At 67.8% G+C, this 109,553-nt stretch carries 114 protein-coding genes and 1 pseudogene (1 of these 115 cut by a window edge); 54 read left to right on the top strand and 61 right to left on the bottom strand.

Annotation, left to right across the window (positions count from 1 at the left end):
• Positions 1-428: 428 nt before the first annotated feature.
• Entirely contained in the window at positions 429-575 is a 147-nt protein-coding gene (locus ACNS84_RS07450; protein ID WP_435074212.1) for a DUF8555 family protein, read from the bottom strand.
• A 136-nt stretch (positions 576-711) separates the two neighbouring features.
• On the opposite strand from ACNS84_RS07450, the gene priS reads away from it, so the two are divergent.
• The 3 genes from priS to ACNS84_RS07435 all read left to right on the top strand — a co-directional run bounded on the left by priS (position 712) and on the right by ACNS84_RS07435 (position 4,266).
• On the top strand, positions 712-1,875 hold the full coding sequence (priS, locus tag ACNS84_RS07445) for a DNA primase small subunit PriS (protein ID WP_435074211.1): 1,164 nt from the start codon (positions 712-714) through the stop codon (positions 1,873-1,875).
• Positions 1,872-2,897 carry a DNA replication complex subunit Gins51 gene (locus tag ACNS84_RS07440; protein ID WP_435074210.1) on the top strand — a complete coding sequence of 342 codons (1,026 nt, stop codon included), beginning with the start codon at positions 1,872-1,874 and terminating at the stop codon, positions 2,895-2,897. Before priS ends, ACNS84_RS07440 begins: the two co-directional genes overlap by 4 nt.
• 124 nt (positions 2,898-3,021) lie before the next feature.
• Positions 3,022-4,266 (top strand): MBL fold metallo-hydrolase, encoded by a 1,245-nt coding sequence (locus ACNS84_RS07435; protein ID WP_435074209.1) that lies wholly within the window; start codon positions 3,022-3,024, stop codon positions 4,264-4,266.
• 114 nt (positions 4,267-4,380) lie between these two features.
• On the opposite strand, the gene ACNS84_RS07430 is transcribed toward ACNS84_RS07435, so the two are convergent.
• Positions 4,381-4,638, bottom strand: a complete 258-nt coding sequence (locus ACNS84_RS07430; protein ID WP_435074208.1) for a hypothetical protein — start codon at positions 4,636-4,638, stop codon at positions 4,381-4,383.
• Positions 4,639-4,759: 121 nt separating this feature from the next.
• Here ACNS84_RS07430 and ACNS84_RS07425 point away from each other — a divergent pair, with 121 nt between their 5' ends.
• The 4 genes from ACNS84_RS07425 to ACNS84_RS07410 all read left to right on the top strand — a co-directional run bounded on the left by ACNS84_RS07425 (position 4,760) and on the right by ACNS84_RS07410 (position 7,825).
• On the top strand, positions 4,760-5,557 hold the full coding sequence (locus tag ACNS84_RS07425) for an inositol monophosphatase family protein (RefSeq protein WP_435074207.1): 798 nt from the start codon (positions 4,760-4,762) through the stop codon (positions 5,555-5,557).
• Positions 5,558-5,785: 228 nt separating this feature from the next.
• Positions 5,786-6,316: a DUF5817 domain-containing protein gene (locus ACNS84_RS07420; protein WP_435074206.1), complete on the top strand. Its 531-nt coding sequence runs from the start codon at positions 5,786-5,788 to the stop codon at positions 6,314-6,316.
• Positions 6,317-6,401: 85 nt separating this feature from the next.
• The gene (locus ACNS84_RS07415) at positions 6,402-7,421 is read left to right on the top strand and encodes a DUF7490 domain-containing protein (protein WP_435074205.1); all 1,020 of its coding nucleotides are present in this window, start codon (positions 6,402-6,404) and stop codon (positions 7,419-7,421) included.
• On the top strand, positions 7,418-7,825 hold the full coding sequence (locus ACNS84_RS07410; RefSeq protein ID WP_435074204.1) for a DUF8060 family membrane protein: 408 nt from the start codon (positions 7,418-7,420) through the stop codon (positions 7,823-7,825). Before ACNS84_RS07415 ends, ACNS84_RS07410 begins: the two co-directional genes overlap by 4 nt.
• A 31-nt stretch (positions 7,826-7,856) precedes the next feature.
• Here ACNS84_RS07410 and ACNS84_RS07405 read toward each other — a convergent pair whose 3' ends face one another.
• Both ACNS84_RS07405 and ACNS84_RS07400 read right to left on the bottom strand, forming a co-directional pair.
• Positions 7,857-8,192 carry a DUF8113 family protein gene (locus ACNS84_RS07405; protein WP_435074203.1) on the bottom strand — a complete coding sequence of 112 codons (336 nt, stop codon included), beginning with the start codon at positions 8,190-8,192 and terminating at the stop codon, positions 7,857-7,859.
• A gap of 118 nt (positions 8,193-8,310) precedes the next feature.
• Positions 8,311-9,153 carry a ubiquinol-cytochrome c reductase iron-sulfur subunit gene (locus tag ACNS84_RS07400; protein WP_435074202.1) on the bottom strand — a complete coding sequence of 281 codons (843 nt, stop codon included), beginning with the start codon at positions 9,151-9,153 and terminating at the stop codon, positions 8,311-8,313.
• A 287-nt stretch (positions 9,154-9,440) separates the two neighbouring features.
• On the opposite strand from ACNS84_RS07400, the gene ppc reads away from it, so the two are divergent.
• Positions 9,441-12,143: a phosphoenolpyruvate carboxylase gene (gene ppc, locus ACNS84_RS07395; protein ID WP_435074201.1), complete on the top strand. Its 2,703-nt coding sequence runs from the start codon at positions 9,441-9,443 to the stop codon at positions 12,141-12,143.
• A gap of 276 nt (positions 12,144-12,419) precedes the next feature.
• On the opposite strand, the gene ACNS84_RS07390 is transcribed toward ppc, so the two are convergent.
• Both ACNS84_RS07390 and hmgB read right to left on the bottom strand, forming a co-directional pair.
• Positions 12,420-12,875 (bottom strand): 30S ribosomal protein S19e, encoded by a 456-nt coding sequence (locus ACNS84_RS07390; protein WP_435074200.1) that lies wholly within the window; start codon positions 12,873-12,875, stop codon positions 12,420-12,422.
• 115 nt (positions 12,876-12,990) lie between these two features.
• Positions 12,991-14,334 carry a hydroxymethylglutaryl-CoA synthase gene (gene hmgB / locus ACNS84_RS07385; RefSeq protein WP_435074199.1) on the bottom strand — a complete coding sequence of 448 codons (1,344 nt, stop codon included), beginning with the start codon at positions 14,332-14,334 and terminating at the stop codon, positions 12,991-12,993.
• Positions 14,335-14,608: 274 nt separating this feature from the next.
• Between hmgB and ACNS84_RS07380 the strand changes: the two genes are divergently transcribed.
• Complete coding sequence (locus ACNS84_RS07380) at positions 14,609-16,165, top strand: hypothetical protein (RefSeq protein ID WP_435074198.1); 1,557 nt, start codon at positions 14,609-14,611, stop codon at positions 16,163-16,165.
• Positions 16,166-16,619: 454 nt separating this feature from the next.
• Positions 16,620-17,345, top strand: coding sequence for a guanosine phosphorylase (locus tag ACNS84_RS07375; RefSeq protein WP_435074197.1), 726 nt, complete (start codon positions 16,620-16,622; stop codon positions 17,343-17,345).
• Between the two features lie 18 nt (positions 17,346-17,363).
• On the opposite strand, the gene ACNS84_RS07370 is transcribed toward ACNS84_RS07375, so the two are convergent.
• Positions 17,364-17,813 (bottom strand): UPF0179 family protein, encoded by a 450-nt coding sequence (locus ACNS84_RS07370; protein ID WP_435074196.1) that lies wholly within the window; start codon positions 17,811-17,813, stop codon positions 17,364-17,366.
• A 128-nt stretch (positions 17,814-17,941) separates the two neighbouring features.
• Here ACNS84_RS07370 and tmcA point away from each other — a divergent pair, with 128 nt between their 5' ends.
• A complete protein-coding gene (gene tmcA, locus ACNS84_RS07365) occupies positions 17,942-20,233 on the top strand; it encodes a tRNA(Met) cytidine acetyltransferase TmcA (protein WP_435074195.1) in 2,292 nt (763 codons plus the stop codon).
• Positions 20,234-20,293: 60 nt separating this feature from the next.
• Positions 20,294-20,482 carry a DUF8014 family protein gene (locus ACNS84_RS07360; protein ID WP_435074194.1) on the top strand — a complete coding sequence of 63 codons (189 nt, stop codon included), beginning with the start codon at positions 20,294-20,296 and terminating at the stop codon, positions 20,480-20,482.
• Between the two features lie 16 nt (positions 20,483-20,498).
• On the opposite strand, the gene ACNS84_RS07355 is transcribed toward ACNS84_RS07360, so the two are convergent.
• The 7 genes from ACNS84_RS07355 to ACNS84_RS07325 all read right to left on the bottom strand — a co-directional run bounded on the left by ACNS84_RS07355 (position 20,499) and on the right by ACNS84_RS07325 (position 28,534).
• Positions 20,499-21,230 carry a GNAT family N-acetyltransferase gene (locus tag ACNS84_RS07355; protein ID WP_435074193.1) on the bottom strand — a complete coding sequence of 244 codons (732 nt, stop codon included), beginning with the start codon at positions 21,228-21,230 and terminating at the stop codon, positions 20,499-20,501.
• 102 nt (positions 21,231-21,332) lie between these two features.
• Entirely contained in the window at positions 21,333-21,809 is a 477-nt protein-coding gene (locus tag ACNS84_RS07350; protein ID WP_435074192.1) for a DUF8055 family protein, read from the bottom strand.
• 1 nt (position 21,810) lies between these two features.
• Positions 21,811-23,541, bottom strand: coding sequence for an FAD-dependent monooxygenase (locus tag ACNS84_RS07345; RefSeq protein ID WP_435074191.1), 1,731 nt, complete (start codon positions 23,539-23,541; stop codon positions 21,811-21,813).
• Positions 23,534-25,177: an electron transfer flavoprotein subunit alpha/FixB family protein gene (locus tag ACNS84_RS07340; RefSeq protein ID WP_435074190.1), complete on the bottom strand. Its 1,644-nt coding sequence runs from the start codon at positions 25,175-25,177 to the stop codon at positions 23,534-23,536. The genes ACNS84_RS07345 and ACNS84_RS07340 overlap by 8 nt, the downstream gene beginning before the upstream one ends.
• Positions 25,178-25,179: 2 nt before the next feature.
• The gene (locus tag ACNS84_RS07335) at positions 25,180-26,055 is read right to left on the bottom strand and encodes an electron transfer flavoprotein subunit beta/FixA family protein (protein ID WP_435074189.1); all 876 of its coding nucleotides are present in this window, start codon (positions 26,053-26,055) and stop codon (positions 25,180-25,182) included.
• A gap of 236 nt (positions 26,056-26,291) precedes the next feature.
• Positions 26,292-26,621 carry a 4Fe-4S dicluster domain-containing protein gene (locus tag ACNS84_RS07330; protein ID WP_435074188.1) on the bottom strand — a complete coding sequence of 110 codons (330 nt, stop codon included), beginning with the start codon at positions 26,619-26,621 and terminating at the stop codon, positions 26,292-26,294.
• Positions 26,622-26,773: 152 nt separating this feature from the next.
• Positions 26,774-28,534 carry a glutamate--tRNA ligase gene (locus tag ACNS84_RS07325; protein WP_435074187.1) on the bottom strand — a complete coding sequence of 587 codons (1,761 nt, stop codon included), beginning with the start codon at positions 28,532-28,534 and terminating at the stop codon, positions 26,774-26,776.
• A gap of 356 nt (positions 28,535-28,890) precedes the next feature.
• On the opposite strand from ACNS84_RS07325, the gene ACNS84_RS07320 reads away from it, so the two are divergent.
• Positions 28,891-29,130, top strand: coding sequence for a DUF8527 family protein (locus tag ACNS84_RS07320; protein ID WP_496923250.1), 240 nt, complete (start codon positions 28,891-28,893; stop codon positions 29,128-29,130).
• 38 nt (positions 29,131-29,168) lie between these two features.
• Here ACNS84_RS07320 and surE read toward each other — a convergent pair whose 3' ends face one another.
• Positions 29,169-30,044, bottom strand: a complete 876-nt coding sequence (gene surE / locus ACNS84_RS07315; RefSeq protein ID WP_435074186.1) for a 5'/3'-nucleotidase SurE — start codon at positions 30,042-30,044, stop codon at positions 29,169-29,171.
• A 202-nt stretch (positions 30,045-30,246) separates the two neighbouring features.
• Complete coding sequence (carA, locus tag ACNS84_RS07310; RefSeq protein WP_435074185.1) at positions 30,247-31,308, bottom strand: glutamine-hydrolyzing carbamoyl-phosphate synthase small subunit; 1,062 nt, start codon at positions 31,306-31,308, stop codon at positions 30,247-30,249.
• A gap of 96 nt (positions 31,309-31,404) precedes the next feature.
• Here carA and ACNS84_RS07305 point away from each other — a divergent pair, with 96 nt between their 5' ends.
• Entirely contained in the window at positions 31,405-31,818 is a 414-nt protein-coding gene (locus ACNS84_RS07305; RefSeq protein ID WP_435074184.1) for an Lrp/AsnC family transcriptional regulator, read from the top strand.
• Between the two features lie 141 nt (positions 31,819-31,959).
• Here the strand turns inward: ACNS84_RS07305 and dpsA are convergent, their stop codons facing one another.
• A complete protein-coding gene (dpsA, locus tag ACNS84_RS07300; RefSeq protein ID WP_435074183.1) occupies positions 31,960-32,508 on the bottom strand; it encodes a DNA starvation/stationary phase protection protein DpsA in 549 nt (182 codons plus the stop codon).
• A gap of 265 nt (positions 32,509-32,773) precedes the next feature.
• Here dpsA and ACNS84_RS07295 point away from each other — a divergent pair, with 265 nt between their 5' ends.
• Both ACNS84_RS07295 and ACNS84_RS07290 read left to right on the top strand, forming a co-directional pair.
• Entirely contained in the window at positions 32,774-34,228 is a 1,455-nt protein-coding gene (locus ACNS84_RS07295; RefSeq protein ID WP_435074182.1) for a HEAT repeat domain-containing protein, read from the top strand.
• Between the two features lie 52 nt (positions 34,229-34,280).
• Positions 34,281-36,026 carry a phospholipase D-like domain-containing protein gene (locus tag ACNS84_RS07290; protein WP_435074181.1) on the top strand — a complete coding sequence of 582 codons (1,746 nt, stop codon included), beginning with the start codon at positions 34,281-34,283 and terminating at the stop codon, positions 36,024-36,026.
• 63 nt (positions 36,027-36,089) lie between these two features.
• Here the strand turns inward: ACNS84_RS07290 and han are convergent, their stop codons facing one another.
• Positions 36,090-38,036, bottom strand: coding sequence for a Hef-associated nuclease (gene han / locus ACNS84_RS07285; RefSeq protein ID WP_435074180.1), 1,947 nt, complete (start codon positions 38,034-38,036; stop codon positions 36,090-36,092).
• 129 nt (positions 38,037-38,165) lie between these two features.
• On the opposite strand from han, the gene ACNS84_RS07280 reads away from it, so the two are divergent.
• From ACNS84_RS07280 to ACNS84_RS07265, 4 genes are all read left to right on the top strand, one after another.
• On the top strand, positions 38,166-38,687 hold the full coding sequence (locus ACNS84_RS07280) for a Mov34/MPN/PAD-1 family protein (protein WP_435074179.1): 522 nt from the start codon (positions 38,166-38,168) through the stop codon (positions 38,685-38,687).
• The gene (locus ACNS84_RS07275; protein ID WP_435074178.1) at positions 38,684-39,166 is read left to right on the top strand and encodes an FAD synthase family protein; all 483 of its coding nucleotides are present in this window, start codon (positions 38,684-38,686) and stop codon (positions 39,164-39,166) included. Before ACNS84_RS07280 ends, ACNS84_RS07275 begins: the two co-directional genes overlap by 4 nt.
• Positions 39,167-39,245: 79 nt before the next feature.
• Positions 39,246-40,649, top strand: a complete 1,404-nt coding sequence (locus tag ACNS84_RS07270) for a heme o synthase (protein WP_435074177.1) — start codon at positions 39,246-39,248, stop codon at positions 40,647-40,649.
• A 62-nt stretch (positions 40,650-40,711) separates the two neighbouring features.
• Positions 40,712-40,954, top strand: a complete 243-nt coding sequence (locus ACNS84_RS07265; RefSeq protein WP_435074176.1) for an Rdx family protein — start codon at positions 40,712-40,714, stop codon at positions 40,952-40,954.
• Positions 40,955-40,960: 6 nt separating this feature from the next.
• Here ACNS84_RS07265 and ACNS84_RS07260 read toward each other — a convergent pair whose 3' ends face one another.
• Positions 40,961-43,426 carry a heavy metal translocating P-type ATPase gene (locus ACNS84_RS07260; RefSeq protein ID WP_435074175.1) on the bottom strand — a complete coding sequence of 822 codons (2,466 nt, stop codon included), beginning with the start codon at positions 43,424-43,426 and terminating at the stop codon, positions 40,961-40,963.
• 30 nt (positions 43,427-43,456) lie between these two features.
• A complete protein-coding gene (locus ACNS84_RS07255) occupies positions 43,457-43,663 on the bottom strand; it encodes a DUF8131 family protein (protein WP_435074174.1) in 207 nt (68 codons plus the stop codon).
• 98 nt (positions 43,664-43,761) lie between these two features.
• On the opposite strand from ACNS84_RS07255, the gene ACNS84_RS07250 reads away from it, so the two are divergent.
• The 7 genes from ACNS84_RS07250 (at position 43,762) to ACNS84_RS07220 (ending at position 48,340) form a co-directional block, all read left to right on the top strand.
• Positions 43,762-43,935 (top strand): hypothetical protein, encoded by a 174-nt coding sequence (locus ACNS84_RS07250; protein ID WP_410286731.1) that lies wholly within the window; start codon positions 43,762-43,764, stop codon positions 43,933-43,935.
• 6 nt (positions 43,936-43,941) lie between these two features.
• On the top strand, positions 43,942-44,457 hold the full coding sequence (locus ACNS84_RS07245; protein WP_435074173.1) for a cytochrome c oxidase subunit II: 516 nt from the start codon (positions 43,942-43,944) through the stop codon (positions 44,455-44,457).
• On the top strand, positions 44,454-46,244 hold the full coding sequence (locus ACNS84_RS07240; protein ID WP_435074172.1) for a b(o/a)3-type cytochrome-c oxidase subunit 1: 1,791 nt from the start codon (positions 44,454-44,456) through the stop codon (positions 46,242-46,244). The genes ACNS84_RS07245 and ACNS84_RS07240 overlap by 4 nt, the downstream gene beginning before the upstream one ends.
• Positions 46,241-46,456 carry a CbaC protein gene (locus ACNS84_RS07235; protein WP_435074171.1) on the top strand — a complete coding sequence of 72 codons (216 nt, stop codon included), beginning with the start codon at positions 46,241-46,243 and terminating at the stop codon, positions 46,454-46,456. Before ACNS84_RS07240 ends, ACNS84_RS07235 begins: the two co-directional genes overlap by 4 nt.
• 81 nt (positions 46,457-46,537) lie before the next feature.
• Positions 46,538-46,783, top strand: a complete 246-nt coding sequence (locus ACNS84_RS07230) for a DUF7542 family protein (protein ID WP_435074170.1) — start codon at positions 46,538-46,540, stop codon at positions 46,781-46,783.
• Positions 46,784-46,862: 79 nt separating this feature from the next.
• The gene (locus ACNS84_RS07225; protein ID WP_435074169.1) at positions 46,863-47,861 is read left to right on the top strand and encodes a Gfo/Idh/MocA family protein; all 999 of its coding nucleotides are present in this window, start codon (positions 46,863-46,865) and stop codon (positions 47,859-47,861) included.
• Positions 47,862-47,977: 116 nt separating this feature from the next.
• Positions 47,978-48,340, top strand: coding sequence for a thioredoxin family protein (locus ACNS84_RS07220; protein ID WP_435074168.1), 363 nt, complete (start codon positions 47,978-47,980; stop codon positions 48,338-48,340).
• Positions 48,341-48,421: 81 nt separating this feature from the next.
• Here the strand turns inward: ACNS84_RS07220 and ACNS84_RS07215 are convergent, their stop codons facing one another.
• The 8 genes from ACNS84_RS07215 to cofD all read right to left on the bottom strand — a co-directional run bounded on the left by ACNS84_RS07215 (position 48,422) and on the right by cofD (position 54,065).
• The gene (locus ACNS84_RS07215) at positions 48,422-48,688 is read right to left on the bottom strand and encodes an elongation factor 1-beta (protein WP_435074167.1); all 267 of its coding nucleotides are present in this window, start codon (positions 48,686-48,688) and stop codon (positions 48,422-48,424) included.
• 1 nt (position 48,689) lies between these two features.
• Entirely contained in the window at positions 48,690-48,869 is a 180-nt protein-coding gene (locus ACNS84_RS07210; RefSeq protein ID WP_435074166.1) for an HVO_2753 family zinc finger protein, read from the bottom strand.
• Positions 48,870-49,002: 133 nt separating this feature from the next.
• Positions 49,003-50,238 carry a tripartite tricarboxylate transporter permease gene (locus tag ACNS84_RS07205; RefSeq protein ID WP_435074165.1) on the bottom strand — a complete coding sequence of 412 codons (1,236 nt, stop codon included), beginning with the start codon at positions 50,236-50,238 and terminating at the stop codon, positions 49,003-49,005.
• Between the two features lie 97 nt (positions 50,239-50,335).
• The gene (locus ACNS84_RS07200; protein WP_435074164.1) at positions 50,336-50,530 is read right to left on the bottom strand and encodes a 30S ribosomal protein S17e; all 195 of its coding nucleotides are present in this window, start codon (positions 50,528-50,530) and stop codon (positions 50,336-50,338) included.
• A 94-nt stretch (positions 50,531-50,624) separates the two neighbouring features.
• Positions 50,625-51,293, bottom strand: coding sequence for a DUF447 domain-containing protein (locus ACNS84_RS07195; protein WP_435074163.1), 669 nt, complete (start codon positions 51,291-51,293; stop codon positions 50,625-50,627).
• Positions 51,290-52,240 carry a triphosphoribosyl-dephospho-CoA synthase gene (locus ACNS84_RS07190; protein ID WP_435074162.1) on the bottom strand — a complete coding sequence of 317 codons (951 nt, stop codon included), beginning with the start codon at positions 52,238-52,240 and terminating at the stop codon, positions 51,290-51,292. The genes ACNS84_RS07195 and ACNS84_RS07190 overlap by 4 nt, the downstream gene beginning before the upstream one ends.
• On the bottom strand, positions 52,237-53,052 hold the full coding sequence (locus ACNS84_RS07185) for a beta/alpha barrel domain-containing protein (RefSeq protein WP_435074161.1): 816 nt from the start codon (positions 53,050-53,052) through the stop codon (positions 52,237-52,239). The genes ACNS84_RS07190 and ACNS84_RS07185 overlap by 4 nt, the downstream gene beginning before the upstream one ends.
• Positions 53,049-54,065 carry a 2-phospho-L-lactate transferase gene (gene cofD, locus ACNS84_RS07180; RefSeq protein ID WP_435074160.1) on the bottom strand — a complete coding sequence of 339 codons (1,017 nt, stop codon included), beginning with the start codon at positions 54,063-54,065 and terminating at the stop codon, positions 53,049-53,051. Before cofD ends, ACNS84_RS07185 begins: the two co-directional genes overlap by 4 nt.
• Before the next feature lie 382 nt (positions 54,066-54,447).
• Between cofD and ACNS84_RS07175 the strand changes: the two genes are divergently transcribed.
• Positions 54,448-55,149 carry a DUF2270 domain-containing protein gene (locus ACNS84_RS07175; RefSeq protein ID WP_435074159.1) on the top strand — a complete coding sequence of 234 codons (702 nt, stop codon included), beginning with the start codon at positions 54,448-54,450 and terminating at the stop codon, positions 55,147-55,149.
• 32 nt (positions 55,150-55,181) lie between these two features.
• Here ACNS84_RS07175 and ACNS84_RS07170 read toward each other — a convergent pair whose 3' ends face one another.
• Positions 55,182-56,102 carry an isoaspartyl peptidase/L-asparaginase gene (locus ACNS84_RS07170; RefSeq protein ID WP_435074713.1) on the bottom strand — a complete coding sequence of 307 codons (921 nt, stop codon included), beginning with the start codon at positions 56,100-56,102 and terminating at the stop codon, positions 55,182-55,184.
• 211 nt (positions 56,103-56,313) lie between these two features.
• Between ACNS84_RS07170 and ACNS84_RS07165 the strand changes: the two genes are divergently transcribed.
• Positions 56,314-57,807 carry an HTTM domain-containing protein gene (locus ACNS84_RS07165; RefSeq protein ID WP_435074712.1) on the top strand — a complete coding sequence of 498 codons (1,494 nt, stop codon included), beginning with the start codon at positions 56,314-56,316 and terminating at the stop codon, positions 57,805-57,807.
• Positions 57,808-58,100: 293 nt separating this feature from the next.
• Entirely contained in the window at positions 58,101-59,363 is a 1,263-nt protein-coding gene (gene icd, locus ACNS84_RS07160; protein ID WP_435074158.1) for an isocitrate dehydrogenase (NADP(+)), read from the top strand.
• Between the two features lie 130 nt (positions 59,364-59,493).
• Here the strand turns inward: icd and ACNS84_RS07155 are convergent, their stop codons facing one another.
• Positions 59,494-59,931: a DUF5809 family protein gene (locus ACNS84_RS07155; RefSeq protein WP_435074157.1), complete on the bottom strand. Its 438-nt coding sequence runs from the start codon at positions 59,929-59,931 to the stop codon at positions 59,494-59,496.
• A 36-nt stretch (positions 59,932-59,967) separates the two neighbouring features.
• A complete protein-coding gene (locus ACNS84_RS07150; protein WP_435074156.1) occupies positions 59,968-60,474 on the bottom strand; it encodes a DUF5810 domain-containing protein in 507 nt (168 codons plus the stop codon).
• A gap of 323 nt (positions 60,475-60,797) precedes the next feature.
• Here ACNS84_RS07150 and ACNS84_RS07145 point away from each other — a divergent pair, with 323 nt between their 5' ends.
• From ACNS84_RS07145 to ACNS84_RS07105, 9 genes are all read left to right on the top strand, one after another.
• The gene (locus ACNS84_RS07145) at positions 60,798-62,042 is read left to right on the top strand and encodes a translation initiation factor IF-2 subunit gamma (protein ID WP_435074155.1); all 1,245 of its coding nucleotides are present in this window, start codon (positions 60,798-60,800) and stop codon (positions 62,040-62,042) included.
• A gap of 1 nt (position 62,043) precedes the next feature.
• Positions 62,044-62,505 carry a type II toxin-antitoxin system VapC family toxin gene (locus ACNS84_RS07140; protein ID WP_435074154.1) on the top strand — a complete coding sequence of 154 codons (462 nt, stop codon included), beginning with the start codon at positions 62,044-62,046 and terminating at the stop codon, positions 62,503-62,505.
• Positions 62,506-62,526: 21 nt separating this feature from the next.
• Positions 62,527-63,102 carry a DNA-directed RNA polymerase gene (locus tag ACNS84_RS07135; protein WP_144798118.1) on the top strand — a complete coding sequence of 192 codons (576 nt, stop codon included), beginning with the start codon at positions 62,527-62,529 and terminating at the stop codon, positions 63,100-63,102.
• Complete coding sequence (spt4, locus tag ACNS84_RS07130; protein ID WP_008001262.1) at positions 63,102-63,299, top strand: transcription elongation factor subunit Spt4; 198 nt, start codon at positions 63,102-63,104, stop codon at positions 63,297-63,299. Before ACNS84_RS07135 ends, spt4 begins: the two co-directional genes overlap by 1 nt.
• A gap of 37 nt (positions 63,300-63,336) precedes the next feature.
• On the top strand, positions 63,337-63,915 hold the full coding sequence (locus ACNS84_RS07125) for a GTP-dependent dephospho-CoA kinase family protein (RefSeq protein ID WP_435074153.1): 579 nt from the start codon (positions 63,337-63,339) through the stop codon (positions 63,913-63,915).
• A 95-nt stretch (positions 63,916-64,010) separates the two neighbouring features.
• Positions 64,011-64,319: a 30S ribosomal protein S24e gene (locus ACNS84_RS07120; RefSeq protein ID WP_435074152.1), complete on the top strand. Its 309-nt coding sequence runs from the start codon at positions 64,011-64,013 to the stop codon at positions 64,317-64,319.
• Between the two features lie 11 nt (positions 64,320-64,330).
• Positions 64,331-66,043 (top strand): bifunctional N(6)-L-threonylcarbamoyladenine synthase/serine/threonine protein kinase, encoded by a 1,713-nt coding sequence (locus ACNS84_RS07115; protein ID WP_435074151.1) that lies wholly within the window; start codon positions 64,331-64,333, stop codon positions 66,041-66,043.
• Between the two features lie 78 nt (positions 66,044-66,121).
• Entirely contained in the window at positions 66,122-66,412 is a 291-nt protein-coding gene (locus tag ACNS84_RS07110; RefSeq protein WP_435074149.1) for a DUF5808 domain-containing protein, read from the top strand.
• Positions 66,413-66,488: 76 nt separating this feature from the next.
• On the top strand, positions 66,489-66,623 hold the full coding sequence (locus tag ACNS84_RS07105) for a hypothetical protein (protein ID WP_006114415.1): 135 nt from the start codon (positions 66,489-66,491) through the stop codon (positions 66,621-66,623).
• Here ACNS84_RS07105 and ACNS84_RS07100 read toward each other — a convergent pair.
• The 4 genes from ACNS84_RS07100 to pyrH all read right to left on the bottom strand — a co-directional run bounded on the left by ACNS84_RS07100 (position 66,607) and on the right by pyrH (position 70,464).
• Positions 66,607-67,656, bottom strand: coding sequence for a sensor histidine kinase (locus ACNS84_RS07100; protein WP_435074148.1), 1,050 nt, complete (start codon positions 67,654-67,656; stop codon positions 66,607-66,609). The two genes, ACNS84_RS07105 and ACNS84_RS07100, sit on opposite strands and share 17 nt — an antisense overlap.
• Positions 67,657-67,729: 73 nt before the next feature.
• The gene (locus ACNS84_RS07095) at positions 67,730-68,035 is read right to left on the bottom strand and encodes a DUF7573 domain-containing protein (RefSeq protein WP_435074147.1); all 306 of its coding nucleotides are present in this window, start codon (positions 68,033-68,035) and stop codon (positions 67,730-67,732) included.
• A complete protein-coding gene (gene lysS / locus ACNS84_RS07090; protein ID WP_435074146.1) occupies positions 68,036-69,742 on the bottom strand; it encodes a lysine--tRNA ligase in 1,707 nt (568 codons plus the stop codon).
• Positions 69,739-70,464, bottom strand: a complete 726-nt coding sequence (gene pyrH / locus ACNS84_RS07085; RefSeq protein ID WP_435074145.1) for a UMP kinase — start codon at positions 70,462-70,464, stop codon at positions 69,739-69,741. The genes lysS and pyrH overlap by 4 nt, the downstream gene beginning before the upstream one ends.
• A gap of 142 nt (positions 70,465-70,606) precedes the next feature.
• Between pyrH and ACNS84_RS07080 the strand changes: the two genes are divergently transcribed.
• The 3 genes from ACNS84_RS07080 (at position 70,607) to ACNS84_RS07070 (ending at position 73,429) form a co-directional block, all read left to right on the top strand.
• On the top strand, positions 70,607-71,461 hold the full coding sequence (locus tag ACNS84_RS07080; RefSeq protein WP_435074144.1) for a molybdopterin synthase: 855 nt from the start codon (positions 70,607-70,609) through the stop codon (positions 71,459-71,461).
• 348 nt (positions 71,462-71,809) lie between these two features.
• The gene (locus tag ACNS84_RS07075) at positions 71,810-72,070 is read left to right on the top strand and encodes a DUF7123 family protein (RefSeq protein WP_435074143.1); all 261 of its coding nucleotides are present in this window, start codon (positions 71,810-71,812) and stop codon (positions 72,068-72,070) included.
• Positions 72,071-72,277: 207 nt separating this feature from the next.
• Entirely contained in the window at positions 72,278-73,429 is a 1,152-nt protein-coding gene (locus ACNS84_RS07070; RefSeq protein ID WP_435074142.1) for a site-2 protease family protein, read from the top strand.
• 71 nt (positions 73,430-73,500) lie between these two features.
• Here ACNS84_RS07070 and ACNS84_RS07065 read toward each other — a convergent pair whose 3' ends face one another.
• From ACNS84_RS07065 to ACNS84_RS07050, 4 genes are all read right to left on the bottom strand, one after another.
• Positions 73,501-75,174 carry an ABC1 kinase family protein gene (locus tag ACNS84_RS07065; RefSeq protein ID WP_435074141.1) on the bottom strand — a complete coding sequence of 558 codons (1,674 nt, stop codon included), beginning with the start codon at positions 75,172-75,174 and terminating at the stop codon, positions 73,501-73,503.
• Positions 75,175-75,177: 3 nt separating this feature from the next.
• A complete protein-coding gene (locus ACNS84_RS07060; RefSeq protein WP_435074140.1) occupies positions 75,178-75,564 on the bottom strand; it encodes an Hsp20/alpha crystallin family protein in 387 nt (128 codons plus the stop codon).
• A gap of 67 nt (positions 75,565-75,631) precedes the next feature.
• Positions 75,632-76,375 (bottom strand): DUF2391 family protein, encoded by a 744-nt coding sequence (locus ACNS84_RS07055; RefSeq protein WP_435074139.1) that lies wholly within the window; start codon positions 76,373-76,375, stop codon positions 75,632-75,634.
• Between the two features lie 206 nt (positions 76,376-76,581).
• On the bottom strand, positions 76,582-77,370 hold the full coding sequence (locus ACNS84_RS07050; protein ID WP_435074138.1) for an alpha/beta fold hydrolase: 789 nt from the start codon (positions 77,368-77,370) through the stop codon (positions 76,582-76,584).
• A 183-nt stretch (positions 77,371-77,553) separates the two neighbouring features.
• On the opposite strand from ACNS84_RS07050, the gene ACNS84_RS07045 reads away from it, so the two are divergent.
• Together ACNS84_RS07045 and ACNS84_RS07040 are read left to right on the top strand one after the other, a co-directional pair.
• Positions 77,554-77,805: a DUF7127 family protein gene (locus ACNS84_RS07045; protein WP_435074137.1), complete on the top strand. Its 252-nt coding sequence runs from the start codon at positions 77,554-77,556 to the stop codon at positions 77,803-77,805.
• Positions 77,802-80,069 carry a CDC48 family AAA ATPase gene (locus ACNS84_RS07040; protein WP_435074136.1) on the top strand — a complete coding sequence of 756 codons (2,268 nt, stop codon included), beginning with the start codon at positions 77,802-77,804 and terminating at the stop codon, positions 80,067-80,069. Before ACNS84_RS07045 ends, ACNS84_RS07040 begins: the two co-directional genes overlap by 4 nt.
• 23 nt (positions 80,070-80,092) lie before the next feature.
• Here the strand turns inward: ACNS84_RS07040 and ACNS84_RS07035 are convergent, their stop codons facing one another.
• Positions 80,093-80,305: a DUF8029 family protein gene (locus ACNS84_RS07035; RefSeq protein WP_435074135.1), complete on the bottom strand. Its 213-nt coding sequence runs from the start codon at positions 80,303-80,305 to the stop codon at positions 80,093-80,095.
• A 452-nt stretch (positions 80,306-80,757) separates the two neighbouring features.
• Here ACNS84_RS07035 and ACNS84_RS07030 point away from each other — a divergent pair, with 452 nt between their 5' ends.
• Entirely contained in the window at positions 80,758-83,913 is a 3,156-nt protein-coding gene (locus tag ACNS84_RS07030; protein WP_435074134.1) for an adenosylcobalamin-dependent ribonucleoside-diphosphate reductase, read from the top strand.
• Positions 83,914-84,088: 175 nt separating this feature from the next.
• On the opposite strand, the gene ACNS84_RS07025 is transcribed toward ACNS84_RS07030, so the two are convergent.
• Positions 84,089-84,547, bottom strand: coding sequence for a hypothetical protein (locus tag ACNS84_RS07025; protein ID WP_435074133.1), 459 nt, complete (start codon positions 84,545-84,547; stop codon positions 84,089-84,091).
• Positions 84,548-84,928: 381 nt separating this feature from the next.
• Positions 84,929-85,903, bottom strand: a complete 975-nt coding sequence (locus ACNS84_RS07020; protein WP_435074132.1) for an aldo/keto reductase — start codon at positions 85,901-85,903, stop codon at positions 84,929-84,931.
• Between the two features lie 121 nt (positions 85,904-86,024).
• Between ACNS84_RS07020 and ACNS84_RS07015 the strand changes: the two genes are divergently transcribed.
• Positions 86,025-87,725, top strand: a complete 1,701-nt coding sequence (locus tag ACNS84_RS07015) for a cryptochrome/photolyase family protein (protein ID WP_435074131.1) — start codon at positions 86,025-86,027, stop codon at positions 87,723-87,725.
• 29 nt (positions 87,726-87,754) lie between these two features.
• Here ACNS84_RS07015 and ACNS84_RS07010 read toward each other — a convergent pair whose 3' ends face one another.
• Entirely contained in the window at positions 87,755-88,000 is a 246-nt protein-coding gene (locus ACNS84_RS07010) for a DUF8151 family protein (RefSeq protein WP_435074130.1), read from the bottom strand.
• A gap of 92 nt (positions 88,001-88,092) precedes the next feature.
• A complete protein-coding gene (locus ACNS84_RS07005) occupies positions 88,093-88,272 on the bottom strand; it encodes a DUF7470 family protein (RefSeq protein ID WP_435074129.1) in 180 nt (59 codons plus the stop codon).
• A gap of 92 nt (positions 88,273-88,364) precedes the next feature.
• Here ACNS84_RS07005 and eif1A point away from each other — a divergent pair, with 92 nt between their 5' ends.
• On the top strand, positions 88,365-88,655 hold the full coding sequence (eif1A, locus tag ACNS84_RS07000; protein ID WP_004047131.1) for a translation initiation factor eIF-1A: 291 nt from the start codon (positions 88,365-88,367) through the stop codon (positions 88,653-88,655).
• 86 nt (positions 88,656-88,741) lie between these two features.
• The gene (locus ACNS84_RS06995) at positions 88,742-89,626 is read left to right on the top strand and encodes an ATP-grasp domain-containing protein (protein ID WP_435074128.1); all 885 of its coding nucleotides are present in this window, start codon (positions 88,742-88,744) and stop codon (positions 89,624-89,626) included.
• A gap of 15 nt (positions 89,627-89,641) precedes the next feature.
• Here the strand turns inward: ACNS84_RS06995 and ACNS84_RS06990 are convergent, their stop codons facing one another.
• Positions 89,642-90,019 (bottom strand): Hsp20/alpha crystallin family protein, encoded by a 378-nt coding sequence (locus ACNS84_RS06990; RefSeq protein WP_435074127.1) that lies wholly within the window; start codon positions 90,017-90,019, stop codon positions 89,642-89,644.
• 217 nt (positions 90,020-90,236) lie between these two features.
• On the opposite strand from ACNS84_RS06990, the gene gap reads away from it, so the two are divergent.
• Positions 90,237-91,289, top strand: a complete 1,053-nt coding sequence (gene gap, locus ACNS84_RS06985) for a type I glyceraldehyde-3-phosphate dehydrogenase (RefSeq protein WP_435074126.1) — start codon at positions 90,237-90,239, stop codon at positions 91,287-91,289.
• A 117-nt stretch (positions 91,290-91,406) separates the two neighbouring features.
• Positions 91,407-92,630 carry a phosphoglycerate kinase gene (locus tag ACNS84_RS06980; RefSeq protein ID WP_435074125.1) on the top strand — a complete coding sequence of 408 codons (1,224 nt, stop codon included), beginning with the start codon at positions 91,407-91,409 and terminating at the stop codon, positions 92,628-92,630.
• Between the two features lie 78 nt (positions 92,631-92,708).
• Here ACNS84_RS06980 and lrp read toward each other — a convergent pair whose 3' ends face one another.
• Positions 92,709-93,170 (bottom strand): HTH-type transcriptional regulator Lrp, encoded by a 462-nt coding sequence (lrp, locus tag ACNS84_RS06975; protein WP_410284479.1) that lies wholly within the window; start codon positions 93,168-93,170, stop codon positions 92,709-92,711.
• A 126-nt stretch (positions 93,171-93,296) separates the two neighbouring features.
• Here lrp and glnA point away from each other — a divergent pair, with 126 nt between their 5' ends.
• The gene (glnA, locus tag ACNS84_RS06970; RefSeq protein ID WP_435074124.1) at positions 93,297-94,664 is read left to right on the top strand and encodes a type I glutamate--ammonia ligase; all 1,368 of its coding nucleotides are present in this window, start codon (positions 93,297-93,299) and stop codon (positions 94,662-94,664) included.
• Positions 94,665-94,743: 79 nt separating this feature from the next.
• Here glnA and ACNS84_RS06965 read toward each other — a convergent pair whose 3' ends face one another.
• The 3 genes and pseudogenes from ACNS84_RS06965 to ACNS84_RS06955 all read right to left on the bottom strand — a co-directional run.
• Positions 94,744-95,730 carry a phosphatase PAP2 family protein gene (locus tag ACNS84_RS06965; protein WP_435074123.1) on the bottom strand — a complete coding sequence of 329 codons (987 nt, stop codon included), beginning with the start codon at positions 95,728-95,730 and terminating at the stop codon, positions 94,744-94,746.
• A 3-nt stretch (positions 95,731-95,733) separates the two neighbouring features.
• The gene (locus tag ACNS84_RS06960) at positions 95,734-97,062 is read right to left on the bottom strand and encodes a YihY/virulence factor BrkB family protein (RefSeq protein WP_435074122.1); all 1,329 of its coding nucleotides are present in this window, start codon (positions 97,060-97,062) and stop codon (positions 95,734-95,736) included.
• Between the two features lie 163 nt (positions 97,063-97,225).
• Positions 97,226-98,350, bottom strand: a pseudogene (locus ACNS84_RS06955) (tRNA (guanine(26)-N(2))-dimethyltransferase); the annotation flags it as partial.
• A gap of 228 nt (positions 98,351-98,578) precedes the next feature.
• Between ACNS84_RS06955 and ACNS84_RS06950 the strand changes: the two are divergent.
• Positions 98,579-99,523, top strand: coding sequence for a hypothetical protein (locus ACNS84_RS06950; RefSeq protein WP_435074121.1), 945 nt, complete (start codon positions 98,579-98,581; stop codon positions 99,521-99,523).
• A gap of 139 nt (positions 99,524-99,662) precedes the next feature.
• Complete coding sequence (locus ACNS84_RS06945) at positions 99,663-101,045, top strand: APC family permease (protein WP_435074120.1); 1,383 nt, start codon at positions 99,663-99,665, stop codon at positions 101,043-101,045.
• Between the two features lie 91 nt (positions 101,046-101,136).
• On the opposite strand, the gene ACNS84_RS06940 is transcribed toward ACNS84_RS06945, so the two are convergent.
• Both ACNS84_RS06940 and ACNS84_RS06935 read right to left on the bottom strand, forming a co-directional pair.
• Complete coding sequence (locus ACNS84_RS06940) at positions 101,137-101,844, bottom strand: universal stress protein (RefSeq protein WP_435074119.1); 708 nt, start codon at positions 101,842-101,844, stop codon at positions 101,137-101,139.
• 90 nt (positions 101,845-101,934) lie between these two features.
• Positions 101,935-102,624 carry an Lrp/AsnC family transcriptional regulator gene (locus tag ACNS84_RS06935; RefSeq protein WP_435074118.1) on the bottom strand — a complete coding sequence of 230 codons (690 nt, stop codon included), beginning with the start codon at positions 102,622-102,624 and terminating at the stop codon, positions 101,935-101,937.
• A 390-nt stretch (positions 102,625-103,014) separates the two neighbouring features.
• Between ACNS84_RS06935 and ACNS84_RS06930 the strand changes: the two genes are divergently transcribed.
• The gene (locus ACNS84_RS06930) at positions 103,015-103,371 is read left to right on the top strand and encodes an SHOCT domain-containing protein (RefSeq protein ID WP_435074117.1); all 357 of its coding nucleotides are present in this window, start codon (positions 103,015-103,017) and stop codon (positions 103,369-103,371) included.
• Between the two features lie 300 nt (positions 103,372-103,671).
• On the opposite strand, the gene secY is transcribed toward ACNS84_RS06930, so the two are convergent.
• The 10 genes in view from secY to ACNS84_RS06880 are tightly spaced (at most 3 nt apart) and all read right to left on the bottom strand, a layout consistent with a single transcriptional unit that may run on beyond the window.
• Positions 103,672-105,144 (bottom strand): preprotein translocase subunit SecY, encoded by a 1,473-nt coding sequence (secY, locus tag ACNS84_RS06925; RefSeq protein WP_435074116.1) that lies wholly within the window; start codon positions 105,142-105,144, stop codon positions 103,672-103,674.
• Between the two features lie 2 nt (positions 105,145-105,146).
• Positions 105,147-105,644, bottom strand: a complete 498-nt coding sequence (locus ACNS84_RS06920) for an uL15m family ribosomal protein (protein WP_435074115.1) — start codon at positions 105,642-105,644, stop codon at positions 105,147-105,149.
• A complete protein-coding gene (locus ACNS84_RS06915; RefSeq protein ID WP_435074114.1) occupies positions 105,641-106,105 on the bottom strand; it encodes a 50S ribosomal protein L30 in 465 nt (154 codons plus the stop codon). Before ACNS84_RS06915 ends, ACNS84_RS06920 begins: the two co-directional genes overlap by 4 nt.
• Entirely contained in the window at positions 106,105-106,752 is a 648-nt protein-coding gene (locus tag ACNS84_RS06910) for a 30S ribosomal protein S5 (protein WP_435074113.1), read from the bottom strand. The genes ACNS84_RS06915 and ACNS84_RS06910 overlap by 1 nt, the downstream gene beginning before the upstream one ends.
• Positions 106,745-107,302, bottom strand: coding sequence for a 50S ribosomal protein L18 (locus tag ACNS84_RS06905; RefSeq protein ID WP_435074112.1), 558 nt, complete (start codon positions 107,300-107,302; stop codon positions 106,745-106,747). The genes ACNS84_RS06910 and ACNS84_RS06905 overlap by 8 nt, the downstream gene beginning before the upstream one ends.
• Positions 107,302-107,763 carry a 50S ribosomal protein L19e gene (locus tag ACNS84_RS06900; protein ID WP_435074111.1) on the bottom strand — a complete coding sequence of 154 codons (462 nt, stop codon included), beginning with the start codon at positions 107,761-107,763 and terminating at the stop codon, positions 107,302-107,304. Before ACNS84_RS06900 ends, ACNS84_RS06905 begins: the two co-directional genes overlap by 1 nt.
• Complete coding sequence (locus ACNS84_RS06895; RefSeq protein WP_435074110.1) at positions 107,756-108,469, bottom strand: 50S ribosomal protein L32e; 714 nt, start codon at positions 108,467-108,469, stop codon at positions 107,756-107,758. The genes ACNS84_RS06900 and ACNS84_RS06895 overlap by 8 nt, the downstream gene beginning before the upstream one ends.
• Before the next feature lie 3 nt (positions 108,470-108,472).
• Entirely contained in the window at positions 108,473-109,006 is a 534-nt protein-coding gene (locus ACNS84_RS06890; protein ID WP_095636852.1) for a 50S ribosomal protein L6, read from the bottom strand.
• 2 nt (positions 109,007-109,008) lie between these two features.
• Positions 109,009-109,401: a 30S ribosomal protein S8 gene (locus ACNS84_RS06885; protein WP_435074109.1), complete on the bottom strand. Its 393-nt coding sequence runs from the start codon at positions 109,399-109,401 to the stop codon at positions 109,009-109,011.
• 2 nt (positions 109,402-109,403) lie between these two features.
• Positions 109,404-109,553, bottom strand: partial view of a 30S ribosomal protein S14 gene (locus tag ACNS84_RS06880; RefSeq protein ID WP_435074108.1) — the 3' portion only. 24 nt of this gene lie beyond the right edge of the window; only the last 150 of its 174 coding nucleotides appear in the window; its start codon lies beyond the right edge, outside the window; the stop codon is at positions 109,404-109,406.

The raw sequence follows: 109,553 nt of genomic DNA, 5'->3' as shown, positions 1-109,553 counted from the left end.
CCGATCCATGCTCCGAGAGGCGTATTCAGCCGTTCCGCGCGGTTCAGTTATGTCACCCAAACAACGATGGCCGCACCAACGGGGTCGAATCGCGCCCGCAGAGAGTGTCCCGAGAGGTGATACGTCGGCGCGATCGGGCGGTCGATGCGGTCGCTCTGGGATACACGCTCATCGCCGGTGATAGTCGGTCGCGTCGCTCGTCAGACGTACACGTTTACGCGCGCAGAAAGTCGGCACGCCCGACGCGGAAAAAAGCCGCGTCGGGCGGCCGATTGGTCCCCGCTGACGCTTCGGCCCTCCAGACGAAGCGTCGAATGGTGATACACGGTTCGAATTGATAAAGGTAACGAGGGCCGGCCACAGGTGTTCACACCGTAACACGTTACAGGGGTTGATACGAGAGACGGCGTCTGTCACACCGACTTGGTTCACATGTGCTCTTCTTCCAGCACCCACCCGAGCGCGCGCTTGTAGTGGGTGAACAGTTGCTCGACGCCGCGGTGAGACATCTCCTCGTCGTCGAGCTGCTCGCAGAGGAACTCGTACTGCTCGCGAATCTCGTCTTCGGAGCGCATGGACGCGGCTACGGCGCGGGCCGGCATAGTGTTGTGGCCGCCGGTCGTGACCGCCGGGACGTTCGTCGTCGGCAGGGGGTCACGATTGCCCGCGAACGATACGTTGATACGTCGACCGCGGGTAACAAAGTGAACGATGGACGACCGGACGCGCGAGTACTTGAAGGGGCGCTTCGGCGACTACTACCGCCGCGCGTCCCCGGTGCTCCCCCCGGACGCGAACCTCCGCGAGTGGGGGCACATCCCCTGGACGCCCGGCTCCGGGACGACGATGGTCCGCCACCAGTCGCTGTACGACCTGGGCGACGTCGACACGTTCTTCGCGGACAACGCGCCCCGTCACGCGTACTTCTCCGCCGCGCGGTACGGCGATCCGAGCGCCTCGACGATGTCGAAGAAGGGCTGGCGCTCCGCCGACCTGATCTTCGACCTCGACGCCGACCATCTCCCCAGCGTAGACCCGGAGACGACCTCCTACCCGGAGATGCTCGACGCGTGTAAGGACGCGCTGTTGCGGCTCTTGGACTTCCTCGACGACGACTTCGCCTTCGACGACCTCACCGTCGTCTTCTCGGGCGGCCGCGGCTACCACGTCCACGTCCGCGACGAGAGCGTGCGCGAACTGGACAGCGAGGCTCGCCGCGAGGTCGTCGACTACGTGCGCGCAATCGACCTCGATACCGACGGCCTGATCCGCACCGTCTCCGACCGCGGCACGACGAAGCGCGTGCTCCGCACCGAGGGAGGGTGGGGGGCGCGCGTCCACGAGGCGCTCGTCGAGTACGCGGACGACCTCCGCGACATGGACGAGGACGCGGCCCGCGAGCGGCTGATGGAACTCGACGGGATCGGCGAGGGGCGCGCGGAGACGATCCTCGGCGCGTTCGACCGGAACCCGACCGCGGTTCGCGAGGGCAACGTCGAGGCCGGCGGCCCCGGCGTGCGTCGGCTGGTCTCCGCGATCGCTGCGCGCGTGGCCGCGACCGACACGGCACCGATCGACGAGCCGGTTACCACCGACACGCGCCGCCTGATCCGGCTGCCGGGGACGCTCCACGGCGGCTCCGGACTCGTCGTCACGCCGCTCGATCGCGACGAGCTCGACGAGTTCGACCCCCTGCGAGACGCCGTGCCGGAGCGGTTCGTCGGCCGCGAGATCCGGATCGAGAGCGATGCCGATCGGACGGTAGAACTAAACGGTGAGAGAGTGTTAGTCGAATCCGGTAGAAACACCGTGCCCGAGTTCGTCGGGGTCTTCCTCATGGCCCGCGGCGAGGCGCGGAAAGCACCCGAACAATGAACCTCGACGAGCTCAGATCGGCCCAAGCGAAGGAACGCCGCAAGGACAGCCTCCAGCACCTGCGGGACGCCTTCTACGACGACGTGGCCACCTACGTGGCCGACCTGCGCGCGGCCCGCGACCGACGCGCCGAGCAGGTCGCGAAGCCGTTCTCCGACGACGACGTCCGCCGCCTCTCCGACGAGGTCGAGACGGCCGAGGAGGTCGCCGAGGCGCTGTACGAGCGCCGCGTCGGCAAAGTCGTCAAGCTCGCCTCGTTCGCCGCGGCCGAGATGTCGGTCGACTCCGACGGCATGACGACCGAGGAGCGTCAGCTGTTCGACGACCTCGTCGACCGCATCAAGCAGAACAAGTCGAGCGTGCTCGACGTGCTCTCCGGCGAGGTTCCGGTCGGCGGGGCGGACGCGTCGGCGCCCGTCGCCGCCGATCCGGACGAGAGCCCGGCCCCGCCCGCGCCGGACCCCGATCCCGCAGATCAGTCCGCTTCCGGCGGGAGCGGCGGCGACGAGGTTACCGACGCGCTCGCGGGCGCCATGGGCGGGGCGGACGACGAGATTGCCGACGCGATCGACGCGTCGGCGGACGGGGCCGCAAGCCAGTCCGACGCCTCCCCACCGACCGACGAGGCGGGCGCCGAGGCTGGCGACGGCGCCACAACCGACGGCGGGCCGACCGCGATCCCGCCGGAACCCGCCCCGCCCGGCGCACCGGGCGTCGACGACGCCGATGCCCCGGCCGAATCGGAGGCCCCGTCAGACCCGGACGAAAGCGCGACCTCGACGGTCGCCGACGGCCCGGACGGCGCTGACTCGATCGACTCCGGACCGACCGACGCCGCGGACGGGACCGAGACGGACTCCGAAATCGGCGACCGCGCCACCGTCCGAATCACGCGCGACGTCGGCGCCATTTTCGGCGTCGACGAGCGGGAGTACGACCTCGCGAGCGAGGACGTCGTGACCCTCCCCGTCGAGAACGCGACGCCGCTCGTCGAGCGGAACGCCGCGGAGCGGCTCGACTGACCCAGTCGATGGCCGCCGGCGCCGCGGCGATCCGCCTCTATCCGACGTTTTCGTGGACGAGCGGCGCGGCTCGACAGCGCCGAGACCGACGAGCACTAACGCCGCGGGCGGCTACGGTCCGGCAATGGAGGTCGAGTTCCTCGGCGGCGCCCGCGAGGTCGGTCGGAGCGCGCTCCTCGTCGACGACGCGCTGCTTCTGGACTACGGCCTGTTGACCGCTGACCCGCCGCAGTACCCGGTCCGGGACCCCGAACCCGACGCGGTGGTCGTCTCGCACGGCCACCTCGACCACGCCGGCGCGGTGCCGGCGCTGCTGAAGGGCGACCGGCGACCCGCGATCCACTGGACGCCGCCGACCGCAGATCTGACGCGGACGCTGGCGCGCGACACGCTCAAGCTCCACGGCAACAGCCCGCTCTGTCCCTTCTCCGAGGAGCACGTCGCGCGGCTCGGAGAGGTCGAGGAGCGGCACGGCTACGGGGAACCGTTCGTCGTTACGGCCGGCGGGACCGCCTACGAGGTGACGTTTTACAACGCGGGCCACATTCCGGGATCCGCGCACGTCCTCATCGATAACGGAGAGACCCGCCTGCTGTACACCGGCGACTTCCACACCGACGACCAGCGGCTCGTGTCGGGGACGACGGCGCGGCCCGACGCCGACGCGGTGATCTGCGAGTCGACGTACGCGGACGTGAGCCACGAGGACCGCCGCGCAGTGGAGGATCGCTGGGCCGAGAGCGTGAAGACGACGATATGGGAGGGCGGGACCGTCGTCGCGCCCGCGTTCGCGATCGGACGGACCCAAGAGCTCATGCTCGTCGCCGAGGCAAACGACCTCACCCCCTACGTCGACGGAATGGGCGTCGAGGTGACGCGGCTGGTTCGGCAGTATCCCGAGTTCCTCCGCGACGCCGAGGCGCTCCGTCGAGCGAAGGGTGCTGCGCGCTTCGTCACCGGCCGCGACGGCCAGCGCGAGCGGATCGCCGCCGACAACGAACTGATCATCACCACCTCGGGGATGCTCGCGGGCGGTCCGGTCCACTCGTATCTCCCGAAGATACGAGGCAGCCCGGCGAACCTCGTGACGCTGACGGGGTATCAGGTTGAGGGGACGCCGGGCAGAGAACTACAGGACCACGGTCGGCTGGCGATAAACGGGCAGGTGCGACCCGTCAGCGCCCGCGTGGAGTCGTACGACTTCTCCGCACACGCCGACCGCGAGGGGTTGGAGTCGTTCCTGGAGTCGTACCGCGACGCTCAGGTGGTAGTGAACCACGGAGACCGCTGCGAGGCGTTCGCCGCGGACCTCCGGGCGGACGGAATCGAAGCGAGCGCGCCCGGCATCGGGGAGCGGATCGAACTGTGAGCGGACCTGGGAGCGCTCTGCGCGTTCGTCGATAGCGAGAAGCAGACGCGGGGCTCGCGGAGTGGCCGGAGAGAACAGAAGTACGGCAGGAAAGCGGCCCGAAGCGGCGAGTCGTTACGCGCCGCCGTCGGTGTACGCCCAGTCGTCGAGCACGCGGTCGGCGGTTGCGTTCGCCTCGGACGGGTTGGGTCGGTCGCCGGCGACAACCTCGTCGGCGAGTTTGCTCGCGAGCGTGTATACGGCCGAGCCGTCGGCGCGATCGGCGACGCGCTCGAACGTCGGACGGTAGCCCGCGGCCGCCCGCTGTCCGGTCTCGTCGAGCGAGGCATCGATGGCGTACTCAAGTTGACGAACCGCTTCCTCGGGTTCCATACACGTATGATATCGTCTGATCCACTTAAAGCTACTCGGATTCGGAACTGAGTTAATAATCGCGTGGCAGAGGGCGAGCCCCGATCGACGTTTATAGGCGCGGGGGCGCCGCAGAACGCCCATGACCGACGCAGACGAGCGCGCGGCCGTCGCCGAGCGCGCGGCACGCGCAGGAGGGCGCGTGGCGCACGAGCAGTTCCGGGACGGTATCACCGTCGAGAGCAAAGGCGAGGACGACGTGGTGACCGAGGCCGATCGGGCCGCCCAGCGAACCGTGATCGAGTCGATCCGCGAGTCGTTCCCGAACGACGCAATCGTCGGCGAGGAGGAGGACGAGCGCAAGACGGTCCCCGACGAGGGCGCGTCGTGGGTTATCGACCCCATCGACGGGACGCACAACTACGTCCGCGACATCAGAGTGTGGGCCACCGCGGTCGCGGCGGTTGTCGACGGGGAACCGGTCGCGGCCGCCACCGTCTGCCCCGCGCTCGGCGATGTGTACACCGCCGACAGCGACGGCGCCTACCGCAACGAGGAGCCGATCACCGTCAACGACGTCGACAACCCGCGACGGGCCGCCGTCGACCCGACGCTGTGGTGGGAGTTCGACGCGCGCGACGAGTACGCCAACGCCTGCGAGGCGATCGTAACGCGGTTCGGTGACATGCGCCGGTTCGGCGCCGCGCAGGTCGTCCTGCCGACCGTGGCTGCGGGCGGATTGGAGGGAACCATCTCGAACCTGCGGGCGAACCCGTGGGACTCGGTCGGCGGCGTCTTCATGATCCGACAAGCCGGCGGGCGCGTCACCGACCTCGAGGGGAACCGCTGGCGGCACGACTCAATCGGACTCGTCGCCTCGAACGGCACGCTCCACGAGGAGGTGCTCGCCGCCGCGCGCGAGATAGAGGATCTGGACTGAGCGCGACAGGGACCCGCGAGTCGTGACAGGGAAACGTGAGTCTGCGGCAGCGCACGCCTGCGAGGCCGCCTCGCGACTGGGAGAATGGCGGTCATCATCGACGAGACGAGGGTTTCGGACGCCAATTATCCCTGAACGGGCGACGCACGCGTTCGTCTCGCTCCCCGACCGACGGCGAGACACGAGCGTAGCCGAGGGTTCAAATCCGACCCCGCCGAACCGCGCGATATGTACGCGGTCGTCGGCTGCAATCAGTGCGCGGCCATGTGGCTCCTCTCCGACCCCCAAACCAGCGACAGCGCGACCTGCCCGCGCTGCGGGAAGACGCACCGAACGGCGAAGCTCAAGCGGTTCTTCGAGTCGGAGGACCGCGCGGCGGCCCGCGAGGCCCGCGCCGCACTCCTCGCGAAGAAACAGGATCAGAGCGCGGCGTTCGCCGAGGTCGACCACGTTTCCGAGCTCGAACGCGCCGTCGACGAGGCCGGCGTGGACGACCGGGAGTACCTCGAAGCGAGCGGGATCGACGCCGACGCCGTCGACGAGGCCGGCGCCCGCGCGGAAGGGGGTGGATCGGCCTCACGGACGCGGACCGAGATCGTCCGGGGCGCGGTCGAGGCGGCCGAGGAGCCGACCGAGGAGAACGTCGTCACGCGGGCGAGCGAGCACGGGGTTCCCACGGAGGCGGCCCGCGAGATCCTCACGAAGCTGACGCGGCGGGGCGAACTCTCGGAGTCGCAGGGACGGTATCGGGTTCTCTGAGTCGGCTCGCAAGAGGCTCCGAGCGATCCCTGAGTCGGCCTCGACCCCGACAAAGCACTTATGTTGAGCGGTTGACGCACGACGCATGGACACCCGAACTGCCCTCCTGGCGGCCGCGGCCGCCGTGCTCGTCGCGAGCGCGGTCGGGGTCGTCGCCGTGCCGGACGCGCTCGACGACCCGCGCGAGCGGATCGAGCGCCCCGGCGACGTGCGTATCGCCGGTATCGTCGTGTCGCCGGGCGAGGTGCGCGGCGAGACCGCGGAACTTCGGCTCGGCGTCGACCTCCGACACCGTGGTTCGACCGTCGAGAACGTCACCGTTCGCCACCGCGCCATCGGCGCCGACTCGGGGCTGCTCGTCGACGAGACGACGGTCGACGTCGGCGACGTCGACGGCGGCGGCGAGCGGACGATCAACGGCTCCGTCGACGTCGAGCGCGCGGGTGGCTATCGGATCGAGACCGCCGTCTTCGTCGACGGCGAGCGCGTCGAGACGCAGCGGACCCGCGTCGACGGCGTGGCCGCGCTCACGCCCGCGTACGCCGACTCGCACGTCGGCTTCACCGAGGGGGCCGTCTGGCCGACCGTCGCCGTCAGCGTCCGCGAGGCGGACAACGCCAGCGCGACGCTGACGGTCTCGCTCTCCGTGACCAACGGCGGCGACGCGGCGTCGGACCCCGTCGACCTCCGCCTGTTGATGCGACAGGCCGAGTCCAACGTGATCGCCGACGAGGCGAGCGAGACCGTCGAGTCGGTCCGTCCCGGCCGGACGAAGACCGTGACGGCCACCGTCGAGGTGCCCGCGAACTACAACTACTACGTCGACGCGTCGCTGTGGAGCGACGACGTGCTCATCGACGAGACGCAGGGCGTCGCCAACCTGAACCCGCGGGAGCGGATCGCCGCCAACGAGACCGTCCAAGAGGTGGAGTTCTCCGTCGAGGACTTCGAGGGCGGTGGGGCGGGCGACGACGCCGGGGACGCCGGTGACGACGGCGCCCCCCGCGGCGACGGCTCCACCGACGGCTCGACGCCCGGGTTCGGACCGGTTGCCGCGCTCGCCGCGCTCCTCGCGGCGGCGCTGTACGCGCGGGGGCGGCGATGACCGACGACGAGCGGCGGGCAGCGACGACCGACGACGAGCGACTCACCACGGATTCCATGACTGACACCGATGCCGACGCGACCGAGACGGGCGAATCGACTGCGGCAACCGAGCCGACCACCGAACCGATCGAAAGCGACCAGAGCGAGTCGGCCGGTGATGGGATCGGCCGGCTCCCGACCGATCGGCTACGGGGAATCCTCGACCGCGTCGGGCTCGCAGCGCTGGTCCTCCTGGCGCTGGTCGCCGGGTGGGGGTTCTACAGGCAGACCGGCGCCGCGATCCGGACGTGGATCGACCCGGCCTACCAGCCGATCGCGCTGGCGGCGTTCAACCTCGCGATCCTGTTCGTCGCGCTCGCGGGCGTGGCGCACCAGCTCTCGCGCATGCGATCGAGCGAGTAGTCGGAGCGACGGCCGGCGCGGGGGCGGCGCCCTACTCGTCGGGCAGGTCGTCCGTGTCGGCCGGAATTCGCTCGACTCGACCGGCGAGCGTCGCCGCGTCGCCGGCGACCGTGGAGGGTTCGACGCCGGCCTCGTTCGCGATCAGTCGCACGTGCGCCGCGAGCAACGCGAGCGCGCGGAGCCCCTCGCCCTCGGGACCGTCGTCGCCCCGCTGGGCGAACGTCGTGTCGACCTCGCCGTCGCGGACGACGCCGACGTGGATCGCCTCGACCTCGTCGCCGTCGAGGAGCGCGCGAGCGCGGTCGAGTTCGGCGGCAAACGCGTCGTCGTCGCTCCCGGCGGCGGCCGTCTCGTCGTCGTCGCTCATGGCCGGACATACGCGAACGCGACCCAAAAGCACGGCGCTCGCTCGGGGGTGACTGCGGGCGGAAGAACGAGTCGAAACGCAGGATATAGCGGGGACACGGAGCCCCGAGGCGACCGGCTTACTCGCTCGGCCGTGGGCGGGCGATGAACAGGGCCTCTTCGAGCGTGAACGGGTCGTACGTCGACTGGTGGCAGACGCAGTAGGTCCCGTTCTCGGCGTCGTACCGCGCGGACTCCTCGAGCACCTTGTAGTCCGGGATACAGCAGAAGTGCGTGCAGACGTTGAGGTACGCGACGAACCCCTGATCGGTGGACGCTTCGAGCCACTCGCTGTCCGAGTTCGCGACGGCCTCCTCGATCCGCGGCGAGCGGATGACGATCGCGTTCAGGCTGGTTTCGGCGTCCTCGGACCGCCACGTGACGGACGCCGGCTTCCCGACGCCGTCGTCGCCGATCCCGTTGCCCCACGTGTCGTAGTTGTCGAAGTCGTCGACGTGGATCCGCTCGCCCGCGTCGTACGTCTCGTCCTGCCAGTCGTACTTCCCGGGGGAGGCGCGGAACAGGTTGTCCGATTCGAACGTCGGGGAGATGTTCTCCTGCGACTCGACGCCGCAGTACTGGAACCACTCGCCGGAGTAGGTTTTCCCACCGAGGTCCTGTTGGGCGACCTGAATCTCTTGGCCCTCCTGAGTGATCGTTGTCGTCTCGGGCCAGATCCCCTCGATGAATCCGTCGTCGGTCACGCGGATCGGGATTTGTGGGAGGCCACGCGGCGCCGGACCGCCCGTCTTCGCGATCGTCGTCGCGACCGTCGCGCCACCGCCGACCCCGCCGGAGGTCGTCAGCGTGTTCACGGTCGCCGACCCCATCGCCCCGACGCCCGCGAGGGCCGCGCCGCCAACGACGCCCTTGACGAAGCGCCGCCGGCCGGACTCGGCCGGATACTTGTCGGACTTGCTCATACACGCGGTTCGGGATGGATCGGTAAAAAGGGTGACGAAGCGGCACCCGGGCGGCAGACCGGCACCCCGAGCCGAGAGATCGGGTGCAGGCGAACGGACAGCAAACGGATACGGACGCCGCCGGCCGACGGTTAACTGATCGCTCGCGATCGACGTCGGCGCGCCAGCGCGTCGGCGGGACGAACGGCGCGGGTTCCGACACGCTCGTTTGAGAAGTTTACTCGGAATCGAGGCAAACATTCCATCAGACATCGCCTTTAACCCGCCACACCGGGTGTATGTGTGGTATGAAGTTGCACAATCGAGACGTGCGAACAGACGTCAGGGAGCTCGGCGCGCTGGTGGGTGACGTCCTTTCCGCACAGGCCTCCACAGAGGCATACGACACGGTGGAAACCCTGCGGAACGCGGCGATTCGATACCGGCGCGGCGACGCCGAGAGCCGCGACCAGCTTCACGGCGCCGTGAGCGACCTTTCGTCGAACCGCGAGGAGATAGTCGCCCGCGCGTTCACGACGTACTTCGAACTGATCAACCTCGCCGAGGAGCGCGAGCGGGTCCGCGCGATCCGGAACGCCGACGACGAGGGCGCCCTCCACGACTCGTTCGAGGCGACGATCGCGGAGTTCGCCGAGCAGGGAGTCGGACCGGAGGAGCTGCGCGAGCTGCTGGAGGACGTGCTCATCGAGCCGACGTTTACCGCCCACCCGACCGAGGCCCGTCGGGCGACGGTGAAGGCGAAACTCCGGTCGATCGCCAATCACCTAGAGGACCTCGACGAGCGCAACCTCACCGAGCGCGAGCGCAACGCGATCTGGCGCGACGTCACCGCCGAGGTGACGAGTCTCTGGGGCACCCGACAGGTTCGACAGCGCCGCCCGGAGCCGGAGGACGAGGCGCGCAACGTCGGCTGGTACTTAGAGAACACCCTCTTCGACGTCGTCGGCGACGCCTACGAGGAGTTCGAGGAGACGATTTCGAACGAGTACGACGACGTCGACTGCCCGAAGCTGTTCGAGTTCCGGTCGTGGGCGGGCTCGGACCGGGACGGCAACCCCTTCGTCACGCCCGAGGTCACGGACGAGACGCTCGAACGCCAGCGGGCGGTCGCCGTCGAGAAGTACCGCGACCAGTGTAAGCGCCTCTCGGCCGTGCTGAGCCAGGACGGGGAGCGCTACGCGATAGACGACCGGCTCGCGGAGTCGCTCGCCGCCGACGCCGAGCGATTCCCGACTGTCGTCGAAGAGGCCCGAGAGCGCTACCCCGACGAGCCGTACCGCCAGAAGCTCCGCCTGATGCGCGAGCGACTCGACCGCGTCGACGACGTTCGTCCCGGCGAGTACCCCGACGGCGGCGCGTTCCTCGCCGACCTCGACGCCATCGCCGAGTCGCTTCGGGCCGACGGGCAGGACGCGGTGCGCGAGTCGTTCGTCGAGCCGCTCCGTCGACAGGTGGACACGTTCGGGCTCACGCTCGCCGCGCTGGACCTCCGCGACCACCGGGAGAACCACACCGAGGCCGTCGCCGAGGCCGTCGCAAGCGAAGGCGTCGACTACCGCGACATGGAGGAGACGGCCCGCGAGGAGTTCCTCACCGAGGCCATCCTCCAAGACGACCCCGTCATCGACGCCGACGAACCCGGCGACGTCTCCGAGACGACCGAGCGCGTGCTGGAGCGGTTCAGCGAGCTCGCCGAGTGGCAGGAGGAGTACGGCCAGCAGGCGATCGATACCTACTGCATCTCGATGACCGAGGAGCCCAGCCACGTGCTCGAAGTGCTCTTCTTGGCCGACCAGGTCGGCGCCGTCTCGCTGCCGGATCACTGTGGGCTCGACGTCGTCCCCCTGCTGGAGACCGAGTCCGCCCTCAACGGCGCCGAACGAATCCTCGGAACGCTGTTCGACAACGAGGCGTACGCGACCGCGCTGGAGGTCCGGGGCGACGTCCAGGAGGTGATGCTCGGCTACTCCGACTCCAACAAGGAGAACGGCTTCCTCGCCGCGAACTGGGACCTCTACGAGAACCAGCGCCGGATCGCGCGGTTCTGCCGCGAGGAGGACGTCACCCTCCGACTGTTCCACGGCCGCGGCGGCTCCATCTCGCGCGGCGGTGGCCCGATGAACGAGGCGCTCCTCGCGCTGCCGAACGAGACCGTCACCGGGCAGGTGAAGTTCACCGAGCAGGGCGAGGCCATCGCCGAGAAGTACGCCAACCCCCGGATCGCCGAGCGCGAGCTCGAACAGATGCTCGACGCGCAGATCCGCGCCCGCCATGAGGCCAACGAGGAGCCCACCGAGGCCGTCCCCGAAGCGTGGGTCGACGCGATGGAGACGATGGCGCCCGCCGCCCGAGAGACGTACCGCGACCTGTTGAACACCGACGGGTTCGTCTCTTACTTCGGGCAGGCGACGCCCATCTCAGTCGTCGAGGACCTCAATCTCGGCTCGCGGCCCGCCTCCCGTTCCGGCGAGCGCACCGTCGAGGACCTGCGCGCGATCCCGTGGGTGTTCTCGTGGACGCAGACACGGCTGATCCTGCCCGGCTGGTACTCGCTCGCCTCCGGTATCCACGCGTACCTCGACGAGGTCGGCGAAGAAGAGGGGCTTGGCACCCTCCGCGAGATGTACGAAGAATGGCCGTTCTTCCGCACCACCCTCGACAACGCCGGCCTCGCGCTCGCCCGGACAGAGCCGGAGATTGCGGCCGAGTACGCCGACCTCGCCGACGACGAACTTCGCGAGCGCTTCTTCCCCGAACTGATCGGGGAGTACGAGCGCGGGCGCGAATTGGTCTTGGCGATCAGCGGACGCGACCAACTCCTCCGCCGGGAGTGGCTCGAAGAGAGTCTCGACCGACGGAACCCGTACGTCGACCCCCTCAATCTGCTGCAGGCGAACCTTCTCGGGCGCACTCACCGCACCGACGAGGAGGAGCGCACCCTGCGGCTGACCGTCAACGGCATCGCCGCCGGGATGAAAAACACCGGATAGCGCGGCACACGGCGGCTCCGCCACGCTCGGTTTCGAGCGACCCTTCTTCGGTACGGACTAAGCGCGACGAGTCTGTCACCAGCGTGGATGCTGCCGCCCGTAGATTCTGTATAGCGATATATAATATATGGCCGTAGAAACAGCCGATACGTCGCTCGGAGCCGTCTGGCAGAAGAACGCCGGAAGAGGGTCTAATTCGGCCGAAATCGGCAGAATATCAGCGAACCAGAGCTGTGGCTCGCCGAAGCGGACAGAACGGAAAAGCGAATCAGCGATCTACGCGTAGCGTTCGAGTTCCGGACGGTCGAGGTCTTCGAAGACGTCGGTGGCGACCTCCGAGAGGAACGCCTCGCCCTCGTCGGAGACGCGGCGACCCTCGCCGGCGGCGGTCGTGACGAGTCCGTCCTCTTCGAGCGCCTGCAGCGACGCGCGGATGATCTTGCGCGAACCGGCGGAGTGGCGGCCGGGGCGGACGATGTAGCGGTTCGAACCGCGCTTCTTCGAGCCGTACTCGGTGGCGAGCCGCTCGATGCCGATGGGCTCGTTCTGAGCGACTTTGCGGAGGAGGCTCGCAGAGCGCACGTACCAGAAGTCTTCCTGTTCCGGCGGGAGTTCCTTGCCGGAGCCGCTCTTGGCGAACTCAACCCACTCGGGCTCGTCGATACGGTCTTCGAGTCGTGCGGCGACCTCCTCGATGAGGGCGTCAGCCGGCACGTCGTAGATGGTTACCATTGAGTACCGGTTCACCCTAGCGTCGTTTAAAACCATCGTATCGGGAGAGCCCCGTGTTAGCCGTTTTCACGGGGTTGCGGCCTTCTACCGGGGCCTCGCGTAGCGGGCGAGAGCGCTACTCGACGTACTCGTACTTCCGCTCGTTCATCCGACCCCAGCCGGTGAAGACGAACTCCCCGTCGGGCTGGGTGAACTCCTCAATCTCGCGCTCCACGTCCATGTCGTACTCGTGGACGTCGTGGACGTCCTCGTACTCCTCCCACGTGAGGTCGTAGCGGGCCGCGAGCTGGTCGTCAATGTCGATCCCCTCGATCTCCCCGCGCCACCCTTCGCGGATCGTCTCGGAGTGGATCTCGGCCTGCGCGCCGGAGCCGTACGAGGCCACGAGCAGCGTCTCGCCTACGAACGAGCGGTCGCGAGTCAAGGCGTCACGCAGCGCGCTGACGCGGGCAATGTGGACGGAGCTCGTGTACCAGTTCCCAACCTCCCGGGAGAGCCCCAGCGTCGGCTCAACGGCGGCATCGTACCACGTCTGGTACTGTTCGGTGGTTTTCAGCTTGTCCATGTAGTCGCGGATGGCCGCCTCGTACGCCTCGCGGTCCGCGAAGTCGTCCTCGCGGGGCTGCCGACCGATCTCCTCGGCGAGTTCGTCCTCGTACTCCGTATCGCGGATGACGTGGCGGTACGCCAAGAGGGCGGCCTTCCGGACCATCCCCGGGAACGGGGTGTGGAATGGAGCGTACGCGAAGTCGTCGAGTTCGATGGCGTCCGTGACGGACTCGTAGTCCTCCAGGGCCTCCCGCATCCGGGCGAGGTACACCTGTACGGAGCGTTTCCCGTCGACGCTCGGGAACTGCTGATTCGGCTTGAGGAAGTCCGTCTCGTCCTTCGAGCCGTACCCCTGATCGGTCGAGAGCGCGACGATGGAGGGGTCCTCGTCTATCAGCATCGCGACGGCGCCCGCGCCCTGCGTCGCCTCTCCGGGGTCGCCGCGGGCATAGAGGGCGGTGTCGGTCGTGATGACGAGCGCGGGTCGCCCGCGGTTCCGCCCGGCGCGGATCCAGTTGTAGGCGTCGTCTATCGCCTGCGTGCCGGCGAGACAGGCGAACTTGCGCTCGCCCTTGTTCGCGTGGGTGAAGTCGCCGTCGTACACCTGTTCGAGACAGCCGGCGATGTACGTCGACACCGGCTTCGAGTGGTCGAACGCGGACTCGGTGGCGACGTCGATCCGGCCGATATCCTCGGGGACGAGCCCCTTGCGGTCCATCAGGCCCTTCGCGGCGTTCGCGCCCATCGTCACGATATCCTCGTACACGTCCGGGAACGAGGAGTTGTTGAGTCCGAGCCCCTTCGTGTACTTCTCCGGGTCGTCCCCTTTCTCCGGCGCGAACGTGCCCGGCAGGTCGAGTTTGAGCTTTCCGCTCCAGATTTCGACGGCGTCGATGCCGACTTCGGTCATACACGGTCGTTCATACGGGCGGCATATGGCTTTGTCGATGGTCGTTTACGTCGATTGTGGAACTTGTCGCCGTCCGGCTCGATCGTTGGGTCCGAGTCGAACGCGGTGTGAGTCGCGGTGATCGTGTCGTCGGACCGTATAGCGGGCGAGAAAAGTGAGACAGAGGGCCGATCCAGAGGTGGAGTAGTTGACCTCTCCTGCCAGCGGCGAACAGCGGCTGAGAGGGTGTGGTATCGTCACAATCGTTTTATAAAACGGTCGCAAAGCCAACCTAGTGATCTTCCAGAACGACGATCGCGGCGTCAGCGAGGTCGTCGGAGTGGTCGTGTTATTCGGATTTCTCATCATCGCTCTCTCGACGTTCCAGACGGTCGTCGTTCCACAGGAGAACGCGGAGGCGGAGTTCAACTCCTATCAAGCCGCACAAGGGGACATGATCGATCTCCGCAACGACCTGATAGCCTCCGGTACTCGCGGGATCAACACCGGAAGCTCCGTGCAGACAGGGGTGACGTACCCAGAGCGGATCTTCACGCTCAACCCACCGACGGCCAGAGGAGGTCTCTCCACCGGCCCCACCGGGACGGTGACGGTGGAAAACGCCAGTGCACTGTCGACCGAAGCGACGAACACACGGGCGTTCTGGGACGGTACCGCTCGCTCGTACAACACGACCGGGATAACCTTTAGACCGCAGTACAACGAGTTCCAGGGGCAGCAGATCGTCACAACGGGCGAAACGGTGTACGCGGTCGGCGACGGACAGATCGCGCCGCTCACGGGACAGTCGTTGATCTCCGGGGATCAGATCCGTCTCGTCACCGTCGACGGCGACCTCGACCAGAGTGGCGTCCGGTCGTCGCTGACCACCGTGCCGCGAAGCGTCTCCACCCGTACAGTGGTTGTAACGGGAGCAGGCGAAAACCCGGTCACGCTTCGTCTCGATCCGCCTCCGCAGACGACCGCAACCGAGTGGATCTCGGCCTATAGTGAGCGAATTCTCTCGTCGAATCAGGCTGTCGAAAACGTCACAGAGCGGTCCGGACAGGTCGTGATCGAGTTGAACGGCAGTCGGACCTACCAGCTGAAACTGGCCCGTGTGACCGTCGGCGATGGCGGCTCTGATGAGGGAACCAGCGATCCGGCATATCTCATCACACAACAAGGGGAGGCGTCGACAGTCGCGAGCGGGAAACGGACGATCATCGCCGCCGAGGCCCGTGATGCGTTCAATAATCCCGTCGAAGGGGTCAACGTAACCTACTCAATCACGAGCGGATCCGCAACCTTCCTCGATGAGAACGGCAACGCAATACAAGGAACAGTCACCCGACCGACGAACGACCAAGGACGTGCGCCACAGTCGATTCAAGTCACCGAAATCGGGGCTGATGTGATCGTGAACGCTACTATCGAGGGGACCGCTGGCTCGCTGACGACGACCACATTCACGATTCAGACCCCCAACGAAAACAACCCGGTCGAACTCGCTGGCGTGACGTTCGAAGGGGGAACCGTCCCTGACGGCGGAGGGCAGCCGAAGGATGTCACGATAACGTTCAAAAACCAGAATCTGGATACCGACCGAACGATCGACCGTTTCCGAATGGACTTCTATCAAGGAGCAAATCCACCAACGGGCGGCGTCATCAGTGGCACATCCTTCTCTGTGGGCGGAAGCGCGGTGAGTACGAGCATTAGTTTACCCGCCAATCAGACAACTTCACGGGTAATCGACTTCAATAATGGACAGGTGAACGGGGGAGAATGGTTCATCATTACTGTTCAGTACGATACCGGTGATACTGCGCAGTACTTCGTCTCAGTCTAGTGAGAACCGTCTCAATCATCATGTCCGTCCGGTGAGTGGTACTCACGGTCGTGATCGCGTTCCTCAGTCGGCATCTGAGGCGCTCTATCGACGGTAGTTCTCTGCCCGCCGCGCCGTCAGCCACCTGACGCGGCGGTCGCGACGCTCGCGACTCCGCCGACCAGCACGCTCTGAGACCAGTCGACGCCAAACAGGACCAGTACCACGTGGCGAGGGAGGCGATTGCGGCGGCGAGGTCGTCGATGGAGCGTCGTCCGGGTCGTACAGACCCAAATCGGCCGCATTCGGGCAATTAACTGGCCGATCCGTCGAGGAGATCGCACCAGTCATCGAAGGAGGAACCAATCCACGGAACCGGTGATAAATCATATGTCGCGATACTAAATCCGATTCACGACGCCCATCCCGCCTCCCGACCGGTCCGTTTTTGCGCGCGGCGGCTGTCCCCGCGCACATGGCGAAACAGCCGCACCTGCTGGTCGAGGAGGGCGATGTCCACGAGATCGCGATCATCCCGGGCGACCCCGGCCGCGTCGACCGAATCGCCGATCTGTGTGACGAGAGCGAACTCGTCGCGCAGAATCGCGAGTACAAGATCGTCAACGCGAGCTACGAGGGGACCGACCTCACGATCTGCTCGACCGGGATCGGCTGCCCGTCGGCCGCCATCGCGGTAGAGGAGCTCTCGCGGGTCGGCGTCGAAACGTTCCTCCGGTGCGGCACCTGCGGCGCGCTGCAAGCCGACATGGAGGTCGGCGACATGGTGGTCGCGACTGGCGCCGCCAAAGAGGAGGGGACGAGCAAGCGCTACGAGTCCGCGAACTACCCGGCGGTCCCCGACTACGACGCGCTCACCGAACTGGTCGGCGCGGCCGAGGACAACGACGAGGAGATCCACGTCGGCCCGATCGTCTCGGACGACGCGTTCTACAACGAGAGCGACGCGTACGTCGAGGACTGGAACGACGCGAACCTCCTCGCGATCGAGATGGAGGCCGCGACCGTCTTCGCGCTGGCGCGCCGCAAGGGGCTGCGTGCCGGTGCGATCTGCACCGTCGACGGCAACCTCGTCGCCGGGAGTCAGAAAGGCGCGGACTCGGACGACGAACTGCCGGAAAAGGCCAAAGACAACGTCGAGCGCGCAATTTTGATCACGCTGAACGCGGTCACAGCGCTGTAAGGAGTCTCGCCGCGTCCGTTACTCGTCCGCCGCCCGGAACTCCACCAGCGTCAGGTCCCGGTCGAGCGCGCAGGTGTCGTGGGGCGGCTCACCGAGGACCTGGTCGATCACGCGCTCGTCGTCGAAGTCGGCACCGTCCGGGACGCAGTACCCGTGACTCGGACACTCCGTATGCGGGCACGGGCCCGCGAGCGACACCCGGCTGCCGGCGTAGGCCTGCCTCGACGGGACGTTCGCGGGGACGGGCGCGGGCTCGACCTCGACCGCTCGAACGCCGGCGTCGTGGACGGCGCAGTCGAGCGTCTGCGCGTTCTCTCGGATTCCCGTCACCCGGTATCGGGTCCCCTCGGAGAGGTTGAGGCACTGGCTTCGGTAGGGACACCCCTCACAGTCGGGCGATTCGCCCTCATAGACGAACTCGCGCCCCGTGTCCGCGAGCCGCGTGCCGATGAGCGTGACCGTGGTCATGGCCGATACGAGGTTCCGGTAGGCCGTAAGCCTCCCGCCTCGCGAAGGGGGAGTGGTCCGGAGTCCGTCAGCCGAACGAGCCGGAGGGCAAGACACATCCCCGACCCCCGGCAACGACGACCGAACGAATGATCGCGGCGCTGGCGCGAGACGCGAAACGAGAGGCCGAGGCGACCAACGAGCGACGCGTCCTCGTGCTGGCCGGCGACCGCGACCGGGGGATCGACGCGGCGTACGACGTAGTCGAAGCGGTCGAGAAGGAGGAGGAGGGCGGCGGCGTGTCGACGTCGGTCGTTTCGACCCGCGAGGGGTTCCGGTTCGAGGAGCATCGCCCTCGGAGCGCGGACGCCCTGCTCGGTCGCACCCGCGACGTCGTCGTCCTCGACTGCCACGAGCAGTTCGACCCGAACGCGCTCGGGCGGTGTGTCGGGGCCGTCGACGGCGGTGGTCTCCTGATCCTCCTGACGCCCGCGCTCGACGACTGGCCCGATGTCCGCGACGATTTCGACGAGTCGCTGGCGGTCCCGCCGTTCTCCGTCGACGACGTCACCGGCCGATTCCGCGAGCGTCTCGTCGACACCCTTCGCACGCATCCGGGGATCGCAATCGTCTCGCTGGCTCCGGACGGGCCCGAGGGCGACGCCGTCGAACGCGACGGGTTGACGGGCGAACGAGCGAGCGAGGCCGAGTCGAGGGCCGGACCGTCCGTGCCGCCGGACGCCGCCTTTCCCACCGCGACGTACGAGGCGTGTCTCACGGCCGACCAGGTCCGAGCGGTTCGGGCGTTCGAGTCCCTCGCGACCCCCGGCAACGCGGTCGTCGTGGAGTCGGACCGCGGGCGCGGAAAGTCGAGCGCGGCGGGGCTCGCGGCGGGCGCGCTCGCGCTCGCGGGCGCCGACGTGCTCGTCACCGCGCCGGCGGCCCGCAACGCCGCGGAGGTGTTCGCGCGGGCCGAAGAGCTGATCCGGTCGGAGTCCGACGAGACCACCGCGGGGAAGGAGGGCCGCGACATCGACGCACCGGGTGGCGGCCGCGTGCGGTATCTCCCCCCGGCCGAGGCCGCGGAACTGCCGGGCGACCCGGACGTCGTCGTCGTCGACGAGGCCGCGGCGCTCCCGGTGCGGCTGCTGGAGGGGTTCCTGAACGAGCGGCTCGGGGTCGCGTTCTGCACGACGGTCCACGGCTACGAAGGAGCCGGACGCGGATTCGCGATCCGGTTCCGCGAGCGGCTGCTCGACGGACCGCTCGCGGTACGAGACGTTCGATTGGACGAGCCGATCCGGTACGCGCGGAACGACCCGGTCGAGGCGTGGGCGTCACGGGCGCTCCTGCTCGACGCGCGGCCCGCGGTCGACGAGGCGGTCGCTGGGAGCGCGGTCGAGACGGCGACGTACCGCGCGCTCCCCCCAGACGACCTGCTCGCGGACGAGGCCCTGCTCGGGGAGGCGTTCGGGCTGTTGGTCGCGGCCCACTACCGCACCGAGCCGAACGACCTCGCGCGACTGCTCGACGCGCCGAACCTGTCGGTGCGGGCGCTCGTCGCCGAGGGACGGGTCGTCGCCGTCGCGATGCTCGCGCGAGAAGGGGGGCTCGACGCCGAGACCAGGCGGAAGATGTACGAGGGCGAGCGCGTCCGCGGTAACATGGTGCCCGACGTGCTCACGAGCCAGCTTCGCGACGAGGCGGCCGCCGAGCCGAGGGGAATCCGAACGGTCCGGATCGCGACCCATCACGCTGTCAGGGACACGGGGTTCGGCTCCCGCCTGCTGGCGGAGATCCATTCCGAGTTCGGGGGCGAGGTCGACTACTTCTCGGTCGGCTACGGCGCGACCCCGAGCCTGCTCCGGTTCTGGCGGCGGGCGGGCTACCGAACCGTCCACCTCTCGACGTCGCGCAACGACGCCTCCGGCGAACACTCGGCGATCATGCTGCGGCCGGCGACCGAACCCGGTCGCGACCTCCTCGCTCGCCACGCGGTCGCCTTCCGAGACCGCGAACGCGACGGGCTCTCCGACGCCCATCGCGACGTCGACCCAGACGTGGTCTCCGGGGCGCTCCGTGCTTGCTCGGCACCGGTTCCCGTGGACCTCACTGAGACGGAGTGGCGCTCCGTCGTCGGGGCGTCGTTCGGACCCGGAATGTACGACAGCGCGCCCGGTGCGTTCCGAGACCTCGCGATAGCGGCGCTGGTCGGGGGCCAGAGAGACAACGCTGAGGGCACCGCGCTCGACGACCGCGAGCGACGCCTCCTCGTTCGAAAGGTGTTACAGGGCCGGCCGTGGGAGTCGGTCGCCGACGAGCTCGGCTACATCTCGACGGCCGCCTGCATGCGGGCGCTCGGCGACGCGTACGAGCCCCTCGTCGACCGGTACGGCACCGGTTTCGCCCTCGAAGAGCGGAAGCGGTTCACCGGCGAGTGACCTCGCGGTCGCGGCGGTGCGGGGCCAACACGCAAGACGGTCGCGGACGGAAGAACGGGTATGACCACTGACACGGAAAAGCCCCCGTCGACCTGCGCGGAGCCGAACTGCGACCGACGGGCGGCCGTCCGCCTCCGCGTTCCGTGGGAGGACGACCGCACCGTCTGCCCGGCGTGTGCGCGGTCGCTGGTCCAGCGGGACGGCGTCGTCGCCGAACCGCTTCCCGGCCACGAGGACGCGTGGTTGTAGGTGGGCGGCGGCTCGCCTACAGCGACCGCGCCATCATCACTTCGTCGACGTACTCGCCGTCGATCCGGTAGTGGTTCTCGCGGGTCGCCTCCGTGTACCACCCGTGTGCCTCCAGGAACGACCGGGCCTCCTCGTTGGTGGCGGGGAGGCTGTTGTACAGCTTCTCGAAACCGTTCTCGCGCGCCCAGGAGGACCCCTTCTCCAGCAGCGTCGTGCCGATGCCGCGTCCGCGGTACTCGCTGAGGACACCGAGTGTGAGCTTCGCCGTGTGACGAAGCTTCTCGGTCTCCGGGAGGTCGAGATGGACCCAGCCCACCACCTGCTCTTCTACGCAGGCCACGAAGAACATCCGCGACTCGGCACTGTTGTTCCGCAACAGGATCTCCTCGTAGTCGATCAGGTCGGCGACGGTCTCCGCCTCGATGTACGACCCCTCCCTCGCGACCTGTCGGATGATGCCGACGAGCCCCGAGAGGTCCGCCTGTCGCGCGGTCCGGATCGTGAATCGGACGCCGTCGCCCTCGTGGACGGTCCCGGTGTCGGTGTCGAACGCGATCTCCAGGTCGTCGCCGTCCACCCGCACGTAGCCGTCGCGTCGCAACACGGCGAGATGGTGCCCGAACGCCTCCTCGTCGAAGCCCAGATCGCGACACGCGGCCTCCGCCGAGATCGACCCGCGACGCTCCACGTACTCGTAGATATCTTGTCGGTCACGGTTCTCGATCGAATCGCGTTGTGCGAGCTCCATGAGTAGAGGTAACACACAACAATAAATAAGCATTCCCCACGAACATTCATGACATACAGAAAGACACGACGCGCGAGACCGCGGCCCGTGTGCCGCCCCCGTTCACGGGTCGTCGCGATGCGTTCCCGTGAGCAGCGCCGCCACGTCGGTGATGTCGTGCGTGTCGATCAGCAGTTCGGCGGCCTCGCGGACGGTCACGTCCGGATCGGCGTCCACTCCTCGACACCGGGCGTACACCGCCAACCAGTCGCTCGTTGCGCCGTGAAGTCGATCGAGCTCCCGCCCGGAGAGCCAGACCGGCTCCTCGGCCGTGCGCGCCTCCACGTACGCGCCGACGACCGGGCCGAGCCCGTCCCGTGCCGCGACCAGCGCTGCCTCTTCGGGGTCCGACACCTCGCTCCCCGCGAGTTCGATCCCCGCATAGCGCGACACGTCGGGCGCGCTCTCCGGCCCGTCGGTCGCGTCCGTCGACTGGATCTCGCCGGCGTCTCGCGGGGGATCGAGTCGGTCCCGTGCGGCGCGCGCGTCCGCCGCGAGCGACTCGATCCGGTCGGCGTACCGAGAGCGCGTCTCCGCCACGTCACCCCTCCTCGAACGCGACGCCCTTGCCGCCGCTGGGGTGTTCCCACTCCGTATCGGCGACAACGGCGCAGGTGCCGCACTCGACGCACGGCTGCGTATCGAGGCTGACGACGCGCCGCTCATCGCCGTTCGTCCGGACCGTCTCGTCGCGGTAGCAGCCGCCGCCGAACCCCTCGGCGCTGACCGGACAGGCGGTCACGGCCGCCCCGCTCGCCTCGTAGCTCTCGTCGCGGAGTTTGATGTGGGGGTCGCCGACGTCGTAGGTGAGGTTTCCGATCCGGTCTGCGAGGTTCGGCGGGCGAACACCGGCCCCGTCGTCCGCGCCGTCGGCGCGAGAGTTGGCGTCCGAGCGCTCCGCTATCGGCTCGCCGAGAACCTCCGCGATCCGCGTCGGCACGGAGACGTACGAGAAGCGCGTGTCCGGCACCATCCCGAGCAGCAGCGGGGAGTTGAACGCGCGCTCTGCGAGCCCGTCGACGGCTCGCAGACCGGCCGCGCCCAGCGGCGAGTCGATCAGCGCGCTCCCGAGTCGGTTCACGACGTCGTGCTCTGAGACCGCCCGCGTCGCTTGATAGCGCCGGGGCCGGAGCTTCTCCATCACGCCCTCGTCGCGGAGCTTCCGCTCGTAGAGCTCCCCAGCCTTCGAGGCGTCCCCCCGCGTCCGGGCATCGACGAAGGCCTCGGCGGCGAGCCCGCCGGCGGTCACGGCGTGGTTCATCCCCTTGATTATCGGCCCCTGCGCCTGCATTTGGCCGGCGGCGTCGCCGACGAGCAGGAGCCGGCCGCGGTGTGGCGAGGGATGCGCGACCTTCTTGGAGTCGGGAACGAGCTTCGCCGAGTACTCGCGCTCCTCGTACTCCCCGCGGAACCAGCGGTCAAGCAGGGGGTGAGTCAGAAGACCGTCAAGCAGCTCATGCGGCTCCGCTCGGTGCGCGGTCAGCGAGTCGAGGTGGAACACCGTCCCGATCGACAGCGAGTCCTCGTTGGTGTAGAGGAATCCACCCCCGCGGACGCCGTCGAACAGGTCGCCCGAAAACAGGTGAGCGACGCCGCCGTCCGGAGCCACGTCGAACCGCTCGTCGATGACGTCCGGCTCCATGTCGACGACCGCTTTCACCCCCTGGAACCAGTCGCCGGGGTCGTCCCAGTCCATGAGCCCGGCGTCGCGAGCGAGCTCGGAGTTGACGCCGTCGGCGGCGACGATCAGGTCCGCGCGGATGGGATCGATCTCGTCACAGGTGACGCCGACTATCTCGCCGTTCTCTCGGAGCAGACCGTTGACCCGCACCTCGGTGAGCAGTCCCCCACCGGTCTCGCGGGTTAGCTCGTGGACCCGCTCCCCCAGCCAGGAGTCCATTCGGCGGCGCAGCACCGCGTCGCACCAGTCGGTGTCGTGGTGGTGGACCCGATCGAGATCGAACGTCTTCACGCGGTCGCCGGCGATGTTGTGCATGTAGTACTCGTCGACCGGACGCTCGGACGCCGCCTCGCGGAACCCGGGGAACAGCCCGTCGATGGTGTAGGGCGCGGACTCCTCGGCGTAGATCAGTCCCCCAGAGACGTTCTTCGAGCCGGGCTCGACGCCGCGCTCCAAGACGAGCGTCTCGACGCCTTGACGGGCCAGCGCCGCGGCCGCCGCCGCGCCGCCGGGGCCGGCGCCGACGACGACCGCCTCGTAGTGTTCGTGGTCGGCCGATCCGTCGGCGTCGACCGCGTCGGCGTCAGTCATCGGCCACCCCCTCCATCGCCGCGACAGAGCCATCGGCCTCGACCGCGGCCGTCAGGCGAGGCAACACCTCGAAGAGGTCTCCCTCGATGAAGTAATCGGAAAACTCGCGGATGTCCGCCTCGGGGTCTTCGTTGATCGCGATGATCGTGTCGGAGTCGTCCATGCCGACCTTGTGCTGGATCGCGCCGGAGATGCCGGCCGCGACGTACACCGCGGGCTCGACGACCTGACCGGACTCGCCGATCTGTCGCTCCTCGCTGACGTAATCCTCGACGTGGCCCGCGAACTCGTAGGAGGCGGTGATAACGCCCCGCGAGAGCCCGAGCGCGGCGTCGTCGAACGCGGCGACGAGGTCCAAACCGAGTTCGATCCCCGCGGTGGGATCGTCGCCGATCCCTCGGCCGAGCGCGACGATCACGTCGTGACCGGTGAGGTCGACGCCGGCTTCCAGCCGGTCGTGTTCCAGCACGTCGACCTGGAACCAGTCGTCCGGGAGGTCGAGGTCGTGTTCGACGAGTTCGCCCTCGCGTTCCGGGTCCGGGTCGGGGAGGTCGAAGGTCCCGGGAATGACGCTGGCGCCCTGCGGGTGGAAGTCGCGGTGTGGCTTGTCGATACAGAGGATCGTCGAGTACTCGAACCCGGAGAAGTCCGGTCGCGGCATGTGAAGCACCCGTTCGAACTCCTCGCTGTCGCCCGCCGACCCCGTCTTTGCGGGGTTGGAGATCATCGCCTCCTCGATGTACAGATCCGAGCAGTCGGAGGCGAGCCCGGAGTCGAGCTCGGCCTGGACGAGCGCGGAGAGGTCGCGACCGTTGTGCGTCGCCGGGAACACGTTGTAGCGGGGCTCGTGGTAGTCGCGCCACTCCGCCTCGAAGTCGCGACACATGTGCACGAACAGCTCCGCGTACGGCTTGTGCCGGAACCGCTCGAGCCGGTCGTCCTCGTGGTAGACCGCCCGGTCGGCGCCGTAGGTGATCGCCTCCGCGGCGAGGTCGGCGACGTCGTCTCCGATGAGGACCGCGATCACGTCCTCCGTCTCGCCGTATCGCTCGGCGTAGCCGTCCATCAGCTCGTCGGCCTTGCCGAGAATCTCCTTCGAGGCGTCGACGAGTTCGCCTCGCTGGGTCTCGCAGTACACCCACATGTCGCGGTACGTCTCGCCGGAGACGCCCTCGACGTACGTCTTGTCGGCCGTCGGATGGTCGAGGTCCGGGTGTTTCTCCTCCGGCGGGACGTACTCGGCCTCGCCGTCGTCGTCTCCCCGCTTGGTCCCCTCGATCGCTTCGATGCGGCTCTCGATCCGTGTGATTGCACCGACGCGGTCTTTGCCATCCCGTTCGCGGTCGAGCAGGTCGCGGAGGAGGTCGGGGTCGTCGACCCCGCGGACCATGTTGGCGACCTCTGCGATCGTCAGCTCCGCGGGGTCGACCGCGGCCGGATCGACCGCCTCGTCCCCGCCTCCCGTCTCGGATTCGAGTGTCTCGATCCGGCTCTCTATCAGCGTCTTCACGGGGTCGCGGTCGGGCCCTTCGCGCTCCAGCTCTAGCATCTCCTTCAGCTCGTCGAGGTCGTCGACGCCGTTCACCTTCGGGCCGAGGTCCGAAATCTCGTGGTCAGTGGGGTCGAATTCGACCACCGTCAGTCACCCCCCGCGAACGGCGCCAGTTCGTCCACGACCGCGCCCATTCCGTCTCCGTCGTCCGGGGAGACCATCGTCGCTTCGCGCTCCGACTTTCCCTTCGGTATCGGGTCCACGCCCGCGACGATCGTCGGCGACCCGTCGAGTCCGATGAAGTCCGGGTCGAGGTTGAGATCCATGTGATTCCACGTCGTGAGGACCTCCTCGTACGCCTCGGCGCGCTCGGTCGTCTCCTCGCGGAGGTCCCTGTACCGGAGCCGGTGTGCGGCCTTCCGGTAGCTCGGCTCGAACTCCGGGTCGGTGACGACCATCGCGGGGAGATCGGTCTCGACGGTCTCGATCTCCGCCACGTCGCCCTCGACCAATCGCTTCGCGCGGAGCGTCCCCGCGTCCAGGTCGACGTCGAGCGCGACCGCGTGAGTGATGAGCGACCGGTCGGGTAACTCGTCGTTCATGTGGTGACACCAGGTTGTCTGCGGCCCGGTGTGGCCCGTCTCCCCGTCGGCCGTTTTGAAGCCGGCGACGACAAGTTCCGGCTCGGGCTCTATCTTCGAGAGTCCCGTCGTGACGGTGATCGAGGTCGCCCAGGTGTCGGCCGCGGCCATCTCCCTATCGGAGAGAAGATACAGATCGTCGGCATACACCTCTCGCATACCCTCTCGGAGGACCTCCTCGTACCCCGGCGGCCCCATGCTCAACAGGGAGACGGTGCCGCCGTGACGCACCTTCTCCTGAAGCGCCGCCCGCAGAGCGACCTTGTCGTTCGGATTCATCACCGTGGGTGTTTTTCCGCGCTCCAAGTGGCCGTGTTCATCGAACGCCACCTTCCCCTCGCGGAAGTCCGGGACGCCTTTGGTCAGTACAACTGTGTGCATAGTTACCTTTCCTCGCCCTCCAGATTATCACGATTCCTAATAGTCCTTTCTCTCAAATTACACGTCCTCGCGGAGTTCGGCGCGGGCGCAGTTCAAATTCCGATCGCGTTCCGAGCGATCGCCGATCGAACGGGCAAGACGCCCCGTTCGGAAGGGGTCGAAACGGTGTCTTCGGACGGACCGTGAGGAGAAGGGCGACGGGGATCGGTCTCGGAGCGACGGTGGTGCGCTCGCGCTCAGATCCGACCCGCCCGACCGGGGTCGACGTCGATCGCGTCGACCGGACACACGTCGACACAGAGCATGCAGTCGATACACTGGTCTTCGTTGGTGGGGTTCGCCTTGATCTCACTCTCGGGGTGGCCGGGCGTGTCGACCCACTCGAACACGTCGACCGGGCAGTCCTCCAGACACGCGCCGTCGGCCAGACAGATGTCGAAGTCGACGGCGACGTGGGTGCCGCGGATCCCCTGCTTCTCGGGCGGTTCGACGGGTCCCCACACCGCCACGCCGTTCTCCTCACCGACCTGTTCGCGGTTTTCCTCGAAGTTCGGGTCGATGGCCATATGTATGTAATCTTCCCGCTCTCGGTACATAAACTCGGCGGCAGGTGGAGCGACACCGCCGAACGGGAGCCGACCGCGCGTCGAGGAAACCGGTGGAACGGCGCGACGACGCTCCGCTTACGATCCGTTCTGCGGGCGAATCGGGGGCAAATTCACGGGTGCGCGTAGTAGGTGACGAGGTCCTCCTCGCCGGTCGGGCCGTTCGCCTCGTCGGTCGGCTCGGGGTCGAAGTCGTCGATACGGGCGAAGCCGACGCGCTCGAACTGAACCAAGTCGTCGACGTCGGCGTCCGCGACCGCTGGTTCAGCGAACCCGCGCACGTCGCCGTCGACCGCGCGCAGGAGCGTCTGCAGGCTCTCGTCCGCGGGAACCCAGTGGATCACGTCGACGTCGCCGTCGCGGACGACCTCGATGTCGTCGCCGACGTACTCGAACGCGTCCCGAGTGTATCGGACGCAGCCGAACCCTTTGAGCCAGACGCGGTCGCCGCGCGCGGGAAGGTCTGACTCCTCGATCAGCACGCGCCCGGCGGGGACCGTACGGGTGCCGCGGTCCTCGTGGTCCGGGTGGAGCGGCGGGTGACCGGCGTCGGGACCGCCGGCCACGTCGAGCGTGACGGCCGGGTCGTCCTCACGGTCGCGGACCAGGAAGTACCGGTCCGCGTCGTCGTCGACCAGGTCACGGTTGTTCGCGTACACCGATGACATCGCGAGGTCGACGTCGGAGGTGGACATCCCCAGTTCAGTCATCGAATCGACGAGCGCCTGCCCGCGAATGCCGCGGCGGCGCATCGACCGGATCGTCGGCGCGCGCGGGTCGTCCCAGCCGGTCAACTCGCCGTCGGCGATCAGCTGCTTGATCGTCGACGTGGAGAGCTTCACGTCGTACTCGTCGACCTGGACGTGACCCCAGTGGAGCACCTCCGGGTACTCCCAGCCGAAGTAGTCGTAGACGAAGCGCTGGCGCTTCGCGGAGTCCTGCAGGTCGATGCCGCGGATGATGTGGGTGACGCCCGTGAGGTGGTCGTCGACGCCTGACTGGAAGTCGAGCATGGGCCAGCAGCGGTAGTCGGCGGCCACCTCGCGCGGGTGCGGTGTGTCGATCATGCGGAAGGCGACCCAGTCGCGCAGCGCGGGGTTCTTGTGCTCGATGTCGGTCCGCACGCGGAGCACCATCTCGCCGGCGCCGTACTCGCCGTCGATCATGGCATCGAACTCCTCGTGGACCGCCTCGGTGTCCTTCTCGCGGTGCGGGCACGCCTCGCCGTCGTTCTTGAGCGCGGAGAAGGTCTCTCCGGAGCACGAGCAGGTGTACGCGCCGCCGGCGTCGATCAGGTCGCGGGCGTGCTGGTAGTAGGTGTCGAGTCGGTCGGACGCCTTCAGCACGCGGTCGGCCTCGAAGCCGAGGTACGCGATATCCTCCAGGATGGCGTCGTACGCGTCGAGGTCGGGCCGTTTCGTCTCCGGGTCGGTGTCGTCGAACCGGCAGATGAACTCGCCGTCGTACCGCTCCTTGTACGTCCCGATCACCGCGGGCATCCGGGCGTGACCGATGTGCCACGGCCCGTTCGGGTTCGGCGCGGCGCGCATCACGACCTCGCCGTCCTCGGCGTTCGGGAGGTCGGGGAGGACGTGGTCGTCCGACTCGTCTTCGGCGTCCAGTTCGGCGAGCTTGTCGGGCGCGAGTTCGCCGAGCCGCTCGCGGCGCTCGGCCTCGTCCATGCCGGCGACCCGATTCACGACCGGGGCGACGACGCCGGGGATCTCGTCGCCGTGCGGTCGAAACTCGGGGTTCTCGCCCATGAGCGGGCCCATGATGGCGCCCACGTCCGGGTCGCTGTCGTGTTTGAGCGCGTTGAACAGCGCGGCGGCCTCGCCGGCCGCCTCGACGCGCTCGCGGAGTTCGTCGTCCATGCCAGTCGGTTGTCGGGGCGGCTCAAAAACGCCGCGGAACGGCGGCCTACGGGAGGAGCTGCGAGCCGGTTGCGGCGGGAACCGTGCCGGAGTCGCGCCGTGGGCCGCCGCGGGGTCCGCGGGTAGGGGTGGCCAAGTGCAGCACGTGGACTGACTTAAACGGCCGAGACCGTTCACAGCGGAAGCGAGACGAGAGCGGGCCGAACGGCCCGTAAACGGTCGAGACGCTTACAAATTCCGAACGAGTTACGTCGTCGGATCGCCGCGGTTCGTCGCCTTGATACCGCGTCGCGCCGTGAACACCGTATGAACACGGGAGCGATTCGGTGCGCCTTCCGTCCCGCGGGGGGACCGGTGTGGTAGGCCCCATGTCGGACGCGGAGCGCGACGCCGGAAACCGCAAGATCAAGGCCGGCTTCCTCTTGCTCGTCGCTGTCTCGCCGCCGCTCATCGCGTATCAGTGGGACGCGACGCCGACGGAACTGCTCGCCGCTTTTGGCGTCGGCCTCGTGCTGGGTGCGCTGCTCGTCTGGTATCTGGGACGCCTCGCCGCCGAGTTCACCGGCAGCGGACGGCGGTCGGGTCGGCGTCGGTAGGGGTCGCAAAAACGGGCCGGGGATGGTGGCGCCCGGACTCACTCGCCGTCCGGTGACGAGGGCGTCTCGGCGCCGAGGGTCACGACCTCGCCCGCGCGGTCCCCGGCGAGGGACCGGGAGGATGACAGCGGTGAGACGCTCACCTCGCCGTCAACCGCCGCGAGCCGATCCGATCCAGGATCGTCCGCGACGTCACCGCGGAGGAACTCCCGCCAGAAGCGGTCCCGGAGTTCCATCCCCATCTCACCGCGTCGCTCGCTGAATCCGCCTTCACCGGGGTGGCCCTCGCCCGGCCGGAACTCGATGACGTCGAAGCCGCGCGCGGGCTCCGTCAGCCGGTAGGTGGGGTCGGCGGCGGTCTCGTCGTCGGCCGCCGGCGCGTTGACGTTCAGCACGTCGGCGCCGAACGGGAGCCTGATCGGCTCATCGCCTTCGCCGTCCTCGGCGCGGTCGAGGAGGTTGAGCGTCGCCTCGGCGGCGAGCGCGAAGTCGCCGCGCTCGAGCGTCGGTGGGACCGGGAGATTTCCGCGGTCGTACAGCGAAACGGCGATCGCCGGCGTCCCGAGGAAGGCGGCCTCCATGGCGGCGCCGACGGTACCTGACTGCCCGAGGATGTGCGCCCCGATGTTCGGGCCGTGATTACAGCCGGAGACGACGACGTCCGGGTCGAGGTCGAGCGCCACCTCGGCGACGGCGACGCAGTCGGCGGGCGTTCCCTCGACCGCGTAGCCGGCGTCCGTCTCGCTGTACGTTACGGTGGTCTCCCACCACGAACGGGTGCCGCCGACCCCGGACTGGTTCTGCTTCGGCGCGACCACCGTGACGTCGTGATCGCGCGCGAGCGCGTCGGAGAGTGCCCGGAGCCCGACGGCGTCGATACCGTCGTCGTTGGTGAGGAGGATCTCGCGAGTCACGGACAACACTGCGGCGGGGGGCGACAAAACGTCGCCGGTAGTGGGCGGTCGTTACAATCGGAAAACGGCGGAGGACGGCGAATAGCATCGGGCGAGGAAGCCGACGCGGGAACCGGCGGGCGTCGGGCCGGGTGGTACTCAGCGGCGGTCAGCCGGGCGAGTCGGGCGTGGGATGGATGCGAAGACGGTTCGGGGACGGCGGTCAGTCCGCGGTGACGTGCGGGGTCGGCTCCGCGAGGTCGAGCACCTCGTCGAAGAAGCCGAGCGAGTCGTGCGGACCCGGGTTCGCCTCGGGGTGGTACTGGCGCGTGATGACGTCGAGTTCCTCGCTGTCGAGCCCCTCGACGGTATCGTCGTTGACGTTCACCTGCGTCACCTCCAGCGGGCCGGTGTCGTCGACCGTGTAGCCGTGGTTCTGAGTGGTCATCACGACCTTCTCGGTGCGGAGGTCCTTGACGGGCTGATTGACGCCGCGGTGACCGAACGCCATCTTCTCGGTCGAGCCGCCGAGCGCGCTCGTGATGACCTGCTGACCGAGGCAGATGCCGGCCATGGGCAGTTCGCCGGCGAAAGCGTCGACGACCGCCTGCGCGTCGACGAAGTTTTCCGGGTCGCCCGGGCCGTTCGAGACGAAGAGCACGTCGGGGTCGACGGCCGCCACGTCATCGGGGGTGGTGTCGTACGGGAGGACGTGGACGTCCGCGCCGCGCTCGGTGAGCGAGGAGATGATCGAGCCCTTGGCGCCGCAGTCGAGCATCGCGACCGTGGCGGCGCCGCCGCCCTCGTAGACGGTCGGCTCCGTCACGGACACCTGCGCGCCGATGTCGGTGTGCTCGCTCATCGGCTCGCACGCCTCCATCTCGGCGACGGCGTCTTCGGGAGTCGCGTCCGGCCCGGCGGCGATCCCGCAAGCCATCGCCCCCTCTTCGCGGACGGTCGTGACGATCTCGCGGGTGTCGACGTGGTCGACGGCGGGCACGTCCTCGTCGGCGAGCCACTCGGCGACGTCGTCGGTCAGTTCGCGGGCGATCGCTGCGCGGGGCTGGACCGATTCGGACTCGAACCGCTCGCTTCGGACGCCGTAGTTCCCGATCAGGGGGTACGAGAAGGTGAGAATCTGTTCGGCGTAGGAGGGGTCGGTGAGCGACTCCTCGTATCCGGTGTACGCGGTCGTGAACACCAGTTCGCCACGAGTGCGCCCCGGTGCACGGGCGCGCGCTTCGAGCACGCGTCCGTCAGCCAGCGCGATATAGGCGTCCGACATTACGATAAACGTACGCTCTAAGAGTATTAAATGCGTCGTTCGTAGTTACGTTACGATATTCGTAACGGGTAAGTCGACGGGGAGAGCACAACGGGTATGGACGACCTCGACCGCCGGATTCTCTCGATCCTGCGCCGGGACGCGCGAACCCCCTACACCGAGATCGCGGATCGGGTCGGTACCTCGGAGGGGACGGTTCGCAACCGCGTCGACCGCATGACCGAGGAGGGCGTCATCGAGCGGTTCACCGTGACGACTCGCACCGGCAACGTGAAGGCGATGATCGAGATTTCGGTGGAGATGAACGTCGACACCGCCGGCGTCGGCGAGCGCATGGTCGAGTGGGACGAGGTGGACTTCGTCTGGCAGGTGTCCGGCGAGGACGATATCGTTCTCGTGGTCGACGCCGTCGACACGCGCGCCGTCAACGAACTGATCTCGCAGGCCCGCGAGATGGACGAGGTGAAGTCGACGAAGACGCGGCTCATTCTGGACGAGCGGCTCGGGTGACCGGTCGGAGCGCCGAGGGGCGTTCGGTTCGGTCGCGACGGTCGGAGGCGCCGTCGCTATCTGGTCGAAATACGTGAAAACGTTCGAATCGAAGGATCGGGGTCCGCGTCCCGCCGGACGAGAGCGTCGACCGGAGCGCGTCTATTCGAGCGTGCCCTGGGTGACGAGGGTGTCGTCCTCCAGGTAGTGCTCGATGTGGTGGCCGTGCTCCTCGACGTCCATCAGGATGTCGCGGAGCTGTTCCTCGGTGTTGTAGTCGCCGAGGTTGTTGGCGAGCTGGATGTGCTCGCGGAGCATCTCGGTGATGTCGCCGAACATCTCGAGGTCGTGCTCCAGCGAGGTGCGAATGTCGTAGGCGTCGGCGTCCTCTGGACTCACCGGTGCGTGCTCTTCGTAGTTCGCGCCGCCCGACAGCGGTACGCCGCCGAGGGCCTGCGCGCGCTCGGCGATCACGTCCGCGCCCTCTTCGAGGTCGGCCGCCACCTCGCCGAGGTAGACGTGAATGTCGCGGAACTCGGCGCCCTCGACGAGCCAGTGGTGCTTTTTGACCTGGTGGTAGAGGACGTACGTCGCCGCGAGGTCGGTGTTGAGCGCGTCGACGAGCTGTTCGGCCTTCTCTTCGGGAACGCGGAGCGCTTCGCTTTCGTGAACGTCTCCGTAGCGCTGACGAGCCTCTTTTTGCGTACTCATGTCTACCGCTACATACGCGCGTTACCCATATAAATGCTCCCACTATAGCAACCAGAGTTTTAGATGTGAGAATATAATTTTGCTATTTGCGCAGGTGAACGCCGATCTGACCGGTCGATGAACGCGTGTCGGCCCGTCGTCGCGGGCGGCGTCGGCGTCGGCCGCCACGGGGCGCGGCGGTCGGCGTGGCTCCGGCGACACCGTCGACCGGCCGGCGCGCTCGAAGGGAAACGTCTTAATGGACTACGCGCGCAGTCTGTGGTGTATGAGCAACGGCGACGACGACCCGGCCGACGCCTCCGAGGAGGCCGACGCCGCGGACGACGCGGAGGAGGCGGGCGGCGCCGGCGAGTCGACGGACCCGGCCGCCGCGCCGACGCTTCCCGACGAAGCGACCGAGGAGTCACTCAACGAGTACCTCGACGAGATCGCGGCGCTCCTCGACAACGCCGAGACCGAGGCCGACCTCGACGACGTCGACGCGCTCCTCGACGACGCCGAGGCGGGGATCGAGGAGGCCGACCTCCCCGAGCCCGACGAAGACGACGAGGACGCGGACGATCCTCGTGGCGACCTCGAAGACCGGGTCGCGGAGCTTCGGGACGCCGCCGAGGAGGCGCGCGGCCCGTACGCCCAAGACGTCGTCGACGCCATCGAGAGCGCCGGAGCGACGCTCGAGGAGACCGAGTGGACCGTCGCCGGGATCGACGACGCCGCGGTGGCGGTGACGGCCTTCGTCGAGGCGGCCGCGGACGCGGTCGACGACGGGGTCGACGCGGACGCGATCGAAGCCGACCTGGAAGGCATCGAGGCGGCGGCCGACGACGTCGAGACCGACGCGGAGAGCGGAGACGACACCGCGGCCGAAGACCCGATCGCCGCTCTCGTCGCCGCCCTCGACGCCGTCGCTGCCGGCGTCACGGAGGCCGACCTCGACCCCGACGACGACGCGGAGACGATCGCGGCGCTCGTCGAGGCGACGGACGACCTCGAGGCGGGGCTCGACGACGCCGAGGAGTGGGACGACCTCGAAACCCACGAACAGCTCCGCGCACAGGGATTCTACGACGTGCTCGGCCACTACAAGGACTTCCCGGTGGAGTGGTCGGCGCTCAAAGAACACGAGTCACGCGGCAACGTGGACATGATCCTGCTCGCGCTCGACTCGCTCACCTCCGACTTCATGGAGCGCCACTGCCTGGAGGCGTTCGAACGCATGGGGAAGCGCGGGAAGACCGAGGCGTCGGTCGAGGAACTGCTCGGACGCGCCGAAAAGCGCGACCAGTTCTCGATCCGTATCCTCGGGAAGATGGCCGCGTCGGAGGCGATTGAGACCCTCGTGGAGTACGTGCCGGAGGACTCGAACCCGCAGCTCCAGAAGGCGACGTTCAAAGCCCTCGGCGAGATTGGCGCCGAAGAAGCAGTCCAGCCGCTCGCGGACGCGCTCGTCGGCGACGACACCGAAGAGCTGGTGCGCCCCCACGCGGCGCGCGCGCTCGGTCTCATCGGTGACACCCGCGCGATCAAGCCGCTCGCGGACGTCCTGGCCGATGACGACTCGGACGACGTTCGCGCCGCGGCCGGCTGGGCGCTCCGCCAGATCGGTACCCGCGACGCCCTCGAAACCGTCGCCGAGTACGCCGACGAACACTCGTTCATCGTCTCGACCGAAGGGGAGAAGGCCCAGCGGTCGCTCGACGCGGCGTCGGCCGCGGCCTGACGCGTCGCGCGCACGCCTTCACTTTTTCTGTGATACCGCGGGAACCCCCTCCGTGTCGTCCGCATCGTCCCGCACTGCGAGCGCACCGGTTCCGAGCATCGCGGCCACAAGCGTCGTCGCCGTCGCGCTCGGCGTCCTCGTCCTGACGTTCGCCGCACCGGTCGCGACCGCAAGTAGCGCCCAGAGCGGGGCCGCCGTCGTCGATGTCGACGCAGAAGGGGTTGACGGACAGACGACCGACGGCCCGGAAAATCGGACACTCGTGTCGGAGCAGCCCCGTATCGTCGAGTTGTTTCCGAACCCGACGGCGGCGGAGAATCGCGGCGAGTACCTCGTCGTCAGACTGCCCGAGCGCGGGAACTGGTCGCTCTCCGACGGCTACCACGAGGCGGCCATTCCGGCGAACGCGAGCGGCGTCGTCGCGCTCTCGATGGACCCCGCGAACACGACTGACTTACTCGACGACGAGGCGGCGGGCGCCCCCTACGGGCCGACGGACCTCCGCGCGCTCGACGACTACTTCCCCCTCTCGGCGTCCGGTGATCGGATCGCGCTCCGCCGAAACGGGACGGCGGTCGCCGTCGTCGACTACGACCGGGCGCCCGAGGGACACCGCTGGCGCGCGGAGTGGGGAGAGTGGCGACCGCGGGGCTACGAGCCGCGCTCGGCGGTCCGAACGACGAACGCGACCGTGCGACCGTTCGTCCTGCCGGACAGTCCGGGGATGCCGGTCGAGCCGCTTCGAGGCGCCGAGGACAGACTGCTCCTCGCCGGGTACACGCTGGGCTCCGAGCGCGTCGCCGACCTGCTCGTCGCCGCGGCCGACCGCGGCGTCGAAGTGCGCGTCCTCGTCGAGGGGTCGCCGGTCGGCGGGTTCTCCGCGCGGAGCGCGCGACTCCTCGATCGGATCGCCGCAGGTGGTGTCGAGGTGCGCGTTCTCGACGGCGACCCCGAACGGTTCCGCTTTCACCACGCCAAGTACGCCGTCGCCGACGACCGCGCGGTCGTGCTCACGGAAAACTGGAAACCGTCCGGCACCGGCGGCCAGACCAACCGAGGGTGGGGCGTCGTCACCGGAACGCCGCGGTCAGCGACGACCGGGCGAACGACCGCCGACGACCTCGCCGCACTGTACCGTGCGGACGCCGCGGCACCCGACGCCCGGTCGTGGGCGGCGTTCCGCGCGGACACCGAGTTCCACGACGGAGGCGCGGCGAACGGTAGCTATCCGACCCGGTTCGAGCCGCCAGCCCCGAGGGCGGCGGACGTGGAACTCCTGACGGCCCCCGGCAACGGCGCCGACCGACTAGTCGCGCGGATCGACGCCGCGGACGACCGGGTGCTGGCGCTGGTCCCGCGGACCGGCGGCCCTGATAATCGCCTCGTTCGCGCGCTGCGGCGGGCCGCCGACCGCGGCGTCGATGTCCACCTGCTGCTGTCGGACGCATGGTACGATCGGGAGGAGAACCGCGCGCTCGTCGAGGCGCTCGCGGACGAATCCGTCTCGGTGGCCGTCGCGGAGCCGCGGGGCCGATACGGAAAGGTCCACGCGAAGGGCGTCGTCGTCGACGACACGGCGATCGTCGGGAGCCTCAACTGGAACGCCGGCGCGGCGACGGAGAACCGGGAGGTGCTGCTCGCGATCGAAGACGAGGCTGTCGCGGATTTCTACGCTCGCGCGTACGCGGCCGACTGGCGCGGCGGCGGGGTCCACCTCCCGGTCGGGCTCGCGGGCGGTCTCGCGGTCACGCTCGCGGGAGCAGGCGTCGTCGCCCGGCGGGAGGTGACGTTCACGTGACGGACCGTCCGGAACGGTAGCGTTCGCGTGACGAGCCGACGGAGGGCGGCAGGAATGAGGTGCTCAGTCGTCGATCACGGCGGTCGACGAGAGCGCCTCGTCGATCTCGGCGCCAGCCATCTTCTCGATGAGGGCCTCGATGACGGCGCTCCGGCGACCCTTCACGAACTTGATGGAGCCGACGACGAGGTGACCGCCGCCGGAGACGCCAGCCTCCGGGAGCTCCTCGTTCAGTTCGGTCACCATGTTCGGGATGTCGAGGCGGACCCCGTCGGACCGGAGCACGCAGAAGTCCGGCCCGTAGCCGATCGTGATGACGGGGTCGCCAGTCTCCCGCACACGGGTGTCGTGGAGTTCGCCGGTCGTCTTCCCGGGCGCCGGGTAGGTGAACCGGTGGGCGTACTCGTCGAGGTCGATCCGGTAGAGGTGCGCGCCCGAGGCGAGCCGCTCGTGATCGACGTGGTCGTCGAGCGCGTCGAGCTGTCGTTGGACGTCTCGTTCGGCGCGTTCAGAGAGGAACTCGACCAGCTCCTCGTGGCGGGCCTCGTCCTCACAGCCGACGTTCAACGCGTCGTTGACGAGGGTCTTCCCCTCGGAGTAGCGCAACCAGTGGGCGGCGTAGTCGAGCGCCTCACCGATGTCGAGCAGGTCGGACTCGTCGTAGCCGGCCGCCTCGGCGAGCGCGACGTAATCGTCCATCGCCTCCGCCTTCGAGCGGTCGGAGAGCCCGGCGACCGCCGGGACGTGTTCGAGCTCTTCGGTGATCGACGGGTCGATCAGGCGCGCGAGTTCGACGCACATCATCCCCGTGGTGACCCGGTAGTCCTCGCCGTGGAGGTACGGGTTGACGTGAGCGTCGAGCAGCGGCTCGACCGCGTCGGGGTCGGGGTGGTGGTGGTCGACGACCGCGATGGGGATGTCGTAGTGCGCGAGGTTCTCGTAGGCGGGAACGTCTTCCTCGGTCGACCCGTTGTCGAGCATCAGCAGGAAGGGGAGCTTCTGGCCGTGGCGGGCGCGCCCCTCCAGCGCGAAGTTCAGGTCGCGAGTGACGTCCTCCATCTCGTAGTAGGGCGCCTTGCTCGGGAGGCGCTTGAACAGGTGTCGCGCCGCGTCGGCGTCCTCGTGCACGTCGCGAACGAAGTTCTCCAGGGCGAGCTGAACCGGAATCGCCGCGCACATCCCGTCGCCGTCGGCGTGGTGGCGGACGCGGATCGGACGCCCGGCGAGCACGGTACGACGGAGCAGGCGGGCCATCTCGCGGAGGTCCTCGTGGATCGGTTCGAACGCGTCCCACTCGACGAGGGGGTCGAGGTCGGCGGGCTCGGCGCGCTCATCGAGGGCGGCCTCGAACCGCTCGCGAGCCTCGGCGGCGTGCTCGTCGGGCAGCCGACGCAGCGAATCGACCTCCAGCTGGAGCGCGTTCTCGCGGGTCTCGACCGTCCCGCTGACGTGGACCATGTCGCCGACGGCGACCTCGGGGTACGCGCGGACGCCGGCCTCTTCGAAGGCCGCACAGGAGACGACGCCGGAGGCGTCGGCGACGGCGAATATCGTCGGGCCGCCGGTCTGTTTCGCCTGAACGACCTCGCCCTCGACGGTCACCTCGTCGCCCGGGGAGAGCCCGCGGACGCGCGAGACGGTGGGCTCGTGGGCGACCGTCTCGGTGCGGTAGTCGTCGACGACCTCGTCGTCGAACGCGACGTCACCGTTCTCCTTCACCTCGGTCAGGCGGACGACGAGCCGGTCGCCGACGTCGTATTCGCCGTCGAGGTTCGACTCGTGGACGAGCCCCGACAGGGCGTCGGAGACGTCGACGAAGACGCCGTAGTCGACGACGCCGTTGACCGTGGCGTGGTACAGCGCGTCGACCTCGGCGTCTTCGAGGGTGCAGTCGGGTGCCAGGTCGTAGACGGTCGGCCGGTCGTCGGCCGTCCCCTTCGCCGCAGCGGCGTCGGGTTCGGGGCTCGAATCGCCCCGCATGCCGGAATCCCCGGCAGAGTTCTCGCTCATGCAGACCCATCGGGAACGGCCGGTGTTAAGCCTGTTCTCTCGCGTCTCTGCGCGTCTCGACCCGATGGATGCGGGGCCGCCGTCCGCCGGTCCGGAACCCCTATGGGGCGACGGCGCCTTCGCTCGCGTATGCGACTGTTCCGCTCGGACGAACTCCTCGGTATCGCCCGAGAGACGATGGAGTTCGTCCTCGAGGCGAGCGAGGAGACCCATCCCAACGAGTACATGGGGTTCCTCCGGGCGGACGACGCTCGGAAGCTCGACATCGACCGGGACGGGCAGGTAATAACCGACGTGCTCGTCATCCCGGGAACGGAGTCGAGTCCGACGAGCGCGAGCGTTCGGACGCACATGAAGCCGAACGACATGCGCGCCGTGGGATCGGTCCACTCCCACCCGAACGGGGCGCTCCGGCCGAGTACGGCCGATCTCGCGACCTTCGGACAGGGAAAGGTCCACATCATCGTCGGCGCCCCGTACGGGTGGGGCAACTGGAAGGCGTTCGACAACGAGGGGAACCAAACGACCCTCGAGGTCCTCGACGTGGAGATACCCGACGAGCACTTCTTCGATTTCACCCAGGAGGATATCGACGGTGAACTCGTCGAGGAGCGCCGCGAGGACGGCGGCTTCCTCTCGTGGTTCCGATGACGCGGGTCGTCGCGCAGGGGACCTTCGACCTGCTCCACCCCGGACACGTCCACTACCTCGAGGACGCGGCGACGTTCGGCGACGAACTCCACGTCATCGTCGCCCGTCGCACCAACGTCACCCACAAGCCCGAGCCGATCCTCTGTGCCCGCCAGCGGCGGGACATGGTGGCCGCCCTCGACGCCGTCGACGGGGCGCACCTCGGCGACCCGGAGGACGTGTTCGTACCGATAGAGCGGCTCGATCCGGACGTGATCGTGTTGGGGTTCGACCAGCACCACGACGAGGCGGGAATCGCCGAGGCGCTCGCGGCGCGAGACATCGACTGCCGAGTCAAGCGGGCGTCGGGACGCGAGCCACGGTACGACGACGAACTGCTCTCCAGCGGCGACATCGTCGACCGCATCCTCCGACGGCGCAGTGCGAGCGAGGCTGGCAAGACCGCCGACGCGTCTCGTGACGGCGGCGAACGGGGATAGATTCGGAGGCGACACCCGCGTACGGACCGGATCCACTGAAGCGCGGGACATATATGGATCCGTTCCCAAACTCACGTAAGTGACGATACCCGATCGATTCCCCGCGGTCCTTTCGGCGACGGCGATAGGAGTGTACCTCCTGCTCGTCGTCGGGGCCACGACCTCGCTCACGGAGGCCGCGGCCGCCTGTTCCGGGTGGCCGCTCTGCGGCGGCGGCGCGGTGCTCCCCGCAGAGAGCGCCGGCTGGGTGGCGCTCGGCCACCGAGCGATAGCCGCCGTCGTCGGCGTCCTCGTGGCCCTGTCGGTCGCGCTCGCGTGGATCGACGGCGCGAGCCGCCGGGTCAAAGCCGCCCTCGCGGTCTCGCTCCTGCTGTTCCCGGCGCAGTCCGCCGTCGGCGCGCTTGTCGCCGTCGGCGAGCTTCCGGCCGCGCTCGGGCCGGCGCACCTCCTCCTCGGCGTGACCATCTTCGGGTCGGTGCTCGCCGCGCTCGCGTGGTGGCTCGAGGCCGAGACCGGCTCCCCGGACGACAGCGCGGTCGACTTTCAGCCGGGAACCGACGACCTTCCGCCGGTCGAGGAAGCGCCGGAACCCGATATCCCGACCGCGACGGTGCCGCGACTCCGGGCCACCGCGGCCGCCTACTTCCGACTTATGAAGCCCCGCCTGATGTGGCTGCTCTGTCTCGTCGCCGCCGCGGCGATGGCGCTCGCCGGCGGACAGGGGTTCACCCCGTACGTCGTCGGCGCGACGCTTGCCGGCGGCGCGCTCTCTATCGGGGCGTCCGGGACGTTCAACCACGTGTTCGAGCGCGACATCGACAAGCGGATGCAGCGCACCAACGACCGTCCGCTGGCGACCGACCTCGTCCCGGTGCGCAACGCGCTCGCGTTCGGACTCCTGTTGGCGGCGGTCTCCCTCGGCCTCTTCTGGACGGTGAACCCCCTGACCGCGGCGCTCGGGCTGGTCGCGATCCTGTTCTACAGCGTCGTCTACACGCTCGTTCTGAAGCCGAACACGGTGCAGAACACTGTCATCGGCGGCGCGGCGGGCGCGCTTCCGGCGCTCATCGGCTGGGCGGCGGTGACGAGCGAAGTCGGCGGGGGCGGACTGCTGCTCGCACTCGTCATCTTCCTGTGGACGCCCGCGCACTTCTACAACCTCGCGCTCGCGTACAAGGACGACTACGAGCGCGGCGGGTTCCCGATGATGCCGGTCGTCCGCGGCGAGACGGCGACGCGCCGCCACATCGTCTGGTACCTCGGTGCGACGCTCGTCGCTGCGGTCGCGCTCGCAGTAGTCGCCGAACCGCTCGGCGCGCTCTACGCCGCCGTCGGCGTCGCGGTGGGCGCGGTGTTCCTGTGGATGGTCGTCCGGCTTCACTACGAGCAGACGGAGGCGGCGGCGTTCCGCGCGTTCCACGCGTCGAACGCGTACCTCGGACTGCTCCTGTTCGCCGTCGTCTTCGACGCGCTCGTGGTCTGACGGGCATGACGCTGGCGTACGCGGCACGTTTTTAAGGTCGTTCGACCCGAAATCGGAACCGTATGACCCGAGTCGATATCGAGTACTGCGTACCGTGTGGGATGTTGAATCGCGCTCAGGACGTTTCGGAAGCGCTGTTGAAGCAGTTCGGCGAGGAGCTCGACGAGGTCGCCATCGTGACGGGCGACGACGGCGTGTTCGTCGTCCGCGCCGACGGCGAGGTCGTCTTCGACAAGACCGAGGACGCGTACGACGTCGACGCCATCGTCCGGGCCGTCAGGCCGCACGTCGGCGCCGCCGCGTAAGTAGCGTCACTCGCTTTTGTATACGGCTCGCGCGGAGTTTGTCACCACGAGGATGCTGCTCGTCGCCATCGCCAGCGCGGCGAGAAGCGGATTGAGCACGCCCGAAATCGCCATCGGAATCGCCACCGCGTTGTAGACGAACGCCCAGCCGAGGTTCTGTTTGAGGCGACGATTCGTGCCGCGCGTGACCGCGAACAGCTCCGGAATCGCGGAGAGTCGGTCCTCCAAGAGGACGGCGTCGGCGGCGTCGGCCGCCAGATCGGTCCCGCTCGCGACCGAGACGCCGAGGTCGGCTGCGGCGAGCGCCGGCGCGTCGTTGCTCCCGTCGCCGACCATGGCGACGCATTCTGTCGCCGCGAGCCGTCGCACCGTCTCGGCCTTCGCTTCCGGCGGTACCTCCGCGAACGTCTCGTCGATCGCAGGGTGCTCCTCGAACTGCCGGGCGGCGGCGGCCGAGTCGCCGGTGAGCACCACGACGCGTCGCCCGTCGGTAGCGAGGTCGGTGACGACGTCCTCCCACCCGTCGCGGACTTCGTCTCCGACGACGAGAACCCCGGTGACCGATCCCGCCCACCCGACGAACACGGGGACTCGGCCGGCCCTACGGGCCGCGTCGGCTGCCGTCTCCAACGACGAGGGGACGGTCCACGCCTCGTCCTCGAACAGCGACCGATGGCCGACGACGACCTCGTCGCCGTCGACGCGACCCGTGACGCCTCGGTCCGAGACGGTCACGTCCGTCGCCGAGCAGCCGAGTGTACCCTCCGATTCGGGTGTCCGAGGACCGTCTCGGTCGGGATCGGCCGCCACGCCGCCATCGGTCGCGGGCTTCGCGGAGTCTCCGCCATCGGTCGCGGGCCTCGCGGCGCCTCCGTCATCGCCTGTGACGCCGCCAACGATCGCCTCGGCGACCGGGTGAATCGAGGCTCGCTCGACCGCCGCCGCCAGGCGACGCACCTCCTCGGGCGAGGCGCCGTCGGTGACGGTGTCGAGCAGCCGCATCTCGCCGTCGGTGAGCGTGCCCGTCTTGTCGAGCACGACGGTGTCGACGTCGGCCGCCTCCTCGAAGACGGCGTCCGAGACGATCACGATGCCGCGGCGGGCCGCGTCGCGGATCCCGGCAGCGATCGCGAGCGGCGTCGCGAGCCCGAGCGCGCACGGGCACGAGACGATGAGGACCGTGAGCCCGACCAAGGCGGCGTCGATCGGGGTCGATCCGAGCGCGAAGGTCGCGGCCGCGCCGAGGACAGCGACCGCGACGACGAGCGGGACGAACGCTGTCGCGAGCCTGTCGACGAGCCGCTGGACCCCCGACCGCGAGCTCTGGATTTCCCACAACAGCCGGACCAGCGTGTCGAGCGTGCTCGTCGCGTCCTCGCCGACGGCGACGACGACCGGCGCGTCGGTGACGACGGTCCCGCCGCGGACCGCGTCGCCCTCGCGCTTCGTCGCGGGGAGCGACTCGCCCGTGACGAGCGCCTCGTCGACCGCGGCGGTCCCCTCGACGACCGTCCCGTCGAAGGGGACGCGCTCGCCGGGCCGCACGAGGAGCCGGTCGCCCGGCTCGACCGCGTCGGCCGTCAGAGACTCCCCGTCCTCGGTGCGGACCGTCCGATCGCCGACGGTCGTGAGGTCGGAGAGCATCCCGGTCGCACGGCGTTTGATGATCGACTCGTAGTGGCTGCCGGCGGTGACGACCAAGATGACGGCGATCGTCACGTCGAAGTAGAGGTCGGTGCGACCGACGAGCAGGGCGAGCGTGCTGTACGCGTACGAACTGGCCGCCGCCAGCGACACCAACAGGTCCATGTTCGGCCGCCGTGCGCGGAGGCTGACGTACGCGCCCCGCAGGATCGGGTAGCCGGTATAAAAGAGGACGATCGAGGCGAACACCCATATCTGCGCAAACAGGTAGGTCCCCGACACGCCGCCGAGGTCGAGGATCGGCTCGTAGCCGAAGTAGGTCGGATACAAGAAGAGGACGTACCACAGCATCGCCATCATGCCGAAGAATCCGCCGCCGATAAGGAAGCGGGCGACCGCGACGTCGTCCCCGTCCGAGTCCGAGTCGGCGCGCTCGCTTGCGGTGTAGCCGGCGACCGAGAGCCGCTGGGGGAGCGCCTCGGCGCTCACGACATCGGGGTCGTAGTCGACGCGGATAGTGTCGGTGGCGTAGCTCGCCTCAGCGGCCGCGACCCCCGCCTGCTCGCCCGCGGTCAGTTCGAGGAACGACTCGCACGTCGCACAGTGCATCCCGTCGACGTGGAGGAACGTCGTCTCGCCGTCGAACGAGTCGTCCGGTTCCGCCTCGGGGCGCCGCTCCTCGAGGTCGCCGATATTCTCGAGATCGTCGACGTCGTCCAGCGAGCGAGCGACGGCGAGACAGCCGCGACAGCAGAACTCGCCGTCGACGTCGGGGGCGGCGTGGGGAGAGTCCCCCGTCGGGAGGTCACAGAGGGTACAGTTCGACATGGGTTCAACTCCGGCGCCCGGCAGACTGCACTACGCCTCCTCCGGATCGGCCGCGTCGGGTGCGGCCGATCCGGGGCGGAGGCGGCCGCCGGTCGCGACGCGGAGGCTGCCCCAGATAATCAGCACGTTCACGAGCGTCACGACGACGACTATCTCCGCCCGGTCGGCGAGGAACACCGCCGCCGGGATGAGCCCGCCCAACACGAGGAGGACGGCTTGCTGGAGTGAGAACTTCATACTGAGGATTCACGGCCCGTTGGGCATATATAACAGCCGTGTTTTCACCCCTCGGGAACGAATCGGCATTATATACCACTCAATCGATAACGGCGCCTATGGGCCAAAACCAAGCCGCACACGCATCGACGGACGATGTAAGCGGTGACGAGGAGTTCGATCCGATCGGAACCCTCACGCTCATCGGGATCTACTTCGTGATCCTGTTGCTCGCGTGGGTGTACATCTACTATATCGAATTTCTCGGCCGTGATCTGGTCGTCGTGGGGTGATCACGGATGCATATACACGCGTACGAGAAGCTCTGGCTCGCCGCCTCGATCCTGTTGATCCTGCTGCTCATCGGCTCGGTCACGTACGGTGCCGTGGGCCCCGGCGTCGCGATGGTCGCCGACAGCGAGCAACCAATCGACTCGCAGGGACTCGACGAGGACGAGCGGTTCTCGGAGCCGCGGGTCGAACAGGTCGGAGAGAACCACTACGCCGCCTACGTCGTCGCCTACCAGTTCGGCTTCGAGCCGAGCCCGATCGTCGTCCCCGAAAACAGCACGGTGACCTTTTATATCACCTCTCGCGACGTGATCCACGGGTTCGAGGTCGCCGGGACGAACGCCAACACGATGATCGTTCCCGGCGAGGTCTCCGAGATAACCGTCGAGACCGACGAGCCGCAGGAGTACGGCCTCATCTGTAACGAGTACTGCGGCGCCGGTCACCACGTGATGGAGGGGAAAGTCCACGTCGTCAGTCAGTCGGCGTTTGAGGAGCGGACGAGCGGAGGTGAGGACGAATGAGCGAAGCCATCGAGGCCGAGCAGTCGTTCGTCGACAAGTTCCCCGAGGAGGCGAGGCTCGTCCGCGCCGCCCTCCTCAGTTCATTCTTCGCGCTGGTGCTCGGCGCGATATTCGGGATCATCCAGACGCTGCACCGGACTGACGTGGCGCGGATCATCCCGTCGACCGACTACTACACCGTGTTGACCGCCCACGGCGTGTTCCTCGCGATCAGCTTCACGACCTTCTTCCTCGTGGGGCTGTTCACGTGGGCGCTGACCCGGAGCCTTGACCGACCGCTCGTGAACATCAAGATCACCTGGACGTGGTACGCGATCATGGCGGTCGGGATGACGATGACCGGCGTCTCGATCCTCGCCGGCTTCGTCGATACGATCGACATGAGCGCGGACGTCCTCTTCACGTTCTACGCGCCACTGCAGGCGCATCCGCTGTTTTACGCGGGACTCGCCGTGTTCATCGTCGGGTCGTGGATCGCCGGCGCCGACTGGTTCCGGACGTTCCTCGCGTGGAAGCGCGAGCACCCGGACGAGCGCATCCCGCTGCAGACGTTCATGGTGCTGACGACGATGGCGATGTGGTACATCGCCTCGTCCGCGGTGGCCGCGTCGGTGCTGTTGTTCTTACTCCCGTGGTCGCTCGGATTCATCGATCAGGTGAACCCCACGCTGACCCGGACGCTGTTCTGGTTCTTCGGCCACCCGGTGGTGTACTTCTGGCTGATGCCCGCCTACCTGCTGTGGTACACCGTCCTGCCGAAGATCGCCGGCGGGAGACTGTTCAGCGACCCGCTCGCGCGCGTCGTGTTCGTGCTGTTCCTCCTCCTCTCGACCCCGGTCGGCATCCACCACCAGTACCTCGACCCGGGGATCGCTGAAGGGTTCAAGTTCATCTCGATGACGAACACGATGTTCCTGCTGTTGCCGAGCCTGCTCACGGCGTTCACGGTCGTCGCGAGCGTGGAGTACGGCGCCCGCCAGCGCGGCGGGACCGGCCTCCTCGGCTGGCTCACCGAGCTGCCGTGGCGCAAGCCGGAGTTCACCGGGATGATGCTCGCGGGGCTGATGTTCGCCGCCGGCGGGTTCTCCGGAATGGTGAACGCCGGCATGAACATCAACTACATGATCCACAACACGATCTGGATCCCGGGCCACTTCCACCTCACCGTCGGCACCGCCGTGGCGCTCACGTTCATGGCGGCGACCTACTGGCTCTGGCCACAGATCTCCAACAAGCCGATCTACAGTCGGTCGATCGGGCTGTTCCAGGTCGTTCTCTGGTTCGTCGGCATGGCGCTGATGTCGAACGCGATGCACGCGCAGGGGATGATGGGTGTGCCGCGCCGGACCGCGGAGCCGGAGTACAACGGCTTCGATTACCCGGTGATGTTCGGCGGGTTCGAGGAGCTCAACGTCCAGATCGCCATCGGCGGGACGCTGCTGTTCATCTCGACGGTGCTGTTCATCGGGAACCTCGTGCTCACGATGGGGAACCCGAAAGTGTCCGGGCTCGCCGAGTCGCTGCCGCCGGCGCTGTCCGGCCCCGACGACGCGCCGCGCGTGCTCGACAGCCTGCGGCTCTGGGTGGGGATCGCAGTGACACTCGTCGTCCTCGCGTACGCCCTGCCGCTGGCAGCGATCATCAACCGCGGCGGACTGCTCGGCCCGGGCGTGGGCACGTATCCGGCGTGGGTCGCGCCGATGCTCGACGCGCTCGCGGGGGCGATGACCCCGCTCGTCGGCGCCGTCGGCGACGTGGTCGCCTCGCTCGTCGGGGTGGTCGGATGAGTCTCGACGTGACCCGCGGCGGGCTGCTCGTCGCGTTCGCTATCTTCGGCGTGATCGTCTACGAATTCCGAACGGTGCTCGACTTCGTCGGCGTCGAACTTCCGCTCCTCCCGTATATGGCGGCCGTGTTCGTGCTCGCCGGCGTGCTGTTGTGGGTCATCACGTTGATGGGCGGGTGGCGGACCGATCCCGAGAACGACGAACCGGCGTAGCGGCGGGATCGGTTCGATCGATCCCGGTCGTGCCGGTCCTCGGTATCGCCACGGTTATGTCCCTCTCGGACAATACCCAGTATGGAACGGACGCGCGTCGTGATCCGGTGTGGCGACTGCTCGCTCGAGGCGGAGCACGACCGGCTCTCGACGGCACGGACCGCGCTGGCGGACCACGAGTCGACGACCGGACACGCGGTTGCGTGGGACATCGAGTCGATCGCCGACGGGGTCTCACGGGCCGGCGCCGATGCCGGCGTCTGCGGCCGGCCGGAGTGCGCCAACGAGGACTCACCGCTCGTCGACCCCGGTCCGCCGGACCGATAACCCGGTGCGGGCGGTCGTCGGCCGCAACAAGCGGAGCAAGACCGGCTCTTTTCACCCCGGCGTGCGTCGATCGTTGCAGATGTCACCACAGACGGAGCAGTTGACGATCGGCGTGCTCGGCACCGCCGCAATCGCTCGCGAAGCCGTCGTCCCGGCGTTCGCGGCGAGCGACCACGTGGTCGGGGCGGTCGCCTCGCGCGACGCCGACCGAGCGGCGGCGTTCGCTGCGGAACACTCGATCCCCCGGAGCTACGGCTCCTACGAGGCGCTGCTCAAGGATGACGGGCTCGACGCGGTGTACGTGCCGCTCCCGAACGGGCTCCACGCCGAGTGGACGACGCGCGCGGCCGACGCCGGACTACACGTGCTCTGCGAGAAACCGCTCGCGGCCGACGCGGCGGAGGCGCGCGAGGTGGTCGACCGCTGCGAGGACCGCGGCGTCACCCTGATGGAGGCGTTCATGTACCGGTACCACCCCCGAACCGAGCGGGTCCTCGAACTCGTCGAGCGCGAACTGGACGACGTGCGCACGGTGACCTCGACGTTCCGGTTCCCGCTGTACGACCGACCGAACGACGTTCGCCTCGACCCGGCGCTGGCGGGAGGGTCGCTGATGGACGTCGGCTGTTACCCCGTCTCGCTCGCCAGGGCGGTGCTCGGCGAGCCTGACCGAGCGTACGCGCATACGAACGACACCCGAGGTGCCGGCGTCGACACGGAGCTCGCCGGTGTGCTGGAGTACGCCGACGGCCGATCGGCCCAGATCGCCTCCGGATTCGACACACAACTCGTGCAGCGGTACCGGATCGACGCGACGAACGGCTGGATCGAAGTCGAACGCGCGTTCGACGCGCCCGACGACGAGTCGGCGGAGTTGACCTACGAGATCGACGGACGACGCGGCGTCGAGTCGTTCGACCCCATCGATCAGTACCGAGTACAGGCGGAGCGCTTCGCCGAATGCGTCGCCGACGGGACCGCGCCCCTGACAGACGGCGAGGAAGCGGTCGCGAACATGCGAGTCATCGACGCACTCGCCGAGAGCGCTGCCGAGGGCGACGCTGTCGACGTGTTGTGAGCGGAACCGGTCGGCGTCGAACTGCTCGGCCTCGAACTGCTCGGCGTCTAACCGCCCGACAAGGCGTTCCGCTGCGAGCGAGCATTTATACCTGACTGGCACCAATAGTGTGTATAATGTCCAATACCACTGCCGAGCCGGACGGCGACGAAGGAGTCCGACGTCCGATGTCGCTCGCGGACGCGGACGCGCTCGACGCGTTCGTTGACGGGGCGGACGCCGCACTCGTCGAGTTCTACACCGACGGGTGCGGCATCTGTGCGAGTATGGAACCCGTTCTCGGGAACGTCGCCCGCGCGCTCGACGTCGACGTCGCCCTGATAAATCCGCGCGACGATCCGCCGCTCGTCGAGCGGTTCGACGTGCGAAGCGTCCCGCTGTTCGTGCTGTTCGTCGACGGGGAGCCGGTCGCGCGCCGCGCGGAGGGGTTCATCCCCGGCGACGACCTGAGCGCGTGGATCGAGGCGCACGCGGCGTGAGGGGACGCGTCGGGACTGACGGCGCTCTGCGACGATAATCGCGAAAAGACGTGGTCGACCGCCGACCGCAGTCGGTTTCTTTTACAGTCGACCGACGTTCTCGACGGCGACGGACTCGACGCCGTCGACCTCGGCGAACGCCTCTTCGACGGCCTCGGTGCCGCCGGCACCGTCGGGGACGATGACCGTGGGCAGGAGGGCGACGAGACCGAACGCGACGTCGTCGCGCTGGAAGCCGCGGATCTTCGCGCCCTGCGGGAGCGACTCCTCCAGTCGGTCCTGCAGGTCGTCGAGGTCAACTTCGGGGCTGTTCGGCATGACCTTGATTTTGGCGGCGACGTCTCCCATATTAGGGACCTCGGAAGCCACAGTCGTGGCACTCGTAGAGGTTACTCTGCTTCCGGCACTTCGAGCACCGGTGGATCGTCGCTCCGCAATCCGGGCAGGAGAACCGCGCGGCGTTCATCCCGGCCACTTGAATACCACAGGAGACACACTGTCGGGTGCCCTGCGTTTCACTTTCGCTCATACACTGAATGACCACCGCGCGACTTTTAACCGTTGTTCTTTGCAGTCGACGGCGAAGCGCGGCCTGCGCCGCGGTACCCCAGCGCTCGTACCTGAAACGATGACGACGGAGAGCCGAGAAGCGAAGCCGGTGCTCAGCCGACTATCAGCGGGCCGATGAGCACGCCCATCAGGTGGACGCGGCGAGCACCGAGACGGGGCGGAACGAGCCCCAGTCCGCCGGCGACGACGAAGACGCCGACGCCGAACGCCCCCGCGAACAGGAACGAGACGCCGGCGAGCAGTGAGAGCACGCCGAGCGACAGGCGGGTGTAGTCGGCGTTTCCGACGACGCGGAGGTACGCGTCGCCGACGAGCAGGACGAGGGCGAAGCCGCAGGCTGCCGCGACACCGGCCGCAACGAGGAGAATAGGGAGTGCGAAGGGGACGCCGGCGCGGTCGATGGCCACCGTGACGCCCGTTCGGGGCGTCCCGAGCGCGACGAGCGCGAACAGCGCGAATATCGTGTTCGCCGTGTTGGCGCCGCTCGTGGCGACGACGAACCCGCGGTCCGACTCCTCGCGCGGGACGACGGGCATCGCGGCGACGGCGGCGATGGCGGCGGAGACGCCTGGGACGTAGCCGACCACCGCGCCTGCGACCGATCCGGCTCCGGCGCTCACGCCGAGGTCCCGGTGACCCATCGCGATCCGCGCGTCGGCCTGCGGCGGGACGCCCTCGCCGCCGAGTGCGTCGACGAGCACGGGCGCACCGAACAGTCCGGCGAACAGCGGGGCAAGAACGCCGCCGGCGTCGAGCGGCGCTGCGGGGTCGACGTCGAGCGTCGCCAGTCCGAGCGCGGCGCTGGCGAGAAAGGCGACGACACCACCGACGGCGGCGCGTTTCGACGACTCGGTCACGACGAGGAACGCGACGACGACGCTCAAAAGCAGCGGGAGGTGCGTCCGAACCGTCGGGTAGCCGCGCATCATGACCCACGTAATCGGCACGGCGAGGGGGACCGCGAGCGCGACCGCCAGCCCGGAGCCGACAGCCGAGAGCCGGATCGCCTCGCGTCCGCGCCCGGCGATTACGAGCCTGTGGCCCGGCAGCGCCGCGACCGCCGTCGCCGCGTCGGGCACGCCGAGCGCGAGCGCCGGGACGATGTCGAGGAAGGAGTGAACCACGCCCGCGCCGAGCATCGCGATACCGACGAGCAGCGGATCGGCGGGAACAGACGGTGCCAGTCCCGCAAGCAGCAGCGCGAAGTTGTTCGCGTGGAGCCCGGGGACCAGTCCGCTCGCGGTGCCGAGCGCCGCGCCGCCGCTCAGAAACGCGAGCGCGGCGGCCGCGAACGTCGGGTCGACGACCGGGCGGACGAGGGCGTCCATCGCGGCGAGGTGGCCGCGGCTTCACTCATAAACGGCGGGAATGGGCGGGCGCCGCGGCTCGGACGGCCGGAACGAACGCTCGAAAATGTGACTCCGATTACGCCGACTGGGCCGCCTGCGCCTTCTTCTGGGTGACGTAGCCAGCGATCCGGTTGCGAACGCCCTTCGACTCGACGGTGGTGAGGGTTGTGACGCTCTCCTTGTTCGTCTCGAAGTCCGTGTTAAACGAGTCAGGATACTGCTCCAGCAGGACGTTCCCGAGTTGCTTGATGTACTTGGGTTTGATGGCCATACCGACCGATACCGCCGGGCCGAACTAAAAGGGTTCGTTCCGCCGCGAGCGGCCGCGAGGCGGTATCACGACGGTACGGCGACCGCGCGGTCGCTCACGCGTCGCCGTCGCGTCCCCCGTCGTCTCGGTCGTCGCCGGAGCGCCGCTCGGCCGCGAGCACCCGCCAGCCGGTCGCCTCGTCGATCCGGGCGAACGCCTCTCGCTCGGCCGGACCGCCGCACCGATCGACGACGTCCGCGAAGTACGTCAGGCGATCGAGCAGTTCGTCCGTATCGAACCCGGGCACGTCAAGCCGCGAGGCGGCCACAGTCGCGTCGATCACCGCCCCGAATCCCCGGTTGATCGTGAGCACGCGCTCCCGGCGCACGTCGCTCTCGACCGGGTCGAGCGCCCACGTCCGGATCGTGGTGTCGCCATCGGTCTCGCTCCCGACTTCCGCCGCGGTCACCTCGACCCACGCGTCAGCTGTGTCCACGACGGGAGCGTCGGTCTCACGCACCGTCAGCGCAGCGTCGACGAACGTCCGGGGATCGGCGGTGAACTGGATGACGCCACTGCCGCGTTCGGTGAAATTCCGCCACGTGCGAGTGCGTCCGTAGGTCCGCGCGGTGACGGGGTCGCCGGGTTTCTCCGGCGCGTGGAGCCCGAGCGCCGCGACGTTCCAGCGGCCGTTCGGACCAAGCGTCGTTACGACCGACTCGGTGACGCCGCGGAGCGCGACCGGCCAGCCATCGGGTACGGAAGCGCCGCGGTCCTCGGTCACGGCGCCACCTCCGCGCCGTGCCGGATCGCGACGTACAGGGCCGCGCAGGTCAGGTCCGCGGTCGTTCCGGGGTTGATCCCCTCGTCGACGAACGCCGCCGCCAACCCCTCCGCGGCGTCGAGGTCGGCCCCGTGGACCGCGTCGGCGTCGAACGCGTCGACCCCTTCCGACCCTGCGGCCGCGCCGTCGAGCAGCGCGGCGGCTCGGGTACTCGCCTCGCGCGCCGCCTCGGGGCCGTGCGCCGCGGCGACCAGCGTGTCTGGCTCGGCCGCGAGCAGTCCGAGGAACGTCCGCGCGGCCCGGTCGGTCAGCGGTCCCGTGTCGGTCCGTATCCACTCGGCGGCGCGGAACGTCCGCGGGAACCCCTCGACCCACTCCCGGGCGTTGCGGTCCGGAACGCGGTCGGCGTCGTCGGGATCGGCCGAGATTGCCAGCACGTCCCGCAGCGTCAGCCCCCGCTCGCGGAGGGCCGGCGCCGCGTCGCTCCCGCGTCGCACGTCGAGGTCGGCGGCGTCCGGGGGCGGGTCCGCGACGGCGACGTCGACGTGCTCGAACGCGCGGTAGAACGCGACGGCGTCGTCGACGGTCGCGTCGCGGGTCACGCGGTCGACCGCGGCGGCGTCGAGGCGGCCCGAGGAGGACGCGGCCTCGGTGACGGTCGCCCGAAGCAGCGGGACGAGCAGCAACAGGCAGCCGAACTGAGTGTTCGTTCCCGCGCGATCGGCCATCCCCGCGACCGCGCGCTCGAAGGCCTCGCCGAGAGGGACGTCGTCGTCCGCGGCGAGTTCCAGCCCCGCTCTCGCGCCGACCGCCCCGCCGAGGAACGAGTCGAACCGGAGGTCGTCCAGGTCCCGGTGGCGGTCGACGTTTCCCGGTTTCGGGGTCCCGGCGACTTCGAGGAGGAGCGCGAGGGTGGCGTCGTCGACCGGATCGCGCGCGGCGGTCACCGCGGCGCCTCCCGGCGAGCGTCCGTCGGGTCATCAGACGACGCCCCCTCTCGCCACGCACGCACCGCCTCAGCGACGCGTTCGAGGTCCGCCGGGCGCTCGCTCGGCCGGCCGACGCTGACGGCGTCGGCCCCGTATGCGGCGTACTCCGCGACGGTCCGCCGGCCTCGGACCCCGTTGTTGGCGATCACGACGAGGTCGGCGGGAGCGCCGGTGGCACCGGTCGTTAACTCGCCGACGACTGCCTCGGAGTCCATCGCGTCGACGTGGAGCCAGTCGGCGCCCGCCTCGGCGACCGCGTCGGCGACGGCGACGAGGTCGACGCCGGGGACCTCAGCGCGCACCTTCACGCTCGTCGTCGCGCCCGTCTCGGCCGCGGCGGCGACGTACTCGGCGAGCCGGTTCGTATCGCGGAGCAGTGATTCGCCGCAGCCGACCGCGCGAAGTTCCGGCTGTCGGCAGTGGGCGTTGATCTCGCAGACCGCGCCTCGATCGGCGCAGATCGCCGCCGCCTGACGCACCGGCTCGACGGTCGCACTCCGGAGGTTCATCCCCGGACGGACCGGCGCGTCCCCGAGCGCGGCGAGCTGGCGGTCGATCCACGCGAACGGGTCATCGGGGAGGAACTCGGAGCGCCCGCGGGCGACGAGGTCGCGCGCGGCTGCCCGACTCGCGGGGTCGAGCGCGATTCCGCCGAGCAGCGCCGCGTCGACGTGGGGGGCCGCGGCGCGCGCCCAGTCGGCGTCGGCCGCGCCGCTGAGACTGGCGGCGACGAGGAACGGGGTCGGGCCGTCGTCTCCGGTCGCCGTCACTCCGCCACCTCCGCGTCCGAGACCGCCGCGAGCGCACGTTCGCAGGTTCGAGCGACGCGTTCCGCGTCGTCGGCGTCGTCGATCCGCGTGTCGGTACGCTCGACGTGGCGGCCCTCGAGTTCGGTCGGGTCGTCCGTATCCAAGACGAACGCGTCGGCGAATGGGTACGAGGCGGCCACACCCGCGGTCGAGGGGTCGCGGCCGACGCCGGCCATCAGGTCGGCCGCCGGTCCCGAGAACACCTCGTCGTCGACGAACGGCGAGACCGCGACGACCGGCGTCTCCGAGAGCGCGGTCTCGAACCCGGGGAGCGCGAGCATCGGACCGACGCTCGTCACCGGGTTCGACGGCCCGATCACGACCGGCTCGGCGAGCGCGTCGCGGACCGCCGCCGTCGGTTCGGCGCCCCTGGCGCCGCGGAACTCCACGTCGGCGACGGCGGGGTCTCCCCGGCGCGCGACCCAGTACTCTTGGAAGTGGATCATCTCTCCGTCGGCGGTGTGGATCAGCGTCGCGACCGGGTCGTCGGACATCGGCAGGAGTTCGACCTCGAGGTCGAAGGCGTCGGCGAGGACGCGAACGGCCTCGGTGAGCGTCCGCCCCTCGTCGAGGAGGCTGGTCCGCGTGACGTGGACGGCGCGGTCGCGGTCGCCGATTTCCATGAATTCGCCGACGCCGGAGAACCGTCGCCAGCGGGCGATCTCTCGACCCGCCGTCTGCGCCTTCGCGTCGAGGTACCGGGGCTCCGTCCCGAGTCCGACCTCGTCCGCAAGCCGGCGGAGTTCCTCGTGCGTCGCAGTGGTGTCGTCGGCGATCCCCCACCACGTCTCGCGGTCGAGGACGCCGCCGCCGGCGAACAGCACGGTGTCGACGTCAGGGCAGACGAGGTGGCCGCCGAGTTCGACGTCATCGCCCGTGTTGGCGACCACCGAGATCGAATCGGCGTCCCACACGCGCGTCGCTCCGTCGAGAAGCTTCGGCGTCCCCGTACCGCCGGCGAGGAACGTAACCATACGCGGGCAACGCGGCGGGCGGATTTGTATCCTCGCCTCCGCGGGCGACGAGGCGAATCGGGCCGGAGTAACGGATTCGTGTACGCGTGATCGACGACCCACCTGTTTCCGTCGACCAGTATCCACTGCGACAGCGGGTTCGTTTTGACTGCCATCGGTCCCGCTTCTGACTCACCCGTTTACGTTATCCACAGACTCAGTATTCACACTGAACCGACCGGATCGGCGGTGGAGACCTCCGTGTCCGATGCGAACGGTAACTGCTGAGGTTCAGACGGCTCGGCCAGTGAAACCGCGTCGAGCCCGCGATCGAAGGCCGTTCTAGATCTACAGATATTTCGACCGTAGAAGTGCTTTTACTGCTGATACCGTACACTTCCGTATGGCCGATGAAACGCCAGACGACTCCGAACTGGCAGCGGAAGCCGAACTCGGCAGCGAAATGGCCGAGCACAGCACGGAGATGAGTTCGATATTGGGAGACGCCTATCGCGGAGAGTTGGACCGGGAGACGACCTGGCGATCGCGCCTCGACCAGACGACGACGTGGGGAGTAACGGTCGTGGCTGCGATTCTCACGTTCGCGTTTTCCAGCACCGATAATCCGCACTATATCATCCTCGTCGGTATTCTAGCGGTCTCTCTCTTCCTGTTGATCGAAGCGCGGCGGTATCGTGACTATGACGTCTATCGCTCGCGAGTGCGTCTCTTCCAACAGAACTTGCTCGCGGACGCGCTCGATCCGTCAGAGGGGGTCGAACACGAGGATTGGCGGAGTAAACTCAGTCGGGATTACCGGACACCGACGCTGAAAGTGTCGATGGGGGAAGCCGTCGCGAACCGCCTTCGGCGGATTTATCTCCCGCTGTTGGTCGTTTTGCTCGTCGCGTGGCTGTTCCGAATCACGGCGTTCGCGCCGAACGAGAGCCTGCTGACGACTGCCAGCATCGCCGTCGTCCCCGGAACGCTCGTCGTCGCCGTCATCGCCCTCTACTATATCGCCATCAGTATGATCGTACTCTGGCCTCGGGACAGGGAAGCGAAAGGAGAGTTCAGGGAAGGGGATCCGAAAGAATGGAAATAGCCTAACTGACCGCGCGTCACTCGCGCCAGCGGTTATTTATAAGCGAGACTCGTCTGCATCCCGTCCGTGTTGAACGCGCTCCCGGCCCCGTCGTCGTCGAGGACGATGACCCCGGCGTCGGAGCCGGTGATCGACTCGAACTCGTCTATCGCTCTGTCGGCCGCTCGCTGCGCGTCGAGCCCCTCGTCGAGGAAGTCGACGGCTCGCCGCGACAGCGTGACGCGCGCGATGTCCTCGCCGGCCCCCGTCGCGCTCGCGCCGCCGGCCTCGGTACAGAAGAAACCGGAACCGACCTGCGGCACGTCGCCGACCCGCCCCGCGAGCGCGAACGACCGACCACCCGTGGAGGTCGCCGCCGCGAACGTCTCGCCGTCGGTCGCGACCGCACCGACCGTGTCGTGATCCGGGGCGCGGTCCGGATCGTCCCCCTCTCCGCCGTCGGTCTCGGGGGCGCCGCCGGCCTGATCCGACCCCGATCCGAAGCGCGTCGCGAGCCAATCGAGATGCTCGCGGGGACCGCCCTGCGGGGGATCCTCGCGCTCGTACGTCTCGCGCGTCTCGTCGGTGAGGAGGTCGACGCCGGTTTCGATCCCGAAATCGTCGGCGAGGGCGACCGCGTGCTCGCCGGAGACGAAGACGTGCGGCGTCTCGGAGCGGACGACGCGGGCGACGCTCGCGGCGTGCTCGACCCCCGGCATCGAGCAGGCTGCGCCGACGGCCCGGTCCGAGGTCATCACACCCGCATCAGTGCGGACGACGCCGTCGGACTGGACCGCACCGCCGACGCCGGCGTTGAACCGGGGGCTCGATTCGAGCGGTGCGAGCGCCGCCTCGACCGCGTCGAGGGGTGTTCGGGCGTCGGCGCCGCGCTCGGCCGCCTCGTCGAGGACCGCCTGTCTCGGCGCCGGTTCGTCCGGGACGCCGCCGGCGCCGCCGTGGACGATGACGCGCATCGAGTGTCCCTGTGACATACGCGGAGATTCCCCGGCGTCCGCATAAGCGTCCGGAAAGCGGCGGGCGGCGAGTCCGGATAGCGGGGCATCACCCCCGCGATCCGCCGCCGTAAGACCTATTTCCGCTGCTCGGAGAGTCGCCATCGTGGACGATTTCCGAGGACGCTCCGGCGACGACCCGTCCGAGACCTCCGAACCGCGCACCGGGGGCGTGTCGGCGGACGAGCGCGTCCTATCCCGTCGCCGACTGCGGAACGCGGTCCGGGCCCGCATCGGGGTCGACCGCCGAGCCCTCGCCGCATTTCGGATCGCGCTCGCCGTCACGCTCCTCGTCGACCTCGGACTCCGCGCTCGGAATCTGACGGCCTTCTACACCGACGCGGGCGTGCTCCCGCGTTCGGCGCTCGCGGAAGCGTCTCCCCTCGCCGCCCGCGTCTCGCTGCACGCGCTCTCCGGGGAGGCGTGGGCCGTCGGGCTGCTGTTCCTCGTCGCCGCGGCCGCGGCCGTCGCGCTCGCGGTCGGCTACCGGACGCGGGTCGCGACCGCCCTCTCGCTGGTGCTCCTCGCGTCGCTGCAGGCGCGGAACCCGTTCGTGTTGAACGCCGGCGACACCCTCTTCTGGCAGCTGCTCGGGGCGGGATTGTTCTGTCCCCTCGGTGCGCGGTGGTCGATCGATGCCGTTCGTCGACAGGGGTCGGACGCGGCGTCGACGCACGAAGGACGAACGGCTCGCGAGCGCTTCGCCGGGTCCGCCTCCGCGCTCCTGCTGGCCGTCGTCCTCGTGGTCTACGTCTCGAACGCAGTCGAGAAGCTCCGCGGGACGGCGTGGCCGGGGGGCGAGGCGGTCGAACTGGTGTTCCGACTCACCTACCTACACGGGCCGCTCGGCGGGCTGGTCCCCGAGGCGCCGGGACTGCTCGCGGCCGCCACCTACGGCTGGCTCGCGCTGCTCGTCGCGTCGCCGCTGCTCGTCGCGTCCGCCGGGCGAGTCCGGGCGGCGCTCGCCGGGACGCTGTTCGCCGCGCACCTCTCGATGGCGTTCACGCTCCAGATCGGCGTCTTCTCGGCGATCTCGGCGGCCGCGCTGCTGCCGTTCTTCCCGCCGTTCGTCTGGGACCGCGTCGAGGAACTCGCCGGACCGACGAGCGAGCGACTTCGCCGGTGGGCGGAGTCGTTCGCCGATGGGCCGGGCGAGAGTGCGCCCTCGAAGCGGCCGGTTCGGGGTCGCGTCGTCGCCGGCGTCGCCGTCGTTCTTCTCGCTGCGCTGCTCGCGTGGAACGGGATGGCGCTCGGACTCGTCGACGCGCCCGAACCCGTCGCGACCGTGACGGACCCGACCGAGCGCGGGTGGAACATGTTCGCGCCCGACCCGCCATCGACCGACTCGCTCGTTCTCACGACGGCGACGACCGCGGGCGGCGACCGGATCGACGCCCTGTACGGCGACCCAGTCGCCGCCGATCGGCCCCCCTCCGACGCCCGGGCGTACCCAACCGCCCGCTGGCGGAAGTACCTCACCCTGTTGGCGGCCGACGAGTCGCCAGCCCGCGTCGACGCGCTGCTCGCGCACCTCTGTGCTCGTCCGGGAGGAGACATCGGTGTCGACGCCGCATCGGTGAGCGTTTCGACGGTCGAAATCGACGTGACGGGCGGGAACGAGACGCAGGTTCATGAACTCGGGACGCGGGAGTGCCGAACGGGATGATGGTCGCCGTCGGACGGAGATTCGACGGGTCGCTCGCGTACGTGTTCGCGCGTTAATGGTTGATTGATGGGTTGATGAGAGAAGTAGACAAGTCGATGAACTGATCGGAGACGGATCGGGACGGACGTAGTCGGCGCGCGAGTCTCGCCCGTCGCGAAATCGCGTCGGTTCCCACTGTCGGTACGTCACTTCGTTGTCGGCCAGAAACGGTGTTCCCCGCCTCAGTCTGCCGATTCGGCTCGCGCAGAAAAACGGCAGGCACTTTACGTGGGTCCGACAATGCACGAACGTTCATGAGCTACGATAAGGTAGACGTCCCCGACGACGGCGAGGCGATCACGCTCGCCGACGAGGAGACCGGCGAGCTGAACGTCCCGTCCAACCCCATCATCCCGATCATCCACGGCGACGGGATCGGTACCGACGTCGGGCCGGCCGCACAGCAGGTACTCGACGCGGCCGCCGAGGCGACCGGACGATCCATCGCCTGGATGCGCGTCTACGCGGGCGCCAGCGCCCGAGAGATGTACGACGAGAACCTCCCCGAGGACACCGTCTCGGCCATCCGGAACCACCGCGTCGCGATCAAGGGCCCGCTGACGACCCCCGTCGGCGCCGGCTTCCGCTCGCTGAACGTCGCGCTCCGAAAGACGCTCGACCTGTACGCGAACGTCCGCCCCACCTACTACATCGACGGCGTCCCCTCGCCCGTCAAGAGCCCCGAGAAGATGGACATGGTCACCTTCCGGGAGAACACCGAGGACGTCTACGCCGGCATCGAGTGGGAGGCCGGCACCGACGACTCCGAGAAGGTACGCGATTTCGTAGAGGAGGACATGGGCGTAGACGACGTCATCCACGACGGGCCCGTCGGCATCGGCGTCAAGCCCATCTCCGAGTTCGGCTCGAAGCGCCTCATCCGCGAGGCGGTCGACTACGCGCTGGCGAACGACCGTGATTCCGTCACGCTCGTCCACAAGGGGAACATCATGAAGTTCACCGAGGGCGCGTTCCGCGACTGGGGCTACGAGGTCGCCGAGGAGGAGTACGGCGACGACGTCATCACCGAGGATCAGCTCTGGGAGGAGCACGACGGGGAGCAGCCCGAGGGCACCCTCGTCGTCAAGGACCGCATCGCGGACAACATGCTCCAGCAGCTGTTGACCCGCACGAGCGAGTACTCCGTCATCGCGACGATGAACCTCAACGGCGACTACATGTCCGACGCGGCCGGCGCGCAGATCGGTGGCCTCGGCATCGCGCCGGGCATCAACCGCGGCCACGGTCGCTGTCTCGCCGAGCCCGTCCACGGCTCCGCGCCCAAGTACGCCGGCGAGGACAAGGTGAACCCCACCGCGATGATCCTCTCCGGCCGCGAGATGCTCGACTACCTCGGCTGGTCCGACGCCGCCGACCTCGTGCGCGAGGCCGTCGAGGAGACCATCTCCTCTGGAAAGGTCACCTACGACCTGCACCGGCAGATCGAGGGCGGCGAGAAGCTCGCGACGAGCGAGTTCGCCGACGCCGTCGTCGAGAACATCGAGAAACTGTCGTAGACGGCTTCTCGTGCCCCCGGAACTCGGAGGATTCCGGGGACATCGAAGAACTCGAGTAAGCAAGTAACAGCCGCGTTCCGCTTTACTTCGATTTTTTATATCGCTCGGACGCCGAGCCGCGGCCCCGAAGCTACCGCCCCGACTCGTAGAACTCCTCGCGGTAGACGCGCCCGAAGGCGTTCCGGCGGAGGGTGCTGGCGGCCGCGTCGGGTTCGTCCTGGAACGTCGCCGCGATCACGGTGTCGGCGAAGGGTATCGGGTGCCAGACGAGGTTGTCGACGTTGTCGGAGCCGATCCGGACGACGTCGTCCGCGTCGAACTCGCTGTCGGCGAGCCACGCGTCGAACTCGGCCTCGTCGCCGACGTGGACCGCGAGCAGTTCGGCGAAGGTGGCGTCGCGGGCGGTTCGAATCACCTCCGGCGTCACTCGGTCGTCGTACTCGTCGGCGTCGAACGACATCGCCTTCGTCGCCTCGCGGACGACGACCTGCGCGACCGGACCGACCTCCTCGTAGCGTTCGAGCGCGTCGGCGCGGGTCTCGGGAGCGAACGTCCCTCTGGTGTGCATACGCCGCGTTCGTCGTCGACTGAAAAGGGCGTTCCGCTACGCGGACGAGTCGTCGACGGGGTCGTCGCCGTCGCCGTCCCCGTCGTCGCTATCGGCACCGCCGGTCTCGCCGTCCTCGTCGCCCTCGGAGAGCAGTTCGCGGGTCAGTTCGCGGGCCTCGCGAAGCGCCGCGGCGGTTTCGGCGTCGGTCGCGCCCGACTCGTCGACGGGTGGCGCTGCGTTCGCGGCGCCGCGGTCCTCTGCGTGATCGTGGCCGGCGTGACCGCCCTGCGCGTGCCCGGCGTGGTCGTGCTCTCCGAGGTCGACGTTCGGACGGCCGCGGTCGACGGTGTCCTCGAACACCTCGTGGTACTCGGCCGCCTCGGCGTGAGGCGTCACTTCGGCCGCGAGTCCGTCCGGATCGCGGTCGCTCCAGTCGGGGACGCGGTCGTCGAGCCACGTCTCGTGGTCGTCCCCGTGGAGCATCGCCGTGAACGCGAGGTGATGCGCGAGGTGTTCGCCGTCGCGCTGCGGGGTCTCGCAGACGGGGCACGCGTATCCCATGTCGAGCGTGCGTACGCGGGTGAGGCGTAAAGTCGCGTCGAACGACGCCGATGGCGACGCCGGTTGCCGGCGCCTGACCGACGCACTCGGCGTTTCCGCGGTGCCGATCTCCGAACGTCCGGCCTTGTCGTCCGCGCGCCGTCGCCTCGGCCGTTCATTTATAAATACCCCGTCGTGGTCGTGCTCGTCTGTTTAAATACGGTTCGTTGCGTTCGCTGATGGGCGTCCGCCGTCGTCGACGCCGCCGGCGCCGCTATAACAGCAACTTTATCACTCGCACGGAGCGAATTTCCTGTAAGACTACTCCGTTAGGAGGTCCAACAGTGACTGAAGCCAACACACAACCGGAGGTGAACATCGGTCTCGTCGGTCACGTCGACCACGGGAAGACGACGCTCGTGCAGGCGTTGTCCGGCTCGTGGACCGACCAGCACAGCGAGGAAATGAAACGCGGCATCTCGATCCGCCTGGGGTACGCTGACGCGACGTTCCGTCGCTGTCCCGGCGTCGACGCGCCCGAGTGCTACACCGTTGACGAGGAGTGCGAGGACGGTTCGGAGAGCGAGCGGATCCGGACGGTCTCGTTCGTCGACGCACCGGGTCACGAGACGCTGATGGCAACGATGCTCTCCGGCGCCTCGATCATGGACGGGGCCGTGCTGGTCATCAGCGCGACCGAGGACGTCCCGCAGGCGCAGACGGAGGAGCACCTGATGGCGCTCGATCTCATCGGGATAGAGAATATCGTCATCGCGCAGAACAAGGTCGACCTGGTCGACCGCGACCGCGCGGTCGACAACTATCGGCAGATCCAGGAGTTCGTCGAGGGCACCGTGGCGGAGGGCGCGCCGATCGTCCCCGTCTCGGCCCAGCAGGAAGTCAACATCGACCTGCTCATCGACGCGATCGAGACGGAGATCCCGACTCCCGATCGCGACCCCGGCGAGAGCGCGCGGATGTACGCGGCCCGCTCGTTCGACATCAACCGCCCGGGCGCGACCGCCGCGGACCTCAAGGGCGGCGTCGTCGGCGGTTCGCTCGTCAGCGGCGAGCTCTCCGTCGGCGACGGGCTGGAGATCCGACCGGGACGCGAGGTCGAAGAAGAGGGCCAGACGGAGTGGCGGCCGCTGGAGACGAGCGTCCGCTCGCTGCAGGCCGGCAGCACGAACGTCGAATCCGCGCGTCCCGGCGGACTGCTCGGCGTCGGAACCGGACTGGACCCGAGCCTGACGAAGGGCGACGCGCTCGCCGGACAGGTCGCCGGCGAGCCCGGAACACTCCCGCCGACCCGCAACGAGTTCGAGATGCAGGTCGACCTCCTCGACCGCGTCGTCGGCAAGGAGGACGACGAGAGCGGCGAGAGCGACATCGAGGAGATAAGCACCGGCGAGCCGCTGATGCTGACGGTCGGCACCGCGACGACGGTCGGCGCGGTGACGAGCGCGCGAGAGGGCGAGTGCGAGGTGAGCCTCAAGCGGCCCGTCTGCGCCGAGGAGGGCGCACAGATCGCGATCAACCGGCGCGTCGGCGCGCGCTGGCGACTCATCGGCGTCGGGACGCTCTCGTAACGTGACCGACGACGCCCGCGCGGACGGCTCGGAGAACACGGACGCGGGCGGCGGTCGCACCGAGGACCTCGCGGGCGACGGCGCCCCGGTCGTCGCGCTCGACGCGAGCGCGCTGATGGCGCCGGTCGAGGCGAACCTACGGCTGTTCGAGGAGTTGGACCGGCTCCTCGGCGCGTACGAGGCGGTCGTTCCGACGGCGGTCGTGTCGGAGTTAGACCGGTTGCAGGGCGGAAACGGCGAGGCGGCGACCGCGGCGAGCGTGGGCGCGGACCTCGCGACACGGACGGAGACGGTGGCGACGGACGAATCGTACGCCGACGACGCGCTGGTCGAACTGGTCACCGATGGCCGGGTCGACGGCGTCGTCACCAACGATCGACCGCTGGCGAACCGAGTGCTGGAGGCGGGCGCACCAGTAATCGGTTTAAGGGGTCGGAACACACTGGCAATAACGGAACCCTAGCGGACGCGGACAACCAAGAATATGTACAAACGAGTTCGACTCAAGGATACGGTCGAGGTACCGCCGAAACACCTGGCGGACGTCACCGACGAGCGGGTGAAAGCCCTGCTGCAGGACAAACTGGAAGGACGAATGGACGAGGACGTCGGCAGCGTCGTGAGCGTCATCGAGGTTCACGACATCGGCGAGGGCGCGGTGCTCCACAACCGCCCCGGCGTCTACTACGAGGCCGAGTTCGACGCGCTGACCTACGACCCCGACATGCAGGAAGTCGCTGACGGGACGGTCGTCGAGACCGTCGAGTTCGGCGCCTTCGTCGGGATCGGCCCGGTGGACGGCCTCCTCCACGTCTCGCAGATCACCGACGAGTACCTCACGTTCGACGGGGCGAACCAGCAGCTCGCCTCCTCGGACTCCGACAAGACCCTCGGCGTGGACGACGCCGTCCGGGTCCGCGTCGTGACGAAGAGCATCGACGAGCGCAACCCCCGCGACTCGAAGATTGGGCTCACGGCGAAACAGCCGGGGCTCGGGAAACACGAGTGGCTGGAGGGGAAACGGCTTCACCGCGAGCAGACCGGTGAGGAGGCCGACTGATGGCGGAGGACCGCCTCGCCTGCCGTGAGTGCCACCACGTCAACGACCCCGACTCGCAGACCTGCGAGCACTGCGGGTCGTCGTCGCTGACGGAGGACTGGGCGGGCTACGTCATCATCACGAAGCCCGAGGAGAGCCAGATCGCCGAGGAGATGAACGTCACGAAGGCCGGTTCGTACGCGCTGAAGGTCCGGTAGCGGCGCCGAAGTGACACGACAGAGGTTTTCACACACTATGCTCACCCTTCCAGAATCCATGCGCGACGCGTTCAAAGAGCCGCTCGGCCCGGTGACGGCGGACGCCGACGAACTGCTCGCGGACGCGGCGGAGACCCGCGGCGAGCGGGCCGCGCCCGACGCCCCCATCATCGCGGTGGGTGACGTGGTCACGTACCACCTCCGGGAGGCGGGTCGCGTCCCCGACGTCGCGCTGATCGACGGAAAGACCGAGCGCGAGGCGGTCGACGCGGAGATCGAAGCGGCGCTCGCGGCTGCCGACGCGCGTCGAATTCACGTGGATAATCCCCCCGCGTCGCTGTCGGCGGAGCTGCTCGAGGCGCTCGGCGAGGCGCTCTCAGACGCCGATCCCGTCATCATCGAGGTGACCGGCGAGGAGGACCTGGCCGCCCTCCCCGCGATCCTCGCCGCGCCCGACGGCGCGAGTGTCGTCTACGGCCAGCCCGGAGAGGGGATGGTCCGCGTCGAGGTCACGCCGGAGTCCCGGGCGGAGGCGCGAGAGCTGTTCGAGACGCTCGACGGCGACATCGAGGCGGCCTACAAGGCGATCGGACGCGTCCCTGACGGAGATCGGTGAGATCCGGGCGGAGACCACCGAACGCTCGGCGCCGACGGCACCCCCGCTTCGAAATCCTTTTACAGCTTTCGAGGGGATATACGCGTAACTGAACCATGGACGTCGATATCATCTCCGAGGAAGAGAACCCGATGTTGCACCGCACGGACATCCGATTCGAGACGACCCACGACGAGGCGACCCCCTCCCGCCTCTCGGTCCGCGACTCGCTCGCGGCCAAGCTGGACAAGGCCTCGGAGGAAGTCGTCGTTCACGAGCTTAACACCAAGTTCGGCATGCGCAAGACGGTCGGCTACGCGAAGGTGTACGACTCCGCGGCAGACGCGCTCGACGTCGAACAGGAGTACATGCTCGAACGCAACAAGATCGGCGACGAAGCGGACGTGGACGCCGAAGAGGCCTAACGCCGCGCCGGATGCGCGTTCTCGGCATCGAAGGGACCGCGTGGTGTGCAAGCGCCGCGCTGTACGACGCCGAGACCGAGACCGTTCTTATCGAATCTGACCCGTACGAACCGGACAGCGGCGGCATTCATCCGCGAGAGGCCGCAGAGCATATGTCCGAGGCGATTCCCGAGGTCGTCGACGCGGTGTTGACGGCCGCAGAGGCCGAACACGGCCCGGACGCAATCGACGCGGTCGCCTTCTCGAAGGGACCGGGACTCGGTCCCTGTCTCCGGACTGTGGGGACGGCCGCACGGGCGCTCGCCGGGGCGCTCGACGTGCCCCTCGTCGGCGTCAACCACATGGTGGCACACCTCGAGATCGGTCGCCATCAGTCCGGATTCGAGAACCCGGTGTGTCTGAACGCCTCCGGGGCGAACGCACATCTACTCGGCTACCACGACGGCCGGTACCGCGTGCTCGGCGAGACGATGGACGCGGGCGTCGGAAATGCCATCGACAAGTTCACGCGCCACGTCGGTTGGGATCACCCCGGCGGGCCGAAGGTGGAGGCCGCGGCGGCGGAAGCGGCCGCCGAGCGCGACCCGGACGCCGAACTGCTCGACCTGCCGTACGTCGTCAAGGGGATGGACTTCTCGTTTTCCGGGATCAGCTCCGCCGCCAACGACGCGTTCGACGAGGGGGTACCGGTCGAGGAGATCTGTTTCTCGCTGCAGGAGCACGTGTTCGCGATGTTGACAGAGGTCGTCGAGCGAGCGCTCTCGTTGATCGGGGCGGACGAACTCGTCCTCGGCGGCGGCGTCGCGCAGAACGACCGGCTCCGCGAGATGCTGGCGGCGATGTGTGCGTCGCGCGACGCCGACTTCTACGCGCCGGAAGCGCGGTTCCTCCGCGACAACGCGGGGATGATCGCGGTCCTGGGCGCGAAGATGGCGGCGGCGGGCGACACGGTACCGATCTCCGAGTCGGCGATCGACCCGAACTTTCGACCGGACCAGGTTCCCGTGACGTGGCGCGAGGGTGACGCGTCGATCGCCCGTGGCCGAGGAGGCGGAGAGCGCGGCAGCGACGACCAGAGCGGCGAGGAGGCCGCCGACCGGCGCGGCGCGGAGGCGACCGTCGAGGTCGTGGCGGCGGTCGACGGCGGCGCCGACCGGCGCGTGATCAAACGTCGGGTCCGGAAGCGATACCGGCACCCCGAACTGGACCGAACGCTCAGGCGCGACCGGACCGTCGCCGAGGCCCGACTGACGAACGAGGCGCGTCGGGCGGGCGTCCCGACGCCCTTGGTGTACGATGTCGACCTCCGTCGGGCGACGCTGACGCTCCAACACGTGGGCGACCGGGACCTCGCAGCCGACCTCGACGAGCGGTGGACGGCCGCGGTCGGCCGCCACCTCGCGCGGCTTCACGGGGAGGGGATCGTCCACGGCGACCCGACGACGCGGAACGTCCGGATCGAGGGGTCGGCCGCGGAGAACGCGACCGATACCGGTGCGGACGCCGACGCGCGGACGACGCTCATCGATTTCGGACTCGCCTATCACACCGGCCACGTCGAAGACCACGCGATGGACCTCCACGTGTTCGAGGGCTCGGTCCGCGCGACGGCGACCGACCCGACCCCCCTGATCGAGGCGTTCGAGACCGGTTACGCGGAGCGGGGCGACGAAGCGGTCCTCGGTCGGCTGCGCGAGGTCGAGGGGCGCGGACGGTATCGGTAGTCGACGCCGATCCGGAGCACGCGGTCTCGGGCCCCGGTCCCGCCACGATTTATATGCCCAGCGGGTGATATGCCGTGTATGGCAGACAAACCGTCCTCGGGAGAGATACTCGGGATCCCGTACAACTTCGAGCGGCCGAGCCTCGGTCGGCTCCTCTCGTCGTACTGGCAACCCGACAAGGGGATGCTGGTGGAGAAGCCGTTCGGCATCGGATACACGCTGAACCTCGCCAACTGGCGGTCGTGGATCGTGCTGGCGATCGCCGGCGGACTCTACTACCAACAGAACCAGTCCGCCGCGGCCGGCGACGACGACGACGGTGAAGCGGACGACAACGGCCCGGTCGAAGTGATCGTCGACGGCGACTGACGACGGCGACGACCGGTTCTCACGATCGATTCTTGAGACGACGTATTTTAACCGTTGACGCCGCTTGGTACGGTCAATGAAAGTTCAGTTCGAATGCTCGTGTTCGGAGGAGATCTCCGAGTTCACGCGCGGGGAGACGAGCCGCGGCGTCCACGTGGAGTGCGGCAACTGCGGAGCGGTGTACGCCGTGACGATCACCGAACTCGACTGACCGGATCGCTCTCGACACCGGGTCGATCATCGTCGCCTCGGTCGCCCTCGTCGACCGGGGGTGTCGCCGTCCCGGCTTCGCCCCCTGCCGACTCGCTTCGCCCCTCCGGTGGCCCGTCTCGCCCGTCCGGCCACTCGGCGCCCGCGTCCGCCGACTGAAACCGAAGCCTGACGGTCGTTCCGTCGTCGCTCGTCTCGAAGCTGACGGTGCCGCCCTGCGTCTCGCACATCCACTTGACGAGCCAGAGGCCGATGCTGCTCGCGTGCGAGAGCGGCGTCTCTCGTTCGGCGCGCAGCACCGCCCGCTCGTCCGGAGGGATCCCCGGACCGTTGTCCGTGACTTCCAAGCAGGTGGTCGTCTCGTCCGCTCGTATCCGCGCGTCGACGCACCGCGTCGAGCCATCGTTGTGCATGACCGCGTTCTCGAACACTTCGCGGACGGGATGTTCGATCGAACGGTCCGCCCGGATCCACGCCTCTGGGGGCGATTCGACCGTGATCGACACGTCCGACCCGTCGACGTCTTCGGCCGCGTCCCAGACGGTTTCGACCAGATCGATCCGACCCCTCGGCGCACCGGGTGACGCCTCCTCGACGACGCGGAGCTTCTCGCTGATGGCGACCATGTCATCGGTCTTCTCTCGGATCGTCTCTAGGTACTCCCCGCTCCGCTCGTCGTCGACGCGGTCGGTGAGCAGATCCGCGTATCCGCGGATGACGTTGAGGTCGTTGCGAATGTTGTGTCGGAACACGCGACTCAGGACCTGAAGCTGTTGGTTCGACGTTTCGAGCTCTCTGCGAGCCGATTCCGCACGACGTCGGTGGTAGCACAGGGCGCGATGGAAGAACAGCGAGGCGACGGCCACGGTCACCCACCCGCTCACGAGGCGGGCGGGAGTCCACGCGGCCGCGTGACCGGTGGCGGACGCGATCGCCACGTCGATCACGGTGACGAACAGCGCTCCCGTACAGAGGAACCCCACGGCGAGGGCGCGTGGCGAGCGGCCGTAGATTCGATCGGGAGAAAAATTCATATCAGTATTAATAAACCTCAGGAAGAGTCATCTGCAAGTAACACCCGCGCGCGTCAGCTTAAATCTGCCCGCGTTACCACTCCTTGCACTCGCCGCAGACGAGGACACCGTCGTCGAGCCAGCGCCGCGAAACGCGTCCGCCACATCGGTCGCAGGCGGCCGCGTCGGTAGTCCACGTCGCGGTCGGGACCGCGGGGTCGACGTCGACCGCGTCGGCGTTCGACGCCGCCACGTCCCCGTCGGTCGGATCGGCGTCGGGGGCGTTCGCGCTCTCGGCATCGATTCCGTCGGCCGCGTCGCCGTCGGCGTCGTCCGCTTCGACGTCGGCCGCCTCGGTCGGGTCGGAGGCGAACTCGTCCAGCGAGCGGTCATCGGGCATTCACGCCTCCCGTCGGAGTCGTGCCACGACGTAGTCTCGCTCCAATTCGCCGAGGAACTCGCCGAGCCGGGGCCCCTGCGTGTCGTCGAAGAAGAGGCGGTAGCCGGCCGCGAAGAAGTCGCCAACCTCGATATCGTGCGCCCGCGCCGTTTCGTACATCTCCGCCTGAATGGCGTCGCCGTCGTTGCCCGCGGCGACGAAGTCGGCGAGGTCGTCCAGCGCGGCGGCCACGTCGTCGTCGAACTCGGCGTCGGGGAGCGCCGTCTGGAGCCGGTAGTCGTACTCGTTTCCGGTGCGCTCCGCCCAGTTACGAGCCTTCTCGACGCGCGCGAGCGCGGCCGCGACGACCTCCTCGGACGCGTCCTCGGGGATGTGGCCCTCATCGCGGGCGAGCCGCTCGCGAAAGTCGGGGTCGTCGACCATCCCCAGGACGGCGGCGAACGTGTACGGAAGCCGGACGGGCTTTTCCGTCGGCGGGTCGTCCGCGCGGTCGACGACGAAGGGGTAGGCGCGCTCGGCGAAGGCGGTCAGGTCCTCGTCGTCGATCTCGCCGAAGTACGCGCGCTCGAAGCGGTCGAACCGGTCGACCAGCTGATCGAGCCGTTCGACGTCGAGGTCGCGGGCCTTCTTCGGGTGGAGCGCGAAGAAGTACCGGAGCACCGCGGGCTCGAGCAGTTCGAGCAGCTCCGGGACCGTGACGACGTTGCCCGCCGACGAGGAAAGCGGCTCGCCGTTGAGCGTGAACCACTCGTACACCATCGGGACGGGCGGCTCGATACCGAGCACGTTCCGCGCGACGTCGACGCCCGAGGGCCACGATCCCTCCGCGTGGTCCTTGCCGAACGGTTCGAAATCGACGTCGAGCACGTCCCACTGACCCGGCCACTCCAGCCGCCACGGGAGCTTCCCCTCGCGGAACGTGGCGGTCCCCTCGTGGCCGCAGCCCTCGATGACTTCGTCGCCGACTTCCATGTCGGTGCAGACGTAGTCGACGGTTTCGGCGTCCATATCGATCGCCGTGACCGTTTCGGTGACCTTCCCGCACTCCGCGCAGATCGGGTTGAAAGGGACGTACTCGTCGTCGACCTTGTCCTGGTACTGCGAGAGCACCTCGCGGACGCCGTCCAAGTCACCGAGGACCGTCCGAATCACGTCGTCAAAGTCGCCGTCTGCGTACAGTTCGGTGTTCGAGATCATCTCGACTGGAACCCCGAGCCGGTCCGCGTCGGCCTGGAGGAGGGCAGCGAAGTGGGCTGCGTACGACTCGCGCTCGCCGAACGGGTCCGGGATCGCGGTGTACGGCTTTCCGAGGTTTCGGCCGAGCGCGCCCGCGTCCACCTCGCCGAGGCCGACGATGTCGCCGTCGGCGTTCGCCAGCTTTCGCGGGAGTTTCCGGAGCGGATCCTTATCGTCGGAGGTGAACACCTGCCTGACCTCGTGGCCGCGGTCACGAAGCACCGCGGCGACGAAGTAGCCGCGCATGATCTCGTTGAAGTTACCGAGATGCGCGACCCCCGACGGGGAGACGCCGCCCTTGATCACGATCGGGTCGTCCGGGTCGCGCGCCTCGATTTCGTCGGCGACCACGTCGGCCCAGAAGGCGTGGAAGCCGGCGGCGTCGTCAGCCCCGTCCGCGTCCTCACCCGCGACTCCGGCGGCGTCTCCTGTTTGCTCGGAGAGGATGTGGGGGGAGTCGTCGCCGCTCACGCGTCGCTCCCTCCGGTCCAGTGGGTCGGTTCGTCGGCGCCCGTCGGGACCACGTCGGTTCCGGTGTGGTCACCGCGGAGCACCGCGTCGACGACGGCGCTCGGGTCCGTTCCGTCGAGCACGATGGCGCGGATCCCCGCGCGGTCGATCAGCTTGGCCGCGAGGAGGTCGACGGGCGCCGACGCGCCGGCGTTTCGGCTCATGGGGAGCACGACGTCGACGAGTTCGGTCGGCGACATCGTGCCGAACTGCGTCGCATCTGGCTCGACGTTCGGGTCCGCGTCGTACACGCCGTTCGCGCTCGTCGCGTACACGAGAAGGTCGGCGTCGACAGACTCGGCGAACGCGGCGGCGACGGCGTCGGTCGTCTGTCCGGGAGTGACGCCGCCCATCACCGACACCTCGCCGCGCCGGAGCGCCGCGGCCGCCTCGTCGTACCTCGTCGCCGGCGAGAGGTTCGCGCCCCCGTCGAGCGCGGCGATCAGCAGGCGGGCGTTGAGCCGGGTGGTGCCAATGCCGAGCTGGTCGAGTTCGACCTCGTTCGCACCGAGGTCGCGCGCCGTCTCGATGTACTCGCGCGCGACGCCGCCGCCGCCGACGACGACGCCCACCTCGCAGCCGTCGGCGGCAATCCGCTCGATCGCCTCGGCGTGCGCGGCCACCCGCTCGGGATCGAGATCGGGCGCGAGCACGCTCCCGCCGATAGAAACGACGACTCTCATTACCGTCGCATACCCCTGTCGCGCTCTTAAGGATTATCAAGCCCGGACGACGGCGGAGGCCGGTGCGGCGGCCTCGCGTGTGGACGCGAGGATCAGGCGACGGGCGGGAAACGCCTAAGCCGCTCGCACCCCGCCGTCGAGTATGCAACCGATAGCGATCGTGGGACCGAGCGCGACGGCGCTAGCGGCGAGGCTCGTCGACCGACTCGACGGGCGAACCGCCGTCGTGAACCGCACGGACGACGACGCCGAGGACAGCGCCGTCCGAGGGACCGACGTCACCGACGGCGGCGTCGAAATCGCGTCGGCGGCGGCCCGGACCGTCGCCGACACCGAAGTGGCGCTCGGAGCCGACGGCGAGTGGACCGGCCGCGGGAGGGTCGACGGTCTCGACGAGTTCCTCGACGGGCTTGCGCCCGACCACGACTACCTCGTCGCCGTCGGTGACTCCCGGCTTCGCGTGCCGACCGTCCTGCTCGGTTCGGACGCGGCGGCGGAGGACGTACCGGGGCCGGTGATCGCCGCCGCAGACGCGCCGGAGGACGTCGACCTCGACGCGCTCGTCGCCGACCTCGACGCCGAGGAGCCGTGGATCACGCGCGAGACGCTCGTTCGGCGAGTCGAGTCGTCGCCGGACGCGGATCGCGCGGGCGCCATCGCGACGTTCACCGGCCGGGTCCGGGCGCGTGACGCCCCCGACGACGACCGCACCACGCATCTGGCCTTCGAGAAGTACGAGGGCGTGGCCGCGGAGCGCATGGCCGTAATCGAAGCGGAACTGGCCGATCGCGACGGGGTGTTCGACGTGCGGATGCACCATCGAACAGGCGTGATCGAGGCCGGAGAGGACATCGTCTTCGTCGTCGTTCTGGCGGGGCACCGAGGCGAGGCGTTTCGGACCGTCGAGGACGGAATCGACCGGCTGAAAGACGAGGTGCCGATATTCAAAAAGGAGACCACAGAAGCGGAGGAGTTCTGGGTCCACCGGCGCGACTGATCGCTCGCTCGCGCCTGACGACGGCCCGTCCACACCCGCCCCCGGACCGGAGTTTCGACTGCGCGCGCGGGGCGAAATGCGGTCGCCGATCGGCAGAAAATCGGTGATAATTGTGTGTTAACTCCGCGGGACGTCGTCACCCAAGAGACGTGGGCGTCGATGTAGAGGACAGAAATAAAGCTACGAGAATCAGTTATAAAATATCTACGAGCTTCTCGAACCGTTTTGAACGGTTTGTCAGACACGTTTTAGTCGAGGGGTTGTGCGTGAAAAGCCATGAAACCCGCTGAACACCGTCCAACGTTCGCACCTTTATAACAATCTCCGGGAGCATCTCAGCAGTGTATCATGAGCGCGACTGCCAACCCCTCCACGAACGCGAACCCGACCGACGACCTCAGCAAGGAAGAGCGGCTGAAGCAGTACCTGCTCAACCGCGCCGAGGAAGGCGAGATGTACTTCAAAGGGAAGTTCATCGCCGACGACGTCGACCTCTCGCCGAAAGAGATCGGCGCCCTGATGGTGAAGCTCAGCGACTCCGCCACGGAGCTCACCGTCGAGAAGTGGTCGTACACGGGCGCGACCACGTGGCGCATCGAGCCCGTCTGAGACGGCGGTCGCACCGCGCGTTCGGCACGCTGCGGTCGTGAACGCGCGTTTCGTCCGGCCGAGAACGTAGCACCGCGCACGCTCCCCCGTCCCCGCTCCATTTCTACGGTTCCCGCTCCCGTGACTCGATCGCCCGCGACGCCGCTCAGGAGAGCCGTCGAGACGGTCGACGCGGGATTTATACTCACCGACGAATTATTTCGGGCGATGCCAGAACACAAGGACGGGGGGCCGTCGGTCGGATCCGACGTACCGCGTCCGGAGCCGCTTCAGACGTTCTTTCGGGTGGACGAGATTCGCCGGGAAGACGGGCGCATTCGGTACGTCGGCGAGTCGTACGTGCCGGAGCGAACCCTGTTGCGGAAGCTCGTCCAGCCGTTTCGGGACGCGGGCTACGACGTCGACCTCGAGGTCACTGAGGCGGGTCACGTCGTCGTCGCGACGCCCTTCGACCACGGCCGGGACGGAGTTCCGTGGCTCAACGTGGTTATGTTCGTCGCGACGGTGTGCACGACCCTGTTCGTCGGCGCCTACGGGTGGTACTACATCGGCTGGGAGGAGATCACCGCGAACCCGCTGACGATACTCCAGGCGTGGCCGTTCACCGCGGCGGTGCTCGGCGTCCTGATGACGCACGAGCTCGGCCACTACGCGGCCGGCCGGTACCACGGGATTAGCGTCTCGCTCCCGTACGTCATTCCGTTCGTGTTCCCGTTTGGCACGCTCGGTGCGGTGATCCGGATGCGGGGACGGATGCCCTCTCGCCGGGTGCTGTTCGACATCGGCGTGGCCGGTCCCATCGCGGGGCTCGTCGCCACGGTCGTCGTCACCGTCATCGGCCTCTCGCTCGATCCGATCCGCGTTCCCGCGGAGCTCGCGAACGCCTCCGGGACGATGATCCGGTTCAACAACCCGCCGCTGTTGGGGATCATCGCCGACCTCATCGGACAACCGACCGTCTACGAGGACCCGACCCTCACGGCGCACCCGGTCGTCATCGGCGGCTGGGTCGGGATGTTCTTCACGCTGCTGAACCTCCTTCCCGTCGGTCAGCTTGACGGGGGACACATGGTTCGAGCCATGCTCGGCCCGCGTCAAGAGACGATTGCGGCGCTCGTTCCCGGCGCGCTGTTTTCGATCGCCGCGTACCTCTACTTCTGGCGGGGCCTCGGGATCGACGAATCTGTCGGGCTGTGGGGGTTCTGGGGACTGTTTGCGATCGTGATCGCGTTCAACGGACCGGCGACCCCGGCCGACGAGGAGCGGATCGGCTGGCCCCGGCTCGCCGTCGGCCTCGCGACGTTCGGGCTCGGGGCGCTCTGTTTCCTCCTCGTCCCGATCCAGGTCATCTCCGGCTGATCGACGTGCGGGCCGGGCGAGCGCGAGTCGCCGTCGACGCTCCGAGTCTGAACGGAGAACGGACGCACGGCTCAGTCGTCGCGGCGCTGTTTCATTCCTTGTCTGGTGAACTGCGGGGTCGTCCTGAGTCCGCGCTTCTTCCGGAAGGAGCGATAGAGCGCGATCGCGAGCGGGACGGCGAGCAGGAGCACGATCCCCGCCAGCCGCCACGCGTCGGCGAACGAGTAGAGGATCGTCGCGGAGAGCACGCCGACCGCGAGCAGCACCGAGTAGGCGATCCGCATCGCGAGCTTGTCGAGCACGTTCGAGTCGTCCTCGATCGTGATGTCGAAGTGGAGGTCGCCGCGGTTCGCTCGATCGAGGAAGGTGTCGGCCTTCGGCGGGACGGTGAACAGCGATTCGGTGGTGCGCTGGAGCTGTCGTCCGGCGTCCTCGGCGAGGTCGCGGGCGGTCTGTTCGTAGTACCCCTCGTCTTTGAGGTACGCCGTCGCCGTGGAAATGAAGTCGAAATCGGGATCGAGGGTGACGCAGACCCCCTCAACGACGGTGGCGACGCGGAGAACGAGCGCGAGGTTTGGCGGAAGGCGGAGCGGGAACTCGTAGATGGTCGACTCCACCTGCTCGATGATCTGGTTCACCTGGTACTGCTCGATATCCTCGCCGCTGGCGTCCGCGATGGCGAGTTCCATGACGTTCCCCATCACCTCGCGGTCCGCTTCGGGCGAGAGCGTCCCCATGTCGATCAGCGTGTCGAGGATGCCGTCGATGTCCTGCCGGGCGACGGCGACGTAGAACTCGACGATCTTCTCTTGGATGAACGGATCGACGCGTCCGGCCATCCCGAAGTCGTAGAAGATCACGGCACCGTCGTCGTCGACGGCGAGGTTGCCGGGGTGCGGGTCGGCGTGGAACACGCCGTCGTCGATAATCATCTGGAGGTATACCTCTTGGAGCGTCTCGGCGAGGTCGTTGCGGTCGAACCCCGCCGCGTCGAGCTCGTCGAGCTGGTTGATCTTCATCCCCGGCACGTACTCCATCGTGAGCACTCGCGGTCCGGAGACCGCTTCGTAAGCGGTCGGGATCCGAATCCGGTCGTTGTCGGTGAAGTTACCGCGTATCTCCTCGAGCATCTCGCGCTCGCGCTCGTAATCCATCTCCTCGCGGATCGTCTTCGCGAACTCGTCCGCGAGGTTCTCCAGCGAGAACGCCCGACCGGCACCGGTGAAGCGCTTGACGAGCGGGATCGACCAGCGGATCGTCCGGAGGTCGGCCTCGACGAGCGACTCGATCCCCGGCCGACGAACCTTCACGGCGACCTCGTTCCCTTCGTAGCGGGCGGTGTACACCTGCCCGAGGCTCGCGCCGCTTATGGGCTCTCTGTCGAAGTCGTCGAACGTCTCGTCGACCGGACCCAACTCGTCTTCGAGGACGACCTTCGACTCCCGCCACGGGGCCGGCGGGACGTCGTCTTGGAGCCCCTCGAGCACATCGATGTAGGCCGGCGGGAGGATGTCCGGACGGGTCGAGAGGATCTGCCCGAGTTTGATAAACGTCGGACCGAGGGTGAGCAGGATGTCGAGGAGGATCCCGGCTCGCTCGCGCTGGGTCTCGACGTCGACCTCGCGACCCCCACCGAACAGGAAGTATCGCTTCTGGTCCCGCCAGTAGGCGACGATAAGCGGCGAGAACCGCCGCATGACTACGAAAAACCGCCAGTAGGCGCGAAGGTTAACCAGCGTGACCACCCGTCAGGCGTCGGCCTCGTCGGACAAGTCGTCGTCGGCGTCGTCGACAGGGATGGTGCGCGAGACGTCACCGGTTCGCTTCGGAATGGTGACTTCGAGGACCCCCCGGTCAATCTCCGCGTCCGCACCGCTTCCGTCGGCGTCGCCCGGAAGCGGAAGCTCCGCATCGAGGAACAGCGGCCGGTCCTCACGGACGTAGCGGAACCCCTCGGGGACCTTCTTCTCCCGGCGCCCTTCGATGACGATTCGTCCGTCCTCGGCAAGGACCTCGGTCGTCTCCGCAGCCGCGCCCGGGAGGTCGACGACAAGGACGTATCCGTCGTCTGACTCGAGCAGGTCCGCAAACACCGCGTCCGGGAGGTCCCGGAGCGCGTCACGTAACGCTGACATGTATACGGATACGGTCGCCGCGGCGAAAAAGGTGTGGAAACGGGGCCCGCGCCGCGGAGTCCGGGGGTCAGTCCTTGCGGTCGAAGTCCAGGTCGAGGTCGAGGTCCTTGATGTCTGTCCCCTGCGACTCGCCCGGCAGGATGTCGCCGAGGCTCGCGCCGAAGGCGGCTCCGGTCCAGACGAACGCCACGCGGGAGACCCGCTCGAGGGTGGTGGGATCCCCCTCGTGGAGTCGGCCCCAGAGCGTTAGCATGAGCACGGAGGTGAACAGCGAGACGAGCAGGATCCCGGCGTAGCGGCGCGGGATGACGCCGAGTATCGGGTGGCTGATCTCGATCTGCCGGAAGTCGGCGAAATACAGTAGTCCGGCGGTCATGACCAACACGAATCCCACGTGTACGAGGAGGAGGACTGGAACTCCGCCCGCAGTCGTCGCGGCGAACCACGCCGCAATCTCGAAGACGCCCCCCTCGACGAGGAGCGGGAGGGCGAAGAGGACCGAACCCACGAACGCCTCGGCCATGTCTCGCGAGGTGTACTTCGTGATCCGGGTCCGAAACGCGGCGCTCCCGGGCATCTGCTCCACGAGCGAGATCGTCTGTCGCACCTTCTCGCGCTCGTGTTCGTCGTCGACGACGTCGCGCAGCGTGTCGAGCTTCGCCAGCAAGTCGTTGATGTCGGGATTCTCTGGGTGTTTCGAGTCGTTCGAGACGGTTTCGTCGCCCTCGTCGGCGGGCGGACCAACTGGGCGGTCCCCGTTGGCTGGCGCGCTCGGGCCGGCGGACCGTCGTCTCGGGTCGTCGCCGTCCATTGCCACCCATCGACGCCAGCGTCGCAAAAGCGTGTCGACGGTCGAGCGGTACCGTGCGACCACGCGCTGTCAGATCCGCTCGCCGCGGAGCGGGGCGTCCCCTCGTGGACCGGAGAAGGCCCTCACCGCCGTCCGCACCGGGGCAACCGATCGAAGACGGTTCGGTTCGATTCGTTTCGGTTCGGTTCGAGAACTCGATGCGTGGCCTACTCAGTCGTGTTCGCCGATCTACGTCCGAGAAACGACGAGAGCGCCGCGTTGAACGCCGCGGGCTGTTCGAGCATCGCGAGGTGTGCGGCGCCGTCGATCGTCGCGCGCTCGCAGTCGTCGATCCGGTCCGCGAGGAAGTCGTGATACGACGGCGGTGTGAGCGTGTCGTGTTCCCCGACGACCGCGAGCGACGGCGTCTCGATCTCGCCGAGACGGTCGCGGACGTCGAACGCGTGACAGACGCGGAAGTCGCGTTCGGTGACCGCACGACCGCACGCTCGCATACCGGCTCGAGAGAGTTCGACGTACTCCGCCGGCGCGTCGTGGAAGAGCCGGTCAGGCTCGTGAAGCGCGTCGATCGCTCGGTTGAAATCGGTCGCGAGCCCGTCTAACAGCGGTTCGGCGACCGAGAGCTTCGCACCCGTCCCCGCGAGGACGAGTCCGTCGAGTGCGATGTCGCGCTCCAGTGCGACGCGCAGCGCCACGGCGCCGCCGAGCGAATTACCGCAGACCACCGTGGCGCCCGTGGCGGCGACCACGGCGGCCACGTCGTCCGCGTAGGCGTCAAGCGCCTCGGGTCCGGCCGGGGCGTCCACGTCGTCGCTGTCGCCGTGGCCGGACAAATCGAGCGCGACGGTGGGGAACCGATCGCTCAGTCGCGCCTGCGACTTCCAGACGTCCTTGCTCCCGCCGCTCCCGTGGACGAAACAGATCGTCGGCCCGCTGCCGCCGCGATCTGAGACCCGGTACGCGGTGTCGCGACCGTCGTGGGTGACCCGCTCCATGGTCGGTCCACCGCGCGGGGAGTGATAAACGTCAGCCGTCGGCGTCGTCACATGACGATCCGGAGCGAGCGCTCCGGTCCAAACGGCCCGGAACCGCAACACTACCGATGCGTCGACGCCATCTCACGTCATGCGATTTTGGGCGACAGATTTAAATAGCTACGCGCCTAACTTGTAGTTAGGATGACTGCCAAACAGACCCGATCGACCGGCGACGGTACGTTGCTCCGCCGGTTCGAGTACGATGACAGCTGGATCGTCGCCGCCGATCTGGGCGCCGACGCAGAGAACGTGAGCGTCGACACCGTCGGTCAGACGGCGATCGTCGTCGTGGAGGGCGACGGCGAAGCGGTCGAGTCGGAGTTCGAGCTGCCGGGGACGGCCGCCTCGGCCGAGGTCGCGAACGGCGTCGTCACCGTGGAGGGTGAGCGATGAAACTCACCGTCAGACCGCTAAAACAGAAGGACGCGGGGCGCCGCCTCGCGGCGATCGACCGCGTCGCGGCCGAGGAGCTCGGGCTCTCCGGCGGCGACATCGTCCGCGTGGAGGGCGCCAGCGGGGCCGCGATCGCTCGCGTCTGGCCCGGCTACCCCGAAGACGACGGAAGCGGCGTCGTTCGCATCGACGGGCGGCTCCGCCAGGAGGCCAACGTCGGTATCGACGACCGCGTGACGGTCGAATCGGTCGACGTCTCTCGGGCGGAGTCGGTGACGATCGCGTTCCCGAGCCAGTTGCGCGTGCGCGGGCAGATCGCCCCGTTCATCCGCGACAAGCTCTCCGGCCAGCCGGTCACCGAGGGCCAGACGATCCGCACGTCGATGGGCTTCGGCCTGATGGGCGGCCAGTCGCAGGCGGTGCCGATGAAGGTCGCTTCGACGACCCCGTCGGGGACGGTCGTCATCACCGACGACACCGAGATAGAGATCTCCGAGGTCCCTGCCGAGGAGTTGACCGAACCGACCGGCGGCGCCGACGGGACGGGCGACGGTCCGGACATCACCTACGAGGATATCGGCGGACTCGACAACGAACTCGAACAGGTTCGCGAGATGATCGAGCTGCCGATGCGACACCCCGAGCTGTTCAAACGGCTCGGTATCGACCCGCCGAAGGGCGTGCTCCTGCACGGCCCGCCGGGCACGGGGAAGACGCTGATCGCGAAGGCCGTCGCCAACGAGATCGACGCGAACTTCCACACTATCTCCGGTCCGGAGATCATGTCGAAGTACTACGGCGAGAGCGAGGAGCAGCTCCGTGACGTGTTCGAGGAGGCGGCCGAGGAGGCGCCCTCGATCATCTTCATGGACGAGCTCGACTCGATCGCGCCCAAGCGCGAGGAGGCTGGCGGCGACGTCGAACGGCGCGTCGTGGCCCAGCTGCTCTCGCTGATGGACGGGCTGGAGGAGCGCGGCGAGGTCGTCGTCATCGGCGCGACCAACCGCGTCGACGCCATCGATCCCGCGCTCCGGCGCGGTGGTCGCTTCGACCGTGAGATCGAGGTCGGCGTTCCCGACCGCGACGGCCGCAAGGAGATCCTGCAGGTCCACACGCGGAACATGCCGCTGGTCGATGAGATCGACCTCGACGAGTACGCGGAGAACACCCACGGCTTCGTGGGGGCCGACCTCGAGTCGCTGGCGAAGGAGTCCGCGATGCACGCGCTGCGTCGGATCCGCCCCGAGCTCGACTTGGAGAGCGACGAGATCGACGCCGACGTGCTGAACTCCATCCAGGTCACCGAGGATGACTTCAAGCAAGCGATAAAGGGCATCGAGCCCTCGGCGCTCCGCGAGGTGTTCGTCGAGGTCCCGGACGTCAGCTGGGAACAGGTCGGCGGCTTAGAGGAGACCAAAGAGCGGCTCCGCGAGACGATCCAGTGGCCGCTTGAGTACCCCGAGGTGTTCGAGGAGCTCGACATGCAGGCCGCGAAGGGCGTCCTGCTCTACGGCCCGCCGGGCACGGGGAAGACCCTGCTCGCAAAGGCTGTCGCCAACGAGTCGGAGTCGAACTTCATCTCGATCAAGGGGCCTGAGCTGCTGAACAAGTACGTGGGCGAGTCCGAGAAGGGCGTCCGCGAGGTGTTCAGCAAGGCTCGCGAGAACGCGCCGACGATCGTGTTCTTCGACGAGATCGACTCGATCGCCACCGAGCGCGGCAAGAACTCGGGCGACTCCGGCGTCGGCGAGCGCGTCGTCTCTCAGCTGCTGACGGAGCTCGACGGCCTCGAATCGCTGGAGGACGTGGTCGTCATCGCGACGACGAACCGCCCGGACCTCATCGACTCGGCGCTGCTCCGGCCCGGTCGGCTCGACCGCCACGTGCACGTGCCCGTGCCGGACGAGGAGGCCCGCCGGAAGATTCTGGAGGTCCACACTCGGAACAAGCCGCTGGCCGACGACGTCGACCTCGACGTGCTGGCCCGCAGGACCGAGGGATACGTCGGCGCCGACATCGAGGCGGTCGCCCGCGAGGCGTCGATGAACGCCTCCCGGGAGTTCATCGGGAGCGTCGCGCGCGAGGAGATCGGCGAGTCCGTCGGCAACGTCCGCGTGACGATGGCCCACTTCGAGGACGCGCTCGACGAGGTGAACCCGAGCGTCACCCCCGAGACGCGGGAGCGCTACGAGGAGATCGAAAAGCGGTTCAGGCGGTCGGAGGTCGACCGCGGCGACGCCGAACCCGGCGCCGCGTTCCAGTAATCGGGGCGTCCGCGCGGCCGTCGTTAGATGACGCCGATCGTCGACAGGACGAAGAACGCGGCGACGAGGACGATACCGATCGTGACCAGTCGCCAGGCGAGCTTCAGCACGAACTTGCCGACGATGATGATTATCGCGACGGCGACGAGCGTGACGAGGAGCTGTCCCGACTGGCTGGCGAAGAGGCCGGCCTGAAGCGGCAGCGATGATGCGAGGGCGGCGAGTGATGCGGTCATGTCCGCTATCAAGACCAGGCCGGGTATAAGCTTGTGGGGCCGGCCGATCAGTTACTCACTGATTTCTGATAGTATCTTCGGCGAAAACTGCGAGTGAGGGTGTGTACGTCGGGCCGTCCCGTGGACACAATCACGGTAACACGGTGCATAACGGCGAAAGTACGAAGTGATTAACCCCCCTTTTGTTCCGGTGGGATGGCCGTCTCATCTGTCGGTTTTGGGCGGCGAGCATCAGTTTCACTCTGGTCTGGCTACGCTTATGTATCCAGAACACGTTGCTTTCGAACGTAATCGAAGCCGGCGTCAGACACGCGGACCGGGAATTACATACCGAATCGAACAGATAGACACCTATCCGGGCCGGGAGCGGAACACAAAAGGGCCTGCTGCGACAGTACGTAGACACCATATATGAGCCAGAACGCACATCAATCGAGTGGGGTGGCCGTCGAATGAGCAGCGACGGCGTCGCCGCTGACGAACTCGAACTGCCGATCAAACGAACCACGGGCGAGACGATGGAGGAGCGACTCACCGCCAACGCCTACCACAACATCCTGCCCGCGCGGTACCTCCGGAAGAACGCGAACGGCGAGGCCATCGAGAAGCCCGAGGAACTGTTCGACCGCGTCGCGCGCAACGTCGCGCTCGCCGAGGCGGTCTTCGAGGCCGAGAAGCAGGGCGTCGAGATCACAGTCACGCCCGATCAGTTGAAGCCCGATCACCCCCGGCGCGACGAGCTCGCCGCCAAGGTGTTCGGCGCGGGAACGACCGCCGAGGACGACGCGGAGACGGCGCTGACCGCGCACAACGTTAACAAGTTCGCGTACGACACCATCGTCCCCGAGCTCCCCGAGAGCGTTGGCGACCACGTCAAGGCGACCGCGGACCGATTCCGCGACGGGATGGAGCAGCTCTCGTTCATGCCGAACTCCCCGACGCTGATGAACGCGGGCGACGAGCTCCAGCAGCTCTCCGCCTGCTTCGTCGACTCGCCCGCCGACGACATCACCGACATCCACCAGACCGCCAAGGAGGCGGCCGAGGTGTTCCAGTCCGGCGGCGGGATGGGGTACGCGTTCTGGAAGCTCCGCCCCTACGGCGACGCCGTCGGATCGACGGGCGGGATCGCCTCCGGGCCGATCACGTTTATGCGGACGTTCGACCAGATGTGCGAGACGATCGCACAGGGCGGCGCGCGCCGCGGGGCGCAGATGGGCGTCATGCGCGTCTCGCACCCGGACGTCATCCAGTTCATCCACTCGAAGAACAAGGACGTCTCCCTGGCTCACTCGCTGCGACTGAACGACCCCGACGACTTCACCCACAACTCCTTCACGGACGCTTTGGAAGAGGCGCGTGAGCTCATCGACGACGACGGAAAGGTGCCCGAGCACCTCCGGAACGCGGTCGAAGGTCACCTCTCGAACTTCAACATCAGCGTCGGCGTCACCGACGACTTCATGGAGGCGCTGTACAACGACGAGGAGTTCACCTTCACCAACCCCCGCACGGAGGAGCCCCACGTCGCGACCCCCGAGACGAAGGAGATCTACGACATGTTCGGTCTCGGCGAACACGTCGAGGTCGGCGAAGTGCTCTCGATCCCGGCCCAGGAGCTGTGGGACGACATGATCGAGGGCGCCCACGAGAACGGCGAACCGGGCGTCATCTACCTCGAGCGCGTGAACAAGGAGCACTCCTTCGACGTGGAGGAGCATCCGGACCACCGGATCCTCGCGACGAACCCCTGCGGCGAGCAGCCGCTTGAGGAGTACGAGGCCTGCAACCTCGGTCACATCAACCTCTCGACGCTCGCGGCGATGGACGCACCGGACTGGCGCGTCTGGTCCGAGGCGCACGCCGACGAGTACGACTCGAAGGAGGCCGCCATGTCGGCGTTCCTCGACGAGGCGATCGACTTCGAGGAGTTCGACGAGCGGATCGACTACGGCACCCGCTTCCTCGAGAACGTGGTGACGATGTCCGACTTCCCGGTCGAGAAGATCGAACAGAAGGTCCGGGACATGCGGAAGATCGGTCTGGGCATCATGGGGCTCGCCCAGCTGTACATCCAGCTCGGGATTCCGTACGGCACCGAGGAGGGCAACGAAGTTGCCCGCCAGCTGATGACCCACATCAACCACGCGTCGAAGCAGAGTTCCCACAAGCTCGCCGAGGAGCGCGGGACGTTCAACGACTGGGAGGAGTCGAAGTACGCGAACCCCACCGAGTACCGCGACTGGTTCGAGCACTACACCGGGCTCGACGCCGACGAGTGGAAGGACGGGTTCCCGGTCCGCAACCACAACACGACGACCATCGCGCCCACGGGCACGACGTCGATGATCGGGAACACCACCGGCGGCTGTGAGCCCATCTACAACGTCGCCTACTACAAGAACGTCTCCGACGACGTGCAGGGCGACGAGATGCTCGTCGAGTTCGACGACTACTTCCTGCGCACGTTAGAGGAGAACGACATCGACGTCGACGCCGTCAAGCAGGAGGCCCAGGATCAGATGGCGGCCAACGAGTTCGACGGCGTGGACGGGTTAGAGACGGTTCCGGACGCGATCGGCGAGCTGTTCGTCGTCACCGGCGACCTCTCCGGCAAGCAGCACGCAGCGGTCCAGTGCGCCTGCCAGGAGGGCGTCGACTCCGCCATCTCGAAGACGTGTAACTTCCCGAACGACGCCACCGCAGAGGAGATGGAAGAGGTGTACCGCTACATCTACGACCACGGCGGGAAGGGCGTCACCGTCTACCGCGACGGCACCCGCTCGAAGCAGGTTCTCACGACCCGCGCGAAGAACACGGAGTTCGCCGACGAGGCCGAGGCGGCCGAGACGATCGTCGAACAGATCGGCGAAGTGTTCGGCGGCCTCGAGGCGTTCCTCGACAACGAGGACGTGCAGGCGGCGATCGACACGGAGATCGCGGACCTGCTGGAGGCGAGCGAGCAGCCGCGGATCGACTACAGCGAGCGCAGTCCGCGTCCCGACTCCCTGAGCGGCGTCACGCAGCGTGTCGAGACCGGATACGGCAAGCTGTACGTCACGATCAACGAGGACGAGAACGGCCGACCGTTCGAGCTGTTCGCGAACATCGGTCACTCCGGCGGCTACACCAACTCCTTCACGGAGGCACTCGCGAAGGTCATCTCGACGGCGCTTCGCTCGGGCGTCGACCCCGAGGAGATCGTCGACGAACTCCAGGGCACCCGGAGTCCGAAGGTCGCCTGGGACAAGGGCGAGCAGATCCAGTCGATCCCGGACGCGATCGGTACCGCGCTCCGGCGCTATCTCGACGACGAGATCGACAAGGGGATTCCGCAACAGCAGAGCCTCGACGATGTCGAGCGCGACCTGGCGAGCGAGCAGGCGGGCCACACCGACGGCGGCGCGGTCGACGCGGGCACGGCGACCGACGCCCCGAGCGCGGACGGACCCGGCCAGGCGGACGACGACGCGGCCGGCGCCGACGACGCGATGCAAGAGCTCATCGCGGCGGGTGAATCGCCCGAGTGTCCCGACTGCGGCGGGATGAACCTCTACTACTCCGAGGGCTGCAAGACGTGCGAGTCGTGCGGCTGGTCGGAGTGTTAGACGGGCAGAGCATGCGCCGATAGGCGCCACCGACGGTGTTTTTTTATGACGACTCGTTCGGAGAGCGGCGGCCGCGCCGGTCGACAGGAGAGCAATACTCGGGAGTGACGGAGTGGGATCATCGACCGGTGCGGAAATTGAAGCGAAGAAAGGGGACGGAGCCGCGAGCCGCGTCTCAGTCGTCTTCGAGCGCCTGCGCGATGCGCTGGAGCTGGCGGGTCGCGTCGCGGACCTCGTCGCGGAGCTGGCGGACCTCGCGCACGAGCTCCTCGTTGCCGACCTGATCGTCGCTTTCCTCACCGGGTCGACCGCCCGGACCGCCGCCCATCCCGGGCGGGCCGCCGGCGCCGCCCGGACCGCCGCCGCCCATCATGCCGGACATCATCTGCGCGAACGGGTTGCCGCCGCCACCGCCGCCGCCCATCCCGGGCGGGCCGCCGGCGCCGCCCGGACCGCCGCCCATCATCTCTTCCGGGTCGGGTCGGTCGCCCTCCTCGCGCTCCTGTTCGCGCCGCTCGCGAATCTCCTCGACGCGCTCGCGGAACGACTTCTCCTCGTCGTCTTCTCCCCCTTCGGCGGCGTCGCTGCCCTGTTCGTCACCGGTGTCGGCGTCGGTGGCTTCGTCGTCTACCATAGCTCTCAGTTCGGTAGCCCGGCCGAAAAGGGTTGTTGCTCCGGCTCTCGACGGTGCGTTTATACCGGGTCGACCGGTCGCGGCGCTCGGTCCGCGGTCGCCCACTCGCCCGTCAGGAGCGAATCGCTCGGTGACGGTTCGGACACTCGGTCGTCTCCGCGTCGCGGCCGATGTCCGGGACGTGGGTACCGCAGTTCGGACACCACGTCCGAGTGGGCGCGTACTCGATACTCGGCGGGACGGGAGACCGATCGTCGTCGCTCAAAGGTCCGCGAGAGTTGTGGTCTCGCTACCAGTTCGTCACTGGATTCCGAAGATGGCATGAACGGGAGGAAACGGAATTCAGTCATTCGTTTCCGGTGCCTGATTGGCGCCGCCCGATCAGTTGTGTCCGGAGACGCGAACGGACTCGTACGGCTCTTCGAGCCACTCCATATCGGAGTCCGAGAGGTCGATGTCGAGCGCTTCGACTGCGTCCTCGAGGTGTTCGATGCTGCTCGTTCCGACGATGGGCGTGTCGACCCATTCCTTGTGGAACAGCCACGACAACGCGATCTGTGCCATCTTCACCCCCTTCTCGTCGGCCAGTTCCGCGACGCGCTCGTTGACCGCTGGACCGCCGCCCTCGCGGTAGGGGTGCGCGTAGAGGTGCTCTTCCGTCTCCCCGCGGAGCGTCGCGTCGATCTCCTCGTGCGGTCGGGTGAGGTAGCCGCGCGCGAGCGGGCTCCACGGCATGACGCCGACGCGTTCCTTCTCGCACAGCGGGAGCATCTCGCGCTCCTCCTCGCGGTACGCGAGGTTGTAGTGGTTCTGCATGGTGGCGAATCGCTCGTACCCCTCGCGCTCGCTCGCGTGCAGTGACTCGGCGAACTGATGCGCCCACATCGAGGAGGCGCCGATGTACCGCACGTCGCCGCGACGGACCGCGTCGTCGAGCGCCGCCAGCGTTTCCTCGATGGGCGTCTTGTAATCCCAGCGGTGGATCTGGTAGAGGTCGATCGTGTCGGTTCCGAGCCGGTCGAGACTGTGTTGTAGCTCCTGTTCGATCGCTTTTCGGGAGAGGCCGCCCGAGTTCGGGTTCGACTCGTCCATCCGGAAGAACCCCTTCGTGGCGACGACCGTCTCCTCGCGGTGGCCCTCGAGCGCCTCGCCGAGGACGCGCTCCGACGCGCCGTTCGAGTACATGTTGGCAGTGTCAAAGAAGGTCACCCCCAACTCAAGCGCGCGCTCGACGAGCGCTTTCCCCTCCGACTCGTCGAGGACCCACTCGCGCCAATCGGAGTCGCCGAAGCTCATACAGCCGAGGCAGATTTTCGACACCCTCATCCCAGTGTCCCCGAGAGTCGTGTACTCCATACCACGGGCAGGCAGAGCCGGGACAAAAAGCTACCCGCGAGAGCGGTGACGGCGGCCGGCGGTCGCCGATCGCGCCGAGCCCGCCACCGAAGCTATGGCGACGGAGTCCGTGTGATCGGCCGTGAGCGACAGACCCGCCCTGTGGCTGCTCGGCGATCAGCTAAACCCCGACCTCGACGCGCTCGAAGCCGCCGACGAAGTGCTGCTGATCGAGGCGCACGGCTTCGCCGATCGGAAGCCGTACCACGCCCACAAACTGACGCTCGTCTTCTCCGCGATGCGGCACTTCCGGGACGAACTGCGCGAGCGCGGCCACGACGTGACGTACCTGCGGGCGGAGTCGTTCGGCGAGGGACTCGACGAGTTCCTCGCCAACCGGTCTGACGCCGCCCTCCGGCTGATGCGCCCCGCGAGCCACGGGGCCGGCGAGCGCCTCCGCGACCTCGTCGCCGAGCGAGGCGGGTCGCTGACGCTGTCGGAGAACGAACTGTTCTGGACGACCCCGGCCGACTGGCGGGAGTGGGCGGGCGAGCCGAACGGCAATCGGGGGAGCGAGTCGATCCTCGACGCGGACGACACCGCCGAGCGCACGTACCGACAGGAGGGGTGGTACCGCCACGTCCGCCGCGAGACGGGCGTGTTGATGGACGGCGACGACCCCGTCGGCGGAGAGTGGAACTACGACGATCTGAATCAGGAGACCCCGCCGGACGACTGGGAGCCACCGACGCGGCCGCAGTTCGAACCGGACGACCTCACCCGCGAGACGCACGCGTGGGTCCGCGACCGGTTCGACACGTGGGGCGACGGCTCCCTCGACGCGTTCGCGTGGCCCACCACCCGAGACGAGGCCCGCGCGGCGCTCGACGCGTTCGTCCGCGATCGACTCCCCTCGTTCGGACGGTACGAGGACGCGATGGTGGCGGGCGAGCCGTTCCTGTCGCACTCGCTGCTGTCGCCGGCGATCAACCTCGGGCTCCTCAACCCGCGCAAACCCGTCCGAGCGGTGGAAGCGGCCTACGAGGCGCGGGGGGCCGAGCCGGGTGCGTACGACCCCGACGACGCGGGCGATGCGAGCGAGACGACGCTGGGCGCGTTCGCGGCGGGAGAGGACGGCGGGAGTGCGAGCGCCGTCGACGGCGCGGGCGACGAAGACGCAGACCTCCCGCCGGTCCCGCTCAACGCGGTCGAGGGGTTCATCAGACAGGTGATCGGCTGGCGGGAGTTCGTGCGACACGTCTACCGCGAGGCGATGCCGGCGCTCTCGACGGCCAATCAGTTGGATCAGTCCCGAGAGCTTCCGCCGACGTACTGGGACGGCGACACTGACATGGCCTGCCTGTCGGAGGCGGTCGACCACGTCCGTGAGTACGGGTACGCACACCACATCGAGCGGCTGATGGTGCTCTCGAACTTCGCGCTGATCTACGGCGCCGACCCGGCCGAACTGAACGAGTGGTTCCACCTCGGCTTCGTCGACGCGTACCACTGGGTGACGACGCCGAACGTCGTCGCGATGGGGTCGTTCGGGACGGACGTGCTCTCTTCGAAGCCGTACGCCGCATCGGGGAACTACGTGAACCGGATGAGCGACCACTGCGCGTCGTGTCCGTATGCGGTCTCCCGGACGACGGGCGAGGGCGCGTGCCCGTTCAACGCGCTCTACTGGGACTTCCTGAAGGAGAACGAGGAGACGCTCCGGGACACCGGACGGATGGGGCTGATGTACTCGCACGTCGACGGCAAGGGCGACGAGGAGTGGGCCGCGATCCGCGAACGAGCGACGGCCGTCCGGGAGCGAGCGGCGAACGGAGAGTTATAAATCACTGACCGCGGTTCGGCGGTGCGGGCCTACTCGCCGGTCGCGAGGCGCTGGAGCCGGGGGAGCGCTTGCTCGTAGCCGAGCGCGACAACTCCGATGTACAGCGCGAGCAGTCCCATTCCGACAGCCCACGCACCGAGCACGAGGTCGCCGGCGGAGGCCGCTGAGAGTCCGAACTGTTCGAGCACGACGCCGATAGCCGAGGCCACGCCGGCCCCGACGACGACCGCGAGTAACTCGGCGAGTTCGACCGCGACCGCGGGTACTTCGACCATATCGGCCCGCAGCGACCGTCGGTTATCACTCTTTCGGGAGCGACGCGGGACCGAACCGATCCGAGACGCGAGCGGCGATCGTCGCTAGCCGGTCACTTGAGGCCGAACATGTGCATCGCCGAATCGGCGACGCCCTTGGCGATCAGTCCGACGCCCGCCAGCGCGACGGCGACGCCACCCCCGACGAGGGGATCGTACGCGGTCAGCAGTCCGAGTGCGAGGAGGACGAGAGCGACGCCGACGAGACCGGTGAGTCCGAGCGTGTCACGCATGCCGGCAGGTCGCTGCCGTCGCGAGTTAAAAAGGGCGCTTCGGCACAGAGAGCGGCCCTTTTATTTCAGGGAGCGCGTATCACCGCGTACGCATGAGCAACGGAGACGGCGACGGTCGAAACGACCTCCGGATGCCTGACGACGACGAGGTGTTCGCAGAGGTCGTCGAGATGCTCGGCGCGAACCGGGTCCGCGTTCGCTGTGCCGACGGGAAAGAGCGGACTGCGCGCATTCCCGGACGGATGCAGAAGCGCGTCTGGATCCGCGAGGACGACATCGTCCTCGTCGAGCCGTGGGACTGGCAAGACGAGAAGGGCGACATCTCGTGGCGCTACGAGAAGAGCGAGGCGGAACAGCTCCGCGAGGAAGGCCACCTCCAGTAGCGCGGGCACGGTCCGAACGGACCGGCGACGCGAGCCCCCGACGACCGCCGCATCGTTTTTAAGTCCGAACGGCTCCGAGCGAGCGTATGCTTCGGCTCGCGATGACGACCGACGCGGAGACGCTCAACCGAGTTCGCGAGCCGCTCGCGGCCCGCGGCGTCGCCGTTGAACACGTGCAGGCGAAAGAGCGGTCGCTCCGCGTCTCCGGCGGCGGACCCGAGACCGATGAGGAGTTCGGCGGCTTCGACGCGGGCTTCGTCTACCCCTCGCGGCTCATGGAGGGCGCCCTGGTCGACGCGCGGCTGTCGGTCCCGTGGGTGAACGACCGCGAGGCCGTCCTCACCTCGCGGAACAAAGCGGGCGTGCTCACCGCGCTCGACGACGCCGGGCTCCCGACGCCGCGGACGACGCTGGTGTCGAACCCCGTGAACGAGACGGTCGTCACCGAGGCCGTCTCGTCGTTCTCGTACCCCGTCGTCGTCAAGCCGAACTCCGCGACCCGAGGCGTCGGCGTCGCGACCGCCGGCGACCTCGACTCCCTCCTCGGCGTCGTCGACTACCTGAACCTCGTCCACGACTACCGGGCGACCGGCGACAAGTCGTACCTGATCCAAGAGTTCCTCCCCGACGCGCGCGATTACCGCGCGATGGTCGTCGACGGCGCGTACGCCGGCGCGGTGCGCCGGGAGCTCCCCCCTGACGCCCGCGAAGGGGGCCGGTGGAAACACAATGTCCACCGCGGCGCCGAGGCGACTGGCGTCGACCTTCCGGCGCACGCCCGGCGACTGGCCGAGCGAGCGGCCGACACCCTCGGGATCGACTATCTCGGCGTCGACCTACTCGAAACGGACGACCGGCTGGTCGTCAACGAGACCAACGCGCGCCCGACAGTGGACGCGGCGACGAAGTACGACCCCGACTTTTACGACCGGCTCGCGGAACTCATCGAGCGGACCGCGGCAGGAAAATAACCGAAAAGCGATCCGCTACTCGAGGTCGATCGACGCGGAGTCGTCGTCGCGATCGAACGTGACTTCGAGGATGCCGTTGTTGAACGTCGCGTTCGCGGAGTGCTCGTCGACCGGGGCGGGGAGGTCGACGGTCTCGTCGTATTCACGCCGGTCGGAGACCGCGGAGATGGTCAGGGCCTCGCCGTCGCACTGCAGGGAGAGTTCCTCTTTCGAGACGGCCGGGAGGTCGGCGATGAGTCGCACACCGTCGTCGGTGGTGTACGCGTCCACGTGCGTCGCCGACCCGAAGCCGGCGTCCTCGGTGCCCGGTTCACCGCTGGCCATGTCGTTCATCATCCGTTCGATTTCCGCGAAGAAATCGCCGAACGGATCTTCACGATCGTCTCTATCCATACTACGAGTCAGGGTGGTGACCCCGATAAGCCTTCTGTCGATCGCCGTATTGGCCGACAGAACGCGGCGCCGACCTCGTGGGTGACGCGACGGCCCCGCAGGCCGTCGGTGGAATCCGGTCGCGACGACCGACACCGATCGTAACGAAATCGAACGATAGTGACTGTCTCAGGCGGACTCGGTCGGATTTAAGTATCTGCGCCTCGTTTTTTCAGATATGAGTAAATCACATCTCGATGCAGCCGACGACGTGAGCGAAGAGGAGGTCGTGCGAGTCGGTCTCAACGGGTTCGGCCGGATCGGGCGGAACGTGTTTCGCGCGGTGATGGAGTCACCGCGGATCGAACTCGTCGGTATCAACGACGTGATGGACTTCGACGATATGGCGTATCTCGCGAAGTACGACACCGTCATGGGACGGCTCGACGGCGTCGAGCGCGACGGCGACACGCTAACGATCGGCGGCACGTCGGTCCCGCTGTACAACGTGCAGGACCCGGCGGACCTCCCGTGGGACGAACTCGACGTCGACGTCGCGCTGGAGTGTACGGGCGTCTTCCGCACGCGCGAAGACGCGAGCGCGCATCTCGACGGCGGTGCCGACACCGTGATTATCTCGGCGCCGCCGAAGGGCGACAAGCCGGTCAAACAGCTGGTGTACGGCGTCAACCACCACGAGTACGAGGGCGACGACGTCGTCTCGAACGCCTCCTGTACGACGAACTCCATCACGCCGGTCGCGAAGGTGCTCGACGAGGAGTTCGGAATCGACGCCGGCACGCTGACCACCGTGCACGCGTACACCGGCTCGCAGGCGCTCATCGACGGGCCGAAGGCGAAGACGCGCCGCGGGCGCGCCGCCGCCGAGAACATCGTTCCGACCTCGACGGGGGCGGCCGGCGCGGCACAGGAGGTCCTCCCGCAGTTGGAGGGGAAAATCGACGGGATGGCGATGCGCGTCCCGGTCCCGAGCGGCTCCATCACCGAGTTCGTCGTCACCCTCGACGAAAACGTCACCGCGGAGGAAGTCAACGCCGCCTTCCGCGACGCCGCCGACGACGGCCCGCTCGCCGGTGTCCTCGGATACACCGACGACGAGGTCGTCTCCAGCGACATCGTCGGCCTCCCGTTCTCCAGCTACGTCGACCTGCAGTCCACGAACGTCATCGCGGGCGGGAAGCTCCTGAAGATCCTCACCTGGTACGACAACGAGTACGGCTTCTCGAGCCGGATGCTCGACATGGCCGCGTACGTCACGGACGAGGCGTAAGCGAGCGCCGCGACCGTCGGACCCGCGCTGTGTCCGCCGCCTCCCGCGGGCGCGACCCGGCGGCAACGTTTCTCCGGAGAACGACCGCTTAAATATCTCTTCGACGACCATTCACCCATGACCGCGTTCGACACCATCGACGACCTCCCGGCAGCGTCGCGCGTCCTCGTTCGACTCGACCTCAACTCACCGATCGAGGACGGAGAACCGCAGGATAACCGCCGCTTCGACCGCCACGCGGAGACGGTCCGCGAACTCGCCGAGGCCGGTCACCGCGTGGTCTGCATGGCTCATCAAGGCCGTCCCGGTGGCGACGACTTCACGTCGCTGTCGGGTCACGCCGCCATCCTCGCGGACCACGTCGGCCGCGACGTCGACTTCGTCGCGGACACGTACGGCGACGCGGCGCTGGACGCCATCGACGCGCTCGCCGCGGGCGAGGTCCTCCTGCTAGAGAACACCCGGATGTGCGACGACGAACTCCCCGAGGCGTCGCCCGAGGAGAAGGCCGAGACGGAGTTCGTGAGAACGCTCGCACCCCATTTCGACGCGTACGTCAACGACGCGTACTCGGCGGCTCACCGAAAGCACGCATCGCTGGTCGGCTTCCCGCTCGTGCTCCCCGCGTACGCCGGGCGCGTGATGGAGACGGAGTACGAGGCCAACACCGCCATCGCGACCCGCGAGTTCGACGGGCCGGTGACGATGGTCGTCGGCGGGACGAAGGCGACCGACGTGATCGGCGTGATGGACGCGTTAGACGACCGGGTCGACCGGTTCCTGCTCGGCGGCGTCGCCGGCGAGCTGTTCTTACGCGCCGCCGGCCACCCGGTCGGACACGACGTCGGCGGGACGGACCTGTTCGACGAGCAGTGGAACGAGAACCAAGCGCTGATCGAGTCGGTGCTCGACGAGCGCGGCGACGCGATCCACCTCGCGACGGACCTCGCGTACGAGGGGCCCGACGGCGAGCGCGCGGAGGTCGCCGTCGACGACATCGACGAGAAGACAACGGGATACCTCGACGTGGGCTCAGAGACGGTCGCGGCTTACGAGCCGCTCATCCGCGAGTCCGACGGCGTGTTCGTGAAGGGCGCGCTCGGTGTCTTCGAGGACGAGCGGTTCGCCGACGGCACCGTTGGGGTGCTCGAAGCTATCGCCGACACCGACTGCTTCTCCGTCGTCGGCGGAGGCGACACCTCGCGCGCGATAGAGATGTACGGCCTGAGTGAGGCCGACTTCTCGCACGTGTCTATCGCGGGCGGGGCGTACATCCGCGCGCTGACGGGCGAGCCGCTGCCGGCCGTGGAGGTTCTGGAGGAAGCGGCCGAGCGGCAGTAGGGGCCGGGTAATCGACAACGGGGGGAGCGTGAGCGAACGGCGGGGCGGTCGGGCGCGAGCGGTCGTAACTCGGGCGGCTTACTCCTCGTTGAGGTCAAGGTCGAACTGCTCGTTCTCGGTGACCGCGTTGAGGACGACGCTCGTGTTCGACTCGCGGATGTCGGCGTCGGTAAGGATGGCCTTGATCTGGTCGTTCATCCCGTCCGTGTCGGTGAACTTGCCGATCGCGATCACGTCGTAGTCGCCTGTGACCTCGTAGACGCTCACCATCTGTTTCTCCTGGCGGAGCTTCTCCGTGACGTCGGGGAGCGCGCTGCCCTCGACTTTTAGCTGCAGCACGGCCGTTACGTCGTATCCGAGCTTGTCGTAGTCGACGATAGGCGTGTATCCCCGGATCACGCCCTCGTCTTCGAGGTCGCGGAGGTGATTCGAGACGGTGGTCACAGAGACGTCGAGTTCGTCACCGAGACTTCGGAGGCTCGCACGACCGTTGCTGAGAAGCGAATTGACGAGTTTGGCGTCGAGGTTTTCGTACGTCATCACACTGATCCACGTGTTCAGGGGTTTATAATTTTACGAACGTCCAGCAGTATTGCCGCACTGGCGGTTCATGCACCAAGCGATAAGGCCTTTATACTGGCAGATAACTACTCATCCGTCCAGAACATGACGGACGAACACGCGAAAACAGACGGCGGCCTAACGGCCGATGAACAGGCGGTACTCGACGAAATCGAAGAGAAAAACGTCGATTTCCTGCGGCTCCAATTCACCGACATCCTCGGCGTCGTGAAGAACGTCTCCGTCCCGGCCCACCAGGCGGAGAAGGCGTTCACCGAGGGCATCTACTTCGACGGCTCTTCCATCGAAGGCTTCGTGCGCATTCAGGAGTCGGACATGCGTCTCGTCCCCGACCCCGACACGTTCGCGGTCCTCCCGTGGCGCAGCGGCGAGGACGGCTCCGCGGCCGCCCGGATCATCTGTGACATCGTCACTACGGAGGGGGAGCCGTTCGCCGGCGGCCCGCGTCAGGTGCTAAAAAGCGTCCTCGCGGAGGCCGAGGAGATGGGCTACTCCGTCTCCATCGGCCCCGAGCCGGAGTTCTTCCTGTTCAAGACCGACGACGACGGGAACGCGACGACGATCCCCCACGACAACGGCGGCTACTTCGACCTCGCGCCCAAGGACCTCGCGAGCGACGTGCGCAAGGAGATCATCTTCACGTTGGAGGACATGGGCTTCGAGATCGAGGCCTCGCACCACGAGGTCGCCGAGGGGCAACACGAGATCAACTTCAAGTACGACGACGCGCTCACGACCGCGGACAACATCGCGACGTTCCGCGCCGTCGTCCGCGCGGTGGCGAGCCAGCACGACCTCCACGCGACGTTCATGCCCAAGCCGATCGCCGAGATCAACGGCTCGGGGATGCACACCCACATCTCGCTGTTCGACGAGGACGGCAACGCCTTCGCCGACGACGGCGACGAGTTCAACCTGAGCGAGACGGCCTACCAGTTCATGGGCGGCATCCTGAACCACGCCCCCGCGTTCACGGCCGTGACGAACCCGACCGTGAACTCCTACAAGCGCCTGGTGCCCGGCTACGAGGCGCCCATCTACGTCGCGTGGTCCGACACGAACCGCTCGGCGCTCGTCCGCGTCCCGGACGCCGCGGGCGTCTCGGCCCGGTTCGAGGTCCGCAGCCCCGACCCGTCCTGTAACCCCTACCTCGGACTGGCGTCGCTCATCGCCGCCGGGATCGACGGGATCAAGACCGGTGCCGACCCGGGCGACCCGGTCCGCGAGGACATCTACGAGTTCGACGACGAGAAGCGGCGGGAGTACGGCATCGAGACGCTCCCGCCGAACCTCGGCGCCGCCGTCGAGGAGCTGGAGGCGGACGAAGTGCTCCAGGACGCACTCGGCCCGCACACCTCCGAGAAGTTCGCCCAGGCGAAGTCGCAGGAGTTCAGCGAGTACCTCACCCAGGTGTCGCAGTGGGAGGAGGACCGCTACCTCGAGACGTTCTGAGGCGACGACGCGGTTCGCGGTCTCCGATTTCTTTTGAATGCGGTTCGAGTGCGAAGGGACTCGCCGTTCGTGGCGCCTCTCAGTTTCCGACGAGCGACAGCCGCTCCAGCCGCGCCGGTACCGCGGGCAGCGCGACGACAGCGACGACCGCGGCGGTCGTCGCGACGAGCGTGACGACGAGCGAGTCCGAGAGCGCGTACGCGCCGATCCAGAGCGCACCGGTCACGGCGAGCGAGGGGACCGCGATTCGGATCGGAACCGCGGGCTCGTCGCCGGCGACGAGCCGCCAGCCCGCCGCGCCGCCGAGTCCCGTGGCGATACCGATCCCCGCTTCGGCCACCTCGCCAGCGTGCCCGCCGGCGAGTGCGACCCCGGCCGCGGCGAACGAGACGACCGCGGCCAACAGAAACGCCGGCGTGGGGTCGAGGTCGGCGGTCGGTCCGCGGTTCGTCGGCAAAACCGGCCCCCCGCGGAGTCGAGGGTCACCGGCGAGCCACAGCGCGCCGAGCACGACGGCGACGCCGACGATCAGGCCGGCGAGCACGTCGACGAGGTAGTGGACCTCGATGACGACCCGCGAGGCCGCGACGGCGACGGCGACTGCGGCGGCCGCGAGGACGCGCCCGCGTGCGGTCCACCTCCGGTCATAGAGGAGCGCCAGTGCGAGGTACGCCGCCGCGCCGCCGGTGGCGTGACCGCTCGGAAACCCGAAGCCGTCTGAGAGGACCTGCGCCTCGTACCACGCCGACAGCAGGCCGGGGAGCCACGTCGGCACGTCGGCGGGCCCCATCGCGCCCGGCGGCCGGGGGGCAGCGAACCACGCCTTGGCGAGCGCGACGGCGGCGTACGCACAGGTGACGACCGCGATGGCCGTCGCGCCGGCCCGGCGCGGCGAGGCCGCGACCCGTTCGTCGGCGAACCAGTAGGCGACCGCCAATAGTCCGAACAAGAACCACGGGTCGGCGAGGTGGGTGATGGCCGCGAAGACGACGACGACAAATTCGGGAAGCGCATCGACGAAAACGATCTCGCCGACGCCACGTTCCGCGGGGACGAGCGCGGTCACGGATCAGTCGTCGCCGCGGTCGCGAGCGTAATCGAGCGCCTTTCCAGGGGTCTCGAGCAGATTGAGACCGACACCGACGATGATAAAGAGGGTGTACAGCCCCAGCGTCGACAGGCCGAGGATGAGCATCGCGGCGATGGCGTAGAGCCCGTCGAGAAAGGAGAACGCGCCCAATATCAGCACCGTCCCGTACAGCATCACGAGGTACGGCCCCCAGCCGCGGGCGTGGCCGCGTCGCATCCGCGACCGGACGTAGCGTTTCAGCTCCGACTCGACCGCGGGCTTGTCGACGGTGCGCCGCTCCACGTCATCTTCGAACTCGTCGAACTCCGCCCGCAGTCGCCCGACTTCCTCCTGGAGCGCGGCGACGTCCGGTGCCCCCTGCGGCCGTTCCTCGTCGCCGGCGTCGTCCGCGCCGTCCGACTCGCCGTTCATACCCGTGGGTCGGCCGCGGTCGTGTTGTAACTGCCGGTCCGCAGTGTGGTCGGACGGACCGACGCCACGAACCGGTCCGGCTCCACGACCCGTCACGCCGGGGTGCACCGAGTCCTCGCGCCCGGCCAAGACAACGTTGACGACCCCACCGACCACGATTACCACGGCGGCGAGGTACAACCACGTGACGAGCAGCAGGATACCGCCGATAACGCCGTACACCTGGTACTGCGCTGCGCTCGCGGCGTACAGCTGGAACCCAGCCTGCAACAGCGTCCAGCCGACCGCCGCGAGCGCTGCGCCCGGCAGGGCCTCTCGGATCCGGATGTCTGGCTCGGGAAGCAGGTAGTACATCGGGAGGAAGGTGAGCGCGAGCAGCCCCGGAAGCACGAGGATGCTCGCCGCCTCGACGACCGCGACCGCGTCGGCGGCCGCGACGAACGCGCCGACGACGATCATCACGCCGAAGCTGACGCCGACGGCAACGATCACCGACCCGGCGTCCGTGAACTGTTTGAGGAGGTCCGGCGGCTGCGTGGTACCGTAGAGCTCAGCGAACACGGTGTCGAGTCCGCGGAACACCTTCAGCGTCGACCACAACAGCACGGCGACACCGAACACGCTCGCCCCGGTCCGGCCGCCAGCCGAAGAGATTGCGACGACCACCACCTCCTGGCCGGCCGGCGTGAGGAAGTCGCCCGCCGCCGCCACGAGTTCCCCGGCGATCACCTCGCCGAAGACGGCGGTCGCGGCAACGACGAGAAGTAGGAGAGCGGGGATCAACGAGACGAACGCGTAGTACGCGATCGCGGCCGCGAGGAACGTCACCTGGCGGTCGATCGCGACGTCGACGACGCGCCGGGTCGTACCGTAAGCGTTGGTCAACTGCGGGAGCACGCTTCGCAATTCAGGCGAGAGCGACAAAAGCGAGGCGGTGTGACCGGCGCGTCGAGGACCGCGCAAAAACGGGAGTGGGTCAGTTCGCGCCGCCGCCGCCACCGTCTGCGTCGTTCGCGTCCGCCGTGTCATCCGTGTCGTCCGAATCGTTCGAGTCGGGCACGTCACTCGCGTCGTCCAGAACCACGCTCCGCATCTCCGGGATCGAGGCGGTGGTCTTGACCGCGGTGCCGCGGTAGTGTGCGCGGCTGGCGTCGTAGCCGGCCGCACGCAACCTGTCGACGAACTCGTCCATACCGATGGCGGGTTCGCTCCACTCCTTGTACAGCCGGTGTTGATCGTAGTGCGTGGGCGTGTCGATCTCGCGAGCGACGGTCCCCAGCAGTTTCCGTGCACGCTTCGCCTCTCCCATGTCGTCTGTGACCCGGCGGCGGACCGCGCGAGCGAAGTCGGCGTCGGCGGTCGACCCCAGCCACAGCGGCCCGGCCGTGAGCACGCGGTCGCTCCCGCAGACCGGACAGCGATCGACCGGGTCGGCGATCAGACCACGTGTCGGCTCGCGCCAGAGGCAGTCCTCGCAGTTGTCGACGTATCCCAGTTCGTCGATGCAGGCGTCGGCCGCCTGCGCGCCCGACTCCAGTTCGAGGTAGGTCCGCGCGTAGTGGCGCGAGACGTGCGACACGATCGGTCTGGCCGCCTTATCGTAGCGGGCCGCGGTCCGGACCAGCGCCGAGATCAGCGTTCGGAGCCCCATCTCCGGGTGGTAGTCGGTGTTGCGAGGGACGGCGCCGTACTTCCGGATGCCGCTGTTGAGGTGCGCGCCGCACAGCGGGGCGGTGTCGGTCGCCGTGACGCAGACGAGGTTACGCGCGTTCGCGAGCGCGGCGTCGGCGAAGGGTATCGGCGTCCCGTACGGGTCCAGATCGACCACGTCGAAGACGTTCTCGTACAGCAGCGCGTTGACGTCGCGATGGACCGTCGCGCCGTCGAGGCCGTTGGCCGCGAGGTTCTCGGCCGCGAGGTCGACGGCGTCCGGGTCGACGTCGGCGCAGGTGACGTCGTACTCTTCGGCGGCCGCACGGACCCCTCGAATCCCCGACGCCGCCATTGCGTCGAGGTACGACGCGACGCGCGGCTCTCGGTCGCGGTACGCGCGAAGCACCGCGACGGTGACGTCGCGGTTCAGTTCCTGGGTCGGGTTGAAGAAAACTCCGCCGCCGGTGCCCTCGCTGGCCCCGTCGCGGGCCTCGGGGACGGAGACGGTGACCCCGCCCTCGTCGATGTCCATGCCTCGGCTTCGGTCATCCGGCACAAAAGGACCGCGCTCCGTGGGTGATTCGCGGACGTTCGCGCTTCGAGAGTGGCGTGGCCGCGAAGCGGGGCTTTTAGCCCGTCACGGCGGATAGAGAGACATACCAATGCACGCTACGCTCAATCGGGAATCCGTCGGTCGATCCCGCCCGCGGACCGCTGAAACGACGCGCGAAGGCGATACGACCGCGGAGGCGGATCGGGGATGGTAAGTCCGGCTCGCGTCGACGCGCTCACCGACCTTGCGTACGGCGCACTCATCATCCTCTCGATAGTCCTCATCGCGACGCTGAACGTCAACAACATCGGCGTCGCGTTCGGGATCGGGGTGTTCGCCTCGTACGTGGTCCACGTCGTCTGGAAGATGGCCCGGTTCGACCCGGACTGGATGACCCGAGAGGTCGCCGATCAGGTCGGGAAAGAGGTCGAGAAGAGTGTCGGCGACACCGTCAACAAGGAGGTTGAGAAGACCGTCGGCGAAACCGTCAGTAAGGAGGTCGAGAAAAGCGTCGGCGACACCGTCAGCAAAGAAGTCGAGAAAAGCGTCGGCGACACCGTCAGCAAAGAAGTCGAGAAGACCGTCGGCGACACCGTCAGCAAAGAAGTTGAGAAGACCGTCGGCGAAACGGTGAACAAGGAGGTCAGCGAGGTCGCTGACGACGTCAGTGACACCGTCAGCGAAGAGGTGACGGGGAAGGTCGAAGAGACGGTCGGCGAAACCGTCGAGAAAACCGTCGGCGAAACCGTCGAGGAGACGGTCGGCGAAAAGGTCGAAGAGACAGTTGGCGAAAAGGTCGAAGAGACAGTTGGCGAAAAGGTCGAAGAGACGGTCGGCGAAAAGGTCGAAGAGACAGTTGGCGAAACCGTCGAGAAGACCGTCGGCGAAACCGTCGAGGAGACGGTCGGCGAAACCGTCGAGAAGACTGTCGGCGAAACCGTCGAGAAGACTGTCGGCGAAACCGTCGAGAAGACTGTCGGCGAAACTCTCGAGAAGACCGTCGGCGAAAAGGTCGAAGAAACCGTCGAAAAGACCGTCGACGAGAAAGTCGAGGAGGCGGTCGACAAGAAGGTCGAGGAGAAGGTCGAGAAGACCGTCGAAGAGACGGTCAAGAAGACCGCTGAAAAGTCGGACGACGAAGACAAGGACTGACGAAACGACTCGTGGTTCCGACCGACCAGAGAGGCGGTCGGTCTGTGTGTTTTTGCTTGTTGAATCCGCAGTTTTGTCCCTCCTATTTCAGTATTGCGAAGGACATAAACCACGAGATCCGTTACTAAGGCGTAGACGCATGGGCCAGCACGACTTAGATCGGAGTCTCGGGTTGTACCCGACGATGATGATCAGCATGGGCGCAATGATCGGCAGCGGGATCTTCGTGCTGCCGGCGCTGGGGTATAAGAAGGCCGGGCCCGCGGTGATCCTCGCCTACGTGCTGGCCGCGGTCGTCGTGTTGCCGGCCGCGCTGTCGAAGGCCGAGATGGCGACCGCGATGCCGGAGTCCGGGGGGACGTATCTCTACATCGATCGGGCGCTCGGGCCGCTGTTCGGGACGATAGCGGGGATCGGTGCGTGGTTCTCGCTGGTGTTCAAAAGCTCGTTCGCGCTCGTCGGACTCGGGGCGTATCTGCTGTTGTTCGCGCCACTCTCACAGGCCGCCGTGGTGTACGTCGCCCTCGCACTCGCGGTGTTCGTCGTCGCGCTGAACGTCTCCGGGACGAAGATGAGCGGCCAGATCCAGGCGATCGTCGTCACGCTGGTCGTCGCGGGGTTGCTCGCGTACGTCGTCAACGCCGGATTCGTCACCGACACCGCTCGGTACACTCCCTTCAGGACGCAGGGGAACGTCGGCGTCGTCACGGCCGCCGCCTTCGTCTTCGTCTCCTACGCAGGCGTCACGAAGATCGCGAGCGTCGCCGAGGAGGTGAAGAACCCCGGAAAAAACCTCCCGCGCGCGATGCTCGGGTCAATGGGGATCATGACCGTCCTGTACATCGCGGTGGTCGGCGCGATCATCGGACTGAGCGATCCAGACGTGCTGAAGACGGGTGGCCCGGGGGGAACCGCCTCGCTCACCCCGATGGCCGACGGCGCGGGAGCGCTCCTCGGCGGGGCCGGCGTGGTGTTCATCTCCGTGGTCGCGGTCGTCGCGCTCACAAGTATGGCCAACGCAGGCGTGTTGTCGTCCTCGCGCTTCCCGCTCGCGATGAGCCGCGACGACCTCCTCCCGCCCGCACTCCGGACAATCGACAAGCGGTTCAAGACCCCGCGGAACTCCGTGTTGCTCACCGGCGTCGTGCTGCTGTTTCTGATCGCGTTCGTGCCGGTGATCGAGTTGGCCAAACTGGCGAGCGCGTTCCAGATCCTGGTCTTCTCGTTCGAGAACATGGCGCTGGTCGCCTTCCGCGTGGCCGACGTGCCCTCGTACGAACCGGAGTTCACGGCGCCCGGGTATCCGTACGTCCAGGTGTTCGGATTCGTCGCCGGTATCGCCCTGCTCACGCAGATGGGGACTGTCCCAATCCTCGGCGCCATGGCGATTATCGCCGGAAGCGCGCTGGTGTACGTCGTGTACGGACGGCCCAGGACTGATCGGACCGGGGCTCTCGGGACGATCATTCGGACCCGCCGCGGCGAGGATGACGACGGAATCGCCTCGACGGAGCCGAAGTGACGAGCCGCGCCGAACGAAAGAGTGCGATAACGCGACGCTCCGAACGACGGTTCGTTTCACAGCCGTTTGGTGCCTGAAAGGTCGAGAGACGTCAGTAATCGCGGTTGACGACGATCACCGGGTCGGCGGTCTCGTCGGAGATCCTGTCTGCGAGCGTTCCGAAGATGCGGTCGCCGAGGCGAGACTCCGGTTCGTACATCACGACCGCGTCGTACTCGGCCGCAACCCGAAGAATCTCCTCGTCGTGTTCATCGCCTTCGACCACCAGCGTGTCGACGGCCTCGGCGTCGAATCCGTCTTCGATCAGTCGTTTGCGAGTCTCGGTGACCACCTTCTCGCCCTGCTCGCGAGATTCCCCTCCCTCGACGACGTGGAACAGGGTAATCCGCTTCGTCGAGTCCTCGCTCAGAACTCGGATGAACCTCGGGAGATGATCGAACTCGGCGACGTCCGGAAGCGGGACGAGGATCCGGCTGATCCCCTCGGTCGGTGCGGGGTCGAGTTCGGCGGCGCAGTCCTCCTCGACCGCGACCTGCTGGATGGCCGCCGCGCGGTTCTTGCCGAACACCAGCCGCGTTCGGACGGACGCGCCGGCGTCCTCGAACGCGGCCGCGACGTCGTCGAGCGTCGCCTGTGCATCCTCACCGAACTGGTCGCGTGCGGCACTCGCCGGCGTCTGTTCGGGGAGGCCGTAATGGCCGAGGATCACGACCGAGAGGGAAGCGAGGTCCTCGATCAGCACTGGCGACAGGGGCTCGGGGTCGGGAAGCTCGAGCGGAACGAGGATCGTGTCTACCATGACTCGCCGTTTCGCGCCCAGAACAATAAACGGGGAGACTAACGAAACGGAGGGACTCACGAAACGGAGGGACTCAAGAAATGAAGAGACTCACGACATCGGCGGCGGCGTCTCGTCTCCGTCGGCGAGGAACGCGCCGATGATTTCGTCTCCGGACGACTCCTTCGGGAGCACGGTCACCACGTCGTCCGGCCGGATCGTCGTGTCATCGACGGGATGGATGATCGACCCGTCGCGCTCGATCGACGTGACGATGGCGTCGCTCGACAGGATTTCGTCGGTCTGCGCTTCGGCGGGCGAGTGACCCACGATCGGGGCGTCGTCGGTGACACACACCTCGATCACGGCGCTCCCGTCCGCGAGCGTGACGGTGTCGGTGACCACCGATCGCTTGGAGTCGTCGGGAAGGAACCGCGAATAGGGGGTGTGGAGTTCGGTCTGGAGCAGTTCCTCGTTTTCGATGCGGATGTCGAGCCCCGAGAGCGCGCGGGCGATTTCGCGGAGGTCGCTCGTCTCTTCGCCGACCGCGACCACCTGGAGGTCCCGTCGACCCGCCATCAGCACGCGGACATTAATCACGCCGGGGATGGATCGAGCCGCGAGCGCCAAGCGCTCGCGCTCGTCGGCGGGAACGGTACACATGAACACCGAGGTGAGTCGGCCACCAGCCTGCTCGAAGTCGACGATAGCCGTGTAGCCGCGGATGACGCCCGCCTCCTCGAGGCGTTCGATCCGATTCCGAACGGTCCCCGCCGAGACGTTCATATCCTCCGCGATCATCGGCGCGGACGTGTTCCGCGCGTCCGACATCAATCTGTCTGTCGATGTCGTCGAGATGGTGGCTCACGGTCGACCTCGTCGCCGCCGGATCGGTGAGAGCGCGCGACGCTCGGAGGGGGTCGCGTGGACCCGCAATTGCGATCGGATCGCGGTGTCTGCCATAGCTATCGCTACCCGTTGGGAGATGATATGGCTTGTCCACCGAGAGGGCGAACGCGGCCGCGATTTCCACGACCTGTACGAGATAGATGACGGTCTGGGCGTTCGCCCTCGTCTCGTCCGCAAATGATTCGAGATCCGGAGATCGGTCGATACCGAGCTCGGCGAGCAGGCATTCGAGAATCAGGTCGTTGATTTATCCTTCCTGACGCCGAAGGCACAGTTACGATAATGTCGTCTCAAATCACAGATGACGGGATACTTCGCATCGTACTCGTCGTGCTCGCCATCCTCGTGCTCGCCCCGATGTTCATGATGGCACTCGCCTTCCCAATGATGGGTATGTGGGGTGGCGGGATGATGGGCGACTACGTCGGCTATGGAGGCTCAGCGCTCTGGGGTCTTGGGATGATGCTCACCTGGCTTATCATCCTCGTCGGTGGTGGGTATCTCGCCTACCGTTGGATCGTCGGATCCGACGGAGTTTCAACCGACCCAGCGCTCGAAGAACTCCGTTTGGCCTACGCCCGAGGTGACATCGACGAGGAAGAGTACGAAGAACGACGCACCAAGCTCGGCGAGGAGTGAGCATCGTCCGGGTGACTGACTTCATCCAGACGAACGTTCCTCGAAGATATCGCCGGGACTATCGGCATCCAAATCCGTTCTGGTTGTCTCGGTAACTCGCTTCCAGAACGAGGGTTCTGAGTGTCGGGTTCAACACGGAGGCTGATGGAGCAATCTAGCCGGTGTGCGTCCGCGTCTGTCTGTTCGACGATGTTTGATCGAGTCCGTCTGATCGTCGGTGACCACCCTCAGACGGGAGCCAATTGAGGACGAAGCAGTCGCTCAGTGTCGAAAAAGAATTGAAAGGCGTGTAGATGTTCGTTACTCGTTGCCGAACATCTGGCGCATCATCGGATGCATCTCCATCAGTTGCTCCTCGGCGATCTCCTCGTACAGCTTGTACGTGATAGAGACCGCGAGCAGCAGCCCGGTCCCGGAGACCGAACCGATGGTACCGAGCAGATTCGCCATCACGGCGAGGAACCCGACGAGCGCACCGCCGATGACGGTGACCTGCGGGATGTACCGCTCCATCACCTTCTCGACCACCTGCGGGTTGCGGCGGAACCCGGGAATCTGCATGCCGGAGTTCTGGATCTGCTTCGCGGTCGCCTCCGGACCCATCCCGGTCGTCTCGACCCAGAAGATGGCGAAGATCGCGCCGCCGACGATCATGAACGTGAGGTCGATCGCGAGCCGGATCGCGATCATCCACGGTTCACCGGTCGCGGCACCGCGGAACCACATCCACTGTTCCGGCTGCTGGATGGGGTTCAGATAGTAGAACAGCCCGGAAGTGGGCTGTCCCTGTTCGCCGTACACGCCGAGCCACGTCGGCATCCCCGCCCACTGCGAGGAGAGGAGCTGCCCGACGAACTGGACGTTCGCCTGCAGCGCGCGAACGAGAATCATCGGGAGGACGGACGCGTAGATGAGCTTCACCGGGAAGCGCCCGCGAGCGCCCTTCACTCGCGCGTGTGAGAGCGGAATCTCGACGCGGACCGACTCCGCGTACACGACGATTCCGAAGATGAACACCGTCGTGAACAGCGCGAGGATGTTCCCCGGCGCGAACAGCAGCGACTCCAGCCCAGCAGAGGTGAACGGCGACCCGAGCTGGGTGCCGCCGGTCGCGATCGAGTACCAGTTGGCGAAGAAGCCGCGGGCACCGAGTGCGGAGAAGCTGAAGAAGCCGCCGACGATCTGCTGGCTCACCGCCGCGATGATGAACAGGCCGACGCCGGAGCCGACGCCCCACTTGCTCACGATCTCGTCCATGAACAGAAGGAGGACGCCGCCGATGAAGATCTGCACGAATATCAGCGCTTTCACGCCGAACGTCCCGATACCGAGCGCCTGTCCGACGGCCGGATCCGCGGGCAGGAACGCGCCGGTGAACACCATTGGCGCCGCCGTCAGTGCCGTCACAATGACCACCAGCAGCTTCTGGAGGCCCTGATAGAGGACCTGGTCACGCGGGTCGTTTTCAGTATCGAGGCCGAGCAGGTTCGCACCGCCCAACAGCTGGAGGACGATGGACGCCGTGACGATCGGTCCGATACCGACCTGCAACAGCGAACCGGACGAGCCGGCGAGCACCGACCGGAACTGCCCGAAGAAGTCGGACCCCTGACCGACGGCCAACCCGAACGGGTTGATGTTGGTCAGGAAGAAGTAGACGACCAGAATACCGGCCGTCCACGTGAGCTTCCGTCTGAACGGGACGTGACCCGCCGGTCGCTCCACAACGGGCATCCGCGAGAGTACCGGTTCGGCGGCCTCCTTCCAGCTCATGATTACGCCTCGTCAGTCTCGTCGTCTGAAGTGTTTTCTGATTCGGCAGCGGCCTCTTCGGCGCGCTCAGAGAGCGTCGCCTCGCCGCCGGCCTCCTCGATCAGTTCGACCGCACCGGCGGTGAACGCGTCGGCCGTGACGTGGAGCTCGCGGCGGACCTGTCCGCCGCCGAGCACCTTCACGACGTCGGCGTCGTAGCCGTCGTCGACGACGTCGCGCGCGTCGACCACGTAGGCGTCACCGTCCTCCTCAGCGAGGTCCTCCGCGGCGTACAGCGCCGCGTCCTCGTCGAGCTTCTGGACCTTGACCTCGAGGACATCCGTCTGTGCGTCCTCGGGGCGCTTGAAGCCGTACTTACCGAGCGGTCCGTAGTTGTGGAACTCGTGTTTCGAGCGACCGGCCGCGCCGCGGCCGCCGCGGTGTCCGGCGCCGCGCCGGTTCTTGTGCGTTCCGCCGCCGTGCGTTCGAGATCCGCGCTGTCGACGTTTCTTGCTCGTCATCGCATCGCCTCCAGGAGACTATCGATCTCCTCGGTCGTGTGGGTGCCGAGCTCGCCGCCCTCGATCACGGGGTGTTTGATGCCCTCGTGACCGCCGCGGGGGGCGTGGAGTCGCAGCGTCGGGGAGAGACCCTGCTCTCGCAGCGTCGTCTCCTCGGCGACGAGCGCCTCCGCCAGCGCCTCCAGGTCAGTGTAGTCGGTGTTGTCGTCGATCCACTCGTCGTCAATGTCGGCGGACCCCTCGAGGGGCTCGCCGCGACGAGCGATGGTGGACGCGACGGCGTCGACGCTCGGTTCCCCGAACGCGACGACGTCGTTCACCTTGGTGATCATGCCGTGGTACGAGTCCGTCTCGGGGACGAACGTCGCGTGGTTGACGCGCCCGATGTTCAGCATGTCGAGCGTGTCTTCGACGCCGTACTCGAGGTTGACGTCGCCGCGGAGCTGTACGATCGCTTGCATCACTCGCTCACCTCGTCGTAGTGGACTTCGCGGGCGTGCTGCGGAGTGCGGGACTGCGCCGCGTTCTCCAGCGCGTTAAACGTCGCCTTCGCGAGGTTCACCGTCGTGCGGGTGTTGCCGTCGGAGTTCGTCCAGGCGTCCTCGACGCCGGCGAGCTCCAGGATGTTCCGGACCGTCTCCGCGGCCGCGAGGCCCAGCCCCTGCGGGGCGGGCTTGATCTCGACGGTGACGGAGCCGGCCTTGCCGTTGGCCGTCCGGGTCAGTGAGTTCGTGCCGCCGGGCTGGTCCTCCCAGGAGCCGGAGCCACGGTCCACCTTGATGATGTTCAGCTTCGCGACGTCGATCGCCTTCTCGATGGCGCCGCCGACCTGGTCGTCCCGGGCCTGCGCGTAGCCGAGGTAGCCGTCGCGGTTACCCACGGCGACCACGCAGCGGAACTTCACGCGGCGTCCGGAGTCGGTCATGCGCTGGACCATGTTGATGTCCAGCACCTCGTCTTCCAGCCCCGGGAGGAGCTGGTCGACGATCTCCGCCTCCTTCAGCGGGAGGCCGGAGTCGAGCGCCTGTTCCATCGACGAGATGTCGCCGTTCTGTACCTTGCGGCCGAGTCGCGTCCGCGGTTCCCAGCCGTCGTTGTATCTACTCATGGTCCTCCTGGATTGTCGCGAGCACGTCGTCGAAGTGCTCGGGTAAGTCGGCCGCGTCGAACTCGCCGCTGTACAGCGGCTCGTCGAGCTGCTCGTCGTACGCGGCGATGTGCTCGCCTCGCGTACGCGACCAGTCGGCCAGCACGCTGTCGTTGTGCGGGATTTCGAGGCCGGCGTCGATCGCTCCTTCCTGTACTGCGAACGTCTTGTTGCCGGGCGTCGCCGTGTTGAGCCCGATGTCGAGGACGGCCTCGTCGAGGCCGGCGTCGACGGCGCGAGCGCCCGCGAGGTATCCCGTGAGGTACGCGCTGGGAAGGTTGCCCGTGGGGGCGTCCCAGCCGTACTCAGCGAGGTCCTCGCTGGAGGCGGCCGCGTGGGTCTCGTCACCGTCAGGTCCGGGGGTTACCAGCTGCGCCCTGACGTGAGCATTGCTCACCCGGGCGACCAGGCGAGGCTTGCCCGATTTCAGCAGGCGCAACCTCTGGTGGTAATCAGTCCGGACCTCGCGGCGGCGCCGCATCGGCACCTTGTATCGTGGTCCTGTCGCCATTAGTCCGTCACCTCGTAGCCGTACTGCGTCTGGATGTACGCCTCCAGCCGCGCGACGTCCTCGAACTCGCCACCGCTCGCCTTGTTGTAGAGCGTGCGGTACTCGGTCGCGTCGAGCACGTCATCGTCGTCTCGGAGTTCCTTCAGGCGGGCGCGCTGCGCGCGGATCCGCGCCTTCCAGTCGTCTTTCGTGTTCTGTCGCGCGCCGGCCTTCCCCTTCCGGGTACCGGCGCCGGACTTGTGTCCGTACGAGCGCTTTTCGGCGCGCTCGCGGGCTCGACCGCGGGAATTCGTCTTCGCGTCCTTCTCGCGGATGGTGCCCTGTTCGATGAGTTCGCGGACGTCTTCTCTCGTGATCGCGTCCTCGATCTCTTCCTGTGCCTCGGGGTCGAGCCAGACGCGGCCCTTGCCGATGTCCAGCTCGTCCGCTGCGAGACGCTTCTGTGCTTTCAGGTCACTCATCGTCATCGACCTCCACTTCGACGTAGGTCGGGTTCAGCACGCGAATTTCGCGCTCCTCCGCCTCGTCTTCGATCAGTTCGCGCTTGCGACCGCCGACCTTCGAGGCGATCCGCACCGCCTGCGTGTCGCCGTCGACGCCCTCGAGGTCGTCCGTGTTGTGCACGCGGACTTCCTCGAAGCCGCTCGGGTGCAGGTCGCGAGACGCCTTCGGAGAGCGGAACCCCGCCTGAACGACGGGCCCCTTCGACTTCATCCGACGGCGCTGCTTCGAGAGCCCGCCGCGCGGCTTGCGCCACGACGTCGGGATGCGCTTCTTCTTGTGGTAGTCCTGCCGGTTGAACTGCGGTTTCCCCTCGCGGTGCTTCTGTGCAAGCGCGCGAGCGGTCTCGTCGTCCAGTTCCGGCGTCTTGTCGGCGTGACCGCGGGGTCGAAGCTCCGTCTCGACGTCCTCGTCGGCGTCGGCCTCGTCGGCCTCTTCCTCCTCGTCCGTCTCGTCTTCGATCTCCGCGTCCGCCTCCTCGTCGACCTCCAGCCCGCCGACGTCGGCCTTGATTCGCGCTGCGAGCGCGTTGCCGATGCCGCCGATCTCGGAGAGCTCCGACTGGGAGGCCGCCTTCACGTCCTCGACCGTCTCGTAGCCGGCCTCGCGAAGGGCGTCCGCCTTCGAGGGACCGACGCCGCTGATGTCTTCCAGTTCTTCGGCCATTGGTTAGGCACCTCCGGTGGGCTTCTCGACGATGTACACGCCGTCCTGGAAGACGCGCGTGTCCTTGTCGGTCACCTTCGTCAGCTGTTCGATGTCGGCGGCGGTCTGCCCGACGGCCTCCTTATCGGAGCCCGAAAGCGTGACCGTTTCGCCGTCGATCTGTACGTCAGTGTCCCCGCGGATCGGGGTGCGTCGCTGTGCTCGCTCGCCGAGGAAATTCTCGATGACGACCTCGTCGCCCTCCACGGTCACCTGCATCGGGAAGTGAGCGTAGTACACTTCCATCGTGTACTCCCATCCCTCGGTGACGCCGTGGATCATGTTGGCGACGTGGCTCTCGAAGGTGCCAACCGTGGCATTCGTCTTCGCGTCCTCGTTCTCGGAAGCGATCGCGACGACACCGTCCTCGACCGTGACCTCGACGTCGGGGTACCAGAGGCGTCGCGTGACGCTCCCGTTGGGACCCTCGACGGTGAGTTCGAGGTGGTCGGTCTCGGCGGAGACGTCGTCCGGAATCTCGATTTCGACTCTGTTCATTGTTAGTAGACGTATGCGATCACTTGGCCACCGATGCCCTGTTCGCGGGCATCGTAGTGGCTCATAACGCCGTGGCTCGTCGTGACGATGAGCGTCCCGTAGTCACGGGCCGGGAGGTATCGCTTCTCCCATTTCTCGAACTCGTCCGCGCCCGCGGAGTAGCGGGGCTTGACGGCGCCACACTCGTTGATCGCGCCTTTCAGTTCAACCTCGAACTTCCCGGCTTTCCCGTCGTCGACGTACTCGAAGCCGTCGACGTACCCGCGGTCGTAGAGGACCTCGAGGACGGAGCCGATGATGTTGGAGGCGGGCTCAACCGTGTACGACAGGTGGCCAACGCTCTCGGCGTTGTCCATGCCGGCGAGCGCGTTGGTGAATGGATCGTTTCCTGTCATGATCAGCTGTACTTCTCGAATCCCATGTCTCGGGCAACCTCGCGGAAACACTGTCGGCAGAGGTTGATGTCGTACTTGCCGACAAGTCCCTGCTCGCGGTCGCACCGCCGGCAGGTGTGCCGGTTGCCGGTGCGTTTCGCCGCGTGTTCGCC

The sequence above is a fragment of the Halorubrum wangae genome, assembly GCF_051194135.1.
Taxonomy (GTDB): Archaea; Halobacteriota; Halobacteria; order Halobacteriales; family Haloferacaceae; genus Halorubrum.
This window is presented reverse-complemented; position numbering and strand designations above follow the sequence as displayed.

Bases quoted from the DNA above. Each gene is read 5' to 3' on its own strand.
- ACNS84_RS07450 (WP_435074212.1), bottom strand. From the start codon at position 575: ATGCGCTCCGAAGACGAGATTCGCGAGCAGTACGAGTTCCTCTGCGAG.
- priS (WP_435074211.1), top strand. From the start codon at position 712: ATGGACGACCGGACGCGCGAGTACTTGAAGGGGCGCTTCGGCGACTAC.
- ACNS84_RS07440 (WP_435074210.1), top strand. From the start codon at position 1,872: ATGAACCTCGACGAGCTCAGATCGGCCCAAGCGAAGGAACGCCGCAAG.
- ACNS84_RS07435 (WP_435074209.1), top strand. From the start codon at position 3,022: ATGGAGGTCGAGTTCCTCGGCGGCGCCCGCGAGGTCGGTCGGAGCGCG.
- ACNS84_RS07430 (WP_435074208.1), bottom strand. From the start codon at position 4,638: ATGGAACCCGAGGAAGCGGTTCGTCAACTTGAGTACGCCATCGATGCC.
- ACNS84_RS07425 (WP_435074207.1), top strand. From the start codon at position 4,760: ATGACCGACGCAGACGAGCGCGCGGCCGTCGCCGAGCGCGCGGCACGC.
- ACNS84_RS07420 (WP_435074206.1), top strand. From the start codon at position 5,786: ATGTACGCGGTCGTCGGCTGCAATCAGTGCGCGGCCATGTGGCTCCTC.
- ACNS84_RS07415 (WP_435074205.1), top strand. From the start codon at position 6,402: ATGGACACCCGAACTGCCCTCCTGGCGGCCGCGGCCGCCGTGCTCGTC.
- ACNS84_RS07410 (WP_435074204.1), top strand. From the start codon at position 7,418: ATGACCGACGACGAGCGGCGGGCAGCGACGACCGACGACGAGCGACTC.
- ACNS84_RS07405 (WP_435074203.1), bottom strand. From the start codon at position 8,192: ATGAGCGACGACGACGAGACGGCCGCCGCCGGGAGCGACGACGACGCG.
- ACNS84_RS07400 (WP_435074202.1), bottom strand. From the start codon at position 9,153: ATGAGCAAGTCCGACAAGTATCCGGCCGAGTCCGGCCGGCGGCGCTTC.
- ppc (WP_435074201.1), top strand. From the start codon at position 9,441: ATGAAGTTGCACAATCGAGACGTGCGAACAGACGTCAGGGAGCTCGGC.
- ACNS84_RS07390 (WP_435074200.1), bottom strand. From the start codon at position 12,875: ATGGTAACCATCTACGACGTGCCGGCTGACGCCCTCATCGAGGAGGTC.
- hmgB (WP_435074199.1), bottom strand. From the start codon at position 14,334: ATGACCGAAGTCGGCATCGACGCCGTCGAAATCTGGAGCGGAAAGCTC.
- ACNS84_RS07375 (WP_435074197.1), top strand. From the start codon at position 16,620: ATGGCGAAACAGCCGCACCTGCTGGTCGAGGAGGGCGATGTCCACGAG.
- ACNS84_RS07370 (WP_435074196.1), bottom strand. From the start codon at position 17,813: ATGACCACGGTCACGCTCATCGGCACGCGGCTCGCGGACACGGGGCGC.
- tmcA (WP_435074195.1), top strand. From the start codon at position 17,942: ATGATCGCGGCGCTGGCGCGAGACGCGAAACGAGAGGCCGAGGCGACC.
- ACNS84_RS07360 (WP_435074194.1), top strand. From the start codon at position 20,294: ATGACCACTGACACGGAAAAGCCCCCGTCGACCTGCGCGGAGCCGAAC.
- ACNS84_RS07355 (WP_435074193.1), bottom strand. From the start codon at position 21,230: ATGGAGCTCGCACAACGCGATTCGATCGAGAACCGTGACCGACAAGAT.
- ACNS84_RS07345 (WP_435074191.1), bottom strand. From the start codon at position 23,541: ATGACTGACGCCGACGCGGTCGACGCCGACGGATCGGCCGACCACGAA.
- ACNS84_RS07335 (WP_435074189.1), bottom strand. From the start codon at position 26,055: ATGCACACAGTTGTACTGACCAAAGGCGTCCCGGACTTCCGCGAGGGG.
- ACNS84_RS07330 (WP_435074188.1), bottom strand. From the start codon at position 26,621: ATGGCCATCGACCCGAACTTCGAGGAAAACCGCGAACAGGTCGGTGAG.
- ACNS84_RS07325 (WP_435074187.1), bottom strand. From the start codon at position 28,534: ATGGACGACGAACTCCGCGAGCGCGTCGAGGCGGCCGGCGAGGCCGCC.
- carA (WP_435074185.1), bottom strand. From the start codon at position 31,308: ATGTCGGACGCCTATATCGCGCTGGCTGACGGACGCGTGCTCGAAGCG.
- ACNS84_RS07305 (WP_435074184.1), top strand. From the start codon at position 31,405: ATGGACGACCTCGACCGCCGGATTCTCTCGATCCTGCGCCGGGACGCG.
- dpsA (WP_435074183.1), bottom strand. From the start codon at position 32,508: ATGAGTACGCAAAAAGAGGCTCGTCAGCGCTACGGAGACGTTCACGAA.
- ACNS84_RS07295 (WP_435074182.1), top strand. From the start codon at position 32,774: ATGAGCAACGGCGACGACGACCCGGCCGACGCCTCCGAGGAGGCCGAC.
- han (WP_435074180.1), bottom strand. From the start codon at position 38,036: ATGAGCGAGAACTCTGCCGGGGATTCCGGCATGCGGGGCGATTCGAGC.
- ACNS84_RS07280 (WP_435074179.1), top strand. From the start codon at position 38,166: ATGCGACTGTTCCGCTCGGACGAACTCCTCGGTATCGCCCGAGAGACG.
- ACNS84_RS07275 (WP_435074178.1), top strand. From the start codon at position 38,684: ATGACGCGGGTCGTCGCGCAGGGGACCTTCGACCTGCTCCACCCCGGA.
- ACNS84_RS07265 (WP_435074176.1), top strand. From the start codon at position 40,712: ATGACCCGAGTCGATATCGAGTACTGCGTACCGTGTGGGATGTTGAAT.
- ACNS84_RS07260 (WP_435074175.1), bottom strand. From the start codon at position 43,426: ATGTCGAACTGTACCCTCTGTGACCTCCCGACGGGGGACTCTCCCCAC.
- ACNS84_RS07255 (WP_435074174.1), bottom strand. From the start codon at position 43,663: ATGAAGTTCTCACTCCAGCAAGCCGTCCTCCTCGTGTTGGGCGGGCTC.
- ACNS84_RS07250 (WP_410286731.1), top strand. From the start codon at position 43,762: ATGGGCCAAAACCAAGCCGCACACGCATCGACGGACGATGTAAGCGGT.
- ACNS84_RS07245 (WP_435074173.1), top strand. From the start codon at position 43,942: ATGCATATACACGCGTACGAGAAGCTCTGGCTCGCCGCCTCGATCCTG.
- ACNS84_RS07240 (WP_435074172.1), top strand. From the start codon at position 44,454: ATGAGCGAAGCCATCGAGGCCGAGCAGTCGTTCGTCGACAAGTTCCCC.
- ACNS84_RS07235 (WP_435074171.1), top strand. From the start codon at position 46,241: ATGAGTCTCGACGTGACCCGCGGCGGGCTGCTCGTCGCGTTCGCTATC.
- ACNS84_RS07230 (WP_435074170.1), top strand. From the start codon at position 46,538: ATGGAACGGACGCGCGTCGTGATCCGGTGTGGCGACTGCTCGCTCGAG.
- ACNS84_RS07225 (WP_435074169.1), top strand. From the start codon at position 46,863: ATGTCACCACAGACGGAGCAGTTGACGATCGGCGTGCTCGGCACCGCC.
- ACNS84_RS07220 (WP_435074168.1), top strand. From the start codon at position 47,978: ATGTCCAATACCACTGCCGAGCCGGACGGCGACGAAGGAGTCCGACGT.
- ACNS84_RS07215 (WP_435074167.1), bottom strand. From the start codon at position 48,688: ATGGGAGACGTCGCCGCCAAAATCAAGGTCATGCCGAACAGCCCCGAA.
- ACNS84_RS07210 (WP_435074166.1), bottom strand. From the start codon at position 48,869: ATGAGCGAAAGTGAAACGCAGGGCACCCGACAGTGTGTCTCCTGTGGT.
- ACNS84_RS07205 (WP_435074165.1), bottom strand. From the start codon at position 50,238: ATGGACGCCCTCGTCCGCCCGGTCGTCGACCCGACGTTCGCGGCCGCC.
- ACNS84_RS07200 (WP_435074164.1), bottom strand. From the start codon at position 50,530: ATGGCCATCAAACCCAAGTACATCAAGCAACTCGGGAACGTCCTGCTG.
- cofD (WP_435074160.1), bottom strand. From the start codon at position 54,065: ATGGTTACGTTCCTCGCCGGCGGTACGGGGACGCCGAAGCTTCTCGAC.
- ACNS84_RS07175 (WP_435074159.1), top strand. From the start codon at position 54,448: ATGGCCGATGAAACGCCAGACGACTCCGAACTGGCAGCGGAAGCCGAA.
- ACNS84_RS07170 (WP_435074713.1), bottom strand. From the start codon at position 56,102: ATGCGCGTCATCGTCCACGGCGGCGCCGGCGGCGTCCCGGACGAACCG.
- icd (WP_435074158.1), top strand. From the start codon at position 58,101: ATGAGCTACGATAAGGTAGACGTCCCCGACGACGGCGAGGCGATCACG.
- ACNS84_RS07155 (WP_435074157.1), bottom strand. From the start codon at position 59,931: ATGCACACCAGAGGGACGTTCGCTCCCGAGACCCGCGCCGACGCGCTC.
- ACNS84_RS07150 (WP_435074156.1), bottom strand. From the start codon at position 60,474: ATGGGATACGCGTGCCCCGTCTGCGAGACCCCGCAGCGCGACGGCGAA.
- ACNS84_RS07135 (WP_144798118.1), top strand. From the start codon at position 62,527: ATGTACAAACGAGTTCGACTCAAGGATACGGTCGAGGTACCGCCGAAA.
- spt4 (WP_008001262.1), top strand. From the start codon at position 63,102: ATGGCGGAGGACCGCCTCGCCTGCCGTGAGTGCCACCACGTCAACGAC.
- ACNS84_RS07125 (WP_435074153.1), top strand. From the start codon at position 63,337: ATGCTCACCCTTCCAGAATCCATGCGCGACGCGTTCAAAGAGCCGCTC.
- ACNS84_RS07120 (WP_435074152.1), top strand. From the start codon at position 64,011: ATGGACGTCGATATCATCTCCGAGGAAGAGAACCCGATGTTGCACCGC.
- ACNS84_RS07115 (WP_435074151.1), top strand. From the start codon at position 64,331: ATGCGCGTTCTCGGCATCGAAGGGACCGCGTGGTGTGCAAGCGCCGCG.
- ACNS84_RS07110 (WP_435074149.1), top strand. From the start codon at position 66,122: ATGGCAGACAAACCGTCCTCGGGAGAGATACTCGGGATCCCGTACAAC.
- ACNS84_RS07105 (WP_006114415.1), top strand. From the start codon at position 66,489: ATGAAAGTTCAGTTCGAATGCTCGTGTTCGGAGGAGATCTCCGAGTTC.
- ACNS84_RS07100 (WP_435074148.1), bottom strand. From the start codon at position 67,656: ATGAATTTTTCTCCCGATCGAATCTACGGCCGCTCGCCACGCGCCCTC.
- ACNS84_RS07095 (WP_435074147.1), bottom strand. From the start codon at position 68,035: ATGCCCGATGACCGCTCGCTGGACGAGTTCGCCTCCGACCCGACCGAG.
- pyrH (WP_435074145.1), bottom strand. From the start codon at position 70,464: ATGAGAGTCGTCGTTTCTATCGGCGGGAGCGTGCTCGCGCCCGATCTC.
- ACNS84_RS07080 (WP_435074144.1), top strand. From the start codon at position 70,607: ATGCAACCGATAGCGATCGTGGGACCGAGCGCGACGGCGCTAGCGGCG.
- ACNS84_RS07075 (WP_435074143.1), top strand. From the start codon at position 71,810: ATGAGCGCGACTGCCAACCCCTCCACGAACGCGAACCCGACCGACGAC.
- ACNS84_RS07070 (WP_435074142.1), top strand. From the start codon at position 72,278: ATGCCAGAACACAAGGACGGGGGGCCGTCGGTCGGATCCGACGTACCG.
- ACNS84_RS07060 (WP_435074140.1), bottom strand. From the start codon at position 75,564: ATGTCAGCGTTACGTGACGCGCTCCGGGACCTCCCGGACGCGGTGTTT.
- ACNS84_RS07055 (WP_435074139.1), bottom strand. From the start codon at position 76,375: ATGGACGGCGACGACCCGAGACGACGGTCCGCCGGCCCGAGCGCGCCA.
- ACNS84_RS07050 (WP_435074138.1), bottom strand. From the start codon at position 77,370: ATGGAGCGGGTCACCCACGACGGTCGCGACACCGCGTACCGGGTCTCA.
- ACNS84_RS07045 (WP_435074137.1), top strand. From the start codon at position 77,554: ATGACTGCCAAACAGACCCGATCGACCGGCGACGGTACGTTGCTCCGC.
- ACNS84_RS07040 (WP_435074136.1), top strand. From the start codon at position 77,802: ATGAAACTCACCGTCAGACCGCTAAAACAGAAGGACGCGGGGCGCCGC.
- ACNS84_RS07035 (WP_435074135.1), bottom strand. From the start codon at position 80,305: ATGACCGCATCACTCGCCGCCCTCGCATCATCGCTGCCGCTTCAGGCC.
- ACNS84_RS07030 (WP_435074134.1), top strand. From the start codon at position 80,758: ATGAGCAGCGACGGCGTCGCCGCTGACGAACTCGAACTGCCGATCAAA.
- ACNS84_RS07025 (WP_435074133.1), bottom strand. From the start codon at position 84,547: ATGGTAGACGACGAAGCCACCGACGCCGACACCGGTGACGAACAGGGC.
- ACNS84_RS07020 (WP_435074132.1), bottom strand. From the start codon at position 85,903: ATGGAGTACACGACTCTCGGGGACACTGGGATGAGGGTGTCGAAAATC.
- ACNS84_RS07010 (WP_435074130.1), bottom strand. From the start codon at position 88,000: ATGGTCGAAGTACCCGCGGTCGCGGTCGAACTCGCCGAGTTACTCGCG.
- ACNS84_RS07005 (WP_435074129.1), bottom strand. From the start codon at position 88,272: ATGCGTGACACGCTCGGACTCACCGGTCTCGTCGGCGTCGCTCTCGTC.
- eif1A (WP_004047131.1), top strand. From the start codon at position 88,365: ATGAGCAACGGAGACGGCGACGGTCGAAACGACCTCCGGATGCCTGAC.
- ACNS84_RS06995 (WP_435074128.1), top strand. From the start codon at position 88,742: ATGCTTCGGCTCGCGATGACGACCGACGCGGAGACGCTCAACCGAGTT.
- ACNS84_RS06990 (WP_435074127.1), bottom strand. From the start codon at position 90,019: ATGGATAGAGACGATCGTGAAGATCCGTTCGGCGATTTCTTCGCGGAA.
- gap (WP_435074126.1), top strand. From the start codon at position 90,237: ATGAGTAAATCACATCTCGATGCAGCCGACGACGTGAGCGAAGAGGAG.
- ACNS84_RS06980 (WP_435074125.1), top strand. From the start codon at position 91,407: ATGACCGCGTTCGACACCATCGACGACCTCCCGGCAGCGTCGCGCGTC.
- lrp (WP_410284479.1), bottom strand. From the start codon at position 93,170: ATGACGTACGAAAACCTCGACGCCAAACTCGTCAATTCGCTTCTCAGC.
- glnA (WP_435074124.1), top strand. From the start codon at position 93,297: ATGACGGACGAACACGCGAAAACAGACGGCGGCCTAACGGCCGATGAA.
- ACNS84_RS06950 (WP_435074121.1), top strand. From the start codon at position 98,579: ATGGTAAGTCCGGCTCGCGTCGACGCGCTCACCGACCTTGCGTACGGC.
- ACNS84_RS06945 (WP_435074120.1), top strand. From the start codon at position 99,663: ATGGGCCAGCACGACTTAGATCGGAGTCTCGGGTTGTACCCGACGATG.
- ACNS84_RS06940 (WP_435074119.1), bottom strand. From the start codon at position 101,844: ATGGTAGACACGATCCTCGTTCCGCTCGAGCTTCCCGACCCCGAGCCC.
- ACNS84_RS06935 (WP_435074118.1), bottom strand. From the start codon at position 102,624: ATGATCGCGGAGGATATGAACGTCTCGGCGGGGACCGTTCGGAATCGG.
- ACNS84_RS06930 (WP_435074117.1), top strand. From the start codon at position 103,015: ATGTCGTCTCAAATCACAGATGACGGGATACTTCGCATCGTACTCGTC.
- secY (WP_435074116.1), bottom strand. From the start codon at position 105,144: ATGAGCTGGAAGGAGGCCGCCGAACCGGTACTCTCGCGGATGCCCGTT.
- ACNS84_RS06920 (WP_435074115.1), bottom strand. From the start codon at position 105,644: ATGACGAGCAAGAAACGTCGACAGCGCGGATCTCGAACGCACGGCGGC.
- ACNS84_RS06915 (WP_435074114.1), bottom strand. From the start codon at position 106,105: ATGCAAGCGATCGTACAGCTCCGCGGCGACGTCAACCTCGAGTACGGC.
- ACNS84_RS06910 (WP_435074113.1), bottom strand. From the start codon at position 106,752: ATGAGTAGATACAACGACGGCTGGGAACCGCGGACGCGACTCGGCCGC.
- ACNS84_RS06905 (WP_435074112.1), bottom strand. From the start codon at position 107,302: ATGGCGACAGGACCACGATACAAGGTGCCGATGCGGCGCCGCCGCGAG.
- ACNS84_RS06900 (WP_435074111.1), bottom strand. From the start codon at position 107,763: ATGAGTGACCTGAAAGCACAGAAGCGTCTCGCAGCGGACGAGCTGGAC.
- ACNS84_RS06895 (WP_435074110.1), bottom strand. From the start codon at position 108,469: ATGGCCGAAGAACTGGAAGACATCAGCGGCGTCGGTCCCTCGAAGGCG.
- ACNS84_RS06890 (WP_095636852.1), bottom strand. From the start codon at position 109,006: ATGAACAGAGTCGAAATCGAGATTCCGGACGACGTCTCCGCCGAGACC.
- ACNS84_RS06885 (WP_435074109.1), bottom strand. From the start codon at position 109,401: ATGACAGGAAACGATCCATTCACCAACGCGCTCGCCGGCATGGACAAC.